Here is a 115,343-nt window from a genome sequence, read left to right as displayed (position 1 = left end):
CGACGCCGTGAGGATTCTTGCCGACGCCGGCGCTAATCTGGTCCGGCTGAGGCTGTGGGTAGATCCCTACACCACGAGTGGAGAGGCCTACGGTGGTGGGACGAACGACCTTCCCCGGACCATTGTGCTCGCCAAGCGGGTAAGGGCGCAGGGTATGTCGATCCTCCTTGACTTCCACCTCAGTGACTGGTGGGCGGATCCTGGTACCCAGACCAAGCCAAAGGCCTGGCGCAGCCTGACCGGGACGGCCCTGCAGGAGCAGGTCCGTTCCTACACCAGGGGCGTGATCCAGCAGATGAAGGATTCTGATGTCCTGCCCGCTATGGTCCAAATGGGGAACGAGATCAGCTCCGGGGTCCTCTGGGACGACGGCAAGGTCGGCCACGGTAAGGATGACTTCTCAGGTCTCGCCTCCCTCCTTAAAGTCGGGTTCGCTGGGGTCGACGACGCCTTGTCCGGTGAGACCATTGAGAAGGTTCTCCATCTTGACATGGGAGGGGATAACTCACTGTACCGCTGGTGGTTCGACGGGGTGATCGGCCAGGGGGTGGATTTCAATGTCATCGGACTGTCCTACTACCCTTTCTGGCACCGTTCCATGGGTGAGCTCAAGGCCAACCTCAACGACCTGGCGATCCGCTACAAGAAGGATGTCCTTATTGTCGAGACCGCCTACGGATGGACCCTGGAGGACGGGGACGGGATAACAGACTCCTTCTACACCAAGGAGGAGGCAGCCGGAGGGTACCCGGCGTCGGTAGCGGGACAGACGGCGTACCTGAGGGATCTGCGTGACCTGATTGCCGGTGTGCCTGGAGGCCACGGCCGTGGATATATCTGGTGGGAGCCGGCGTGGCTGCCGGTCGGTGACGCCTACTGGGGCAGCGAGGCAGGGGCGCGTGACGCCAATGATACTGGCGTCCGCGGCAACCCCTGGGACAACCAGACCCTGTTTGACTTCCAGGGGCGTGCGCTGGAGACGCAGAAGGTGCTTGCTGAGCCTGTGCCCGACAACCTCCTGTGCAACGGTGACTTTGAGGACGACGGCTATACCACCTCACCGAGCGGCTGGGGAACCTGGAGTCCCGGCTCCGCCCACGACAGGGCTTCGTTCGTCTCAGACCCGGCAGTTCGGGGAACATACAAGCTGACCCACTGGAAGGACAGTGCCTATGTGGTCTCCACCTACCAGGTGCTGACCGGTCTGGCACCGGGCAGCTACCGCGTCCAGGCCTGGGTCCTGAGCTCGGGCGGCCAGGACAGGGCGTACATGTACGCCAAGCGGCACGGCGGCGCTGAGCAGCAGGCCGCGTTGCCGACGTCGAGCAGTATCTGGAAGCTCGTGACGCTTGACGTCACCGTGTCCTCCGGGACCCTGGAGATCGGGTTCTACTCGGATGCTCCCGGAGGCTGCTGGGTCAACGTCGACGACGTCCGGGTCAGCGCAAGGTGAGCCCGTACGGGGTGTCACTGCCGCACGGTGGCACTCCGTAGCGGTTTCAATAGAGCACGTGACAGGAGACCAGCCTATGCCCAGGCGAGGAGCCAAGCGTCCCACGATCCGCGACGTCGCGGAGAGGGCGGGGGTGTCCCGAGGCACTGTCTCGCGCTACCTCAACGGGGGTACCTTCGTCTCCCCCCAGGCGGCCCGCAAGGTGGAGAAGGCCATTGCCGCTACCGGGTACGTGGCCAACCACTCGGCCCGCTCCCTGGCCACCGGGCGGGCTGGCTCCATCGGTTTCCTCCTCACCGAGCCCCAGCAGCTCCTCTTCGAGGATCCCAACTTCTCCACCCTCTACCGCTGTGCTGCGGCAGCTCTCGCCGAGCACGACCTCCCCCTGGTCCTCATGGTGGCGGGCAGTCCCTCCGAGCGGCGGCAGGTTCTGCGCTATATCGAGGCCGGGCACGTCGACGGCGTGCTGCTAGTATCCAGCCACGAGGGCAACCCCGTGGTCAAGGCCCTGCTAGACGCCAGGGTCCCTACGGTGGCCTGCGGCCGTCCCCTGGGCTTTGAGGACCGGATGGGCTACGTGGCCGCTGACGACCGAGGAGGTGCCCGCACCATGACCCGCCACCTGCTCGACGCCGGAGCCCGGCACCTGGCCATGATCGCCGGGCCTGCCGACACCTCCGGAGGACAGGAGCGCCGGGCAGGCTTCCTCGACGTCCTGGGGCCAGGCGCGGACGAGTCGCTGGTCGTCCCGGCCGACTACACGCGGGAGGGCGGTGCACGGGCGGCACGCTCCCTCATGGAGACCCACCCCGAGACAGACGGCCTGTTCGTGGCCTCCGACCTCATGGCCGCGGGCGCGGTGGAGGAGCTGCGGCGCGCCGGGCGGAGGGTACCCGAGGACGTCCTAGTGGGTGGCTTCGACGACTCCAGCTTCGCCCTGACCACCGAGCCAGCGCTGACCACCATGCGTCAGCCTTTCAGGAGGATCAGCGCCGAGATGGTGCGTCTGCTTCTGGAGGCCGTCGAGGGCCAGGACCCCGCTGCCGTCATCCTTCCCACCACCCTGGTGGTCCGCGGCTCGACGGCGCGGGCCTGAGGCCGGAGCTGCGAGGCCGTGTGCCGGGGCCAGCCAAGGGTGCTGGTGAGTCCTGAGGCCCCCGGCAGGGGCGGTGGGCCCGCACGGCGCCGTGGCGGTACGCCAGGGCCCACGCCGGAGTCGGAGTGCAGGCAACGGGCCCGCACGACCGAGCCATCGACTATAGTCGACGCTATCGGCGATTGAGCCGACTCCATCGACCGTAGTCGACAGGAGGGTGTCGTGCCCGAGTCCGACCAGATCGTCCCCCGTCCCCGTTACACCAGCCGTATCGCACCATTCGTTGACGTCCCCGTCATTAAGGTCATCACCGGGGCGCGACGCAGCGGGAAGTCCACCGTCCTCGACATCCTCGCCCAGCAGATCCGCCAGGACCACCCCCGGGCCCAGGTCGTCCATCTCAACCTTGAGTCCACCGCCGGCCTGGGAATCCGGGCCCCTGAGCAGCTGCTCGACCACCTCGTCACCCGAGCGCCCGACCGCGCCCAGCGCGCCTACCTCTTCCTCGACGAGATCCAGCAGGTCCCGGGCTGGGAGCGGGTCGTCAACGCGCTGCGCCTGGACTGGGAGTGCGATATCTACCTCACCGGCTCTAGCTCGCGGATGCTCTCCGGCGACCTCGCCACCCACCTTGCCGGCCGGTACGTGACCACCCGTGTCCAGCCTCTCGCCTTTGCCGAGTACAAGGCCCTGCGTCTTCTCGGCCTGAGTGCCTCGGGAGAGGAGCCGCCGTCGGACCAGGAGCTCTTCCAGGACTATCTGGCTCTGGGAGGGTTCCCCGGTCTGCGCTACTTCCGCGGTGAACGCGAGGCGTCACTAGCCTACCTTCGTAGTGTCTACGACTCGGCTCTCGTCCGCGACGTGATTGAGTACCACCAGATCAGGGACGCGGACCTTTTCCGCCGTGTCGTGACCTACTGCCTGGCAAATATCGGTCGCACCTTCTCGGCGAGCTCGCTCAGCCGGTTCCTGCGCAGTGAGCGTCGGGGTGTCAGCGTGGACACCGTGCTCAACTACCTCACCTACTGCGCCGAGGCGTTCCTCCTCAACCGGGTCCCGCGCTATGACCTCACCTCCAAGCGAGTCCTCGCGGTGGAGGAGAAGTACTACGTGGTGGACCACGGCCTGCGCGAGGCCATGGGCATGTCCGGCTCGACGGCGATCGAGCTCGTCCTGGAGAATATCGTCTACAACGAGCTCACGAGCCGGGGGTGGTCAGTCAGTATCGGGCGCGCTGGCGACCTGGAGATCGACTTCGTCGCCCACCGCGACACGCAGGTGCTCTACGTCCAGGTCAGCTACCTCCTGGCCAGTGAGAGGACGCGGCGCCGTGAGTTCGACGCCCTCCTGGCCGTACCGGACAACCACCCGAAGCTCGTCCTCAGCCTCGACCCCCTCAGTCTCAGTCGCGACGGCGTCGAGCACCGTAACCTCGTGGAGTGGCTGCTCGCGGCAGAGGAGTAAGAGAGGCAGGCTGGCGGGCTCCTGGTAGCAGCCGGAGGCGGCTCCTGGTCCTGAGGGCGACTGAACCTGGGGTAGTACGGGTGGTAAGGCCGCTGGGATGGGTGATGAGCTACAGCGTCTCGGCCCATATACTGGCGGACTGCTTAATCGAATTAACGATGTTCAAGGTCCTGGTCATTGTCTCGGCGACAGGACGAAGCGCCCGGGAGAACTCGGCAAAGGCCCTCAGCTGCAGGGCCATGTCGTCAGTACCTGGGAGCTCCAGTGACGTGGCCAGATCCGTTAGTGAGGTCCTCAGCGCGTCAGAGAGCTCGTCGACCCCGGCGGCGCCGGTGAGGCGGACCAGGTCGCTCACGTCCTTGTCAAGGGCGCTCCACGCCTCGGAGAATGACGACGTCGCCGCCTCCAGGGCCTGTCGGCTCGGCTCCAGTCCTCGGGCAATGCGCCTGACCTGGGTGGGGGTGGGTAATGAGCCCTGGGGGACGAGTGCGAACTCCTTGCTCGTGGCCGAGCCGAAAGTGCTCATGGCCTTGTCCAGGGTGTCCATCTCGTGCTGGAGGCGAGGCAGGTGATTCTCCTGGATGGTGTCGAGTAGCTCAACGATACCAGGGTCCGCGTCATCCGCACTCGACGGCTCCGCAGGGTTGGTGTCCATTGAGGTGGTAGGGCCCTCTGCGTTCCTCGCCTTAATGCGCTTGACCAGCTCGCGCCCGATTTCCCGGGCAGCCCTCCGGAACTGGGGGCTGTCAGGCTCCAGGTCCTCGAGGGGGGTCTTGGGTTCAAGCCACTGGTGCTCGTCAATAGCGGCGTGGATAACCTGTGCCGTCGGGTCGTCACGCAGGGCGGGCAGGTTCCAGTCCGGTTCGTCGACGAGCAGGGTGAGAATACCGTTGTATCCCGCTTTCCTGGTCTTGTCCCTGAACTGGAGGAACTCCTTGCGGCACGCCTCGGACGTGAGGTAGCGGGTGGTGACCATGGCGAGCAGGAAGGTGGTGCGCTCCACCTCGTCCCGCAGCCTCTCGCTCCACCTGTCACCCCATCGTAGGATCTCCTCGTCATTACGGAGGTCAATAGGGGTACCTTTGAAGTCGCATGTCCTGGCCACCTCCTCGGCGAACTTGACCAGTGCGCCTTCAAGGTAGTCGTTGTCGGCGTGGACGTAGCTCAGGAACACCGTCGGGACAGGTGCTGCGGAAGGTACGGCCGTCACCTTCTCCTTTTCGTGGTCAATTGGCGTGAGCAGTGCTGTGGGCGGTGTCGGGGACCTTACGGGAACGGGGTCCGGAGACGCCTTGCCCAGCTCCCGACGGGAGGTCAGGCACGCCAGCGGGAGCGCCCACAGGCCGTCGTCAATCTCCTCGAACTCGGTTCCTGTGTAGACGACGAAACCCCGGTGCAGGCCGCCGTCCTTGCGCATCGCCTTCAGCCCCTGCAGGTCCTTGAGGCTAATGCTGGAGGCCAGTTTCACCTCGACGCCTACCCGGCGTCCCCGACCGTCCACCAGGACCAGGTCGACCTCCTTCCCGGTCCTGTTGTCCCGCCAGTAGAAGGCGTCAGTAGCAGCCGTCGCCCAGCCCTGTGCGGCAAGGAGCTGGTTTACTACCCAGGTCTCCAGGACCTGCCCTGTGAGCTCGGGGGAGCTGGCAATATTATGTCCTGCGCGGATCAGGCTCTCGCAGGTACTGGAGGTGTCAACCGCATGCCCCTTGGGTGCTCTCCGGGCTGCCCGGGTCACCCCGCCCTTCAGGTTGGGTAGCAGGGTCCTGAGGAACCTGCGCTGGAGGATACCGAGGTAGCGGCCCACGGTCCGGGCGTCGAGGTCAAGCTCCTGTCCGATCCGGGTACGGTTAATCTGTCCTCCGGGCGTGCGCAGGACGGTGTCGAGGACCGCCCGTGCGGTGCCGACGTCCAGGGGCTCGGTGGGGAGCACCTGGTCCCCGAGTATGGCGAGCGTGTCCGTCTGCACCTGGTTCTGCCAGGCGGCACGTGAGCGTGGCAGACGAGGGAGCGCGAAAGCGGGCAGGCCTCCGGCTTCCAGGAGCCTGTGCAGCCCGGGGCCCTGGACGGAGGGGACCTGGACGGGTACCAGGGGTGAGTCGAAGAGGACGTCTACCAGGCTCGGCGTGGAGGAGTCGGGCGGACCGTCCAGCTCCAGGCGCGTGAACGGGTGTAGGGTGAGTCTGCTCGCCCGCCCGACCAGGGGGTCGCTGCTCTCCATCGTGCCTCGTCCGACCGAGGCGGAACCTGTCAGCAGGAAGTGGTGGCCTTGGGGGAGGGTGTCAACCAGCTCCTTGACCGCCACGCTGACGGCTGGCACCACCTGGGCCTCGTCAATGACGGCCGGGCGTCGCAGCGAGCGCACCCACCTGAGCGCGTCCTGACGGGCTCGTTCTGCCGCCGCCGGGTCGGTGAGCGACTGGTATGAGGCGTAGGTGCCCGCCTCCGTGAGGTGGCGTGCCAGGCTGGACTTCCCGACGGCACGCCGCCCCTCCATAATCGCGACCTGGTGCGAGGTGCGCACCGCGAAGACCTGCTCGATGGCCCGGTGATGGTACGGCAGTGACGGCACAGAGACAGCCTACCGCACGGCCTGGGAAACCGGCATTGGATGTAGGAATTTTCCTACATCCAATGCCGGTTTTTTCCGATTCGGCTCTCGGAGGCGGTGTGGCCGAGGCAGTGTGGCCTGAGGGTGGCTGGCCGCCCTCGGCCCGGTGCGGGCTGGTGTGGTCGGGGGCGGGGACGCAGCCGGTCCGGGGCTGACGCACGGTGCTGCGCCTGTGCGTGGTCGCCGATCGTGAGGACGCAGCCTGGGGCTGGCAGCCAGTCCGCGTCCTCCGCCCCGCTCACCCGGCCCGGCGCAGGTGGCGGCCACCGGCTTCGGCGGGCCCCTGGGGACCGTTCACCCGGCCCGGCGCAGGCGCAGGGAGTTGGTGACCACAATGACGCTGGAGGACGCCATGGCGGCTCCCGCGATCATGGGGTTGAGCAGTCCGGCCATGGCCAGTGGGATGGCGGCCACATTGTAGGCGAAGGCCCAGAACAGGTTCTGCCGGATAATCCGCAGGGTCGCCCGGCTCACCCGCACCGCGGCCACGGCCGCCTCCAGGTCGGTGCGCACCAGGGTGACGTCCGCGGCCTCAATGGCCACGTCCGCCCCCGACCCCATGGCCAGGCCCAGGCCCTGCGTACTGGCCTGGGCCAGGGCCGCGGCGTCGTTCACCCCGTCCCCGACCACGCCCACATTGCGTCCCTCGGCCTGCAGGGCGGCGACGACGTCGCGCTTGTCCTCGGGGCGGACCTCGGAGCGCACGTCGGCGGACGCGATCCCGACCTGGGCGGCCACGTGCGCCGCCGCCCGGGGGTTGTCCCCGGTCAGGAGCACGGGGCGGATACCCAGCTCGCGCAGGTCGGTGACGGCCTTGCGTGAGGACGGGCGCACGGTGTCGCGCACCGCCAGCACGGCGCGGGCGTCCAGGACCTGGTGGCCGGGCTGGGTGCCCGGAGTGCGCTGGCTCGTCTGAGTGGCACGGGTGCCGGGACTTCTCACGGTCCCCGAGCTCTGGCCGGGCCGGGTGGGCTCGGCCCCGGGGGCGGGCCCCACGGCCAGGACGACGGCGGTGGCCCCCGACTCCTCGGCCCGCTCCAGCGCCGCGGCCAGGCCCTCGCCCAGCACCACGCCCTGCTCGGTGAGCCAGGACGCCCGCCCGACGGCGACCGTGCGCCCCTCCACCACACCGGTCACGCCCCGGCCCTCGTGGTTGGCAAAGTCGGTGACGACGGCCAGTCGGGGTGGGACGGGGGCGTTGGTCCGGGCGCCGGGGGCGGAAAGGGTCGTCGTGTCCGTGTCCCCGGTTCGGGCTCCTGCGGCCCGGGCACCGGGGGTCCCGGTGCTGGCCGCTGGCGGGGTGGCTGCGTCGGTACTGGCCGCTGGCGGGGCGGCTTCCTCGGAGCGTGCTGCCGGGGCGGGCTCCGAGGGCTGTGCGTGCTGCGGGCCGCCAGGGGTCCCGGTGCCCGACGCCGGGGCGGTCTCCAGGTGCTCGCGGGCCGCCGTGGCGATGGCGGCGGCCACGGGGTGCTCGCTGGCGGCCTCCAGGGCCCCGGCCAGGTACAGGTCAGCCTCGCTCAGCGGGCCCGTACCTGCCACCCGCATGCTGGTGCTGGCGTCGGTCTTGTCCGTGGGGGCACTGACCTCGCTCATGTTATTGCCGGTGCTCCCGGCGTCGGGGCTGCGGGTGGCGGCGCCGTCGGCCCCGGCCCCACCGGTGGCGGCGCCGTCGGCCCCGGAGGGGACGCTGGCCGACGCCTCCGCGTCCAGGCTCATGCGCCCGGTGGTGACGGTGCCGGTCTTGTCCAGGACCATGGTGTCCAGGGAGCGCGTGGACTCCAGGACCTCAGGCCCCTTGATGACCACGCCGAGCTGGGCGGCCCGGCCGGTGCCCACGAGCAGGGCGGTGGGCGTGGCCAGGCCCAGGGCGCAGGGGCAGGCGATGACCAGGACCGCCACCGCCGCCGTGAAGGACGCCTGGGCGTTGTGCCCGGTGACCAGCCACCCCGCCAGCGTCAGGGCCGACAGCCCCAGCACCACCGGTACGAACACCCCCGAGACCCGGTCCGCCAGGCGCTGGACGGGCGCCTTGCCCGCCTGCGCGGCCGTGACCATGGCCCCGATCCGAGCCAGCGTGGTGCCCTCGCCCACGGCGGTGGCCCGCACCAGCAGCACCCCGGAGGTGTTGACGGTGGCGCCGGTGACGACGTCACCCACCCCCACGTCCACGGGCACGGACTCGCCGGTGAGCAGGGAGGCGTCCACGGCACTGCGTCCCTCGACCACGACCCCGTCGGTGGCCACCTTCTCCCCGGGGCGCACGCAGAACAGGTCCCCGGCACGCAGCTCGTCCACCGGCACGCGCTCCTGGGTGCGGGTGGCCTCAGGCAGGGGAGCGCCCTCCTCGTCCAGGACGTCGACGGCGTCGGTGGAGCCCGACGGCGAGGTCAGGCGCACCCGGGTGACCTCCTTGGCACCGAGCTCCAGCAGGGCGCGCAGGGCGTCGCCGGAGCGGTACCGGGCGCGCGCCTCGGCGTAGCGGCCCGCCAGCAGGAAGGTGGTCACCCAGGCCGCCGACTCGAAGTACATGTGGGCCGCGTGCCCCTGGTGGCGGGGTAGGAGCTCCATGGTCATCTGTGTGCCGATCTCCCCGGCCCCGCCCCAGATAAGGGCCCACAGGCTCCAGGCGGTGGCGGCGACCACCCCCAGGGACACGAGCGTGTCCATGGTGAAGGCGCCGTGGCGCAGGGCACGGGCGGCGGCCCGGTGGAAGGGCCAGGCGCCCCAGGTCGCCACCGGCAGCGCCATGAGGGCGACCGTCCACTGCCAGCCGGGCAGCTGGAGGGCCGGGACCATGGAGACCACCATGACGGGTACGGACAGGACGAGGCTGTAGACCAGGCGCAGGCGCAGGTCAGCGGCCCGGGCGACCTGGGAGGCGCCCAGGCGCGGGGCCTGGTCGGGATGCGGGGTCTGGGGGACTGGTGCGGTGTCCTCGGTGGGCGTGGTGTCCTCGGTGGGTGCGGCGTCTGACCGTGCGGCGACGTCGGCGGACGGGACGGCAGGTCCCTCGCTCCCAGCCCCTCTGCCCGCTGGTGCGGTGTGCTCGGTGGGTGCGGTGGTGGGAATAGCTAGGGCGTCCTGGCCTCGTGGCGCTGGTCCCGCGGAGGTGCCGGACGTGGTGCTGGTACCGCTGGTGAGGACCCCGCTGCGGGTGCTGTCCGCTCCGGTGGAGGCGGTCTCGGGGAGGGTGCCGGGTGTCCTGGGGTCGGAGGGTCCGGCGTCGGCCGTGAGGGGACCCTTGGTGCGGGTGCCCTTGAGCCGGGCCGTGTAGCCGGCGCGGGCGACCGCCGCCAGCAGGTCGTCGTCCGAGATCCCGGCGGGCGCGGTCACCCGGGCGGTCTCGGTGGCCAGGTTGACGCTGGCGCTCACCCCGTCGAGCCTGGACAGCTTCTTCTCCACGCGGGCCACGCACGACGCGCAGGTCATGCCCTCCACGCCGAGGGTGATAACGCGCTGGCCTGAGGCCTCAGGGTGGGAAGCGGGTACGGGACTCATAAGTGCCTTCTTGGTTTCGGAGTATACTGATAAGTCACACCTATCAAGGGTGCGACCGGTGCAGGAGCAGCTGATCTGCCCCGGACGGAGTTGCACATTCTTTTTACAATCGTCGATCAAACAATGGCGGGATCATGCGGATCGACTGGTCGGTGCGGGGCCTGTGAACCAGGATGAATGTGCAACGCAGGCGCCGTTGCACATTCATCCTGTCCCCGGTCCTCTCCCGGAGGGACAAAACGTTGGAAACATGTCACTCGCCCACTGTCGACCCCGTAATGAATGTGCAACTCCGTCCGGGGTGGCAGGAGGGTTCGGATGGGTGGCCCGCCGCGGGGTGCCCTGCTGCAGGGGCGCGGGGTGGTTACAGCGCGTCCTGGTCGCTGGTACCCCTACCTCGCTCGTCGCAGGCGGGTGTGGGGGTGGTGCCGCGGTGTCGGGCCACCCCGGCGAGCGGGTGCTCGCGAGGGTGGGGGCCGGAGGCGGGTCCGCAGGGCCGTACGGTGCGGGTCGGAGTCGCTCTCACGCGGTGGCGTAGAGGCGGTCCTCCCGCAGGGCCGTACGGTGCGGAGACACCTGCCAGGGCCACTGCCCGGCACGGTCCCGCCCGGGCGGGGAGTACCCGGGCCCAGATGGCCTGTGATGAGCCCGGGCGGTGTGTGGCTGGGCGCGGCCACGGGACTGCCTGGCTGGGGTCCGGCGGACCGCGTAGCTCACGTCCAGGATCCGCTGCTGCGTGGGCCGGTGCGGGCACCGAGGTCACCGAAGGCGGTGCTGTTCTGCCGTCCTCCGTTGCCGCGTCCCCGGGCCCTGTCGTGGCTGCGGCCACCTGCTGCCGTGTGGGCCAGGGCGGGGCTCGGTGAGGACGTGGGCCGCACCGGCCCTAATTACCGTGCGGGCTGGGGCGGGAGTCCGTACCACGCCGAGGATCCAGCTCGGTCCCCACCCGTTACCGCGCGGGCTAGGACGGGAGGGACGGAGGTCCCTCCTCGCCATCCCCGCGCTCACTACCACGCGGGCAAGGGGCGCCGTACGTGGTGCGGCCTGGTGACGTCCTGCCCACGCAGGCTGGGGGCGGAGTGAGCCGCTGTCTTGTAAACAGCGGGTCGTCGGCCCTGGCCCACGCAGGCTGGGAGCGGAGACGGTCGAGATCAGCTGGCGTCTGCCGGTGCCCCCTTGGCCCACGCGGGCCGTGGGCCAAGGGGGTGGACGGGAGCCTCAGACGGCGGGCGTGTCGCGCTCGACCGCGTCGAGGGTGTAGTCCCCGGCCTCGTTAATGGCCTCAGCCAGGGCGGCGTCGGACAGCACGGTGTCGGAGACGACTGTGACAGTGGACTGCCCGCCCTTGTTGAGCAGGACGGAGACGTTCTTGACGCCGGCGACCGCCTCAAGCTCCTCGGTGACGTGGGTGACGCAGTGCCCGCAGGTGAGTCCGGAGACCTTGAGGGTGGTGGTGCGGTCGACGCCGGTGGCGGTGAACTCGGTCATGGTGTGCTCCTGTGGTTGCGGTGGGCGGCCCGGGTGGGGCCGACTACGGGTAGGGGGTAGGCCGGGGCGGGCCCGGCCAGTGGCGCCGCCCAGGTGGCTGCGCGGCGTCGGGGGCTCAGGACCGTACAAGACGGGCTATGGCGTCGGAGGCCTCGCGGATCTTGGCCTGGCCCTCCGCCTCGGAGGACTGGGCGGCGTGGATGACGCAGTGGCTCATGTGGTCCTCCAGCAGGCCCAGGCTCACGGCCTGGAGGGCCTTGGTGGCGGCGGCGATCTGGGTCAGGACGTCAATGCAGTACACGTCCTGCTCGACCATCCGCGAGATACCACGGACCTGGCCCTCCACGCGCCGCAGGCGCTTGAGGTGGTCGTCCTTGGTTCCGGTGTAGCCAGCCATGTATCCTCCCTGGTCGTCAGCAGACAGAATACCCCTAGGGGGTAGGGGTGTCAAGAGGGTTGCTTTCAGTGCGGGATGTCGCGCCCACCCACGACGGGCCGGGCCCTGCCTCCGGGAGCTTCCGGTGCGAGGGGTCGTGCTCCGGGTCGGTCGGTGCGGGGGCGATCAGCTCGGTCGTGCCCGGGGACGGGGGAGGGGACTGGTCGCCGCCCTGGCCAGGTACCCGACACCGGGCTGCGCCCGGCCCTGGGAGAGCGGAGGAGGACGTCGCGCCCGGCGTGGGGTGGACTATCCCTGCTCGCGTGGGGTCGGCCTGGCTATACCTGGCACACGGGCGGTACTCCCGGACCAGGTGCGGACGAAGCCGACCGGCGGCTATACCCCTGGCACGCGGCGGTACAGCTCCCGCGTGGACCGACGTCGTGCCATGCTTGGGACCATGAGCGTGCAGGACCTTGATGAGACCGACTGGGCCCCCGCGGGGTGGGAGCCCCAGGACGTGAGCGCACTGGACGACTCCCCCTTCGGCTCCGTCCTGTCAGGGTCGATGATCTATGACGTCTCCGTCCTGGACCCCACTCCCGGCTGGCAGCCCGAGGACGACGTCGCCACCGAGCCCGCCGCGCCCGGCGACCAGAACCCCACCCCGCCTCCGCCCTCCCGGAGGACGGCGGCGCCGGCCACGGCTGCCGCCCACACGGCCGCTGCTCGGACCTCGCAGCGCACCGCAGCAGGACGGACGGCGGCGCCGGCCACGGCCTCCCGCCGGACCACCGTGCCCCAGGCGCGCCGCACCGCATCCCGTCTGGCTGCCCAAAGGAGCACGGCGCCGGGAGGCGCGGTGCCGGGTACATCAGGCAGGGCACCCGCCCGGCCGCCAGGACCACGGCTGGCGGGGGCCGGAGGTCCGCCACGCCTCCCGGGTCCGGCATCCTGGGGCCAGACAGGCGTGTCCGGTAGTCCGTGGGCACCGCCCGGCACCGACCCCCGCCTGGTCACCCGGGCGGCCCAGCGCCCCGCCGCGCCCCAGCCGTATGCCCCCGGAGCCCCGTCAGGCGCCTACGGCTACGGGCGGGGACCGGGCTCCGGGCGAGGACCGTCCCGCGTGCCGGGGTCCCGGTACGGGCAGGCGCCTGCTCCGCAGACCCGGCAGGCAGCCACCTGGCAGCCCGCGAACCGGGCGGCCGGTACGGTGGGCAGCCCCTACGCCTCGCCCAGGATCACGCCGTCGTCCGATCACGGGAGCTGGTACACGGGTCTGTGGATCGTTATCGTCCTGGTCTTCCTGGCCATGATGCGGGCCGTCCTGAGCTGAGACGGGCGGGGGCACGGCGATGGCCGCCTGTCCCCGCCGCGTGGCGAGCCCCTGGTGCCTGTGCCCCTGACAGTGGGTAATGCGGGCGTGCGCACTGCGGGCCGGGTGCCCTGGTCCCCGTGCCCCTGACGGTGACGCCGGGGGAACCTGTTCGGGTCACGTACGCGGTGCACCCGGACCCCTGAAGTGAAGTCGTGCCGGCACGCAGCCGGTGAGGTCGTCTCACCGCAGACCTGGGCCATGACGGCCAGACAGGTGGCACCCAGGTTCGGCTGAGACCATAAGGTCATGGAGCTCATTGTCCGTACCCTTGGTAACGCGGCGGGCCTCTGGCTCGCTGCCCGGTTCATGTCCGGCCTGACCGTCCCCGGCGACCAGTCCGCCGTCCACACCTGGGTCAACCTCATTGTCGTCGGCCTCATCCTGGCGCTGGTGAACTCGCTGGTCAAGCCCGTGGTCAAGACCCTCGCCCTGCCCATCTACGTCCTCACCTTCGGCCTGTTCGCACTGGTGGTCAACGGGGCCATGCTCATGATGACGTCCTGGCTGACGGACAAGGTCTCCTGGCTCGGGGCCGGGTCCGGGGTGCAGCTCGGCCTGCACGTGGCGACCTTCGGTACCGCGGTGGGGGCGGCGATTATCGTCGCCATTGTCTCCGCCATTATCGTAGGCATCTTCGGGCCCGACGAGGACTGAGGAGGACGGTCAGGGCCTGCGTGGCGGGCGGCACTCGGTGCCTGTCCAGGAGACCCGCCCGCCCGATCCGACCACGCCCGCCGACCCCGTCCTACGGCCCGCCCCTGGTTCCCGCAGCGGTATGGTCGCGGAGGGCCACCGCTCCCGTCGTCATACGGTCCGCTCGCTGTCCCTGTGCCCGGGACCTGTCTGCGCGTGCCCGCAGCACTAGGGCCGGTCCGGCCAGGGCCGTGGGTGGGCGCACCAGAGCGGGTGACCGCCTCGTAGAGGCCAGTGGCGCAGGGCCGCGGGTGGGCGCACCGGCACGTACCTGCGACAATGCCGCCATGAGCCCTCGCACCACCGACCTCGCCGACATTACGCCACCTATCGCCCTGGGCCCCCTGGACGGTCGCTACCGCAGCGTGACCGCGCCCCTGGTCAACCACCTCTCCGAGGCCGCTCTCAACCGCGCCCGCCTGGAGGTGGAGGTCGAGTGGCTCATCTACCTCACCGACAACCACGTCCTGCCTGGTGCCCCCGTCCTGTCAGCCTCCGAGAAGGCCTACCTGCGTGGGATCGTCGAGGGCTTCGGCGCCGTCGAGATCGCCGAGCTGGCCAGTATCGAGGCCGTGACCCGTCACGACGTCAAGGCCGTGGAGTACCTCCTCAAGCGTCGCCTCGACGCCGCCAGCGCGCCCGGTGACGGCACCCCGGCCCCCAGCGCGCCGCCCTCAGCCGGCCCGGCCGCCTCCCACCTCCCGGCCTCGACCGCCGCCGGCGCACCGGCCCCGGTCGGTGCGCCCGCCCAGCAGGCTGCCGACGGCGCCACCCAGGTCCCTGCCGTGACCGCCGTCGACGGCGGGCCCACCGTCCTGCCGGGCGTCCACGAGATCGTCCACATCTTCTGCACCAGTGAGGACGTCAACAACCTGGCCTACGCCCTGACCGTGCGCGCCGCCGTGCAGGAGATCTGGCTGCCCGCCGCCCGGGGCCTGGTGGCCGACCTGGGTGCCATGGCCCGCGAGCACGCCGCCGTCCCCATGCTGGCCCGCACCCACGGCCAGGCCGCCACCCCCACCACCCTGGGCAAGGAGCTGGCGGTGCTGGCCCACCGCCTGGGACGCCAGGTGCGTCGCGTGGAGGGCGCGCAGTACCTGGGCAAGGTCAACGGTGCCACCGGGACCTACGGTGCTCACGTCGTGGCCGTGCCCGGGGCCGACTGGGAGGCGGTGTCCCGCGGCTTCGTGGAGCACCTGGGTCTGACCTGGAACCCGCTGACCACCCAGATCGAGTCCCACGACTGGCAGGCCGAGCTGTACTCCGACGTCGCCCGCTTCAACCGGGTCGCCCACAACCTGGCCACCGACGTGTGGACCTACATCTCCCTGGGCTACTTCCGCCAGCGCCTGAGCGCCCAGGGCTCCACCGGCTCCTCCACCATGCCGCACAAGGTCAACCCGATCCGCTTTGAGAACGGCGAGGCCAACCTGGAGATCTCCTGCGCCCTGCTGGACTCCCTGGCCGCCACCCTGGTCACCTCCCGGCTCCAGAGGGACCTGACCGACTCCACCACCCAGCGCAATATCGGGGTGGCCCTGGGCCACTCCCTGCTGGCCATTGACAATATCCGACGCGGCCTGGCCGGGCTGGACGTGGACCATGCCCGCCTGACCGAGGACCTGGAGGCCACCTGGGAGGTCCTGGGCGAGCCGGTCCAGCAGGCCATGCGGGCGGCCGCCGTGGCCGGGGCCACCGGCATGGCCGACCCCTATGAGCGCCTCAAGGAGCTCACCCGCGGCCGGAAGGTCACGCCGGAGGCCATGCGCGCGTTTATCTCCGGCCTGGGTATGCCCGACGACGTCGAGGCGCGTCTGCTGGCGCTGACCCCCGCCACCTACACGGGCCTGGCGGCGCAGCTGGTCGCGCACCTGGAGGAGTAAGGCGCGGGGCCCGGCTGGTTGGAGGGCTGGGGCGCGGGACCTTGCCGTTTGTGGGCGACTGGGGCGCGAGGCTGACCGACTACTCGTCTGGGGCCACCGCGGCCGACGCCGTCGGACCTACGCGGGAGGGGCCGTGGAGTCCCGGACCACCAGCTGTGAGGGGACCTCCACCACGGGACCGACCTCGATCCCCAGCGCCAGGCGGGCGGCGGCCTCACCCACCCCGGCGAAGTCCAGGCGCACGGTGGTCAGGGCCGGGACCATGCCGACGGCGTGGGGGTGGTCGTCCACGCCCACCACCGACACGTCCCGCGGCACCTCGACCCCCTCGCGGGCGAGCCCTGCGACCAGGCCTATTGCCAGGTCGTCGTTGCCGCACAGGACGCCTGTGGCCCGCGACGCCCGCACGGCTGCGGCGGAGCGCAGCCCCGTCTCCACGGACCAGCCAATGGCCACGGGCTCGCTGGCCCTCAGGTGGCGCTGGGCCAGGACCCTGCGCCACCCGGCCAGGCGGGGGTCGGGGTGCCCCGCGCTCGGTACGCCCACGTAGGCCAGGCGCTCGTGCCCCAGGTCGCACAGGTGGTGGGTCGCGGTCATGGCCCCGGCATAGTCGTCTGTCCAGGCCCGAGGCGGCTCCTCGTGCCCGGCGCCCGGGCGGCCCCGGCGATCGCCACCGGCAGGTCCACGGGCAGGTCCTCCAGGGCCGCCACGCTGACGGAGTCGAACTCCAGGAGGACGACGCCGTCCACGCGCCCGTCCAGGGCCCGGGAGAGGATCTCGCGCCGTCGTTGTGAGCCGCCGCTCAGGACGTGGATGGAGAGGTCCGCGCCAAGCTCCTCGGAGGCGGCCACCACCCCCGAGACGGTCGCCCAGTACCCGGTCCGGCTAATGTCCGTGGACAGGGCCAGGAGGTGGGCCCGGTCGGTGGGAGGGCGGTAGCCCAGGTCCTGGGCGGCCTCCTGCACCCGCCTGAGGGTGGGGGAGGGGTTCGGGTGGCCCCGGCCCAGGGCCCGCGAGGCGGTCGCCTTCGATGTCCCGGCGCGGGCGGCGACGTCGGCGAGCCGGGGCGGGAACCATGAGCGCCTGGTCGTGCTCACGTGGCACCTCCCCTGACGTCGTCCCCGTGGCCGGGGGTGCCCGCCTGACTGCGGACGCCCTCCCAGGGTACGTGAGCTGGCCCGGGGCCGTTTCACGTGGAACGGGGCTGGCGTGCCCACCGCCCCGTAGGCGGCCGCTGTTCTGGCTGTTCCACGTGGAACGGTGCCGCTGGGCTCGGTCCTGGCCCGGCGTGCCTGCTGCCTGTGCGCAGGCCCGCCCACACCGAGGCCGTCTCGGTCCCGCGTGCCTGCTGCCTGTGCTCGGGAGCTACCTGTGGGGACCGAGCCCACGGCCCGGCCCCGGCCCGGCACCCTACTGCCTGCGCTCAGTTACAGCTGGGATGGATGGGCAGCCGCTGTTCCGGCTGTTCCACGTGGAACGGTGCCGCTGGCCCCGGCCCCGGCGCCCCTACTGCCTGCGCACCTTGTCGAGGTCGGCGAGGTTGCCCTCGGTGGTGGCCGAGGAGGACAGGTCTGTCTGGAGCAGGACACGCTGCCCGCGCTGGAGGGCCAGGGTGTCGCGGCCGTCCCCGTCCCAGTCGCCGACGTGGACGGCGTCGCTGGGCCTCCCCAGGGACACCGCGGCCACCACGGGGGCGTGAGTGCGGTTCTCGTTGTAGAAGACCACGCGGCTCCCCAGCCGGACCGCGTAGGACACGGTGCCGTCCCCGTCCCAGTCGCCGCGCAGGATGGTGGCCCGCGGGTTGTCCTTCTGGGCGGCCACGAACGACGGGAGCTCCTCCTGCTGGGGGCTGAGGGCCTCGATCCTCCACGTCGTCGCCTGCTCCTCCTCCCCGGTGACGGGCCGGCCGTTCCCGGAGGACAGGGCCAGGCCGCTGAGCTTGGAGCGCATACGCACCCCGCCCTCCACCGACAGGACGTGCCACCGGTACCGGCTGCCCGCAATGTCCGTCCCGGTGCCCGCTGCCGCGGTGGCCACCAGGCCCCCGCCCGCGTAGCCGTTCGCCGAGGCCGCCCCCAGCACGGCCCCCGACGGCGAGCTGAGGACGTAGGTGAGGTCGTCCTGGCGACGTAGGTGCCAGTGGGTGTCCTCGCCGGTGGAGGTGCTCAGCGTGACGCCCCCGCTCCCCAGGGTCAGAGCCCGGCCCTGCGGGTCGAGGACGCGGACGTCGCCGTCGGGCTGCACCTGGGCGGGGGTGCGGTAGTAGGTGTGGACGTAGTCGATGTCGAAGGAGGCCGGCAGGGCGGGGTCGTGGGCGCGGCCCAGGTGCCCCTCCAGGCTGAGGACCACGTGCCGGGACATGCGCCACAGGGAGGGGTCGGGGGCGGGCAGACGCCAGGCCAGGTGGCGGTCCCAGTAGAGGAGCACCTCCCCCTCCCGGCGCTCGACGCCGTAGAGGTGGTAGTCCGCGGAGACGTCCTCGGCGCTGGCGTAGGTGTGCCCGCCGAAGGACCTGTGGTCGGCCTCGGTATTGCCCGGCCAGATGTGCGTGGCGGAGGTCATGGCGTGGAAGTCGAAGGTCTCCTGGACGTCGATCTCCGGGTTCGGGTCGGCTGCCAGCGCGTTCTGGCCGTCGAGGTTGGAGGACTGGAGCCAGACCGCTGAGAGCACGTGGGCGGCCGAGGGCAGTGCCCTGGCGCGGACCTCCACGTAGCTGCGCACGCCGGGGGTGTCGAAGACCGACTCCACGGCACCGAAGGTGTGGTCCCTGCCCTCGTGGCGCTCGGCCCGGGCCCACAGGTGCAGGACGCCGTCGGAGGCCTCGGCGTTCTCGTCACGGAAGGCCCCGACGCCGGAGGCCGGGTACCACAGCCCCTTGTGCCAGCGTGAGGGGTCCAGGGGGGTGTCGAAGCTGTCGCTGAGGGAGTCAATGAGGGTCCACTCCTCCAGGTTGACGTCGGTGGCCCCCGCCCCCACCTCCTGCGCACGGGCCTGGGAGGGCAGGAGAAGAGGCAGGCCGGTCAGGGTCGCCGCGGACAGGATGGCGTTACGTCGGGTCAGCGTCATCGTTCATGCTCCTTCGCACGGGCCGGTGGTAGGTGCAGACTAGGCTCTGCCGGACGCGCAGGGAAGAGGGCCGCGGGAGTGCGTGAAACAGGCGTTTCACAGGTTGTAGACAGGCTGTCCGGCCCCTATCTACGGTAGGTGGCACCGTCAAGAGGGGGCCGGTGTGGGTCACCTCGTCCTGGAGGTCTCCATGACTGCGATGACTGCGCCCGTGTCCGCCACGCCCGGACCGCCTGCCCGCCCAGACGGCGGGGACGCCCCCGCCAGGCCCGGACCGCCTGCCCCGGCGCCCGCCACCCGCCCCCTGGGCCCTGGCCGGCTGCCAGCACGGCTGGATGCGTACCCTCCGCCCCGGCGAGGAGGTCGTCACCCCCACCGCCGCCCTCGTCCTGTCCGACGCCGGCTGGCAGGGCGCCGTCGCCGGGCTCACCGCCTACCGCCGGGCCCTGCGTGAGCGCACGGCACCGACCACCGCGCCCGCGCCCGTCGTCTTCAACGACTACATGAACACCCTCATGGCCGACCCCACGGAGGAGCGCCTGGCCACCCTGGTGCCCGCCGCCGCCCGGGCTGGCGCGGAGGTCTACTGCATCGACGACGGCTGGCACTCCGACGAGGAGGACGGGGCCTGGTGGGACGCCGTCGGCGCCTGGGAGCCCTCCGCCCGGCGCTTCCCCCACGGCCTGAGGGCCACCCTGGACCTCATCCGGGCTGAGGGCATGGTGCCGGGCCTGTGGATCGAGCCCCTCGCCGTCGGGGTGCGCAGCCCCCTAGCCCGAGACCTCCCCGAGGAGGCCCTCATGCGCCGCGACGGCCAGCTCCTCGTGGAGCAGGGCCGCCTGCGCCTGGACATGCGCCACCCCGCCGCGCGGGACCACCTCGACGCCGTCGTGGACCGTATGGTCGGCTACGGCATCGGCTACCTCAAGGTGGACGACAACTACTCCGTGGGCACCGGCCCGGACGCCGGGGCCGACTCCGCCGGGGACGCCCTCATGGAGCACTCCCGGGCCTGGGCGCGGTGGCTGGCCGACCTGGGGCGGCGCCACCCGGACCTGGTGGTGGAGAACTGCGCCTCGGGCGGCATGAGCACGGACTACGCCCTCCTGGCCTCCGCCCGCCTCCAGTCCACCTCCGACCTCCAGGACCCCTTGCGCTACCCGCCCGTGGCCGCCAACGCCCCCCTGGCCGTGCTGCCCGAGCAGGCCGCCAGCTGGGGCTACCCGCAGCCGGGGATGAGTGACGAGGAGATCGTCTACACCCTGGTCACCTCCCTGGCCGGATCCCTCTACCTCTCAGGGCACCTGGACCGCATGAGCGCCCACCAGGCAGCCCTCGTGCGCGCCGCCACCGACCTGGCCAAGGACCTGCGCACCCACCTGTGCCAGGACGTCCCCTGGTGGCCCGCGGACGTGGCCGGCTGGAACGACCCCTGGGTGGTGGCCGCCCGGGCCACCACCCAGGGCGGGCGCGAGGGACTCCTCCTCGTGTGGCACCGCCCCGGCCTGGGACCCCGGACCCCGGAGCTCCACCTGCCCTCCCTGGCGGGGTGCGCCGTCGAGCAGGTCTACCCGCCCCGCGCCCTCGTCCCCGACCCCGGCCTGCACGTCGAGCCCGGTGACGACGGCCTACACCTCGCCGTCCCAGCCGGCGCAGGCACCACCCACCCCACTGCCCGGGTCTACCTGGTCCGGTCCCACCACTGCGTCAATGACGCCGCATGAATGGAGAAACCTCATGAACCGCACCCCTCTCACCGCCCTGACCACCCCCGTCACCCGGCGTACCTCCCTGGCCCTGGCCACCTCCCTCGTGGGCGCCCTGGCCCTCGCCTCCTGCTCCGACCCCGGCAGCGAGACCACGACCCAGTCCGGCCCGGCCTCCTGGCCCTCCGCCACCGACAAGCTCGACGGCGTCGAGCTCACCTTCTGGGCCGCCCAGTCCTCCGCCAAGATCCCCCAGAACGTGGTCAAGGCCTTCCAGGAGGCCACCGGTGCGAAGGTCTCCATCGTCACCATCCCCGACCCCTACGAGCAGGGCGTCCAGACCAAGGTCGCCACCGGGGACCTGCCCGACCTGGCCATGTGGCAGCCCACCACCTCCCAGCTGCTGAGCCTGGGCGCCAAGGAGCGTCTCCAGCCCCTGGACGGCGCCCCCTGGGAGGCCACCACCGACGCCAGCGTCCTGGGCGCCGGAGGCACCCTGGAGGGGAAGCGCTACGCCGCCTTCGTCTCCGCCCCCTCCGTCATGGGCGTCTGGTACAACAAGAAGGTCTTCGAGGCCAACGGCGTCACGGTCCCCAAGAGCTTCGAGGAGCTCCTCACCACGGCGCGCTCCCTCAAGGCCAAGGGCGTCACCCCCTTCTACGAGATGGGCGGGGAGTGGTGGGCCTCCTCCTGGCCGTGGTCCTCCTGGCCTTCCCCGTCATCGGGATGCTCCGTCGTCGAGAGAGGAACATGGCATGAACCGCCTCAAGCGTGGGATCCAGCCCGTGGCCGCGGTGCTCCTGGCGGCCGTCCTGGTGGGGGTGCTGCTGTGGACGGTCCTGGTCACCGCGGGCAAGTCGCAGGCCGAGGCCCTCAGCCCGGACCTCTCCCTGCCCTCTGACTGGCAGCTGTGGGACAACGTCGCCGAGGTCGTCTCCCGTTCCCACATCGGGGCGGCCTTTATCGGCAGCCTGCTGCTCCTGGTGCCTTCCGTGGCGCTCGTGCTCGTCCTGGGGTCCATGGCGTCCTAGGTGCTGGCGCGCCGCTCGGGACGGCTAGCGGCCGTGGTCTACGCCGTCGGCATCTGCGGGATCATCCTGCCGCCGGCCGTGGTGACCCTGGTGCTCCTGCTGCGGCAGCTGGGCCTGGCCGGGACCGCGGTGGGCATGATCTGTGCCTACGTGGGCATGTACCTGTCCACGGTCATCTTCTTTGTCACAGGCTTTGTACGCACCGTTCCGGTCTCGCTGGAGGAGGCGGCCCGGATCGACGGCGCCGGGCCGCTGCGGGTCTTCCTCACCATTATCCTGCCGCTCCTGCGGCCGGTCCTGGCCACGGCCACCATCCTCATCAGCCTGTACGTGTGGAACGACGTCTTCTACGCCTTCTTCGTGGTGGGCGGGCGCGTGGACACCCTGCCTCTCAACCTCTTCGCGGTGGCGAGCGCAGGGGTGCACCTGAACAACTGGCACCTCATCTTCACCTACGTCCTCCTCATGAGCGCTCCGCTGGTGCTGCTCTTCACGGTGTTCCAGAGGCAGATTATCTCGGGGATCACCTCGGGTGCCGTGAAGTAGGGGTGGGTGTGGACGGGCGCCGTCGGCCCCCAAGGGACAGGTTCCTGCCTCGGAGACGTACCTTAGTCATTGGGGACGTACGTCTAGGGTACGTTGCCGAAGACTAAGGTACGTTCCCGGCGGTCAGGGTACGTCCGCGGCGACCGGGGTACGTTCGCGAGGCCGGGGCGCGTTCTGGAGGCAAGGCTGCGTCCCTGGCGGTGGCCGGCCGACGGCGAGCGCTGGCCGACGGCGGGCGCCCCGGTCGGTTTGCAGAACAAACCGACCGGCTGTACCCTGGAGTAGGTTTGCAACACAAATCGATCTGAAGTCAAGACCTAAGGAGTCCGACCATGACCACTGCAAGCGCCTCTGCCGGTACGTCCTCGCCTGCGTCCTCACCTGAGACCGGGGGCCTTGACCCGGCCGCCGCCCTGGCCACCATTAGGACGCAGCGCCAGGCCGTCGTGGTGCGCAGCGACCTCATTCTCATCGCCTGGGGCCTGGCCTGGGTCGTGGGCTACGTCAGCCTGGCCCTGGGGGCGGGCCAGGCCGTCCTGGGCGGCTGCCTGATGGCCGCCGTCATCGTGACCGCCGTCGTCGTCACCCTGGGGGCGCGCGGGATCCGGGGCACCACCTCCCGAACCGGTAGCGTCTACGGGGCGACCTGGCTCGCCGCCATGGGCCTGGTCACCGTCCTGCTGGGTCGGGCTGGGACGGTCCTGTCCGACATTGGCACCGAGCAGGCCCACGAGCTCCTGAGGCTCCTGAGCTCGGGCATCCCCTGCCTGGTGGTGGGAACCATCTACATGGCCAGCGCCATGCTCTGGGAGGAGACCGCCCTGGCCTGGACCGGCGCCTGGATCCTCGCGGTGACCGCCCTGGCCACCATTGTGGGCACGCCCGCCGCCTGGTGGGTCATGGCCGTCCTGGGCGGCGGTGGTCTGCTGGCGGTGGGGCTGGTCCAGCTCGCGATGCGCAAGGCGGTGCGATAATGCTGGACCCCGTTATCCACGCCCAGGCCAGGCTGCGGATTATGGCCACCCTGGCGGCCCTCGCCAGGGGCGACGAGCTCTCCTTCCCCCGCCTGCGCTCCACCCTTGACATGACCGCCGGCAACCTCTCCACCCACCTGAGCAAGCTGGAGGGGGCGGGGTACGTCAGGGTCAACAAGACCTTCAGGGGACGGACCTCCGCCACCTACCTCAGCCTGACCACTCAGGGGCGGCGTGCCTTCGAGGACTACGTCGTCCAGCTCCGGGCCATGCTCGGGTAGGCGTGGTCTGGCCGAGGCGGGCCTGATTGCCCGCTACGAGGCTGGGTTGTGCTGGTAGATGTGGTCTGGGGTGTCCTGGTTGTGTTGGGTGGTCCTAGCTTCCGGGATGTGCGCGGGTGAGGGGACAGGTCGGCGGCGTCGGGCAGGTGGCCCGCCGACGCCGTCGACCCTGAGCTATCCGCGTGATCCCGTAGGGTCCCAGGGCGCCTCCTGCAAGAGGTCGTGCAACCTGGGGTCACACAGTACCCGATCCTGTACGCGACATCCGTTCTCACGGCAAACAAGTACCGTTCTCGCGAGGAACAAGTACCGTTCTCACGGCAAACAAGTACCGTTCTCGCGAGGAACAAGTACCGTTCTCACGGCGAATAAGTACCGTTCTCGCGGGGGTGGCGGGCTCAGGCCATGGGGTCCCAGCTGGGCAGCAGGACCGGCTCGGCCTCCAGCGCGGAGCGTGTGGCCTGGGGCAGGCGGTCGGCGCGCACGACCACCTGGTAGACGTACTGGTCGAACCAGGAGTCGTTCATGGTCCAGAAGCCCTTCTCCGCCGTCTCCTCGCCCCAGGAGTTCTCCACCCGCCAGCGCCGTGGGGTGCCGTCAACCAGGTCCACGCCGGTCAGGCACATGGCGTGCGTGGGCGCGGACTCGCGCGCCACCAGCCGCTCGGCCTTGGTCATGGACAGCCCCACGCCGTACAGGCCCTCGTAGTCGTGCAGGGCGGCGTCCCACACCCCGGCCTTCTTGTCCCGCTGCTTGGCCACGTCGCAGGCGAACCACACCGGCTCCCCGTCCCGGACGGCCGCCACCGCGGCCGCCTTGACGACCTCCAGGGACGCGGCCACGTGCGTCTGGGGCCCCTGGCCCACCATCGTCTCCGAGCGGTCGATGGCGTAGAGGGTGTCCTGCCGGATCTGCGGACGCGGGTCGTGGACCACCACCACGAACTCGTCCACGTCCGGGGCGTACCTGCGGGCGAACTCGCGCGGCGTCATCGTCCCCACCCGGGTGAACGCCTTGTCCTTGTTGCGGTACTGCCACACGAACCGGCTCGGCGGGGTCCCCAGGTGGATCGCCAGGAGCCGGTAGACGTCCGCCATGGCGGCCTCCCGCAGCTCCCTGACGGCGGCGTCCTGGGCGGCGGCGTCCTGGGCGGCGGTGTCCCGGGCGGGGCCGTCCCCGGCGGGCTCGACGACGGCCCGGATCCGCAGGGCCGCACGCCGCAGGAGGGTGTCCAGGTGGTCGTTCATGGCCTGGGAGTCCGTGGCCGACTGGGTGTCCGGCATGACGTAGGCGGGCACCATGCCGTACTTGGCCACCAGGTGGGCGAACTCCGGCCACCAGCCGCCGTCACCGGCCGGGGAGGCCAGGTCCGCGACGACCTCCCGGTCCTCCAGGTCCCGGCCGGCCACCATGTCCGCGGTAAAGCGGTTCAGGAAGGCGTTGGCCTTCTCCAGCTTGTCGTGGAAGTAGATGAAGTTCTGGCTCAGGGAGAAGCCCTCCAGCCCCAGATCCTTGATCATGGCCGCCCGCAGGGTGTTCAGGCCGGCAAAGGCCCAGCAGCGGCCCGAGCGCTTCTGGTCGGTGATCGCCGCGTCCGGGATGAGGTCGGAGACCGAGGAGTCGATAGAGGTCAGGACCGCACGGTCCAGGCTGACGGTCTCCACGTCCGTGGTGGCCACGGCGTTGCCCGCCAGGCGGGCGGCGGGGTCGGCCAGGAAGGAGGCGGCGGCGTCGGCCACCCACTGGCTGCTCAGGGGGGTGCTCAGGTTCTGGGTCATGGGGGACATTGTGCCCCGGTGGTGGTCCGGGCGGTGGCGGCTACCCTGGTGCCATGGTGAGCGCGGACGGTACGGACCCGGACGGCCCGGACCCGGATGGTACGACGCCGGGCGGGGCCGGGCAGGCCGCTGGCTCGCCAGCGCCCCGTGGGACCCCCTCCGAGCGTCCCCGGGTCAGCACCGAGACCGACATGTGGCTCACCCGCGTGGTCACCCTGAGCTGGTACCTGGTCACCGTCCTGTACGCCGAGCGGCGCCGACTCGCTCTGTACTGGCTGCTCAGCCTCGTCGTGGCCCTGGTCGCCTGCTTCACGCCCCGGCCCCGCCTCGCGATTATCGCCCTGGCCGGGGGCATTGCCCTGTTCCAGGGCGTGGGCCTGACCCTGCGGCACACGCGCGCCCAGCTCGCCGCCCCACGGGGGACCTCCGTGCGCACCGGCAGCCTCGGCCCGACCGGGGCGGCCCTGACCACCGGCATCTGCCTGGAGGTCGCCCAGGCCCTCCTCATGCTCTCCGTGCTGCTGGGGGTCGTGGTCGGCAGCTGGCTGGCCGACCGCTACGGCCTCACCGCCGTCCACGACGTCCGGGTACCACGCTGGTTCCACCACCACGTAGCGGTGAGGTTCTACGCGGTCTACGGGTGGAGCGGCGGGCTGTGGGTCAGTAGCGCCACCAGTGAGATCGGCACCTTCTCCGGGTACCTGGCCTTTGCCGTCGGGGCGGTGCTGCGCTCGGTCAGGGCGGCGCGCCTGGCCTCCGCCACGGTCGCCTTCCTCATGTTCTCCCCCCTGGCGTTCGGGGTGACGCCGCTGCAGGTGGAGTCCCCCTGGCCCACGGTCGTCATGGAGGTCCTGTCAGCCTGCGTCGGTGTGGTGGCGATCTGGCTGTGGCGGCACGTCGCCCGTGACCTGCTCACGCCCCAGGCCGAGCTCCTGGGGCTGGGCCGTGACCTGAGCCTGGCCGAGCGCCGGGTGGTGTGGGCCAGCGTGCGCAGGGCCGTACGGCGCGACGGCGCCCTCATCCGCCGCGGGTGGAGGTGTCTGCGGAGCGAGGGGCTGCGTCACGTCCTGTCCAGCACCTTCACCGTGTCCGTCTGCCTGGAGGCCATGGACGAGGCCCGCGGCCTGGCGCCCTCCCCGCGGGCACGCGCCAAGGTCCTGGAGGTCTTCACCTACAGCGGCGTGAGCCTGGACCAGCCGGTGCGGACCCTGGGGCTGAAGGAGGTGATCCTGGTGGGCTTCACCTGGGCGCTGTCCCACGAGGTGGCCGTCTACCTCCTGCCCGACATCCGCGGCCTGGTCAGCCCCGAGGCGCTGCGCGTCCTGGACTCCCTCCTGCTGGAGCGCGTGGAGAAGGGCGCCGACATTATTATCCTGTGAGGTGCCGACGCCGCCGCCTGGCAATCGTGCGTCATACCGGAACCGCGTGGTACCGCGGTCTCACTCAGCACACAGGCAGCGCTCCCGGGCAGGTTGTCCACAGGGTGGCGCGGAGGTGGGTGCGACCGGAGTAGCTAGGTCTTTACCGTTGTTACATGTCTCTTGCTGATCTTGACTCTGCTGACACCGACCTCACTTTCGCCACCGCCTCCTTCCCCACCACTGTTCCTGCCTCCTGGACGGGCTCCGCCGCCACGGCCTGCCAGACGAGCCTGGACCAGGTCAGCCTCCTTGTGAGCGCTCTCACGTCCCAGCTCACTGAGGTCCGATCCGCCTGCACCGCCGTGAGGTGGATGTCATGAGCGACTACCCTGCCTCCTCCCAGGGCTCCGGGTCCCAGGGCTCGGGGTCCTCATCCAGCTTTGGCAGCTCCAGTTCCTCGTCCGGTTCGTGCCCGGCCGGACCCTACCCCGCCTCGGCCCAGGGGTGCGGGACGGTGCCCCCTGAGGACACGTCCTCCACGCCCCCGTCGCCCTACTCCTGGACCATGTCCTGGCCGACGGTTCCGGTGCTCGTCAGCGGCGGGTCCACCAGCGTCAGCACTACCGACCTCGACCTGCTCAACGCGGCGGTCACGAGCACCGCGACCTACCTGGAGAGCGCCAGGACCTCCCTGCTCAAGGAGTACGCGGACCTGGAGGCCCTGCCCACCCCCGAGTCACCAGCAAACTCCTGCTCCGTGGTCTCGAACAAGCAGGCCCTGGGCGGCGCGCTCTCCAACCCCAAGGGCATCCTGTTCTCCTCCAACCACAACTTTGAGCTCTACCGGACCATCGCCCGGTGGACGGTCGACCGGGCCGCGAACGGACCCGGTTCCCTGGGCGCCGTCGCCGCGACGCTGCGTGGCCTGGCCCGTGACATCAAGACCTGCTCCGACACCTACTCAGGCGCGGAGCTGGGGGCCAGCATGTCCGGCGGCCTCCACTCCTGGGGCGGCACGGGCAATCTCGTGGGCTCCCTGCTGCTGTCCCTGCCCCTGGCCCTGGTGAACCTGCCCTCCCCCAGGCTCATCCCCGACATGGACGGCGACGCGGACGACTGGTTCGCCATGGCCACCACCCTGCTCAACGACGACACGCTGGAGGGCTGGGTCAGGACCGACCTGGTGAACCTGATCTGGATCCTCCAGAACGTGCCCGGGGCCGAGGACGGCACCGAGGCCAGCGAGGTCAGGAGGTACCTGAGCCTGACCGCCGCCCGCCTGGCGCCCCAGCTGCGCCCCCACCTGCCCCAGCAGGTACGCCACGGGGCCGGGTACGTGGACCGCGAGGACCTCACGGACATGCAGGTCGTCGCCGCCTACCTGGCGATCCTGTCCGAGAAGGACGGTGCCGAGCGGTTCGGCGAGACCACCGGGGTGCGCCTGACCCTGGACGGCGTCAGCCTCACCGTGCCGGCTGCCGCCAAGGACCCCTACGGCCTGGGCTCCAGGATCATGTCCCTGTTCGACATGACCCCGCAGGAGGAGACGTGGATCCCGGGGATCTCCTCACCGGCCCCCGTGGGCGGGCGGGTCCTGGACCACCCCCCGCGTACCGCCGCCGAGCTCATCCGCTACTCCGACGGCCTCAAGAAGAATGACGACGACCCCAAGACCGGTGTCATCTCCGTCATTAGGACCGTCGTCCCCGGCCAGCCCGACCGGTGGGTCGTCGTCGTCCCGGGCACGACGAACTGGGGGGCGGGCAGCTCCAACCCCCAGGACATGCAGACCAACTTGGAGGCGGTGGGGGGAATGGCCACGGACATGAGCGCCGCCGTAGTCAGCGCCATGCGCCATGCCGGGGTCCAGCCCGGGGACCCCGTGGCCATCTACGGCCACTCCCAGGGCGGGGCGGTGGTCTCCAACCTGGCCGCCGACCCCGTCATCCAGGAGCACTTCTCCATCACCTCGCTGCTCACCGCCGGCAGCCCCACGGCCGGGGCGGAGCTGTCCTCCGACGTGGACGCCCTGCACCTGGAGAACACCGGCGACGCCGTCCCCGCCCTGAGCGCCGCACCCACGCCCACCAGCCCCACGCGGATCGTGGCCAGTATCGACACGCACACCGGGGCGAAGGCCTCCCGGTACCCGCACAGCTCGGACGTCTACGCCGACGCCGTGGAGGGGATGGAGAACGGCAACGACCCGGACCTGGTGGGCTGGAGCAACCGGTTCGCGACCTACACGGGCCAGGACGTGGAGGGGGCGACCTCCGTGGAGTACGTCTTCGAGGTCGAGCGCCTTACCGACAACGGGTTCAACGTCAATGACATTGACGGCTACGTGGACGACGTGGTCGAGGACGTCGAGGAGACCATCCACGACGTCTCCAGCAAGCTGCCGCTCACCCAAATTGGGCCCCGGCGGTGAGCGGGGGCTGTGCGGGCGACTCGTCGACACAGCCGCAGTGGTCATTGGGGCCCGGTCAGTAGGGGCTGGTGTCTCAGGCGTTCACGTGGCGCGTGGGGCAATCGGCCCCGGCGGTGAGCGGGGGCTGGCTGCCGCTGTGGCAGGCCGCTGGGTCGGTCGGCCCGTCCGCGGCCCGCTGGGTCGGCAGACCTGCTGGGTTGTGAGGTTCGTGGAAGGCCCGCCGGGCTGGTCGGCCAGCCAGCTGCGGCCTGCCGGGCCTGCCAGTACGCCGGGCCCGCCGACACGCCGGGGGACGGGCGGCCCGGGCGTGCGCGTGCGCGGCCTGACAGGCGGTAACGGGGCCGGGGCCGGTGGCCCGGGGAGGAACCTCCTCACCGGTGGGCGCCCCGCAGTGACACCATGAGGGCATGAGCGTGTTCCCCGCCCCGCCTGCCGTCCATGTCCGTGCCGCCGTGCGCACCCTGCCCGCCTACGTGCCCGGTGCCCGCCCCGACGGCGACCACGTCGTCAAGCTCTCCAGCAACGAGCTGCCCTACCCGCCCCAGGAGAAGGTCGTCCAGGCCGCGGCAGCAGCGGCCGCGCAGGCCAACCGCTACCCCGAGATGACGGGGCAGACCCTGGTGGACGCCCTTGCCGAGCGCCACGGTGTCGACAGCGCCCGCATCGTGGTGGGAGGAGGCTCGGTGGCCCTCATATCCCACCTGGTGGGCACGGTCTGTGACGAGGGCGACGACGTCGTCATGCCGTGGCGCTCCTTCGAGGCCTACCCCATATGCGTCACCGCCGCCGGGGCCAGGCCCCTGTGCGTCCCCCTGACCGTGGACGGCCGTCACGACGTCCCGGCGCTGCTGGAGGCCGTCACCCCGCGCACGCGCCTGCTCATGGCCTGCACCCCCAACAACCCCACCGGGGCCGCGCTGAGCGCCGCCGAGCTGCAGGCCCTCCTCGACGGCGTCCCGGAGGACGTCGCCGTCCTCGTGGACGAGGCCTACCTCGACTTCGTGACCGACCCCGACGTGGGGGACGCCCTGGAGCTCATTGACGAGTACCCCAACCTCGTGGTGTCCCGTACCTTCTCCAAGGCCCACGCCCTGGCCGGGCTGCGGGTCGGCTACCTGGTGGGGGAGACGGTGCTCATGGACGCGGTGCGCAGGGTGGCCACCCCCTTCGGCGTGAGCCTGCCCGCCCAGGCGGCCGCCCTGGCGTCCCTGGAGGCCCACGTCCTGGAGGAGACCGCCAGCCGGGCCGCCCAGGTGGCGTCCGAGCGCGACCGTGTGGTGGCGGTCCTGCGCGAGCAGGGCTGGACGGTCCCCGACACCCAGGGGAACTTCTACTGGCTGGGAGTGGGCGGGCAGGCGGTGGCCCTGGCCGACCACATGGAGCAGGCCGGTGTGCTGGTGCGCCCCTTCATCGAGGAGGGGGTGCGTGTGAGCGTGGGCCTGCCCGAGGACAACGACCGCGCCCTGGCCGCCCTGGCCGCCTTCCCCGACCGCCCGTGCCTGCCGGCGCCCGTCCCCCCTGCCCCTGCTGGCCCGGCTGACGAGACCGAGACGGAGACGGAGGCCGTCTGAGTTGCGTTAGCTATCGCGGACGTACCTTAGTTATTGGCGACGTATGACTAGGGTACGTCGGCCATGGCTAAGGTACGTCGTCCACGGCTAAGGTACGTCCGCGGCGTCCGGCCTACAGGGCCAGTGAGACCGTGACCAGCACGCAGAAGACGAGCTCGGTCAGGCCGACGACCTTGGGGCGCATAGGCCGGTGGGTGACCCGGGCCAGGTGCCACTGGCGCAGCGGCATCACCACGGTCCTGACCACCAGCGCCACCCACACCACGGCCACCGTCCAGGAGACCTCCCCGTTGGAGGCCAGCCAGAAGGACGCCCCCGCCACCAGCACGTGGGCCGCCGTGGTGGCGACCAGCAGCACCATATTGAAGCGCTCACGGATCATGGTCTTGACGTAGGGCACGGTGCCGCAGAAGTAGGCGGCCATGAGGGCGGTGGCCACCCAGGCGTGCGGCCAGCCCACGGACTGGGCGGTGGGGCCCGTCCCCAGGAACCCGCCCGCCCCGCCGACCCCCAGCTGGAAGGTGATGGCCGTGAACAGGCTCGCGATCGCCGTCGTGGACAGCCCGGAGGCCAGCGAGCGCTCGCGGCCCTGCCGGACCTCCCAGCCGGCGACGGCCGCCAGCGGCACCAGGGGCACCGCCCACTGCACCAGGTAGGGGGCCAGGACCAGGGCGACCAGGCCCCACGCCGCCGTCCAGGCCGTGTAGACGCCCAGCGGCGGCAGGAGGAGGGCCCGACGTCGGGGCGAGCGCGTGCGCAGCCACTGGGACCAGGCCCAGTAGGCGAAGTAGGCGCCCCACCAGGCGGGCAGGAGGACGGAGTCGACCCAGGACCAGCCGCCCAGGAGGATGCCCAGGAGCGGCGGGAACAGGAGCATGCCCCACACGCCGTGCTGGTTGGGTACCCAGGCGCGTCGCCCGGGCTGACGGCGGATCCGCTCCTGCCTGCCTGCCGCGGGGCGGCCGCGTCCGCCTGCGCCGCCCGCCGGGGTGGGCCGGCCTCCGCGACCGCGGGCGGCTCGCAGCGGCTCACCGGTGGCCAGGAGGATGTCGTCCTGGGGCCCGGGGCGGGACTGCTGTGAGGGGGCGCCGACCAGGGGCGCACTCTCGGCCCCCGGGGCCTGGGTGGGGTCGGCTCCGGGGCCCCCGGCTGGGCTGGCCCCGGCCGCGGTTGGGCTGGTTCCGGTGGGCCCGGCTCCGGCCGTGGTGGGCCCGGAGTCGTCCGGGCCCGCGGGGACGCGCTCGATGTGGTGGTCGGAGGGTGATGTGGGACGCGACTGGCTCACGTCCCCAGCTTACGTAAGGAGGGCGCCGGAACAATAGGGTCTGCCTGCTCGACGTCTTGCTGCGACCGGGACAGGCCCGCCGTCGGCCTATGACCTTCCGTCAGCCGTGCAGGCCAGAAAAAGGCGCGGTAACGGCCTGCCGGTCCCGTGCACGTCCTCGACGCCAGCTACCCGTGTTCCCGCCACAGTGACCGGGGAGCCCTGGGATCCGGCCGCGGCCGAGCAGGTGCCGCGGTACCTCGTGCCAGCAGAGTCGGGGCGGCCTGGGGAGGTCTACCGGGCGCACCCCGCACTGGCAGGGGGAAGTAGACCCAGGACCGCGGCTGGCCGGTGCCTCGTACTGGCAGGGGAAGGGAGCGGGGGCGAGGTCGTCCTTAGCGTCCCGACGTCTCCCTCGTCGTACCCCAGGCCCCGTCCTTCCGGAGGACTGCCGTCTCAGCCAAGGCATGGTCCTCAATCGCTAGCACGCAGGATCCGCCAGGCGGCGTGAGCAGCGAGGCTTTCCCCATCAACTCAGGCAACCGGCGGCCAGGCCGCTGCTCAACGACGGAGGAGAGAATGCCAGGAAGGACGCAGCGCCAGTACCGGCTTCGCCGCGACACAATGTTCAGCGAGTCCGCGGGTGGGATCTACTTCTCAAACTCGACGTCAGGCTTTGAGATCCGTGGGGCAAACGCCTACCGGGTCTTCCGCTCTGTCTACCCGCTCCTTGAGGGCGGGCACACCGAGGAGAGCCTGCGTGAGATCCTCGGTCAGGAGGCCTGGAGGCGTCTGCAGGTCTTTATCGAGCCCCTGAGGGCCCACGGTTACCTCCGGCTCGTCGACCCCTGTGACGACATTGTCCTCGATGACGGCGTCGAGACCCGTTTTGCCGACCAGATCAACTTCCTCGCCCACTACACGGACGAACCGCGCCGGGCCTTCGTGGCCTTCCGCGACGCCCGCCTTACCGTCCTGGGTGAGGGAGCCTGCGCCGTGGCCCTCGCCCGCGCCCTCGCGGACAACGGTGCCAGCGTCATCCGGGTCATTGCGCCCGGATCCTCTGACGACGCCGTCCTGGGTGACGTGCCCGACCAGGCCGTCGTCGTCCGCGCCGACCCCCGCACCGACCACGAGGTCCTCACCGGCACGGACGTCCTCGTCCTCACCCCCTGCAGCGCATCCTCCGACCTGCTGCTTCACGGCGTCGACGAGGACGCTGGCCGCAAGGTGCTCCCGATCTGGGCGATCGGTGACGAGATCGTCATCGGTCCCGCTGGCTGGACGGGCTCAGAGCCCCTCCCGAGGCGCTGGGCGGACGCCGTCCAGTCGTTCACCGACCACTGCCCTGACGGTGCCGCGGCCCGGTTCTGGTCACGCTCCTGGGCCGGCCTGCCGACCGGCGCCGAGAGCACCTGGAACCCTGCCCTTGAGCGCATGGCCGGCGTCATCGCCGCGTTCGAGGTGTTCAAGGCGGTCACCGGCGCCATGGATCCCGAGACGGTGGCGCACGTCCTCGTCCTCAACTGCCTGTCGGGGGAGACCCGGCGCCACCGTGTCCTTCCCAGCCGCTGCCTGCGCCTCATGGACGACACCCCGGAACGCCTGGGCGCCATGCGCCGAGCCGCTGAGGCCCTCCTCGACCACCCGATGAGGACCCCGGAGCGCACGAGCACCAGCGACCTGGCCGTCTACGACGCGCTCGTCGGATCCCGGACCCTTCCCGTCAGGCGCTTCACTGACGAGGACCTTGACCAGCTCCCGCTCAAGGTGAGCACTGCCGAGGTCGTTGAGGGGCCCGGTGAGATCCTCAGCATCGGGGGAGCGGACCTGTGGAACGTCGCGGGAGCCCGCCAGCGGGCCGTGCGTCAGGCACTGGCCCTCTACCTTGAGCACTGGGCCCCGGCACGACGCTCCCGCGCCCAGGGGCCGGAGGTGACCTCGCTGAGCGGCCAGCTCAGCAAGGCGCCTGGTCCCCTCCCCGACCTGGTACCGGCGCAGGAGGTAGCCACGGGTGCTCCCCGCGCGGTCCCTGCCGCGGCTACCGCGACCCTCTCCCCGGCCAACGGTGCCGGGCTCTTCGCGCGGGGGTGCGCTGGTACCGGGATCGGGGCAGGTACCGAGGACGCCGTCGAGTCCGCCCTGCGCTCGGCCGCCGTCGGCACGGCCCTACGTGCCGCTGCCACCGACCGCCCCGGTCTCCTCCTGACGGACTGGGGACGTGACGAGCGCACCGCCTTCCTCCTCCGGACCGCCACGGACGTCGGGGTGGAGCCCGAGGTCATTGACCTGGGGACCTGGCTCGGCCGCCGCGTCGTCGCCGTACGCGCCTCGCTGAACGGCAGGACCCTGTGGGAGGTGCAGGCTGGGGCCCTGCTCGAGGAGGCCGTCATCGAAGCCCTCGTCGGCGTCCTCGGTGCCGTCCAGCGCGGTGACATGACGACCTGGACCCAGCTCGCACACCCCTCCTACCCGCCTGAGGTGGTCGCTGTCGTGCACGATGACGTCGACGGCCCGGACCCTAAGGAGCCCTGCTACGGCGCGGTCCTCGTCTGCGACGTCACCAGCCCAGAGGTCGACGGCGCCGGCCTGGTCGCCTGCAAGGTCCTCGTCTGCGACCCCGCCGCTGAAGCCGGTGCCTGATGACGTCCACCGACCACGCCCTCACCTGGAGGACGCTTGACGACCTCAGTGCCTGGTGCCGCGCGGGGGCGCGGGAGGCTCTCGGCCCGCAGGGGGCACCCCTCCTCGTCCTCGCCGGTCGGCACGCATTCCTCCTGGACTCCCTCGGCACCCCGTCAGGCCCGTGCCCGGGCTGCCTCTACGACGGCATCATCCGGTCGCGCAGCCAGCGTCGGCTCGCTGCGGACGCACTGGGCCGGGGCGAGGAGGACGGGTGGGGACCGGTGGTCGCCCTGGCGACGCAGCTGGCCCTCCTGCCACTGGCCCAGGACGGATCCTTCCGCCAGGTAAGGGTCATCGACCGTGACAGCCTCAGTGTCTCGCTCGTGCCGGTACTGCCCTCAGAGACCTGTTCCCTGAGGCACGACCAGGGCGGTGCCCCCATTGAGCCGCTGGTCCGTCCCCCAGCACGGCCTGCTGACGGTCTGTCCCTGCCCTACCGCAGGCTCTCCCTGGACATGGTCGCCCACCAGGTGGGTGACGCAGCCAACCCCTTCTGCTCGAGCCTGGGGCTGGAGGCGGTCACCGACCTCGAGATCGAGACGACGGCGAAGGTCTCCGGGGCCTATGTCGCCGTCACACCCTCTGGCTGCTGGACGGGCCCGTGGGGCGGGCACACCCCGCGCTTCTCCCGCTCGGCCGCGATCGGTCTGCTGGAGGCCCTTGAGCGCCGGGCCGGTATGACCGGGCCCGTCACCGCACCCGGGGTCCTGAGGGGTACCGCGTCCGAGCTGCCGGTTGAGGCCTACCTGCCGTCCGTCTTCGGCATCGACGCCGCCTTTGACACCCACCCTATTGCCTGGTCGACCGCCCGTCGGCTCTCCGACGGCGCCGTGGTCGCCGTCCCCCGTGACGTCGCCTTCTACGGGGAGGAGGGTCGGATCGTGCAGGACTCCTCCAACGGCTGCGCCTGCGGTGGCACCCTTGCCGAGGCCGTCCTCTTCGGGCTCCTGGAGGCCGTGGAACGTGACGCCTTCCTGATCAGCTGGTACGGCGCCCTGGAGCTTGACGAGATCCGGTCAGGGTCCGTCAACGCACTGGCCTCCCGCCAGCTCCTCGACCGCATGCGGCTCCTCGGCCAGCGGGTCCGTTTCTTTGACGCCACCGTCGGTACCCGGGTCCCCACGGTCGTCGCCGTCGCCGAGAGCTCCGTGACCGGATCCCTGTGCTTTGGCGCGGGAGCCCACCCTGACGCGGAGCGTGCGCTCGCGGCAGCGCTGAATGAGGTCGCCTCCGACTATCTCGTCGCCCGGACCCGCCTGGAAATCGGTCGTGAGCACATTGAGCAGATGCTTGAGGACTTTGACCAGGTGAGGGTGATGGAGGACCATGCGGACCTCTTTACGCATCCCGGTGCCCGTCCGCTCGCCTCCTTCCTCCTTGACGCACCGCGTGGGGAGGAGAGGGATATCGCCAGTCTCAGTGTCCCGGGAGCTGGCTGCGACGTCATGACGGATCTGCGTCTGAGTCTTGAGCTGCTCCGTCCTGACTACGAGGTCCTGGTCGTCGAGCAGACCCTGCCCGCGCAGAAGGTCCTGGGGGTGCGCAGCGTCAAGGTGATTGTCCCCGGCCTCGTCCCCATTGACTTCGGCTGGCGTCAGCAGCGGGCCCTCTCAATGCCCCGTACCGCTGAGCGCGCCGGTGCCTACCGCAGGGCCCACGCAGACCGCTGCACCACAAAGCCGGCTGCCCCCGTCCCCCACCCCTTCCCCTGAGAGGAGCACGTCATGACCGATGAAGCCGTCACCTTCTGGAACACCATGCCGCTCGGTAGCGCCGCCGAGAACTACGCGGACCTCATTATCAACCGCGTCGAGCGTGGCATGCCGACCGACAGCTGGAGCGTGGACTGGGCGGACTGTCCGAGCGAGCAGAAGCTCTACCCCCTGGCCCAGCGTGTGCCCCTGCCTACCCCCTCCTGGGGGCGCGGTGTGCTTGCCGCCGCTGGTGAGGGCCTGCACGGCCAGGAGCGCGGACGGGTGCTCGCCGACATCCTCTTCCTCTCCTACGGCCTCCTGTCCCAGCGATGCCGGGTCAACTGCAGCGACCGCCCGGAGATGCTGTGCCAGGCGAGCCGGTACCGGTGGGGTCGTGGTGCCTCCTCAGGCGGCGGGCGCTACACCGTCTCCGTCTACCGTGTCGTCGGAGCCAGTACGGATCTGGCCCCCGGGATCTACCACTACTCACCGCTTCACCACGCCTGGGACCTGCTCGTCTCCGGTGACCACACCGCAGCCGTGGCCCAGGCCCAGGGATACGGCGACGTCGTCGACGACTACCTCCTTCTCACCATTGACTACTGGCAGTCAGGCTTTAAGTACAACGACTTCGCCTACCAGGCCACCTCCATGGACGTCGGCACGATCCTCGGGACCTGGCGCTACCTCCTGGGGGAGCACGAGGACCAGGTCGTACCCGATATGTGGGTCAATGAGGAGCGGCTCTCCCGGATCCTCGGTACTGACCGCGAGCAGGAGGGCGTGTACGCCGTCCTCCCTGTGGGACGGCCCCACCGCGGCACCGTGCGTGGCGGGAGCCCGGTCGTCGCCGACCACCAGCGCTCCCGCCACGTCAGGAGCTTCCCGACGACCCGTGCCATGCAGCGCGACATGGCAGGCACCCCGTCCCGCCCCCGCACCACGGCTGGCGTCCCGCTCGCCCTCCCCGGCGACGACGTCGTGGCCCTGCCTGCTCCCACCCACCCGGCGCTGGCCGACCGTGTCCGTGCCGTACGACGTCGCGAGACCTCCTTCGGACGCTTTGACGGGGCGCCGATCGCCGCCGAGGATCTCCTCACCCTGCTCAGCACGGGCGCCCAGGCCGCGTGCCTCGTCGAGCACGACCTCGGCGCGGCCTGCTCGAGCAGCGTACGACCCTACGTCTTCGTCGAGAACGTCACCGGCCTTCAGGCCGGTCTCTACGAGGCCGACACCTGCTCCGGGACGCTGCGCCGCCTCAGCCCGGGCAGCCACGCCTCCTTCCTTGACTCCACGTACTTCCTGCACAACTACGACGGCCAGCGCTCCTCCACGACCCTCGTCCTCGCCGCGGACGTCCTGGGCCTCTCCCGCGACCTCGGGGTCCGTGGGTACCGGATCGTCAACGCCGCGGTCGGGGCCGTCTGCCAGGTCATGAGCCTTGAGGCTGCGCGCCTGGGCATGGGGCTCGGTACCGCCCTCGGCTTTGACGCGGCCCGTCACACCACTGGTATCGGCCTGGAGGACACCCCGCAGAAGCCCGTGCTCATGATGCTGCTTGGTCACGACATTGAGTGCTCAGGTGCGTGGAACGGCCGTCTCGACCTCCTGAAGGAGCTCTCATGAACGTCACCGTTGACGCCCTGGTCCAGCTACGTGTGGGGGGCCTGCCTGTCGGTACCGAGCAGGCCCTGTCCACCCCGGCCGCCCTCGAGTGGGCGGACCTCGTCCTGAACGGACGCCGTGAGGTCACACGGCGTCGTCGGGAGGCCTCAGACCGTCTTGCTTCCCTTATCGAGGGAGCGTCACGTCAGTGGCGCAAGGAGCTTGTCCAGATCCGTCGTGCTGTCTTCAACGGACGTCCTACCGCCCGAGGTGTCGCTGCCCTACCTGCGGGGCTCGCGGCCGAGGCCCGTGCGGCCGTCCTGCCTGCTGAGCAGGCCGGTGGGCGTCTTACGGCCCTGGTTGACCGCGGTCGGCAGGAGTTTGACGGCTGGCTCGTCAGCCAGCGCCAGGGCCTGGCCAGCCTCCTTGACGACCAGGACTTTAAGGACGGTCTGGCAGTAGCCGCCCCGATGGCAATGCGTGACCTCATGCGCTACCCGCAGCACGGGGTCTGTCCCCGTCCGTCCAAGAGCATGCGTAAGGCGGAGCGCTCACTCGTGTCCTACGCGAGCCGTGCCATTGCCAAGACCTCACCCTTCTCGACCTTCACCCCCACGGCCCTGGCCACCTTCAAGGGCACCGGCCCCTCGTGGAGCCTGCTGCCGGTACGCCCGACGCGGCGGACCCGCTGGAACGTCTACCCCGTCGCCCGGGCACTGGGTGCGCTCGCCGAGGATCGCAGCTGGCTGCATGACCTTCCCCTGCGCCTCGCCCGCACTATCGCGGTGCTCCCGGACGGCTCCCTCTTGGTCGCCCGATCGGTCTACGAGTTCAAGGACTCCCACCGTGCCGAGGACTACGCGACCTGTGAGCAGTCCACCGTCCGTCTGCGTCATGTCGGGCTGGTCAGGGCCGTCGAGGCTCTTCTGGTCGACGGCCCACGTCCCTTCGCCGAGGTCGTCCAAGGGGTCGCCGGGACCACCGCGCTGGCCGAGGAGCGGGCCGAGGACGCCGTCCTCGGGCTGGTGAGGCTCGGTGTGCTCGAGGTTGACGGCCTTGACCTGCACCCGCACACCGCCGCCTGGGCCGGGCGCTCCCGCGACGTCCTTATCAGGACGAACGACACCCGTGCGTCCCAGCTGGTGACCATGCTCGACGACTACGAGGGCGCTGCCCGCCGTATCGCGGGCCTTGAGGGGGACGCGCGCCTCCAGGGGCTCCAGGAGCTGCCCGCGAAGGTCGCTGCGATCTATCGGACCGCCAGCCTGGAGGCCTCCCTGCCGCGGACGGTCGTCTACGAGGACTGCGCCCTCGACGCCGGCCCCTACACCGGGCCCGCGCTGCGGTGGAGTGAGGAGGAGTGCCGGGCGTTGGTGCGTCTGGCCTGCCTCCTTGACACAGCCCAGACAGACCGGGCCCTCATGCGTGGCTACTTTACCGAGACAGTCGGTGAGGGACGGCGCTGCGATGACGTCGCCGGGTTCCTGCGCTCGTTCAACTCCGACCTGTACGACGCCTACAAGTCGAGGCCGGGCGACCCGGACACCCCCGCAGCCGCTGAGGGCGCCAATGACCCCTGGCTCCGCTGGGGCGAGGCGTGGCGCTGGGTCGCCGCCCGTCAGGAGCTCTCTGCACTCGTGGAGGGTGCCCAGAAGGAGACCGACCTCCTGCCGCTGCTCCGCCCGGGCTCCGCGGTCACTGACGGCCTGCGCTTTCCTCGGCAGCGCTACCAGCACCTTTTCCTCTTTGCCCAGCTGCTCCCCGAGGGCGACGTGGGATCCATGGTAGTCAACCGTGTCTTTGGTCAGGCCGGGTTCGGTCTCTCGCGCTTCTCCTACCTGCATGGTGAGCAGGGTGCCAGAGTGGCTCGCGACCAGGAGGCGCGAGCTCGTGAGCACGGCGTCGTACTCGCCGAGATCTCCGGAGGCACGACCTTTACGAACCTCAACCTCCACGGTCCCCTGCTCGACACGGAGATCGTCCTGCCAGGCGACCCCAGCGGCTCCCAGACGGCACGCAGGCTGGCGCTCGAGGAGCTCGCCCTCGAGGACCGTCCTGAGGAAGGACGGCTGGTGCTCCTTGACCAGGACGGCCGGGAGGTTCAGCCAGCCTACCTCGGCTACCTCGTCCTCGCGGCGACGCCGTGGCTCACACAGCTCGTGTCCCTCCTCGCCCCGCCCGGGAACATCGGCACCTCTCTTGTCCCCAGGCTGCCTGAGGGCGAGGGCGTCCGGGTCCTTCCCAGGCTGCGGCTCGGCTCGCTGGTGCTCCGTCGTCACACCACCCAAGTGGGACACGACCTCCTGCCTGACGCCGACCCGGTTACCGCCGAGGGGTATCTCGCCTGGGTCGAGTGGTGGCGGTCCCTGGACCTTCCGGAACAGTGCTATGTCACCGTCGCCGACGACTCCCCGCAGGGAGGCGGCAAGCCCCGTTTCGTCGACGTCACCAGCGTCATCAGCCTCCTGACGGCCTGTCATGAGTGGCGAGGTGCTGAGGGCGCCCTCCACGTCGCCGAGTCCCTGCCGAGCCTTGACCAGACCCTCATTAACCGAGCTGACGGTGACCGCCGTATCCACGAGCTGGTGCTCGGTTTTGACGTCACCCAACCTGACCAGGAGGAGATCCGTTCATGAGCACGAACCCCGATATTCTCTGCTCCGCAGAGCCGCGCCGGTGGATGGCCTACCACGTCTTCTACGGCAGCGCCCCCACGGTCCTGCTGCGAGACTGCCTCCTGCCGCTCTCCCAGGACCTGCATGAACGCGGCCTCATCCGACGCAGCTTCTACATTAACTACTGGCTTGAGGGAGGGCACGTGAGGCTCCGCCTCGACCCTGCCGCAAGGGCTGAGGAGGACGCTATTGACGCTGAGGTGACGGAAACGGTTACCGACTACCTGCGCCGCCGTCCCTCAATGCACCCTATGGCCCGTATTGAGCAGGGCTCCTACTACAGGAAGATGTTCGACCTTGAGTACGGTGAGGAGGAGCGTGGACGCTACTTCCGCGAGGACGGCACCGCGATCCTCCAGTCGAACAACACGGTCGTGCGCAGGGAGTATGAGCCCGAGTGGGACCGCTACGGCGGCCCGGTCGGCATGGTGATCTCCGAGGACTTCTTTGCCGACTCCACCCAGCTGGCGGGTACCGTCATCGATCTCGGGAACACGAGCACGCGCACGATCCTCCTCGGCCTGGGCGCAGAGATCATGGCGGTGACCGCAGCAGCACTGCTCAGTGACCACGCCGCTCTCGCTGCTTTCCTCCAGTTCTACCACTCGCACTGGGCCGGCAGCTACGGGAGCAGCGTGACCTACACGCAGAAGACTGACCAGCCTCGCTTCCGCAAGACCGTCTCGCTGCTCCAGCGCTCGGTGGTCCCTATGATCGACGCCGTCCTGGCAGGGGCCCACGAGGATCTGCCCGGATTTCTCGGTGACTGGGCGAGGACCTGTATCACCTACCGCCGTCGTATTGAGGATGCGGTCTCTGAGAGAGCCCTCGTCTTCCGTCACAGGGACGGGACCGAGAACCGTCCTGACAACGTTTCTGAGGCGGCCTGGAATCTCTGCCACTCCTACGTCCACATGACCAGCAACCGCCTCATGATCTCTATCGAGGACGAGGCGTATCTCGCCTTTGAGATCCTCCAGGCGCTCTCACCCCGACTGATGGAGACGGCAGCATGACCACCGTTGAAACCGCCTGGCGCCCCGTCGCCCCAGAGGGAGTGCAGATCGGTCCTGCCGTCTGGAACGGGACATCCCTCGTCGTTGAGGCCGCAGCGCACCGTGGAGGACGGATCTACACGCTCGGCGCCGCAGAGGCCCTGGTCCTGGAAGCCCTACGTGAGCCCGGTACTGTCGATGAGATCGCAGACCGGGTCAAGGAGAGCTCGGGCCTGGCGATCAGCCTGCGGTCCGTGGAGCGGATCATCAATATCTTCCTCGTGCACGGGCTCGTTGTGCGCCCCACCGGGACCGTGCCTCAGGAGGCTCAGGATATCGATCCGGCCTCTCAGGAGCAGGCCTCCTCTCAGCATCCCTCCCCGGCCTCTCCGCCAAGGGCTCTTCAGGTCATCACCTCCTGCGCCTGGGGCGTCGCGGGCACCCGTATCGCCCCCGTCCTGGCCCTGCTCTGCATTGCGGTAGGGGCCATGGTGGCCGCAGGAGTCGTCAGCGGCTGGTCGCAGATAACGGCCTCCGTCAAGGGGCTGACAGGTCTCGGGCCTCTTGGGGTCATACTGAGTGTCACCGGCGCCGTCATCTGGCACCTGGTATCGCAGTGCGGGCACGAGATCGCCCACGGAATAGCTTTTGTCCGTCTCGCCGGAGGGCGGCTCCCAGTCCTCTCAGTCACCTTCCTTGGTCCGGTGCCGATGCCCTCGACCCGCCTTGACGGACTCGGGCTCATCCGCAGCCGCCAGCGGGCTCTCGCAATCGTCCTGGCAGGTCCTCTCTTCACGCTCGCCATGGCCGCTCTGCCTGCAGGGGCCGCTCTTCTCGGGACCGCCGGGACCGGGGTGGCTGCCTGGGGATCCCTGTCCCTGCTCATTGACCTCACTATTGTCATCCTCAGCCTGACGCCATTCCCTAATACGGACATGACCAGAGGCCTGGAGATGCTTGTCGGTGTTAAGCAGCTCCCTCTCGCTGCCTTGCGGGCCCGGCGCGGGACCCCTGTACCTCAGGGACTGCCCCGACTCACACGCCTGGCCATCACCTGCTACCCCGTCGTCCTGCTCACCGCCTTCCTCGTGGTAGCAGCCTGGTCCGGGCTCCTCATCAGCTCCCTGATCTGACTCCATGACTTGCGTCGGGATCCTCCCGATCAAGAGCGGGCGGTAACCACCGCCCCGTACCTCCGAACGACCGGTCACCGTGACAGGTCATCTCTGAAAGGAAACCACCATGAGTAACTCCGTCTCCTCCTCCGTTGCCAGGATCGCTATCGACCTCGGTGAGCTCGACGTCGAGACCTTCGAGGTCAAGGACTGTGTCGACTACTCGGACATGGTCTTTGGGTCAACCTGCTCGTCCTCCTCCTCCTCCTCGTGCTCCTCGACCTGTACCTCCACCTGCACCTCGACCTGCACCTCGACCTCCTCCTGCGCGACCGCGTGACGCGCACCAGGAGAACCCGGCGCTGAGCAGCGGCGGTCCTGGTCACGTCACCCGACATGACCAGGACCGCCGGGACGCGGCCGGGGCTCAGGAACATTCTGTACCTGGTAGTTAGGAACATCAATGACTCCCTCTGCTGCACCAGCTGCTGCTCTCCCGCAGACGCAGCGCCCGTGGGACCTGGTGGGTTCTGCTGAGCCATCGTCCACGACGTGCGCCTTCCGCTCACGCCGGACGGTCCTCGTGTGGCCGTCCTGGGCCAGCGATATCCCAGGTGCCTACGCCGAGCTCAGGGCACGCTGGTGCTCCACCCGATCCCCGATCCTGCAGAGCCAGTGCAGCGCCGGGAAGCCCGTTCACGGACACGACGAGCTGGTTCCTCACAGGCCCTGGTTCCTGAAGGTGCTCACCGCCTTGGCGGACTCTCTGTCTCCCGCACCGGTCCGCATAGGTGGTGGAGTAAGGATCCCGGTCTGGGAGTACGATACCGTGACTGCGCATCTGCGTCAGGGGGATCTTCTTGTCGGTGAGGGCAGGACTACCGCGTACCACGCACATGACTCGGATCCGCTGCGCCGTGTGGACGCGGACTCCCTTGAGCTGCGCGAGCAGTGTCTTGTCAACCCGGTCTGCGGGGCCGTGGGTCTTGGTGTCGAACAGCGTCTTGACTGGGAGACAACCGCTCCGGTCGCAGGACAGACTCCTCTGTGGGACGGCAGGCGGATCCGTCCACTGACCTGGAGCGGTCAGGAGCCCACCTTCGAACGGAGCCGACGTGCCGCCCTCCTGGAGGCTCTTGAGAGGCTCGCTGGCGCCCGCCAGCGCACTGGTCAGGTCGTGATCAGTGCCGAGGAGGATCTCACTCGCGAGCACCGTGTTCCGGATAACTTCGGCGCCTATGGGTCCGGAGGCTATGTCGAGGGTATTGTCCCCTTCAGTCCCGACATGCCTCACGAGTGGGTCGTTGCGAACTCTCTCAAAGATGGCCGAGAGGTCCTTGTACCCAGGGATCTCGCCTTCTTTGCGCAGCCGCTCTTGACGCCGCGCTGGTCCTTTGTGTGCACCTCGGGCCTGGCTACAGGATCCTCAGTCGAGGAGGCCTGTCTCTTCGGTCTGCTTGAGCTCGTTGAGCGCGACGCATTTATTAACTGCTGGGTGGCGCGCGTGGGAGGACGGCGGATTGACCCCCGAAGCGTTCCCGGAACGCGCACGGTCCTCAGTCGTGCGGCCCTCCTGGGGCATCGTGTCGACGTCCTGGCCATCCCCTCAGACACAGGTGTGCCGGTTATTGCCGCTGTTGCGCGGGGGAGCCGCGCGGCCGCCTTCGGGGCCGCGGCGCACCCGGATCCGGAGCGTGCCGTTATCAGCGCCCTGAGTGAGGCCTGGACATATCTTCCCGAACGCGAGGAGCGCACTGTCCGTGAGCGCCAGCGCTGTCTGGACATGCTCAGGGATCCCACGCTCGTCACAGGCATTGACGACCATCCCCTACAGTGTATTTTCCCTGAGGCGAAGCCCCTGGTCCAGGACTATGTCGGGGACGGTCCGGTCCTTCCTCTCAAGGAGGTCTTCCCTGAGGCCCCGCTTGCCGGACTGGGCGCTCTTGGCCTGCTTAACGAGCTTGTCTCACGGCTGGGAAGGATCGGTGTCGATCCCCTGGTGGTTCGGGCCACGACCCCCCTGGAGGGGGTGCTCGGACTGGAGACCTGCTCCGTCCTCACGCCAGGCCTGTCCCCCCTTGATTTTGGATGGCATCGCCAACGTGTCCTGCAGATGCGTCGCCCCTCTGAGTTCTGCCGAAACCTCGGGATGCCGGAGCCAGCCACCCTGCGCCGTCACCCCCACCCCTTTTCCTAGTAAGGAGCAAGCTATGACCACATCCTCGTCCTCAGTGCCAGCTCGTGTCACGCGCCCCGGCGCCCGACCAGCCGACGTCCTCAGCCTCAGCGCCCTCGTCATGGTGGCACCAGGCGCAGTGTTCCTACCACACGTCGGACTGGCAGTACTCGTTCTCGTTGCCTGCCTTGTCATGAGGCTGAGGACGCTCCCTGAACCGACAGCACCTTCCAGGCACCCTGGCAGGCCTGTAGCCGAGGCCGGGCTCCGCTGGGCCGGGACCACCTCAGCCCTTGAGGGCGTGGCTCCGGCCCTGGGAGCGCCTATGCTGCTCATTGACAGCCTGCGCCCCTGGTGGTTCCTTCTCCTTCTTGGCGTGGTCTCCCTCCACCTCACCGGTTTCCTGGTCTGGTGGTTCCGCTGGGTCGACGTCGCTGCGGTACCACTTGCCTGGGGGGCGGTCGTGGTATGCGCTGCTGGCCTGGTCTCAGCCTCGTGGAGAACGGGGTGGGCAGTCAGCGGCTGGGTTATGGGGACCGCGGTCCTGATCTACCTCGCCGCACTTACTGTAGGGAGTCAGAGCGTGTTGTGTGAATCCATCAAAGGACGCTAGTGGAGTTATTGCAGATAATCTGCACCAGCTCGTGGGCTCACAAAGGAACTATCTTGAACGCAAGATGAAATTTAACGGTTGCGGCAACGGAATATCCAGGTACAGCGCAAAATGTAGAGCGGGTCGATTGTCTCAACGAAACTGTCGTCTAGAGTGCTGACGTCGCCGTGGAGAGGGGTATAGCTGATGCTGTCGTCGTCTACGGGTGATGCCGAGGCAGGAGGCGTGGTGGCGCCCATACAGAAAAGGGAGAGCGCTAGGAGGATGACAGCGAGGGGACGGGGGCGGGCCATTATGAGCTCCATTGGTCGGGGGTGAATCGGATACCCTTATCCTGGCGCGAGTCCGCGCCCTCGTCATCCTGCGTGGAGGCGAATCTGACTCCTACCTTAGTCGGAGCGGCACGGGCCGGTCGTCCCTCAAGTGGCAGAAGGTGACTTCTTCGCGGCGAGTGGCAGCGAGAGCGTGAGCAGCCACTGACGCCCTACAATGGCGCAGTCGAACGTGCCCTCCAGGGCGTGTGCCCGCTCGCCCAGGCCGAGGAGCCCTGCGCGGTCGGTGAGCTCGTGGTCGTGGGGGCTGTGGCGGTCCGCAATGCGGCACATGGCAAGGAGGTCGGCACGTGAGCGTCCCACATCAAGAACGAGCTGGCTCCGGGTGTCCGTCGCGGCACAGGTCCTCAGGCAGGTGACAGCCTCGTCAATAGCGAGCACAAGCGTTGCGGCAACAGTAGCGGGCAGCTCTGTGAGGCGGCCGTTATGGGTCGTGGTGACGCGCAGGCCCGCGCGCCTGAGGGTAGAGCGGGCAGAGCTGAACGCGGCACCGAGATCGGTAGCTGGTGCGGTATCGGGTTGTGCAGGCGCGTCCTCGCGTAGGACGCGCAGCATGGCCCGCAGCTCCGTGACGGAGCTGCGACTGGTCTCGGCAATCTCCTCCAGGAGGGCGGCCACCTCCGGCTGCTCTGCACTTGCGGAGAGCGCACCCTGAGCACGCAGGTACACGCGGGTATTAGCTCGGGCTAGGGTGTCGTGGAGCTCACGGGCGATAAGGGAGCGCTGGGTCCGCAGTGCCTCTGCGTGGGCAGTCTGCACCATAAGGGTGCGCCGATGAGAGGACTGCAAGATCATGCCCAGAACTATTGCTACGATAAGAAGAATTATGGTAGGCAACCAGTCTGGACCTGCGGGATTATCGCTATTGAGAAGATGAAGTGTGATCTCGCTAAGGCAGCCTGCTATAATGACCGCAACACACCTGAGGCGTGATCGTGCCAGGAACAGCGCCACGGAAAGAGTACCGGCGATAACGGGTGCTGTGAACTCGTCGGTCATGGATCCCAGGAGCACGCCCAGGGCGAGTCCTATTGCCCCAGTGCGTGGGAGGCGGTCGAGGATCAGGACCAGGAACGCTGCTGGCAGTGCGGTGAGCGACCACCAGCTTGGCCCGTTCTGGACTATTGAGGGAATGGGACTGAGCAGGACGGTGGCGGTTAGTGCCCACTGGAGCCAGCGCCAAGGTGTCTCAGTAGGCGGGCCGAGTCTCATGACCGAGCAGTGGCAAGTCCCTGGTGGTACGCCTCGACAACGACCTCGAGACGGCTTGAGACGTGCATCTTGCGCATAATCGAGGCGATATGGGTCTTGACGGTTGTCTCCGCTATCATGAGGCGGGTCGCGATCTGCTGGTTGGACATGGCCTCACACAGCAGGAGGAGCACCTCCTGCTCGCGCTCAGACAGATCCAGGTCCGCGGCTGACGCTATCCTGGGGAACTGACCGTGGACGTAGCGGTCCAGGACGCGGCCAGCCGGTCCGGGGGAGAGGACCTTTCCACCTGAGTGGACGGTACGGACCGCGGCGACGACCTCGGAGGGCGGTGTCGTCTTGAGGAGGAAGCCGTAGGCTCCCGCGGCGATACCGGTGTCAAGGTAGGTGTCGTCATCAAAGCTGGTGAGAATAAGGGACCGGGTGCCTGAGGACGTCTGCTCGAGCCTCCGGGTGGCGGCGATGCCGTCGAGTACGGGCATGTGGGCGTCCATGAGCACGACGTCGACCATGTGCTCATGGACGAGGTCAACGGCCTCTGCGCCGTCCGCGGCGACGGCGACGACCTCAATGTCATCCTCCTCGTCAAACATTGACTTAATGGCCGCCCGCGCAATGGGGTCGTCATCGGCGATGATAATGCGAATAGTAGAGGCGTCAGAGGCGGTGGTCATTACTTGGCTCCGTTTTCTAGGGGAAGGGAGAGGGAGAGGGTCCACCGGTGGTTGGTGGGCGTGCAGCGCAGTGACCCGCCCAGGGCCTGGGCGCGCTCCTTAAGGCCAGCGAGCCCGTAGCCGCTCGTCAGTGCGGGCGGTGCGGGACGACGGTGCTCGGCTACAGAGTTGACGGCGAGCATAATAACGCGCTCGGCGGAGACCTCGATCTGGATAATGCACGGGGAGTCATGAGCAGCATACTTTGTCATATTGGCAACGGCCTCGTTCACGGCGTGGACGATTACTGTAGCAGATGCCTGGGGTAGTGCGGCGAGATCACCGTCGTGGGAGATGCTAGCACGCAGCCCTGAGTGGGTCAAGGTCGTTTGAGCGGAGTCCAGGGTCGTGAGAAGGTCGTTGGCAGGGAGGGCGTCCCAGCTGGTCGACGCCTCCTGCTGGCGCAGGACGCGGAGCATGGCGCGCAGGTCGCCCTGGGAGTCGCGGGTAGTGGCGGCAATGTCCTCCAGGGCCTCGACGACGGCAGGACTGCGTGGTCCCAGTGCGAGCGCCTTGACGGTGGCCTCGGAGACGAGCTCGTTAGCACGGGTGAGAATGCTCTGCAGCTCCTGGGCAATAAGGAGCCGCTGGGCGCGCAGGGCCTCGTCGCGGGCCGTCTCTGCTGCGAGCAGTCCGCGGTTTGAGGCACGAATTACCAGACCGGCCCCAACCGACGTGCCCAGGAGAATAGTGTAGAAAGCGAATATCCTTTCGTCAGTAGGTTCGCCGCGGAGGGATGCCGTGGCGTCTCCTCCGATGAAGCACAGAAAAAGTGTCAATGCCTGCCACTTGTGATCATCGGCAATAAGAAGAGGGAGGGTAAGGAGGCAGCTGACAAATGCCGTCGACACAGCGCCGATTGCCAGCAGCGGCAGGAGGGGCAGGCCTACAAGGGCTACAGCCGCCCAGGGGTGGCGTCGTACGAGCAGGACGCTGGCCGCGCTGGGCAGGGAGCTGAGTGTGAGAGGATCTGCCCCGGTGAGGGCCAGGTCCGTGCAGGCGAGCGCGGCCAGGAGCAAGGCGATCACGCGGCGGGCCGTGCAGGCGCGTGCCGCGCGGCGGGCCAGGCGGCCTGGGGCGGGCAGGTGCGCTAACGCCCCTGATGACGCAGGGATTGCTAAGGTCACCTCAGGTAGTCTAGTACGGCTCGGCGATGCGTGTCCGATTTGACGCGGATCACAGAAGTATGGCGCCAAACACAGATACGGTGAAATATATATGCTTAACTATCTTTGATGGTTTTTGACTCCTTCAAAGTGTTTGCAGTATGAGCTCTGTACACCCTCCCCTCCTCCGAAAGTTGGAGTGCGAACTGGCACCTTGCAGGATCCGCTGACGGCGTCGTCCCTGGATCCTTGAGGTTGTTGGTAGACACTGCGAGCGGCCCCGTGCGGCTGCCCAACCAGGAGACTGAACTATGACCACCCTTCTCAAGACCCCGGGCGCCAGCCAGGGGACAACGCAGAGGGCCCCTGACCAGGAGGTCGGGCCCGCTCACCGCCCGGATCCGGACGGGCCCCCCGTCATCGTGCGCGACGTCCGCCGTTCCTACGGGGACCGTGAGGTGCTGCACGGGGTGGACCTGGTGGTGGAGCGTGGATCCTTCCACGGGGTCATCGGCTCCAACGGCGCCGGCAAGACCACGCTCATGGAGATTGTCCACGGGGCCCGCAGACCCAGCTCCGGTACGGTTGAGCTGCTCGGTCGCCCGCCTCTCCCGCGCGACCCGGCCCTGCTCGCCCGCCTGGGTATCCAGCCCCAGGCCACGGCCTTCTTCTCCCGCGCCACCGTGCGCGAGCACCTGGGCACGATGGCCGCGCTCTTCGGCGCCTCCCAGGCCCGGGCCGACGAGCTCATTGAGATCATGGGCCTGGAGCGGGTGCGCAACTCCAGGGTCACCAAGGTCTCCGGCGGTGAGCGCCAGCGCCTGGCCGTCGCCTCGGCGATCGTCCACCACCCCGAGGTGCTCTTCCTGGACGAGCCGACGGCGGCCCTGGATCCCACCTCCCGCCATGATCTCGTGGAGCAGCTGCGCAAGGTGCGCGAGGAGGGCACGACGGTCATCTACACGACGCACTACCTGGAGGAGGCCGAGCGCCTGTGCGACGTCGTCTCCGTGCTCGACGCCGGCCACATTGTCACCACCGCCACCCCGGCTGCCCTCATCGCCGACTGCAAGGCCAGCTCCTCCGTGCTGCTGCCCGGCGGCGCGCAGTGGCTTGACACGATCACTGGGCTGGAGGGTGTTCTGGACGCCCAGGTCACGCCCGACGGCGTCGTCGTGCACGTGCAGGACGTGGGCGATGGGTTCGCCGTCCTCGCGGCCGCGGGCGTACCGACAGCGGGAGCCCAGGTCCGCGGGGTCAGCCTCGAGGATGCTTTTGTGCAGCTCACCGGAAAGGAAATCCAGCGATGATCCCCTCCAAGGCACTGACCGCCTCCCTGGCGCGTACGACGTTGCGCGACCCCTCCACCCTCTTCTTCTCCTACGTCTTCCCCTCTGCCCTGCTCGTCATCCTGGCGCAGACAATGGGCTCCTACCCGGGTGTCCGCGGGCACTCGGTCGTGGACTCCATCGGCCCTAACGTCGTAGGCATCGGCGTCACCTTCGTCGGGCTCTTCGCGGGTGGAATGAACATTGCCGAGTGGCGTGAGAACAAGATGCTCGGCGTCCTGCGCTGCGTGCCCCTGAGCGTGTCCCGGATCCTTATGAGCGCCTTTACTGTGGCACTGGTGTCCGCGTTCGTCCAGGCTGTCCTGATCATTGTCGTCGGGATTATGCCCTGGGTCGGGATGTCCTTGTCACCGTGGGCCTTGCTCGCAGTTGTGCCGGTATTCCTGGGGGCCCTGGTGTTCTACCTTATCGGTATTCTCGTCGGACTCGTGGTCCCCAGTCTCCAGGCCGTGCCGCTCGTCATTATGCTCATTGTCTTCCCCATGTGCTTCGCCTCGGGCGCCATGATGCCCCTGGAGATGCTGCCGAGCTGGGTGGAGACACTCTCGCACTTCCTGCCCATGACCTACGTCCTGAACGGCCTGCGCTGGCCGCTGACCGGTGTCGTCGACCTGAGTGACGCGCTTGTCGGCTGGGGCGTCCTGGCCGTCAGCGGCGTCGTGCTCTTTGCCGCCAGTGTCCGTCTGATGCGCTGGAGGTAGTCCCTGGAGCGACACCCTGGGTGTTCCTTGGCCCAGGGCTCCGGAAGGCGTGGCCCGCCCAGTACCCGCTGGGCGGGCCACAGCGTTATTGCGGTGGTAAGGACGCCGCGCAGCCGCCCGGCCGGGGCTCCTGGGACATTCGCAGGAGCAGGCCGTGACGGCTGCGACGGCTGCGGGGGCGCCGGCCCGGCAAGGCCAGCGCGCGAGTGCTCAGGCCCCCAGCGCGGCGGAGACGACCTCCTTGGCCTCCTCCTGGACCTGGGCCAGGTGCTTAGCCCCCTTGAAGGACTCGGCGTAGATCTTGTAGACGTCCTCGGTGCCCGAGGGGCGGGCCGCGAACCAGGCGTCCTTGGTGGTGACCTTAAGGCCGCCGATGGGCGCGTCGTTGCCCGGCGCCCGCACCAGGCGGTCGACGATCGGCTCCCCGGCCAGCTCGGTGGCGGTCACGTCCTCGGGGGACAGGGCCGCGAGCCGGGCCTTCTGGGCCTTGGTGGCGGGCGCGTCGATGCGGGCGTAGGCGCTGGCGCCGAAGCGGGCCACCTGCTCCTCGTGCAGCTGCGAGGGGGTCTTGCCGGTCACCGCGATGATCTCGCTGGCCAGCAGCGCCAGGATGAGGCCGTCCTTGTCCGTGGTCCACACGGTGCCGTCCTTGCGCAGGAAGGACGCCCCCGCGCTCTCCTCGCCGCCGAAGCCCACCGAGCCGTCGATGAGGCCGGGCACGAAGTGCTTGAAGCCCACGGGCACCTCAATGAGCTTGCGCCCCATGGCCGCCACCACCCGGTCGATGAGGGAGGAGGACACCAGGGTCTTGCCCACCGCGCAGCCCTCGGGCCAGCCGGGACGGTGGGTGAACAGGTACTCGATGGCCACGGCCAGGAAGTGGTTGGGGTTCATCAGCCCGCCGTCGGGGGTGACGATGCCGTGGCGGTCGGAGTCGGCGTCGTTACCGGTGGCGACGTCGTAGGGGGTCTTGCCGGCGGCGTCGGGCTTCATCTTGGCCCGCAGGGAGGCCATGGCGTTGGGGGAGGAGCAGTCCATGCGGATCTTGCCGTCCCAGTCCAGGGTCATGAAGTGCCAGGCCGGGTCCACCTCGGGGTTGACCACGGTGAGGTTGAGCCCGTAGCGCTCACCGATGGCCCCCCAGTAGTCCACGGAGGCGCCGCCCAGCGGGTCCGCGCCGATGCGCACGCCCGCCTCGCGGATGGCGTCCATGTCGACGACGTTCTCCAGGTCGGCGACGTAGGTCTCCAGGAAGTCGTGCTTGGTGACGTAGGGGCCGTCCAGGGCCTCGGCGATGGGCACGCGCGGCACCTCGCGCCAGCCACCGGCCAGCAGCTCGTTGGCGCGGTCCGCGATCCACCCGGTGGCGTCCGAGCCGGCGGGGCCGCCGTGCGGCGGGTTGTACTTGAAGCCGCCGTCGCGCGGCGGGTTGTGGGAGGGGGTGATGACGATGCCGTCGGCCAGGCCCGGGCCGGTGGTGCGCACGCCGGCCTCGGTACCGGCGCCGTTGGCCCGCAGGATGGAGTGCGAGACGGCCGGGGTGGGCGTGTAGGAGCCGCGGGCGTCGATGGCGGTCATGACCTTGGCGGCCGAGAGCACCTCGATGGCGGTGCGCCAGGCGGGCTCGGACAGGCCGTGGGTGTCACGGCCGATGTAGAGGGTGCCGTCGGTGCCCTGGGAGCGTCGGTACTCCACGATCGCGGCGGTGATCGCCACGATGTGGGCCTCGTTGAAGGCGGTGTCCAAGGAGGCGCCGCGGTGGCCGGAGGTGCCGAAGACCACCTTCTGAGCGGGGACCGCGGGGTCGGGGACGAGGTCGTAGTAGGCGGAGATGACCTCATCGATGTTGACGAGGTCTTCGGGCTGTGCTGGCTGTCCTGCTCGTGGATGCATGGGCCCTAGTGTGTCACGAGCCACTCGCGATTGTCCCGGGGTTCCCGCTCAGCGGACGGATATGTTCCGGAGCGCGCATTGACGACGGCGCCCGGGCCTGTTCCGCGGTGCGCTCCGCCGTTGCCCGCCGCCCGTCCGGCCCCGCCCGCCGATCCTCCGCCGTCGGCGCCTCAGAAGAATGGGGCGACGACCTCGCCGATCTCGCCGAGGAAGCCGAGGAACTTGCCGAGGCAATCGAGGGTGTTGAAGATGCTGGACACGAGACTGTCGCGGTTCGAAATCCACAGCTCGGCCCGGGTCGCCCGGCCCGATGTCATCACGAGGGACCCGCGCATGGCGTGGGGGACGCCCTCGTACAGGCGGAAGCGGGCCCCGTCGTCGACGCCGACCCGGCCCTCGCCCAGCAGGTGCAGGCGGACGATGGGCCGGTCCGGGCGCGCCACGAGGGCCTGGGCGGCCCGGGGCGGGAGCCACTCCGGCAGGAGGAGGCGCATGTCGGCGGCGTACTCGGCCCCGTCCCGCCCGATCGGCGCGACGAGGACGTCGACGTGCTGGTTGCCCATGCCAGCGTGGGTGTCCACGCACAGGCGGTCCCAGTCCACGGCGCCGCGCCGGCGGTCGGCCTCGGAGACGGTCACCCGGCGCAGGGAGCCAGTGGCGGGGCCGAATTCCGTCGGCCGGAGCTCCTTATCCTGGTGTTGTCGTATCAGATCCGTACCATGGCGCATGATGCTCGGCAGCCGGCGCCCGTGGATGTGGATGAGCTCGTCGGCATCGAGGACCCCTCCCGGCGCAACGGTGGTATCGAAGCCCTCGCGCTCCAGGATGCGCCTCCTGCGCCAGCCGAAGGATAGGCCCGTGCGCAGCAGGGACGCCCCGAGGACTTTCGTCCCCAGGCTGCGCGAATGCGGCTGTGCTGCCAGGGCCGTGGCCAGCCGGCGCTGGAAGAGCGTGCCCTCGAAGCCCTGCCCGGATCGGATCCCGCCGGGCAGAGCGGAGCGCGCCGCGTCGGCGGCCCGGGCGGCCTGCCCCGCCGCCTGACTGGCGGTCTGGCCCGTCGCCCGGCCCCAGGCGCCCGCCTGCCCCGTCGGCTGGTTCCAGGCGCCCGCCTGCCCCGTCGGCTGGTTCCAGGCGCCCGCCTGCCCCGTCGGCTGGTTCCAGGCGCCCGCCTGCCCCGTCGCCCGACCGGCGACCTGCGCGTGACGAAGGCGCTCGGCGCCCTGACGTGCTCGCTCATCCATGATCATCGTCTCCGTTCGGTCGACGGGCTGGCGGTGCGGGGCCGGCGATAGGCTGGATGGAACCGATCCTATCCGCTCCGGCGCACCGCGCACACCGTGAGGAGTCCCCATTGTCCGCCGTCCGTCCGGCCCGGCCCCGGGTGCGGCGGGGCTTCTGGGGCGGTCCGGGGCGGGGTCGTGGTCCGGGACGGGGAGCCCTTGGGCCCGGCCCCGCCCTCCGATCCTCCGCCGTCGGCGATTCAGAGCGCGCTCAGTTCGATGAGATCGCCGAGGACCTCGCCGAGGAAATCGATGACGTCGGGTCCGATGTTCTTGCGGTCCGAGATCCACAGCTCGGCCCGTGTCGCCCGGCCCGACGTCATCACGAGGGACCCGCGCATGGCGTGGGGGACGCCCTCGTACAGGCGGAAGCGGGCCCCGTCGTCGACGCCGACCCAGCCCTCGCCCAGCAGGTGCAGGCGGACGATGGGCCGGTCCGGGCGCGCCACGAGGGCCTGGGCGGCCCGGGGCGGGAGCCACGCCGGCAGGAGGAGGCGCATGTCGGCGGCGTACTCGGCCCCGTCCCGCCCGATCGGCGCGACGAGGACGTCGATGTGCTGGTCGTCGTCGGCCCTGTCGGAGCTGGTGTCCACGCACAGGCGGTCCCAGTCCACGGCGCCGCGCCGGCGGTCGGCCTCGGGGACGGTCACCCGGCTCAGGGAGCCGGTGGTGGAGCCGCCGTCCATCGGCCGGAGCTCCTTGTCCTGCCGTCGTCGCGTCAGAAAACCCAGATTCGTACTGCGCATGATGCTCGGCAGCCGGCGCCCGTGGACGTGGATGAGCTCGTCGGCATCGAGGACCCCTCCCGGCGCAACGGTGGTGTCGAAGCCCTCACGCTCCAGGGTGCGCTTCCTGCGCCAGCCGAGGGACAGGCCCGTGCGCAGCAGGGACGACGCCCCGAGGATGTTCGTCCCCAGACTGCGCGCATGCGGCCGGGTCGCCAGGGCCGTGGCCAGCCGGCGCTGGAAGAGCGTGCCCTCGAACTCCTGCCCGGATCGGATCCCGCCCGGCAGAGCGGAGCGCGCCGCGTCGGCGGCCCGGGCGGCCTGCCCCACCACCTGCCCCGCCACCTGACTGGCCGCCTGCCCCGCCTGCTCCGCCGCCCGGCCCCAGGCGCCCGCCTGCTCCGCCGCCCGACCGGCGGCCTGGGAGAGCGCTCCGCCGGTGCGGGCCGCCGCGCGACGGAGGCGCTCGGCGCCCTGACGTGCTCGCTCATCCATGATCGTCGTCTCCGTTCGGTTGACGGGCCGGCGGTGCGGGGCCGGCGATAGGCTGGATGGAACCGATCCTATCCGCTCCGGCGCACCGCGCACACCGTGAGGAGTCCCCATTGCCCGCCGCCCGCCCGACCGCATCGTTCACCGCCGTCTCCACGCCCGACGCCCCGGCCGCCGTCGGCCCCTACTCCCAGGCAGTGGCTACTGGTGAGACTGCTGGCAGTCTCGTCTTTGTCTCCGGCCAGGTGCCCCTCGACCCGGCTACCGGCGCCCTGGTACTCGGGGACGTCCAGGCGCAGGCTGAGCAGGTACTGCGCAATATCGGCGCCATCCTCGGGGCTGCGGGCCTGGGGTATGACGACGTCGTCAAGACCACTGTTCTTCTGGCTGATATTAACGACTTCGCTCCTGTCAACGAGGTCTACGCGCGTTTCTTCACCGGTGAGATCCTGCCCGCCCGCGCCGCCTTCGGCGTCGCCGCCCTACCGCTGGGGGCCAGGGTGGAGATCGAGGCAGTGGCCGTGCGCCGCTGAGGGCGGTGGGCCGCCGGGGGCGGTTGGTCCACCGTGCGCAGCACCGTGGGCCTACCGCCCTCCCGCCCGGATCCCGGACCCGTCGTCGGCAGCAGTGTCGGAGCAGCCGCATCCCGCTGCAGACGTAATGCCCCGTCCCATCTCTTATTCAAGAGTCCTCATGGATCAGCCACTTATTGTGAGGCTCGGCGGTATCCGGGCTGTATCTGCCCTCGCCGTGGAGCTCCTCATTATTCTGGGATTTATCCTAATGCTGCCCGTCACCCTCATTGTGGAGGCCATGATCGCAGCCCATCCCACGGTGGAGATCCACGACGAGGCACATGTGCTCCAGGTGGACTCCCTGTCCCAGAGCATTGAACGCCTCACCTTCTCCAAGGACGTGCACGTCGCTGTGCTCACGTTGCCCGGAAAGGACGTGAAGAACCTCAACGACGAGGTCCTCGAGTACGCCCGCGCCAGCAACAGCACTGACGTCCCGTGGATCTCACCAAAGAACCCGCGCTACTGGGCAAACGGCCTGGTCATACTGGCCGTCGCCCCACAGGCGCGGTTTGTGGGATGCTACTTCGGGGAGGACGTCAAGGTCAGTCTGCAGGAGCAGGCGGAGATCCAGAACGTCGCCAAGAACGCGCTGCGTTCCCAGGATTGGGACAAAGGTATTACGCTCATGGCCCAGGAGTCCGCGCAGCGTCTGGGGAGCGGCCGTCAGATCGGCTACGCCATGGGGGCGGCTGTAATGAGCGTCCTGGGACTCGTGTGGCTGGCATTCCTCCTGCACCGCGGCCGTCGGAACCGAAAGCTCGACGCCCGTGCCCGCCGCTCCTACAGCGAGGTCACCCACGACTACGACGCCACTGAGCTCATGGCCCGCACGCTACCCCCCGAGGAGCCTCATAGCGCCCAGGTCCTGGCTCGCTACAACTGGTTCCTCAGGGAGTACGAGAAGGTGACACGTGATTTCACCGAGCTCGGCGAGCCCCGGGGCGCCCAGTGGTACAGCGACAGGGTCGGTCGCCTGACCGCCAAACTGGCCAGGCGCTCGGCCGTCCTGGACACCCTCGACGACGTCATAGCCAACGCCTCCGCGCTCCTGACCATGTCCTCGAGGTGGGAGGAGGCCTGGCGAACCGAGACCGGCCCGGTCCGGGAGGACCTGGCGTCCCTGCTGACCCTGACCGACAGGGTCGCCGAGGCCGGTGCCCTCGATGTCACACCGGTGCGGGCCTGGGTGCGTGAGCAGTCCCGGTGGCTCGCCCAGATAACCATTGACCTGAGGGAGCGGACCATGTCCCCCTCCCAGGCCCTCAGGGAGCTCGACCGGATGTCCGACCGGATCCGGGCCACCGCGGAGCGGCTTGTGAAGGACGCCCTGGACGCGGACACCTCCCGGTACGCCGAGGCCCGTCGCAGGCGGTACCAGGACCGCCGGTCCTTCGTGAGGCAGAGGCCCTACAACGGCAACTGGTCCCTGGCCGGGATCCAGGGATCCTACGACCCGTGTTCCACTATCCGTCTCAACCCGTCCTCGCCGGGACAGCAGGCGGTTGACTCGGCCAGCCTGGGATCGGTCTTTAGCACAGCACCCCTGTCAGATCTTATTGTGGGCTACTCCAACGCCGCGAACTACACCCCCGCCTCCAGCTCCGGTAGCTCCTTTGACGGCTCGGGAAGCTCAAGCTCCTTCAGCTCGGGGTCGAGCTTCTCCGGCTCAGGCTCCTCCTCCAGCTTCTGAGCTGGCGTACTCCCGGTAGACGCCCTCACCCTGGGGCCGGGATCGGGGGTGTGCGCGGCTTCGCACCCGGTTTTGTCGCAATCTGAGGATCAGAGCCGACCCCACCTCGCTCCCGACTTTGTGCACCCAATGTCTGCGCAGGTCATGGGCTTGAGCCTCGGCGCGGTCAGGAGTGCCCACCGTTCTGATCCTCAGATTGCGACACGCGTAAGGATCCGGGCCCGCAGACGAGCGGTAAACCCCTCGGAAAACCGGGTAAATGCCCGGACCTGCGCCAGGAGACACCTCAGGCACACGATTCTCCGCGGCCAGGCCCTGGCTTACGTCACCGGGACCCCAGGACAAGGCCCGAGCCAGTGCCGAGCACGTGTCCTCAGGCCTTGGCCAGGGCCATGTCGCCGGGACGGATCCAGCCCTGGGCCCGCATGAACTCGCTAATGACCAGGGTCAGCAGCGCCGGGGCCAGGAAGTGGAACACCAGGAGGACCCCTAGAAGACTGCCGGGTGATGTCGTCGACGACATGGTCTGCCAGGTCATAATCTGGCCCACCAGGCCCGCTGAACCCATACCGGAGCCGATTGCGTTGCTCTCCAGGTGCAGCACCACCGTGGCCACGGGTCCCAGGATCGCTGAGGCCAGGGTCGGTGGAACCCAGATCAGCGGGTGGCGCACAATATTGGGTACCTGCAGCATGGAGGTGCCCAACCCCTGGGCCAGTAGCCCACCCCACCGGTTCTCCCGGAAGGAGGCCACCGCAAAACCCACCATCTGGGTGGTGCAGCCGATTGTGGACGCCCCTGCGGCCACGCCGGACAGGCCCAGGATCACCCCCAGGGCGGCCGAGGAGATCGGCAGGGTCAGGACCATCCCCATGATAACGGCGACAATGACCCCCATGAGCAGGGGCTGGCGTTCGGTGCCCCAGTTGACCAGGTCGCCCAGCGCCGTCATGCCCTCGCTAATGGGCGGTCCCACCAGCAGGCCCACCGCCCCGCCGACGGCGACGCAGGCCAGGGGCGTGACCAGGATGTCCACCGGGGTGCGTCCGGAGACCGCGCGTCCGACCTCCACCGCCGTGTAGGCGGCCAGGAAGGCCCCCAGCGGCTCACCGGGACCGCGTAGGACCAGGGCGGTGCCGACGCCGTCGGTCACGAGCGTGGTCCCGGCCAGGAGGCCGGAGGCCAGGGCCCCGACCTGCCCGGCCACGGCCGCGGAGACGACGACAAAGGTGTCCGCCCCCAGGCGCCGGGCCGTGCCCAGGCCGATGCCCGCACCGGTCACCGAGGTCGCCACCCGCCCCAGGAGGGTCAGGCTGGTACCTGCTGCCCCGGGCAGGAGACCGCCGACCTGCGTGAGGATAGTGCCGATAATGAGGGTCCCGAACAGGCCGTGGGCCATGCCGGTCAGGCCCTCGATAAAGAGGCGGTGCGCCCAGGAGCGCAGGTAGGTGATAGCAGGGTGGGCACCCTGTGGTGGGGTTGGACGGGTGGACCCCTGGGGCGGGTCGGCGGCGCCAGGGTGGCCGGAACCTGCTGAGGTCTTGGCCGGGACCGGGTCGGCGGTGGGTAGGGGTGCTGAAGGGGTGCTCATACGCGGCTCCTGCTCTTCTACTGTCATGACAGCTGTCAAGACAGTAGGAGTCTACGACCTTCCGGTCCTCACCCCAGTGTGAGTGTGTTCATACTTCTGGCTGGAGAGGTTGGGTGGGCGTGTGCTGCCGGCCCTGCGCGTGTTCGTGCTCCTGTCGGGGGAGTGCTGGTGGGCGGGTCTTAGGTGCGGGGCCCTACCGATCCCCCGGACCCGGGCCTACGGGCCATGCCATGCATGCGCGGCGGGGGGCCTGCTGGCCCCCGGGCCCGGGCCTACTCCGGCTCCCGGGTGAGGCCCAGGGCCTCCAGGCGGGCGACGGCGTCGTCCAGGATCTCCTCGCTGGGGGCCTCCAGGGTGTGCGTGTGCCAGCCGTTGGTGAGCTCGGCCAGGGTGGAGGAGACGGGCAGGCGCCCCAGGAAGGCCCGGACGTCCTCAGGGGTGCGCAGGTGGAGGTCCACGGTGATCTGCCCGTAGAGGCGGTGCTCGATGGAGGTGTCCAGCAGCCAGGCCCCGGCGCCGATAACGGCGGTGACCTCCGCCTCGATCTGGGCGCGGGTGTGCTGGACGAACACGGTGCGACGCGGCAGCGTGGCCGGGCGGGCCAGGAGGTAGCCGCGGCTGGTGGCCAGGACGGGGGTGCCGGAGGAGCGCAGGAGGGCGACGTCGCCCACAATGACCTGGCGGGAGACGCCCAGCTCCTCGCCCAGGGTGGTGGCGGACACCGGCGTCGTGGTCCCGCTCAGGCGTTCCACAATGCGGTGGCGGCGGGTGGGTGCGTCCATACTGTCTCCTGGGCGTCTCCTCGCGGGCGGACCGGGGCCGGTGGTGCCAGCCGTGCGCCGGGGGAGTGCGGATCCCCTCGCACCGCGGGCTGGGTGCCGACCGTAGCACGGGTGGCGACACGCCGGGGAGAGGCGGCCGCGGGGAGCGGTTTTGCGACCTGTGTCCCCAGGGTGTGGATTCATGGGGGCGACGGCGGGGCCGGAGCCTGTGGCTAACGGCGGACGGCTCGTGCCGACCCTTTGGGGGGAGCGTCGTTCCGCGGGAGCCTCATCATCCGCACCAGGCGCCCGCCCGGCCGCCGGCAGGCCGGTGCGGGTGCGTTGTCCACCGGTTCTCCACAGGTTCTCCAAGTGTGTCCACAGGAAGGGGGGCTACTGTACACAGGGCTTGGCCTAACACATCATCTAGGGGTGGTGGCGGCCTCGCACCACTAGGGGTAGTGTTTAGTCCCGTACGGGAGGCCCGCCCTCCCGCCGACCACATCCGTACCGCACCCCCCGGTGGACCCCCTGGCGGGGCACGGGCCGGACGGCACCGACGACTCCCAGGAAGGGTCCAGCATGGCGATCACTGTCTACTCCAAGCCCAACTGCGTTCAGTGCAACGCTACCTACCGGGCTCTGGACAAGGCTGGCCTGTCCTACCAGACCGTGGACATCTCCCTCGACGTCGAGGCCCTGGAGCAGGTCAAGGCCCTGGGCTACGTCCAGGCGCCGGTGGTCATGGCCGGTGGTGAGCACTGGTCCGGTTACCGCCCCGACAAGATCAAGGGTCTCGTCCTGGCCGCCCAGGAGCTGGCCGTCGCCGTCTGAGGGGTGGCGGTGGACGACGCGGGCAGCCAGCCGCTCCTGGTCTACTTCTCCTCCACCTCGGAGAACACGCACCGGTTCGTGGGCAGGCTCGGCTACCCCACGGCGCGCATCCCCCTGCGGCGTACCGAGGCGCCGCTGCGGGTGGACCGCGAGTACGTGCTCGTGGTCCCCACCTACGGTGGCGGCGCCGTCAAGGGGGCCGTGCCCAAGCAGGTCATCACCTTCCTCAACGACCCTCACAACCGGTCGCTGTGCCGGGGCGTCATCGCCTCGGGAAACACCAACTTCGGCAAGGCCTACGGTATTGCCGGTGACATTATCGCCAGTAAGGTGGGGGTGCCCTTCCTGTACCGCTACGAGCTGCTGGGGACGCCCTCCGACGTCGAGCGCGTCAAGCAAGGATTGGACAAGTTTTGGCAGACACTCTGACGGACACCGGCCTGGAGCCGGTGTCCTCCCCCGAGCTGGACTACCACGCCCTCAACGCCAGGCTGAACCTCTACGACGCCAACGGGCTCATCCAGTTCGACGCCGACCACGAGGCCGCCCGCCAGTACTTCCTCCAGCACGTCAACCAGAACACCGTCTTCTTCCACGACCTGGAGGAGAAGCTGGAGTACCTGGTGGAGGAGGGGTACTACGAGGCCCGCGTCCTGGACCGGTACAACCCGGAGTTTGTCAAGAGGCTGTTCAAGGCGGCGTACGCCCACAGGTTCCGGTTCGAGACATTCCTGGGGGCATTCAAGTACTACACCTCCTACACGCTCAAGACATTTGACGGCAAGCGCTACCTGGAACGGTTCGAGGACCGCGTCTCCATGGTGGCCCTCACGCTGGCCGACGGCGACGAGCAGCTGGCGCTCGACCTGGTCGAGGAGATGATGACCGGGCGCTTCCAGCCGGCCACGCCCACCTTCCTCAATGAGGGCAAGGCCCAGCGCGGGGAGCCTGTCTCCTGCTTCCTGGTGCGTATCGAGGACAATATGGAGTCGATCGCCCGCGGCATTAACTCCGCCCTCCAGCTGTCCAAGCGCGGCGGCGGCGTGGCCCTGCTGCTGAGCAACCTGCGTGAGATGGGCGCCCCCATTAAGCGCATCGAGAACCAGTCCAGCGGCGTCGTCCCGGTCATGAAGCTGCTGGAGGACTCCTTCTCCTACGCCAACCAGCTGGGGGCCAGGCAGGGCGCGGGGGCCGTGTACCTCCACGCTCACCACCCCGACATTATGCGGTTCCTGGACACCAAGCGCGAGAACGCCGACGAGAAGATCCGCATTAAGACGCTCTCCCTGGGCGTGGTCATCCCCGACATCACCTTCGAGCTGGCCCGCAACAACGAGGACATGTACCTGTTCAGCCCCTACGACGTCGAGCGCGTCTACGGGCTCCCGTTCGCCGACGTCAACGTCACGGAGAAGTACCGTGAGATGGTCGACGACGGGCGGATCAAGAAGAAGAAGGTCAACGCCCGGCTCTTCTTCCAGACCCTGGCCGAGATCCAGTTCGAGTCGGGATACCCCTACGTCATGTTCGAGGACACGGTCAACCGCGCCAACCCGATCGCGGGCAAGGTGGTCATGTCCAACCTGTGCTCGGAGATCCTGCAGGTATCCGAGCCCAGCGTGCTGAGAGAGGATCTGTCCTTTGAGCACGTGGGCAAGGACATCGCCTGCAACCTGGGGAGCCTCAACATTGCCAAGGCATTTGACTCCCCGGACTTCGCCCGCACGGTGCGCACCGCGGTGCGCGGCCTGACGGCGGTGAGCGACCAGACGCACCTGCCCAGCGTCCCCTCCATCGACCGCGGCAACCGCGAGTCCCACGCGATCGGCCTGGGGCAGATGAACCTGCACGGCTTCCTAGCGCGTGAGCGCATCCACTACGGCAGCGCCGAGGCCCTGGACTTTACCAACGTCTACTTCGCCTCCGTGCTGTACGCGGCACTGAGCGCCTCCAACGAGCTGGCTACGGAGCGCGGGGAGAGCTTTGTGGGATTTGAGGACTCCGCCTACGCCAGCGGCGAGTTCTTTGAGAAGTACGTGACCCAGGACTTCGTGCCGGTCACGCAGAGGGTCAAGGAGCTCTTTGAGCGCTCATCCGTCCACGTGGCCACCCGCGAGGACTGGGCCGCGCTGGCCGAGCGGGTCAGGCGGGGCGGCCTGTACAACCGCAACCTCCAGGCGGTGCCACCCACCGGCTCCATCTCCTACATCAACAACTCGACGTCCTCCATCCACCCGATCGTGGCCAAGATCGAGATCCGCAAGGAGGGGAAGATCGGGCGCGTCTACTACCCGGCGCCTTTCATGACGAACGACAACCTGGAGTACTACCAGGACGCCTACGAGATCGGGCCCGAGAAGATTATCGACACCTACGCCGCGGCCACCCAGCACGTGGACCAGGGGCTGAGCCTGACGCTCTTCTTCCCGGACACCGCCACCACGCGGGACGTCAACCGGGCCCAGATCTACGCCTGGCGCAAGGGGATCAAGACCCTGTACTACATCCGCCTGCGTCAGGCCGCCCTGACCGGCACCGAGGTCCAGGGCTGCGTGAGCTGCATGCTGTGAGCCGGTCCCGGCAGCACCCCGGGGGCGGTGGCCAGCAGGCCCTCCCCGGGCCAGCCGTACGCCCGGGCGCTCACTCGGCCAGCAGGTAGGCGCGGTTGCGGCTGGTGGGCGGTGCCGTGGCGACGACCAGGCCCTCACCGACCAGCTCACGCAGGAGCGGCCGCAGGGCACTGAGGGACCTGCCGGTCCGCTCGGCAATGACCTGGATACTGACGGCCTCACGGGAGTCAAGGACGGACAGGACCTCCCACATGGCCCCGGTGCTCGCAATGCGGTGCTTCAGGTTGGCCAGCACGTAGGGCCCGTCGTTCATGCCCACCAGCAGGCCTTCCTCGACGATCCTCCCCAGGAGGTCGCGGATATCGTCGGAGTCCATGCCGAGGTTGCGGCGTACGTCTACCACCCGCACCCTGCCGTCACGGCGGGCGAGCGCCAGGACGGACTCCGCCCGTGCGTCCCGTGGCGCGCCGGGGAGGGAGTCGAGCCACGCTCGCACCTGGGGGTCAAGCAGGCCGAAGCGGGACAGCCTGACCACCACCCGGTCAATCGTCGTCGCCTCGTAGTCAGGTGCGGGAAGACCCTGCTGGCGCATGGCGCTGATCATGCGCGGGACACCCGTGCCGGCGGCCTCGGCGACCATGCCCGTGCCGTGAGGACGCGGGATGCTGCGCAGGAGGTTCGCCAGGACCTTGTTGCGGGAGACGGGAACCCCCTCATCCAGGTTGCCCACGGTCCTGCCCCCGTAGAGCCCGCCCGGGTTCCCTACCTCGACCCGGTCCTGGTAGACGTCCACCGATACCGTCTGCCCCTCGGCCTGCGCGGAGTAGTCCCGGTGCATGACCGCATTGGTAATAGCCTCCCGCAGGACGTCCTCAGGTACCTCCAGCACGTCCTCGGCCAGTGTCCCCCGGACGACTCGGCGCCGACGCAGGTTGCGGGCCACCGCGGCGACGGCGTCGTCCACCATGAGTGGCACGGGTCCGTCACAGGCCTGGCGGTCGATAAAGCGCACGCTGTCCTCCTGGGACTTGGTGGTGCCGGGGTGCACGCACACGTCCACGACGAGACGGGGGAACTCCTGCTGCGGGTAGGCTGCCAGGGTCACGTATCCGGCGAAGGTGGGGACGCCGTCGCGCGTGAGGATATTGAGCCGTTGAAGGGCTGCGACCTGGTTGCCCTCGTCAATACCGTCGAGGACGTGCGACCTGCTGGTGCGCAGCTCGGCCAGGAGACGGTCCACGCTCCGGGGGTCAAGATCCTCAAGAGCGGCGCCTGTGACGGGGGCGCGGTCCGTGGTGTCCTCGACCCGGCGGCTCATGAGCGCGTACACCTCGTAGGACGACAGGCGGATGTCGTGACAGCCTCACTCTACACAGTGAGGCCCTCACTTTATACAGTGACAGCCTCACTGTGTAGAGTGAGGAGCCTGTTCTATAGAGTGAGGTCGTCGTCTTGTGCACTGAGGAGGCGATCTCACCCACTGACGGGCTGGCTCGGCCAGTGAGGCAGTGCGTGCGGTGAGGCTGACGGCTGCGGCGTGAGGGCGTGCGCAGTGGGCGTCGACCAGCACCGTACGCGGGACCGCCCGGCGTAGGACCGAGTACGGGGCTGCCCCGCGTACGGCGAGTACCTGCGGGTGTCAACCGGAGCGTCCGGGTACCTGACGGTCCCGCGCGGTGAGCGTTTGCGGCAGGCTCCTGCTGGGTATGCCCACGCAGGGTGACGGCCCCGCGCGGTGAGCGTTTGCGCCACGGCGGGTGGTGATGGAGGTGACGCGACCGACGGTCCTGCGCGCGGTGAGCGTTTGCCGACCGGTTCGAGCCAGGCTACCGTGAGCGGGCTAGGACCTACAGCCCAAAGGACTCCCATGCGTATTACTTCCCTGTCCGCCCTGCCCGTCGCCGTCCTGCTGGTGGCCTCCCTGACCGCCTGCTCCGGTGGCTCCCAGGGCACCGACGCCGAAGCCAGCGGCTCCTCGGCGTCCACGACTGCGGACCCGTCCGCCTCAGCCGAGGCGGATGCCACGACGTCGGCCGATGCGTCCGCCTCTACCGGGGCATCGGCTGCCACCAGCTCAGATCCCACCTCCGCCGGAGGGAGCGCGAGCGGGACGCTGGAGGGCAAGCTGACGTTCACGGCCCCGTCCGGGTTCACGCTCGACAACCAGTACTCGGACTCCCTGGAGTTCCTGAGCGCGGACAGGAACCAGCGCATTGTGGTCGGCTTCTCGACGGCCCCCGGCGGCGCCACGGCCGAGGACATTGCCAAGCAGGCCACCGCCAGCAACGTCTCCGACTCGAGCGGAACGCCCGCTGCCGTCACCGCCGACGGCACCGTTGACCTGGGCGGGCACAAGGCCGATGTCTTCACCACGTGCGGGACGAAGGACAAGGAATCGGTGTGCGCACGCATAGCGATCGCCACCGAGGGCAGCACCATGACCGCCCTCATGTGGACCACCAGGGTCCGCGACGGCGGCCAGGCCGCCCCCGTGTCCGCTGACGAGTTCAAGGCTGCCGCGGCTGGCCTGAAGGGGTAAGGGCGCCCACGGGGTAAGGGCGCCCAAGGCGCTGCTCCCGGCGTGGGCCGCCGACGTGCCCGTCACGTTCGCCCGTGGCCACCGCCTTCCGCGCTGCTCCCGGCGTGGGCTGCCGATGTCCCTCACCGCACCGTTGTGAGGGTGTCGCGAGGACCCGACCTGGCGCCCCGGCTACCCCGCCCAGATCCCATACCTCACCGGTGGTCGCGAGGACTCGGCACTTCAAACATACCTTAACGCGCACACTAGACCCTGCCGGTGGTCGTGGGGAGGACCTATGGTCCCGCCCACCGGTTCCGCGGAGCAGGCCAGCCTGGTGGTGGTTGCGAGGGCCTGTCGTTGGGCTATCAATGAACGCTACCTTAAGGAGGTGAACGCCGTTTTGAGGAGATAGACGCTGTCTCGGAACTGTGAACACTCTATCGGAGAGGTGAACGCCATCTAGGGAATATGAACGCCGCCTAGGTGTGCGTTTATCTCCTCAAAATGGCGTTCACCTGTCTAAAGTAGCGTTCACTCGCCCAAGATGGCGTTCACCTCCCTGAGATGGCGTTTTACAGCGGCGGCCAGCAGCCCCAGGCGGCGGGGTGGGTGGTCTGGGTGTGGTTGTCGGGTTTCTGTGCGGGGTGCGCCCGGCGGTGCGGGGTGCGCCTGGCGGTCCGCACAGCGCGGACTGCCGAGCACGTCATCGGACGACCCCGGAAGCCACACCCAAGCGCCCACCCCACACAGCACGCCCCACCGGACACCCCACCCCGACAGACCCCGGTCTCCTAGGCCGCTCCCGGCACACGACCCAGGACAGCTCCACTCCGCCCCGAGACACCCCCAACAGACCAGGCACCTCCCCGCAGCCGCCTTCTAAGTCTTCTGGGAAGGTGACCAACTGCCCACAATGGGCCCTCTAGGACGGGGACTTGGTGGAGGCCACGCAGCCGTTGGGGGCGATGAGGGACTCGCCTGCCGCCAGGACCCGCATGGCGTCGTCGCTCAGGATCGACGAGTTGTACTCACTGCCCAGGACCACCGAGATCGTCGTGTCGGTGGGGTCAGCCGTCGCGTCGATCTGGACGGTGACATTGCCGGTGAAGGCGCGGGCCATGGTGTAGGCGTTGACCAGCCCGGCGTTGGAGGCGGTAATGAGGATGTCGCCGTCGTAGGAGCCCTGCGGCCAGTTCGTGGTGTTGGCCACGGTCACCCCGGCGGACGAGAGCGTCTTGGCGACGTCACCGGCCAGGCCGGCGGTCTCGCTGCCGTTGTAGACGTTGGCGGTAATGCTGGAGAGCTCCACGCTCACCGCGCCGCTGGGCGGGCAGACCGGGGGCGTCGCGGGGTCCTTGGGCGTGGCGCTGGAGAAGCCCGGTTCGTAGAGGACCGGGACGACGCCGGACCACATGCCCATGGCCAGGACCGCCACCAGGGCCATGCCAGCCAGGAGGGATCCGATGACAATGGTCTGGCGGCGCTGCATACGACGGCGGTAGGCAACTCGAGGGTCCACGGGGGTGCTCACACCCCCACAGTAGTGTCTTGGCCTACGGTCTGAAACACTTTCGGGACGGGACGCGGCGGGTGTCGGGCACAGGGTGCGCGTCACAGGTGCGGGGATACCGGTAGCGGGGGGTGCGCCGTCGGCGACGTACCTTCGTTACGGGAGACGTACTGTAGAGGTCGTCTAGGGTACGTCCCCCATGACTAGGGTACGTCTTCCGTCACTAAGGTACGTTCGAGGCGCGGGGAGCAGCCGGCGCGGTGCGTACGCTCCCGTGGCTTACGGTACGTTCCCGGCGGCAGGCGGGAAGGCGGCGGCCTGCGCCAGACGGGGCCGGCTCCCCCGCTGCACCCACCAGCCCCGGCCGGGGCGCAGGCGCTCGGGGCGCACCCCCGGCAGGCTGCCCTCCCCGCGCTCCCCGTCCATGAGGAAGCTGGTGGCGCCGCCGTCGCGCAGGGCCTGGAGGACCTGGTCGTACACGGCCTGCGTCCCCGCCGCCGCGCGGCTCACCACCACGCTGAGCCGCAGCTCGCGCGAGGAGGGCAGGTAGGCCGCCAGCGGTCCCAGGGGCCCGCGCCCCCCGGAGGCGACGGCGTCGTAGTCATCGACCACGAGCACGATCTGCGGCCCGGCGACCGGCCGCCCCTGCCCCAGGGCGCCAGCCCGCCGCTCCAGCTCGGAGGCGATCGAGGAGGACAGCGCGACCGCCGTCGTCTCGGAGGTGGCGTGCCCCCCCAGGTACTCCTCCGGGCAGGCGGACACCACGCTATGGCTTACGTCATAGAGGGCGATGACGAGCTCATCGGGCCGACGGCGCTCCACCAGCCCCCTGACCACGCCCCGCAGCACCGTGGACTTCCCGCACCCGGCGTCCCCGAGCACCAGCAGGTGGGGGTCGCGGTGGCCCAGGTCCAGGAGCACCTCCTCCAGGGTGTCCTGGAACAGGCCCAGGGGGAGGCGGTCGGGCTGGGCAAGAGGGCCGGACAGGCTCGCGGGGTCGATGACGTCGGGCAGGACCCGCACCGGGGCGGGGCGGGGCCCCTTCCAGGAGGCGGCCATCTCCGAGGCGAGGGCCTCCAGGGCGTCACCCACGTCCCCGCCCGCGGCGCCAATGCCGCCCGCGCCGCCCGCAGCGCCAACGACACCGGGCCCGCCGCTGGCGCCTCCGGGCCCGCCTCCCGCAGCGCCAACGGCACCCGCGCCTCCCGCGGCGTCGGCCCGCGTGCCCCCGGTCCCCACGGACTCCACCGGCAGGGACACCTGGGCGAACAGCTGGTCGGGCAGCAGCGCCCGGCCCGGCGTGCCCGCCCTCAGGGTCGCCGACAGCCTCCCGGAGACCGCCGAGTCGGCCGGGTCGGTCAGGCGCAGCTCCAGCCACGTCCCCACCAGGGGGTGCTGGGAGACGCGCAGCTCGTTGCTGCGGGTCATGGTCGCCACCACGTGGACCCCCAGGCCCCCGCCCCGGCGCAGCAGCTCGTCGAGCGGCCCCTCCAGCTCCTCGAAGTCCGCCCTCAGCCGCCCGACGCCGTCGACCAGGAGCACAATGTCGGCGCTGGCCAGCTCGGGTATCCGCCCGGCGGCGTGCTCGGAGCGCAGCATCTCCAGGGAGTCAATGTGGTGACGGGCGAAGGCGCGCTCACGGGCCTCGAGCGTGCCCACCACCTCGTCCATGACCCGCCGCATCCGGCCGCGGTCGCCCCGGGTGGCCACCCCGCCCACGTTGGGCAGGGTGCTCAGGCGCGCCAGGGACCCCCCGGTGGCGTCCAGGCCGTAGAAGGCCAGGCGGGCAGGGCTGGTGGTCAGCGCCGCCGAGGTCGCCAGCGTCCACAGCAGGGTGGTGCGCCCGCTGCGGGGGGCGCCCACCACCGCCACGTGCCCGCCTCCGACGCCCAGGTCCAGCAGCCACGGCTCCTGACGGTGACGGGTGGGGTCGTCGCTCAGGCCAATGGGGACGGTAGGCCGCAACCCCGCCGCCCACGGCGCCCCCGCCGTCTCCGGGGCCTGCACGACGCCGTCGGAGCGCACCAGCGGCGCGCCGTAGACCTGGGGCAGGCACAGGCGGCGCGGCAGCGGGGGCAGCCACACGGGCGCCACCGCCGTCCCCCGCCCCCGCAGCCGGCGCACCACCGTGTCCACCACGCTCACCCGGGCGCTCCGGCCCCGCCGGGCGGGTGCGGTGCCGATGGGCCCGGGCGTGGCGGACAGGCCGTTGTAGGCGCCCAGCAGCGCGGGCCCGCAGCGGCTGGCCTCCGCGGGCTGGGGCAGATCCTCCTCCAGGTTCCCCACGGGGCCCGAGACGTAGCCGGAGCGGAACCGGGTGTACACCGAGGTGTCGACCTTCAGGTAGCCGAACCCGGGGGCGGCGGGCAGGTGGAAGGCGTCGTCCGTGCCCAGGACGGCGCGGGACTCGGCCTCGGTGAAGGTCCGCAGGCAGATCCGGTAGGACAGGTAGGCCTCCAGCCCCCGCAGCCGGTCGGCCTCGACCCTCTGGGAGGACAGCAGCAGGTGGACCCCCACGGAGCGGCCGATCCGCCCGATCGCCAGCAGGAGGTCCACGAAGTCGGGGTTGACGGCCACCAGGTCGCTGAACTCGTCGATGACGATCAGCAGGTGGGGCATGGGGGGCATGGCCGCCTCCTCCGCCCTCAGCCTGCGGTAGCGGGTGATGTCCGGGCAGTTCCCGGCGTCGCGCAGCTGCTCCTGACGGCGGATCACCTCCCCCACGATCGCGGCCCGGGCCCGCTCCACCAGGGCCGCGTCCTTGCCCAGGTTGTCAATGAGCCCCGCCACGTGGGGCAGGGAGGCGAAGGGCGCGAAGGTGGCCCCGCCCTTGTAGTCCATGAGGACCATGGACAGGTCCTCCGGGGGGTGGGTGGCGGCCAGCGCCGTCACCAGGGTACGCAGCATCTCGGACTTGCCCGAGCCGGTGGCCCCCACGCACAGGCCATGGGGACCCACCCCCAGCTGCGCGGACTCCTTGAGGTCCAGGTAGACCGGGGCCCCGGAGTCGTCGCTGCCCACGGGGACCCGCAGGAAGTCCCGCAGGGGGCGGGGCGCCCAGCTGGTAGCGGTGTCAATGCCGCCGGGGTCGCCGACCTCCAGCAGGTCGCCGACGGCGGCCTCCTGCCCGCCCGGGCCCTGCCCGTCCCCCGAGGTACCCAGCCAGAAGGGGGCGAGCGCCCGGGCCACGCCCTCGGCCAGGGCGGGGCCCACCCGGTCGGGACGGCACAGCGCCTTGACGGGGCAGCAGGCCCGCCCCGGCCCGCCGCCGCCCCGGGGCCGCAGGTCCTCAATGAGGACGTCGCCGTCCACGCGCACCGTCAGGCGCACCCCCAGGCCCGGGGGCTCGTGGCGCCGGTCGGTCACCAGGTGGATGACGGTGGCGCCCACGTCGGCCGGGGTCAGCGTGGCCTCGGGCAGAGGCAGGGGCAGGGCGTCACCGTGGTCCTCGATGACCACCACCAGGCGCGGTCCGGGGAAGGCCGGCTGGCCGGGCAGCCGGGTGCGGCAGACCGTGGTGGTCTCGGCCGCCTCCCGCAGCTCGGCGCCCAGCAGCCCGGCCAGCTCCCCCACCGAGGGGGCCACCCGGCGTCGGAAGACCGGGCCGTCCAGCTCGGTGCGCATCCTGAGGTGGGGCAGGCGCGACACGCAGTCCCAGGCCTGCTCCCGCTCCTGGGGGAAGACCAGGGCCAGGTGGAGGTCCTCGGGGGCGTGGAGGACCGCCGCCTGGGTGACAAGGGCCCGTGCCAGCGCCGTGGTCGCCTCCCGCGGCCCCACCACCGCCACCTCCCCGGCGCAGTCGAGGTCCAGGGTGGCGGGCAGGTCCGGCTGGAGGGCGTGGCGGCCGGCCAGGACCTGCGCCTCGAGGACGAGCATGGGGTCCAGCTCGGCGGGCAGGGTCCGGGGCATGGACACCAGGGGGTTGGCGGCCTCCGCGGTACCCACGCGGACCTGCAGGAAGTCGGGGTCGTGGCGGCGTCGCTCCCAGCGGCGGGCCCGGGAGGTGGCCCACACGGCCAGGGCGGTGGGCTCGGGGTGGGTCGCGAAGGCCTGGCGCCGCAGCTCCCGGCCGACCTCGCCGGCTTGGTGGTCGATCTCGTCGAGGGCCTCCAGGTAGCGTTCGCGGCGGTCGTGGCGCTCCTGGCCCTGCCCGGCCCGGCGGGAGAGCTGGGCGGCCAGCACCCCCAGCACCGTCAGGGCCATGACGAAGGCCCCCAGCAGCGCGAACACCGGCTTGGAACGCAGCACGGTCATCATGACCAGGGCGCTGGCGGCCCCCACCAGGAGGACGAGCATCTGGAAGGGGACGCTCTGGCGGGTGCCGGTCTCCCTCAGGGGCGGAGGGGGCGGGATCTCCAGGGGCGGCGGCGCGCTCACCGGGAGGGTCGTCCGGCCCGGGCGGGTCACGGTGCGGATCATGGGGCCTCCCGGTACGGGGTGGTCCTGCTCCCCGGTGCCGGGACGGCCGGGTCCCGGTGGGTGACCCGGCGGGCGCAGGAGGCCACGACGTCGGCGGCCAGGTGGGTCATGTCGCGCGCCGCCCGCGGCCCCACCAGCCCCGGGGGCGTCGTGCGTCCCGTGGCCGCGCCCTCCAGGTGCCGGTCGAAGGCGATCATGTGCTCCCCGGGCGCCAGCGGCGGGACGAGCGGGTTCGCGGTGGTGGCCACCACCACGTGGAGGACGTGGGCGGGGCAGGGGGTGCCCGCCAGCCCGGAGCGCAGGCCGTCGGCACGCTGCCGCCCGCGCTCGACGTCCTCGCGGCGCGCGGGGCAGACCAGCACCACGACGTCGTGGACCAGGGCCATGGCCCCTAGCGTGGCCAGGGGGAGGGGGTCGGTCTCGGTCAGGACGAGGTCGAAGAACCGGGCCAGGGCGCGCCGGGCGCCGGTCCACTGCGCCGTCGCGGTCTCGGTGCCGTTCAGCGGCGGCAGGCGCAGGCAGGACATGAGGCCGTCGGGGCCGGTGCTGGCCAGCTCGCGCGCCTGGGCGGTGGTGCCCACGCGGGGTACGCCCTGGGGCCAGGTGTCCGGGTCCCCGGGCGGGTCGTCGTCCGGGTCCGGCACCCGGGGCGTACCGGCGGCTCCCGGGCCTGGCGGGGGCCAGGTGCGCGAGCCCCTCACCCGGTCGGCGGCGCTGCGGGGCCCTGAGGAGCCTGAGAGCAGGAGCGCCGGCAGCCCCCGGGCACGTGAGATGATCGCCGTCAGCTGGAGCGCCAGGGTGGTGGCCCCGCAGCCCCGCCCCAGGGGGGCCACCAGGACCCGGCACGGCAGGGGCAGGGGGGTGCGCAGCGCGACGGCGTCCTGCTGGGCCTCTCGCCGTCCCCGGGCCGCACCGGTCAGCAGGATGCTGGCCAGGCTGGGGTGCTCGGAGGCCTTGGACGTGGCAATGAGGCCGCTCATGAGAACAGGCCCAGGAGGTAGGTGAAGACCCCTGCCAGGCCGCACAGCAGCGGGACGGTGGCCACCATGGTCAGGGACTCCAGGAGGTCGCACCCCTGGCCCATGCGGATCCGTACCCGCGCCGTCGGCCGGTAGAGGGCCGAGAGGGCCAGGAGCACCACGAGCCCCCCCAGCACGAGCACGCGGGTGGTCAGGGCGGGGACGGCGGAGAGCAGCAGCAGGAGGGGTGCCATGGCGCACACCCACATGGTGGCGACCTCGACGCGCAGGGGGAAGGCGCGGCTGCGCAGCAGCAGCAGGGCCGCCAGCGTCCCCGCCAGGGCGCGGGCCCAGGTGCTCGGCAGGCAGGCCAGGTCGGAGGCGGCCCAGGCGATGGCGACCGTCAGGAGCACGCAGGCGACCATCATGGAGTCGTGGGCGGCCACCAGGCTGCGCTGGACCCGCTCGCGCCGGGGCCGGGTGCCCGCCAGGACGTCGTGGTCCAGGCGGGAGAGCCCCGACAGGAGCAGGGCCATCCAGGGCAGCGCCCCGAGCAGGGCGGCCGCCGTCACCCCGAACACACCGCGGGCCAGCATATTGCCGGGGGCCAGGGCGGCGGCCGCGATCCACAGGACCTCCAGGCCCAGCCCGAGCGCGCCCCCGGCGGCCCACCCGGGACGTCCGCGACCGAGGGCGTAGACGGCCCCGGCGGCCAGGAGCGCCCCGAGCACGGTCCTGGCGTCCCGGGGCTCGGCCCCCGGGCTGGCGCACTTCCAGGCCAGGGGCAGCAGCCACCCCAGGCCGCTCCACGACAGCAGGGTGGCGAACCCCTGGGCGCGTCGTCCCAGCGCCCGGTGGGCCCCGGCCCCCAGGGCCACCGCCGCCAGGCCCGGCAGGACCAGGACCAGGGTGCTCCAGGACTCGCTCAGCCGCTCGACGCACATCCAGGCGGTGGCGGCGGTCAGGACGGCGGTGACCAGGCTGTAGCAGGTGATCCGGTCGGCCTCGGTGCGCCACCCCGGGTGGGACTCCGAGGCGTCGGCCAGGGCGTTGCTGATGTCCGTCACCTCGGTGGGCGGGGGCACGTCGTCGTCGGCGACCACGCGGATCACCTCGCCGTCCAGGACGTCCTGGGTCTCCAGGTCCTGCTCCAGGTCGATGACGTCCCCGTCCCAGCGGACCAGGGACAGGGGGCCGCCGGTCGGCTCGGTGTCCGCCCCCAGGAGGTGCAGGAGCCCAGGGAGGAAGGTGCCGACGGCCTCGTCGGAGGGCAGGACGGCCTCGGCGCGGGAGCTGGGGGTGACCATGGTCACGCGCGTGTAGTGGATCATCGCTTCTCCTTGGGGGCCGCGGCCGGTGCCGGGGAGGTGGAGGCGCGGGGCGTAGGGGCGCCTGAGGCGGTGCCTGGGGCCGTGGGCAGGGCGGAGGCGGCCGCGGTGGGGGGTGCCTCCGCCGCGGGCTGGGCCGGGGCGTCGGGTGCCTCCGCCTCGGGCGCCTCCGCGGCGGCCGTCTCGGCGGTGCCCGGGTGCTGGGGCGGCGGGTCCAGGTCCGCGGCCATGAAGGAGTAGCCCACGCAGGCCGCGCTCAGCCCGGCGGCGGCGACCAGGGAGGCGACCAGGAGCGGCAGGGAGCGCCTGACCGGTACCGGCTGGTGGCCGTACTGGAGCGCCTGCATGAGCCGCCTGGTGTGGAGGCGGGCGGAGTCCAGGACGGCGGAGTCGTTCTCATGCGGCACGGCGGGCTCCCGGTGCGGGGGCGTGGCGGGGGCGCCGGGAGCCCGTGAGGGCGCGCGGGGTGCTGGCGGCAGGGCGGGCGCCGTCGGCCCGCCCGTGGCGCAGGGGGTAGGTGGGCACGCCTCACTCCTCGGTCAGGGAGAGCTGGTAGCCGCCCAGGGAGATGACGCTGGGCAGGGGCGTGGCTACGGGCTGGTGGGCGGTGCAGGGGTAGGTCCTGCCGTCGCGCATGCGGATGGTGGTGCCCTTGGCTGAGCCGAGGTCGGTGACCACGAGCAGGTGGTTGTGGATATTGAGCATCGCGTGCTCCTTGGAGGCCGACTCGCTGGTGTCGGGCACGGTGAGCAGCGCGGTGTCCGCGCCCCCGGAGCGTCGCCGTAGCGCCCGGCCCAGGATCGTGGGGCGCGTGATGACCGCCTGCCAGCCGTTGTCGTCGACCATGCGGATCCTCCACTCGGCAGGCGTGGGGGCTGGCGGCATGACGGGCTCGGCGGGCTCGGGGGTGGCGGCGTGACGGGCTGGCGACTGGGCGCGCGAGCGCGAGCGCGACGCGGGTGGCTGGGCGTGCCGGTTGGCGGCGGGCGACGTCGGGGCGGGTAGCGACGTCAGGGTGGACTGCGGGTCCTGGCGTGGCAGCGAGGCCGTCGAGGGGGACAGGCCCGCCCGGCGGGTGGCCGGTGACGACAGCGAGGGGGCCGGGGCGTTCGGTGACATCGTGGGTGAGGGGGTCCGGGTCGTGGGCGACGCCGGGAGCGGGGAGGGCGACGTGGGTGTGGGCAGGGCCAGCGGCTCCATCCGTACGGAGGTCGCGGCGGGGTCCTCCCGGGGCGGGCGGCGCAGCGTGTCCACGTCCGCGGTAGCACGTGCGCGCGGACCGGCCTCGGACAGGAGGGCGCGGGTGGAGCGCCGGGGGACGGAGGGCGAGGACGTCGCCGGGGAGGAGGGCGACGCCGGGGCCGCGCTGGGCGGCGCCGACGCGGCCGGTGGCGGGGGCGAGCTCGGCGGGGGCGGTGCCACCGGCGAGGGCGTGATGGCCGCCCCGGTGACCACCAGGGGGGGCAGGGAGGTGGCGGAGTCGTCGGCAGGGGCCGGTACGGGCAGGGACGTGATGGTCACCTGGACCGGGGCCGGAGGAGGTGCCGGGGCGGGCCGCGGGGCACCGCGGGCGGGTGCCGTGGGGCCCGCTGGCGGCGCCGACGTCCGGGACGTGCTGGGCATGACCGAGGTCCGGGTGGGTATGGTCGCGGCGCCCGCGGGCGTCCCGGGACGTTTGGTCGCCGAGCCCGAGGGCATGACCGAGACCCGGGTGGGGGCGGAGGCGCGGACGAGGGTCACCGGGGGGTGGGACGAGGAGGTGCCGGCCGGTGCGACCGGGGTGGTCGTGGTCGGCGTGGCCGGGGAGCTGGCAGGTGATGCCGGGGAGTCCCCCGACGCCGGTGCGCCGGTGGGCGAGGCCGGGGAGGCCGGTGCCGTCGGGGAGGGCGCACGGCCTGCCCCGGTGCCCGCCAGCTCGCTCGGAGGCGGTGCGGGGGCGTGGCCGGGCTGGGCCGGGCTTATGACACCGGGGCGCACGGCGGTGTCGGAGTCGGAGGAGGGGCGGATGGCGGTGTCGGAGGATGGACGTGTGGCGGGGCCCGAGAAGGGGCGGATGGCGGTGTCGGAGGAGGGACGTGCGGCAGGGCCCGAGAAGGGACGGATGGCGGTGTCGGAGGAGAGGCGCGCGCCAGGACCCGGGGAGGGTGCGGGGGCCTCAGGGGGCAGCGGCGCGGAGGACGCCGACAGGGGGGTGGAGGCTACCTCGGGGGTGGGTGCGGCCGGGGGCTGGGAGACCGCTTGCGGGCTGGTCGTGTGGCCCAGCGTCGCCAGTGTCCCGCGAACCGGATCCGGCCCCGGGCGGGTGCTCAGGGTGATGGCGTGGGCGCTCTGGCCGCCGCGCAGGGGGGTGATGAGCGCCTCGTAGGTCCCGGTCGGCAGGCCCGCCGACCGGTCCACCGTGCGCAGTCCCAGGATCGCCCCTCCCGCCGCCCGTCCGTGCAGCATGTGGGCGTAGCCGGTCATGACGACCGTGACCACCGTGCAGAGCACCAGCGCCAGGCGCACGACGGCGGGTCCGGGCAGGACGTAGGCCAGGACGCCGGGAGCGGCCAGGAGGACGACGTCGATGACGACACTGGCGACCACCCGGCGGGGGTCTGCCTGCGAGCACACCGTGAGCACGGGGGTCTGGGCGCCGACGGCTGCTGAGCTCACCGTCTCCTCCTCTCCGTAGCCAGTGCAGCATGTTTGTCACTCCACTCTAACGGGAGGATGCCCCTGTGCGGGAGGTGTAGCTCGGGAAGGAGACCGACAAGGCGTTCGGACCACCGGCTTCTTCCTCATTTTTGATTATCACATATTGTGTTTACAGTTTTTTAACATGTGACAAATAAGTGTGTGGAGCGTCATTGTCGGCCCTGTGTGCCCGCTGGGCAGGACGCCTCCGACCCGCGTGCCGGGCAGCGGGCGGCCGTCCAGCGCGCCCGACCCGGGGCAGGCCCAGCCGGGTCCGCCCCGACCAGCGGCCAGCCGCCCGCCCGACCGGGGGCAGGCGGCTGGGACGCGCCCGGTGGACCGCTGCGCGCCCTGCCGCCAGGTAGGTGACGGCAAGAACCTCGGGCACCACCATTCCCCTAGCCCTAAGAACAGCGTCCTGGTACGTCAGGGGACTTGTCGGAATAGCCTGGCAATACCCTGGGAGTAATAGGTGTCTCCTCTCGCTCAGAGACGGCCTAAGACCCGGACGCCGTCGATCCGGCCTCTTCCGCTCCTTCCAGGAAGGGGCACGTAGGAGCAGGATCTCAACCTGTCATCTTAGGCACACCGTGGTGGCCTCGTGCCCGTCCACCTCCGCGCAGCCCCTCTGACGTGCGCGTCTAGTCGCCTGTGTGCCCGTCCTGGCCCGGAACACGCCGCGACTCTCCGCCGTCGTAGATCTCGCAATTGTCACGGTCGCCCTCGTAGCATGGCCGTACTGATCCTCAACCCCACCCAGAGATTCTGGGAGACAGGAAGTGAAGCACAATGAGTGCCCAGTGGTCCTTTGAGGCGAAGATGCAGGCAGTTGACAGCCTTCAGAACGGCCTGGCTCAGTGGATGCGCTCGGTGGACGCCTCCGAGGTCGTCATCGAGGTCGAGGCGTTGGGGGGCCGGGCGAGCGTCCGCTCCCACGCTCAGTGCGAGCGGGGCTCTACCGAGGAGAACACCGTCCCGGGCCCCCTGGTCCAGGAGGCCGCCCACCTGCGCGCCGTCATGGCCCGCCCCGGCGGGGGGGCCTGGACGTGGGCGAGGCTGGGCATGAGCGCCCCCGACTACCGTCTCGTCTCCGACTTCGACTACAACCGTTTCCCCCAGTTCTCCGACCCCGTCACGCACAAGGACTGCGCTACCGAGCTGGAGTTCTTCCCCCGCGACCCCAGCGCCACGCCTGAGTGGATGAGCGCATGAGCACGCCCCCGGCCTCCGGGCGGCCCGTCTCCCAGGACGACGGCGTCAGCGCGCCCGGTTCCTCAGGGACCGCAGGGCCTGGGTGGCCGGGGGCTGCTGCCCCTGGTGGGGTCGGTGGGACCGCCGGCCCCGGCGTGGACCCCGACCTGGTGCCGGGGATCCTCCTGGACGACCCCGGCGGGGGAGATGACCCCTATATGGCTGCGCTACGGGCCTGTCCCAGCGCCCCTGCCGAGACCGCCTCCCGTCCGGGCACCAGGTCGTCGGCCACCCGCCACCCGGCACGTGGCGCCCTAAGGGCCCGACGGGACACCCCCCACTACCCGCGGCAGCCCAGCCTGGGTGAGGCCTGGCGGTGGGGGTGGTCCGCCCTCGTCTCCTCTCCCGTCGTCATGGCCGGCCTGGTGACCTGGGTCCTGGCCGCCCTGGGCGTCCTGACCTGGATAGTGGTCTACATGCCGGTCACGCGCTCGCAGGTGGCCGTCTACGCCTGCGCCGGTGAGCTCGTCCTCATGGTCTCCCTGGGAGTGATAGGACTGACCAACGCGGCACGTGTCCTGGCTGCGGGGCGGGTGCTGCGCTACCGGGACTTCTTCCTCGTACCCGGCCAGGCCCGCGCGGCCCTGGCGGTCATAGTGTGCACCGTGGTAATGGAGATCGCCAACCGGGTCCCCTACATCTTTATCACGTCCTTTGTGATCGCCTACTTCCTGTGCTTCACGGTCCCGGTCGTCCTGTGCGAGGAGGTCGGCCCTCTCGAGGCCATTGCGCGCTCCTGCGTGCTGGCCACGGAGAACGTGGGGACCGTCCTACCCGTGCTGATTGTGGGCTACCTCATGATACTGGTGGGTATTGTGACGCTCCTGGGGTGGATCGTCCTCGTGCCCGTGGAGATCCTCATGGTCATGTTCACCTACCTGCGTCTGACCGGGCAGGACGTCGCCCGCATTGTCTGAGGCGGCCGTCGGGCTTTCCTACGCGACGCCGTCGGACCCCGAGGAGCGGCGCCGCCGGACCCTGTGGAAGACGGCCGCCCGGTCCCGTGCCCTGCTGTCCCGTGACGTCCTGCCGGGTGCCCGGACCGGGCGGGTGGGCTCGGTCGGAGCAGGCGGGGCGGGTGGAGGCGGCGCGCAGGTCTGCTGGCCCGTGGCGTCAAGGTCCAGTACCCGGGCGTGGATGGCGGTGCGCCCCTGGAGGGCGGCGCGCAGGGCGCGGTGCAGGCCTGTCTCCAGGTAGAGGGAGCCGCGCCAGGAGACCACGTGCGCGAACAGGTCCCCGAAGAAGGTGGAGTCGTCGTCCAGGAGGTCACGTAGGTCCAGGGTGGAGCGCGTGGTGACGAGCTGGTCCAGCCTGACCTGCCGCGGTGGTATCGCGGACCAGTCACGCTGTTCCATCTCCTGGTGGCTGGGGTAGGGGGCGCAGTCGCCCACAGCCTTGAAAATCACAGGGTCATGCTATCGGGCGAGCGGCCCGCATCCGGGGACCGCACAGGACGCGCCGAGACGCGGTACAGGAGCCGCCTGCCCCTGAAAAAGGCGGGGCGCGTCCCCGTGAGAAGACGGCGCGTCCCCGCCGTCGCGCGGGACGGCGGGGACGGGTGTGCGGGCGTCAGTTCACCGCGCCCAGGCACAGGACCATGTCGGTGGTAATGGACACGGTGGAGTCGCCGTAGCGCAGCATGGACCACTCGTAGAACCTCTCCGGGCTGGAGGCCCCGGCGGCTGCGCACTTGTCGAGGGTGTTCCTGCTGGTGAGACCCTTGCTGCTGGTCAGGACGGCCTGGACCGGGTAGGAGCCGGGAACGCAGTCGGACTTCCTGATACCGCTCGGGTCGGAGGCGTCGTCAATGAGACAGCTCCCGGCCCTGAGGGTGTTGACGCCCTGGGAGGCGTCCGCGTTCTTGGCCATGAGGCACAGGTACTGCTCACCGTCTGCGTCCGTGGGGACGGTGGCCTCCGTGCCGGCTACCTTGAGGCAGTCGGTCTCCGAGGAGACCTTGTCCAGGACCCTGTAGATGGCCGAGCTGTCCGAGCACTCCGCCCTCCTGGCCTCCGTGAGCGCCTTGCCCTCGCTCACCCCGGCCACGCAGTCCCCTACGGAGGCGCTGCCCAGGGCGGGCCGGTGGCTCTGGAGCGCGAGGAAGGCCAGGGCACCGACGACCGACACCACCAGCACCACCACGGTGACCAGGAGTGGTGTGCTGCGCGTGAGGGTCGACAGGCTCGCCGGCGTCTCCGGCTGCTGGGCGGGCGGTTCGGTGGTCATGACGGTCTCCAACGTCAGTTCTTCGCACCCACGCAGAACACCAGGTCAGCGGTGGCCGCGACCTTGACGCTGCTGTACTTGAGCATGGCCCACTCGTAGTACTGCTCCGGGTCGGAGGCACCGGCAGCGGTGCACTTGTCGTAGGCGTTGGCCTCCGTAATGCCACGGGGGTCGGTGATAACGGCCTGGACCGGGTAGGAGCCGGAGCTGCAGTCGGACTTTCTCACGCCGGTCGTGGCGGAGGAGTCCTCCTTGAGGCAGTCGCCTGCCTTAATGGTGTTGGCGCCCTGGGACGGGTCGGATCCCTTGGTGATGAGGCACAGGTAGTCTGCGGAGGAGCGCTTGGTCGTGGGGACGGCGGCCTCCGTGCCGGCTACCTTGAGGCAGTCGGTCTCCGAGGATACCTTGTCCAGGACCTGGTAGGTGGCCGAGCTGTCCGAGCAGTCCACCCGCTTGGCGTTGTCGAGGTCCTTGCCCTCCCCGACCCCGGCCACGCAGTCCCCCTTCGAGGCGCGGCCCAGGGCGGAGCCGGACTGCTGGAAGATGACAAAGCCTCCCACGCCCAGGGCGATGACGAGTACCACGGCCGTCAGGACGATCCTCATCGTGCTGGGCTTCCTGGTGGTGGGGGTCGGGGTGCCGTAGGCGGCTGCGGCGAGAGGGATCTGGCCCTCCGAGGTGCCGTACTCCCCGGGGCCTGGTGTCCCGTAGGTCGGGGAGCTGGAGCTGAACAGGGGCGGATTGGTGGGGGCTCCCGGTGTACCGACCCCGTAGGGGGGTGTGGGCTGCCCGGGTGCGGCACCGGGCTGCCCGGGTACGGCGCCGGGCTGCTGCCCGGGGGTGCCGTAGGGTGAGGTGGTCATTGTGTTCTCCTGACTGGTGAGGTGTCTTCCACAGGATGTCGGCTGGGTACCCGACGAGGTGGCGCGGTGCGGCCCGCTTCTCAGTTCGGGCTCCCCAGGCAGAACACGATGTCGTTGGGGAGCGTGCTGCCGTCTCCGTACCTGGTCATGGACCACGGGTAGAACGTGTACGGGTTGGAGGCTCCCGCGGCAGTGCACTTGTCGTAGGCGTTGTCCCTGTCGATCGTGTTGGCGCCCTCCTTTATCACGACCTGAATCGGGTAGGAGCCGGTGGTGGTGCACTCCGTCTTCTTGACCTTGTTGATCAGGTTGGGGGAGGAGTCGTCTATGAGGCAGTCGCCCACCTTGGCGATATTGACCCCCTGGGACGGGTCAACGTCCTTGGGGCCCATGCACAGGTACTGGACCGCGACGACCGGGTTGACGGGGACGGCCGCCTCCGCGCTGGCTACCGTGAGGCAGGCGGTCTCCGAGGAGACCTTGTCCAGGATCTTGTGGGTGGCCGAGCTGCTTGAGCAGTCGGTCACCTTGACGTCCGAGAGCTTCGTGCCCTCGACGAGCCCGCTCACGCAGTCCCCCTTGGAGGCGCTGCTCAGTGAGGTCGCGGTCCCGTTGCCTCCCGGGGTGGGGGTGGGGCTCTTGGTGTCCGGGGTCGGGGACACCTCGGGGGTGGACGTGGTCTCCTGGGGGGAGCTGGTGGTCGGGTCCGCCACGGGCTTGGTGTCCTTGCCCTGGATGAGGAAGAAGGCCAGGACGCCGATGACCGCCACCATGACCACCGCGATGACGGCGATGACCGGCCCGTTGCTGCCGCTCTTGCGGGCAGGGGGCGGACTGGCGTAGGCCGGTGCCATACCGGGGGCGGGTACCTGTCCCATGGGCGCCTGTCCGGGCGCGAAGCCGTTCGGCACCTGACCCGGCGAATACTGGCCCGACGAGTACTGACCCGACTGGTACTGACCGGACGAGTACTGACCCGACTGGTACGGATCCGACGGGTACTGACCCGGCGGCACCTGGCCCGGGGCCGCAGGGGGCACCTGCCCGGCTGACATCTGGCCGATGGGGACCTGGATGGTCGGCGCCTGGTCGCTGTACTCGGTTTCACCTGCCGCGTATGCCGGGGTGCCGGCACCGTACGCGGGCTGGTTCGTGGGGACGCCCGGTGTGGCCCCGTAGGGAGGCACGGGCTGGCCGGGTACGGCACCGGGCCGCTGCCCGGAGGAGCCGTAGGGCGGTGAGGTGGTCATAAACGGTCTCCTGACAGGGAAGGACTCTTCCGCAGGCTATCGGATGAGACTGACTAGCGGCGTTATTGTCGCGCCGCGAGGGACGTGGCGCCATCGCAGGCCAGGGGCTGGGTAGGTGCCGTGGTCGGGGGCTGGACTGAGGTGGGCGTGCCGCGCGTCCTCCTCGGCGGGGCGCGGGGGGTGGCGGCGTCGCCCGGACAGAAGGCTAGACGATCCTACGCGGTGGGGGAACCGCTGTCCTTGGCCGACCAGGACGGTCCACGTGGGCCTAAGGACATCGTGCTGGCGGCCGGGCGCCGGGGCGTGACGGTGCGGGCCTCGGTGGGGCGCCGGGCTGCTGCCCAGGAGCGCCGTGAGACGGTGTGGTCATTGTGATCTCCTGGCAACGTGGTCCCTGTGAACGCTATCGGTTGAGACCGGTGGAGCGGGAGAGGGGGGATGCGTGTTCTACCTCATACTGACGTGTGTCCTGGGCGGGGTCGGTGTGGTGCCGGCCGCGGCGGGGACCGGTGGCGCGGCGAAGGAGCGGGTGGTCAGGGGGCCCGTGAGGTAGTGCTGGAGCGTCGGCGCCACGAGCTCCACGACCCTGTCGATGCTCGCGCTCGCCAGCGGCTCGAGGCGCAGGACGTAGCGCGCCATGGCCAGCCCCACCACCTGGCTGCCGACCAGCGTGGCCCGTTCGCGGGCCTCGGAGCGGGCCGCGCCCGCCCGCCCGAGCGCCTGCGCCACCGGGACGGCGATCTGCTCGGTGGCGTAGGCCTGGATCGCCTCCGGGGCGCCGTCGTCGGTGGCGATCCAGCGCAGCAGGGCGCGGAAGGTGACCCCGCCCTCCTCGTCGTCCCAGGCGGTCAGCGCCAGGCGCACCAGGCGGGGGCCGGCGGTGCGCAGGTCACCGGCCAGGACGGCGTCGATCTCCTCGCTGGCGCGGATCCGCAGGTTCATGGCGGCGGCGAAGAGGTCGCCCTTGGAGCCGAAGTAGTAGGAGACGAGTGCCGGGTCGACGCCGGCCGTGCGGGCCAGGGCCCGGATGGTGGTGCCCGCGTAGCCGCGGGTGAGGAAGGACTCGCGGGCCGCGGCCAGGATGGCCTCGCGGGTGGAGGGGCCCTCGGGCCTCGCCCGTCGTCCCCGCCGGGGCCGACGCCGCCCCTGCTCGCCCGTGTCCGCGGTCCCGCGCACACCCCTGCCCTGGTCGGTGGTCATGTCCTTGAGGGTAGGTCATCCGGGGCCCTCATATTACGAAAATATAATGGTTCGATATTCAACGCCGTCGAGTAGATATTGCGCTCGCAGCGTGCCGGGGTCCTGGCGACCAGCGTGATCGCAACGAAAAGGTCACGTCGGGGGCCGGGCGGAGGGGAACAGTATTTCAACGCTGTTGAATCACGGTCGGCGGCCTGGTTACGGTGCCTCACGTCCTGAAGAGGTGACGACATGACCACAGTCCCGGCACCAGTACCAGTACCCGCTCCCGCGCGCCCGCCCGGCCCCGCCCTGCGCCTGGGCCTTGACATTGGCTCGACCACCGTCAAGCTGGTCCTCCTGCCGGAGACGGCGGTCGGGCCGGGTGGCCCCGGGCTGCCAGGTGGTCTCGGGCTGCCGGGCGCCGTCGGGACCGGTGAGGGCGAGGCCCCCGCCCAGCCCGTCCTCGCCGAGTACCACCGCCACAACGCCGACGTGCGCGGGGAGGTCACCCGCCTCCTGGGCGAGGCGGCCGAGCGGTTCCCTGACGCCCAGGTGCGCGGCGCCGTCACCGGCAGCGCCGGGCTGAGCCTGGCCACCCTCATGGGCCTGCCGTTCGTCCAGGAGGTCATTGCCGAGACCGAGACCGTGCGCCGTCGGGACCCGCAGACCGACGTCATTATCGAGCTCGGCGGCGAGGACGCCAAGATCACCTACCTCCACCCCACCCCCGAGCAGCGTATGAACGGTACCTGCGCGGGAGGCACCGGGGCCTTTATCGACCAGATGGCCCAGCTGCTCCACACCGACGCCCCCGGCCTGGACGAGCTCGCCAGCCGCTACACCACCCTGTACCCCATTGCCTCGCGCTGCGGGGTGTTCGCCAAGTCCGACCTCCAGCCCCTGATCAACCAGGGGGCCGCCAGCGAGGACCTGGCCGCCTCCGTGCTGGCGGCCGTGGTCACCCAGACCATCGCCGGCCTGGCCTGCGGCCGCCCCATCCGGGGGGAGGTCATGTTCCTGGGCGGCCCCCTGCACTTCCTGCCCCAGCTGCGCGCCGCCTTTGAGCGCACCCTGTCCGGGCAGGTGGACTCCTTCAGCTGCCCGCCCGACGCCCAGCTCTACGTGGCCCTGGGCGCCGCCTACCTCGCCACCGGCGCCCCCACCACCCTGGGGGAGCTCGTCACGCGCCTGGCCACCCGGCGCGCCCTGAGCCTGGCCACCTCCCGCATGCGGCCCCTGTTCGCCTCCGAGGAGGAGCTGGCCGTGTTCCGGCGTCGCCACGCCCGGGCCACTGTGGAGCGCGCCAGCTGGCCGCGGCCCGGTAGCGGTGAGGGGGCCGGGGGCGCTGGTGGCGAGGCTGGCAGCCAGGCTGAGGGTGCCGCGAGCGCCGCTGCCTCCGCCGAGGGCGAGGCGGAGACGGGTCGGGCCGCCGAGGACGCGGGCGCCGGTGCCGCTGGCAGCCAGGCTGAGGGCACGGCCGCTAGGGCGGAGACCGTCGAGGACGGTGGGGGCACGCCCGGCGGTACCGCGGGCGCCGGTACTGGGAGCGCACCTGGCGCGGCGGATATCGGGTCCGCTGAGGAGGCCGGGCCCGCCGGGGAGCCGCTCACCGGTAGCGGGAAGACCGGGTCCGCTGGGGATGCCGAGGCCGGTAGCGGGCCGCAGGACGCCCCGCGCCCTGCCGACTGCTTCCTGGGTATTGACGCCGGGTCCACCACCATTAAGGCCGTCGTGCTGGACGAGGCCGACCGCATTGTCTGGGAGCACTACGCCGGTAACGAGGGCGACCCCGTGACCGCCGCCGTGGAGATCCTGCGCCGCATTCACGTCGAGATGCCCGAGGGCGTGCGCATTGCCCGCTCCTGCGTCACCGGCTACGGCGAGTCCCTGGTCAAGGCCGCCCTCCACCTGGACGAGGGAGTGGTGGAGACCATGGCCCACTACCGGGCCGCCGCCCACCTCAACCCCGGGGTGACCAGCGTCATTGACATTGGCGGGCAGGACATGAAGTACCTGCGTATCCGCGGTGAGGCCATTGACTCCATTAGCGTCAACGAGGCCTGCTCGGCCGGGTGCGGCTCCTTCCTCCAGACCTTCGCCCAGTCCATGGGCCTGAGCGTCCAGGAGTTCGCCGACACCGCCCTGACGGCCCCCCGCCCGGTGGACCTGGGCTCGCGCTGCACCGTGTTCATGAACTCCTCGGTCAAGCAGGCCCAGAAGGAGTCCGCCACGGTGGGGGAGATCAGCGCCGGGCTGTCCTACTCGGTGGTGCGCAACGCCCTGTACAAGGTCATTAAGCTCAAGGACCCCTCCCAGCTGGGGGAGCGCGTCTCCGTCCAGGGCGGCACCTTCCTCAACGACGCCGTCCTGCGCGCCTTCGAGATCCTCACCGGCCGTGAGGTGGTGCGCCCCGACGTCGCCGGTCTCATGGGCGCCCTCGGTGCGGCCCTGACCGCCCACCAGACCTACGACGGCACCCCGGGGCGGCTCATGACCCTGGCCGAGCTCTCCCGTTTCAGCCTCACCACCGAGACCGCCACCTGCAGGCTGTGCCAGAACCACTGCAAGCTCACTATCACCACCTTCTCCGACGGGTCGCGCCACGTCTCGGGCAACCGCTGCGAGCGGGGCGCCACCCAGGAGCGCCGCGCCAAGAAGTCCGACCTGCCCAACCTCTACGACTACAAGTTCAGGCGCACCTTCGCCTACCGGCGCCTGCGCAAGGGCCAGGAGACGCGCGGGGAGATCGGCGTGCCCCGGGTGCTGGGCATGTACGAGAACTACCCCCTGTGGTTCACGGTGCTCACCTCGCTGGGGTTCCGCGTCATGCTCTCGGGGCGCTCGGACCACGAGCTGTTCGAGAAGGGCATGGACTCCATCCCCAGCGAGAACGTCTGCTACCCCGCCAAGCTCGCCCACGGGCACGTCGAGTGGCTCATCTCCAAGGGGGTGCAGACCATCTGGTTCCCCTGCGTCTTCTACGAGCGCGACCTCGTGGAGGGGGCGGACAACCACTACAACTGCCCGATCGTGGCCACCTACCCCGAGGTCATCCGCACCAATGTGGAGGCCCTCCAGGGCACGGCGCCCGAGGGGGCCGACGGCGCCGCGGGCCGTGCCGCGGGACGGGAGGCGGGACGGGAGGCGGGCCGGGCCCCTTCCGCTGGCGCGGGGCCCGGCGCGGGTGACGGCCTGGGCGAGGAGGCCCACGGGCAGGGCGCCCCGCGGGTGCGCCTGCTCTCCCCCTTCCTCAACCTGGCTGACCCCGCCAAGCTCGCCGAGCGCCTCGTGGAGGTGTTCGCCGACTGGGACGTCACCCTGCCCGAGGCCCGGCGGGCCGTGGCCGCGGGCCTGGCCGAGGACGCCGCCTTCAAGGCCGACGTGCGCGCCGAGGGGCGCCGGGCCCTGGCGTGGATGCGCGAGCACGGGCGCACCGGCATCGTCCTGGCCGGGCGCCCCTACCACGTTGACCCCGAGATCAACCACGGGGTCCCCGACGTCATTAACACCCTGGGCATGGTGGTCCTCTCCGAGGACTCCGTCCTGCCCGAGCCCGAGGCGGGCCAGGACGACGGCGCCGAGAGGGCCGTGGCCACCGGCGCCCTGGCCCGCGCGGTCGGGCACCTCAGGCGCGGCGCCCGGGCCCTGGTCGGTCCCCTGACCAGGCGGGGTGAGGACCCGCAGGCGCCCGCGGACTGGTCGGACGTCACCAGCCAGGGCCTGCCCAGCCCGCTGACCCCGGTCAGGACCGCCGACGTCGCCCCCCGCCTGCGGGTGCGCGACCAGTGGGCCTACCACTCCCGCCTCTACCGGGCCGCCGAGCTGGTCACCCGCTCTAAGGACCTGGAGCTGGTCCAGCTCAACTCCTTCGGCTGCGGCGTGGACGCCGTGACCACCGACCAGGTCCAGGAGATCCTGGAGTCGGCTGGCGACGTCTACACCGCCCTGAAGATCGACGAGGTCTCCAACCTGGGGGCTGCCACCATCCGCCTGCGCTCCCTGGCGGCCGCCGCCGAGGCGCGCCGGGGGCGTCGGGCCGCGCGCACCCCCGAGGCCGACGCCGAGGCCGCTACTGAGGCCACTGCTGGGGCTGCCGCCGAGGCCGGGGTCGAGGCCGGGGCGACCACGACCCCCGGGGCGGCCACCACCGGCGCCGGTGCCCCCGAGGCACTGACCTCCGCCGTCGTGCCCGCCGGGGGACGGGCCTCCCGCAGCCTGCCGGGGGCCGCCACCCCCGTCTTCACGCGCGAGATGCGTGCCACCCACACCATCCTCATGCCGCAGATGAGCCCGGTCCACTTCCGGCCACTGGTACCCCTCATGCGGCGCCTGGGCTACCGGGTCGAGCTCCTGGAGTCCGCGTCCAGGGCGGACCTGGAGGTGGGGCTGCGCTACGTCAACAACGACGCCTGCTTCCCGGCGATTATGGTGATCGGCCAGCTCATTGGTGCCTTCACCGACGGCTCCCACGACCCCGACCGCTGCGTGGTGGCCATCTCCCAGACCGGTGGCATGTGCCGGGCCACCAACTACGCCGCCATGCTGCGCAAGGGCCTGCGCGAGGCCGGGTACCCGCAGGTGCCGGTGGTGGCCGTCTCCCTGCAGGGGATCGAGTCCAACCCCGGGTTCGAGCTCACCCCCACCATGGGGATGAGCATGCTGCGCGGCGTCGTCATCGGTGACACCCTCAACACCTGCCTGCTGCGGGTGCGCCCCTACGAGGCGGTCCCCGGCTCCGCCCAGGAGCTCCTGGAGCGCTGGAACACCATTGTCGGGGAGTTTTTCGAGCACCGGGGACGCTGCCCCACCTGGGGCGGGCGCCTGGGCTACCGGCGCCTCCTGCGGGAGATGGTCAAGGAGTTCGACGCCCTGCCGCTGGCCGACGTGCCCCGCCGGCCCCGCGTGGGTGTGGTCGGTGAGATCCTGGTCAAGTTCCAGCCCGACGCCAACAACCACGTCGTGGACGTCATCGAGGCCGAGGGCTGTGAGGCGGTGGTCCCGGGCCTGCTCGGGTTCCTCCTCAACGGGCTGGTCACCGCCGGGTGGAAGGCGGACACCTACGGCATCGGCCGGGAGACGGTGACCCGGCAGAAGGCCGCCGTGTGGTTCATTGAGCAGGTCCAGGCCCCCGCCCGCGCCGCCCTGCGCGCCTGCGGCGGGAAGTTCGACGTCGAGAGCCCCATCGCGGTCATGGCGGACAAGGCCTCCCGGATCCTGTCCCTGGGCAACCAGGCCGGTGAGGGCTGGCTGCTCACCGCCGAGATGGTCGAGCTCATTGAGCACGGGGTGCCTAATATCGTGTGCTGCCAGCCCTTTGCCTGCCTGCCCAACCACGTGGTCGGCAAGGGCATGTTCCGGGAGGTGCGCCGCCGCTTCCCGCAGGCCAATATCGTGGCCATTGACTACGACCCCGGCGCCAGCGAGGTCAACCAGCTCAACCGTATTAAGCTCATGATCTCCACCGCCTTTATGATGCAGGGAGCTGAGGGCGACGGGGCTGGTGCCAGCGGGACTGGCGCCGGCAGGGCTGGTGAGGGTGCCGACAGGGGCGCTGGCAGGGGTACTGGCGGCGCGGTCAGTGGGGGCGCTGGCGGCGCGGCTGGTAGGGGCGCGGCCGTCCGGGACGCCGGGGTCGGCGGGCAGGGTGGCGCCGGAGCCGACGCCGGCACTGGCGCCGGGGCCGCCAGCCCGGGTGCCGGCCGGAGTGGCGGCGCGAGGACCGCTGGCCCGGGTGGCAGCGACCAGGGCGGCGCCAGTCATGGTGCTGGCGCGAGGACCGCTGGCAGGGGTGGCACCAGCCAGGGTGGCGGCCGGAGTAGCGGCCAGGGTGGCGGCGCGAGGACCGCCAGTCGGGGTGCTGGCCGGACCCAGGACGGTGACGGGCGGCGCCTGAGCGAGCTCGTGGCCGGCCTGGGGCCGGCGCCCGACGGCACCCCGGTCTCCCCGGACGTGGCCGCCGTCGAGCCCGACCGGACCCTGGCAGGGCCCTGACGCGGTTCGCGGAGGGCGGTCCCGGCCCCGGGTGTCTCAGTGAGCGGCCGGGGCCGACCTGGGGTATGTAAGAGGTATGACCGACCTGCTCTCGGCCACCACGCCGCTTACCGTCCTGTCCGCCGCTGACATCGGCTCCTGGATACGTTTAGCCGCCCAGGCCGTCACCGACCACACCGAGGAGCTCACCAAGCTCGACGCCGCCATTGGCGACGCCGACCACGGCACCAATATGAGGCGGGGCCTGGCCGCCGTCGTCACCGCTCTGGACGAGGGCGAGCCTGACACTCCGGCCGCCGTCCTGAAGAAGGTCGCTATGACGTTGGTCTCCCAGGTCGGAGGGGCCTCCGGGCCGCTGTACGGCACCTTCTTCCTGCGCATGTCCACCGCCGTGGGTGGCGTCACCGAGCTGGACGCCGCCACCCTGGCCGACGCCGTCGAGGCCGGTGTCGACGGGATCAGGGCCCGGGGCAGGGGGGAGACCGGGGAGAAGACCATGCTCGACGCCTGGTGCCCTGCGCTGAGCGCGCTGCGGGAGCACCCCAGCTCCCTGGAGGAGGCCACGGCCGTCGCCGCGCAGGCCGCCGCCGTGGGCCGGGAGGACACCAGGGGCATGACGGCCACCAAGGGTCGTGCCTCCTACCTGGGTGAGCGTTCTGTGGGGCACCTGGATCCCGGCGCCGCCTCCACCGCCCTCATCCTGAGGGCCCTGGCCCAGACGGTGCACGACGGGCACCCCGGGTGCGATCCGGGGCAGGCGGTGAGGTGACCGGTATTGTCGTCGTCTCCCACTCCCGTCCCCTGGCCCGGGCGGCGGTAGACCTGGTGGTCGGCCTGGTGCCGGGTCTGAGCGTGCCCCTGGAGGTCGCCGCCGGGGTCCCCGAGGTGCGGGGGTGGGGGCTGGGGACTGACGCCATTGAGATCACCAGGGCGATTGAGCGGGCTGACGACGGCCAGGGGGTCCTGGTGCTGGCCGACCTGGGCAGCGGTGTCATGAGTGCCGAGACGGCCCTGGAGCTGCTGGATCCCGGCCTGGCCGCGAGGGTGCGGTTGTCGCCGGCCGCGCTGGTCGAGGGGCTGGTGGCCGCCTACGCCGTGGCCGGGACCGGGGGCGACCTGGAGGCCGTGGCGCTCCAGGCCGAGCAGGCCGCGACCGCCAAGACCCTGCGTGCCGACGCTACGTAAGCCGTCCCCGCCTCTCCCCCTCCCTCCCCTCTCCCCTCCTCTCCGCGAGAACGGTACTTATTGCTCGCGAGAACGGTACTTGTTCGTCGCGAGAACGGGAGAGGTGCTCGGAGCGCCCGTCTCTGGCCTGTGTGGTGCGGGAGCGTGCGGGCAGGCAGGGTGGGGGTGCGCGTGAGCGGGCTCCGCCCTCTGCGACCGGGGCTTGTGCCCTGGTGGTGCGGTGCTGAGTCGGCATCAGGCCACTACGCCCCCCCGCGACCGGAGGCTTGCATGGCCCTGGTGGGGCCGGGTGCCTGGTTCTGTCGCAGTCTGGGACCCAGGGCCGGGCCCATCCCACCTGCACTTTTGTGCGTTCAATGTCCACGCAGGTCAGAGGGCTGGTGCCTGGGTCCCGACGCGACCAGGGAGTCCGGCCACTCAGCCCTTTCCGTCGACGAGCCCGACCTGGGCCCCAGCGCAGCCGGGGGAGCCGACCGCCCTGGGGCTCAGATCGCGACACGCACACGAACCCAGGCCAGCAGACGACCAGAGGCCCCCGACAGCCCCAGGAACCAGACGACCCAGATCCCACCGGCAACCACGCCAGCAACCCAGACCCACAGACACCCCGAGCACACCCCCCGCAGCAAATAAGTACCGTTCTCGCGAGGAACAAGTACCGTTCTCACGAGGAACAAGTACCGTTCTCACGGCAAACAAGTACCGTTCTCACGAGCAATAAGTACCGTTCTCGCGGAGAGACGGAGAGGGGAGAGGCGGGGAGGTGGGGCGGGTCAGATCCCTTCCTGGTCCAGGAGCGCCAGGACGACGGCGGCGCTGCGGGCGGCGGCCACGTCGGCGCCAATGTGGAAGTCCTCCCCGGCCTGCGGCCCGCACAGGTCCGACACCCCCCGGACGGACACGAAGGGCAGCCCGCGGCTAGCGCACACCTGGGCCAGGGCCGTGGACTCCATGTCCGTGCTCACCGCCTCCGGGAAGGCCTCCCGGACACCCGCCACGTTGTCGGCCGTGACGAAGGAGCTCCCCGCCAGCATCTGCCCGGTGTGCAGGCGCGCGCCCGTGCCCGCCAGGGCCCGGGCGGCCACGGCCTCCACCTGGGCGAGCGTGGCCGGGTCCCCCTGGTAGGTCGCGGGCATGCCCGGTACCTGGCCGCGCAGGTAGCCGAACGCGGTGGCGTCGGCGTCGGCGTAGGCCAGCGTCCTGGAGGCCACCACGTCCCCCACGGCCACGCCCCGGGCCAGCCCGCCGGTGGTGCCGGCGGAGAGGACGACGTCGGGGCAGACCTCGGCCAGGACGGAGGCCAGGGCGCTGGCGGCGTTGACCAGCCCGATCCCGGTGCGGACCAGGACCAGCTCGCGCCGGGAGGGTCCGGGAAGACGCAGGCTCCAGGACTCGGCCGTGCCGGAGGCCGGGGCCGGGCGCGGGGCGCGGGTGCGGGGCAGGGCGTCCAGGAAGGGCTGGGCCTCCACGTCCATGGCGGTCAGGACCACGGCGGCGACGGGGCGGGGGGCGGGTACGGTGGCGGGCCAGGGCGTCATGTCCCGAGCCTAGCCGGGCGGCGGCCGGGCCCGGTCCCGCCCGCCCCGGGGAGCCCTCCTGGTACCCGACGGCGCACCGCGCCCATCAGCCGCGCTGCGTCAGCCCCACCGGCCACCCCGGTCCACCAGCCCGCCATGCGCTCGGCATAAGGCTTTCAAAGATCGCCAGCACGCCGGGGCGCGCCGGCGGTGGATGGCAGGCCCTCGGCGCCGCGCTCCGTCAGCCGCGCCAGCTCACCCCAGCCTACCAGCCGCACCGCGCCCACCGGCCGCACTGCGTCAGCCGCGCCAGCTCACCCCGGCCCGGCGAGGTGCCTCTAGAAGGTGGGGACAAAGATCTCCACACGGCGGTTGAGCTGGCGCCCGGCGGGGTTGTCCGACCCGTCCGGGTTGGTGTTGGGGGCCACAGGCCGGCTCTCCCCGTAGCCCACGGCCTCCATGGAGGCGGTGACGCCGTCGCCCCTCAGGGCCTGGACCACCGCCTGGGCGCGCTTCTCGGACAGGGTCTGGTTGAAGGCGTCATCGGACACGGAGTCGGTGTGCCCGTTGACCACGAGCCTGGGCGCCCCGGAGCTGGTCAGGACCGTGGCCAGCGACCTCAGGGTGCCAGCGGCGTCGGCCCGCACCTCAGAGGAGCCGAAGTCGAACAGGACGCTGTCCTCCAGGGTGATGACCGTGCCGCAGGAGGTGGCGGAGGGGAGGGTCTCCAGGCTGGGGAACCGGCTCAGGGTGCCGACCTTGGGCAGCGGGTCGGCCTTGACGGTGGTGCCGTTGACGTCCGCCGTCCCGTCACCGTAGTTGTTGATGGTGAGCTTGCCGTCCGTGTAGTTCCCCGACCCGTCACCGTAGTTGTTGACCGTGATATTGCCCCTGGTGTAGTTTCCGGCCCCGTCAGCGTAGACGTTAATGTTCTCGTTGGTCAGGGAGTTCGTGTAGCTGCCGGATCCGTCATCGTAGATATTGACCAGCAGGTGGTCGTCCATATAGTTTCCGGACCCGTCACCATAGACATTGATGGTGACGCGGTCGTCACTGTAGCTGCCTGAGCCATCACCGTAGTTATTGACGACGCTGTTCCCATCGCTGTGGGTGCCTGAACCGTCCCCGTACAGAATGGTGTTGCCGCCGTTGAGCGTGCCCCCGTCGTCACAGCGGGCCGGGGAGACGGTCACGCCGGGCACGGAGGTGATGGAGCGGGTCATGTCGGGGGTGAAGACGGAGGTGGCGGTCAGCAGGCTGAGGTCGGGGACGGTGAACAGGGGGATCGGGGGGATCTCCCCGGGCTGGTACCCGGGGACCGTCGGCACCGAGCTGGTCGAGGCTGTCGCCGAGGGGCCGCCCGCCGACGCCGAGGCGCCGCTCCCGGCCTGGGAGGCCGCCGGTGCCGGGGCCGAGGAGGAGGCGGGGGCCGGTGCCGGCGTGGGGGCGGACCCGGCGTCGCCCCCGCCGCAGGCGGAGACGGCCAGGGTGGTCATGAGCGCGCAGGCGGTGGCCAGGTGGCGGGGGAGGTAGCGGTTACGTGCCATGGGGATACCGTGTCACAGGCGCCGCCGCAGGGCCGTCTCAACCGTGTCGCGGTCCTGCGACAGGCACCGAGAGCCAGGCCCGGGTCCCCACGCCCTCGCGGGAGGTGACCTGGACGGCGCCCTCGTGCCGCCGCACGATGGTGGACACCAGGGCCAGGCCCAGGCCGCTGCCGGGCAGGCCGCGGGCGTTGGAGGCGCGTGCCAGCTCGTTGAACACGCCGGGAAGGTCGGCGTCGGGGATGCCGATGCCGGTGTCGGCGACCTCCACCGTGACCACCCCGGCCTCCTCCCGGCCGCGCACCTCGATGCTGCCGGTGGACGGGGTGTACTTGGCGGCGTTGGAGACGAGGTTGTAGACCGCTGAGTACAGCAGGTCGCCGTCGCCGCGCACCGGCGGCAGCGGCCAGGGCACCTGGGGCAGGTCGAGCCGCAGCCGGGCCACCCCCTGGCGCGCGGGGGCCTCCTCCAGGACGGCCTCGACGGCGTCGCGGACCGTCTCGGCGATATTGACCTCCTCCAGGCTCAGGGGCGCGGTCTCCAGGAGGGCGAGCTTGCGCAGGTCCGTCAGGAGGCGCCCCATGCGGCGGGCCTGGGCGTCAATGACGTCCAGGCGGGAGCGCTGCTCCGTGCCCGACGCCGTGGCGGGCTCTATACCCGCCACGGCCGCCCGGATCGCCGTCAGGGGGTTCTTGAGCTCGTGGTCCAGTCGGCGCAGGAACTGCTGGTGGCGCCACAGGGCCTGGTCCTGGGCCTCCTGACGGGCCCGGTCCAGGGCGCGGTGGTGGCGTCGCCGCACCAGGGACCACCCGGCCGCCGCCCCCAGCACGCCCAGGCCACCGGCGCCCACCACCACGGGCACGGTGGTCACCAGGGCGACGGTGGTGGAGCGGGCCAGGGACCAGGCCAGGGCGGTGGCCGCCAGGACCACGGCGACGCCGACCGCGTCCCACCAGCGCGGTCGGCGCCACCAGGGACGCGGGGCCCGAGGGCCGGGGCTCACGCGTGCACCTCGGCACGGAAGCGGTAGCCCATGGAGGGGACCGTCTCGATGTAGAGCGGCCTGGCGGCGTCCTCCCCCAGGACCTGGCGGATCTCACGCACCCGGTGGTCCACAGCCCGGGTGGTGGTGGTGAAGTCGATGCCCCACAGGGAGGCCAGGAGCGACTCGCGGGAGAAGAGCTCCCCGGGGTGGCTCATGAGGTACTCCAGGAGCATGGTGGCCTTGGGGGTCAGGGCCACCTCGCGCCCCCGGTGCTCCACCCGGCGGGCGGCCCGGTCCAGGACCAGGTCGCCGGCCACCAGGCGCGGGGCCGCTGTCAGGGGCTGGGTGCTGCCCTGGGTGCGGCGCAGGACCGCCCGGATCCGGGAGGCGAGCTCGGCGGGGTCGAAGGGCTTGGACAGGTAGTCGTCCGCGCCGTCGTCCAGGGCGGAGACCCGCTCGTAGGGGGCGTCCACCTGGGTCAGCAGGATAATGGGCGTCCAGGTGCCGCCGGACCGCACGCGGCGCACCAGCTCCCGGCCGTCCAGGCGGGGCATGAGGACGTCGGTGACGACAATGTCGATCCGGTGCCTGCCCAGGACCTCCAGGGCCTCGACGCCGTCGGAGGCCAGGTGGACCCGGTAGCCGCTGCGCTCCAGGTAGGGGCCCAGGGAGCGGCGGATAGGGGCCTCGTCGTCCACGAGCAGGACGGTGGCGCGGTTGGAGGAGGGCAGGGAGGGTGCAGCTCGCATGGGCCGGGGCGGTCCTACCTGGTGATCTGGGTGACGTTGTGGTTGGCGCCGTCGCCGGTGACCGTGGGGTTGCCGGAGACCCAGTAGACGTTGACGTCGGCGCCCTGGATCTCGACCTCCTTGACGCTCTCGACGTAGACGTTGACCGTGGAGGCCGTGACCACCAGCTTCTCGACCTTCTGCGCCGCCACGTCGGACATGGCGCCGCTGATGGTGAGGGCCCTGACGTCGCCGGTGACGTTGACCGTGGACACGGCGTCGTCAACCGACAGGTTGCCGCTGGCGTCCGGGCGGGTCTGGGAGCCGCCTGAGATAATTGCCTGCCAGTCGGGGTTGGTCACGCCGGAGGCCTCGGCGGGGTCGGGCTGCCGGGACGCCTGCCCGCCGCCCTGGGCGGGGGCCGGGGCGCCCTGGGCGGGAGCCGTCTGGCTCTGGGAGGTGGTGCTCTGGGAGGTGGCGGCCTGGGTGGGGGCGGCCTGGGGCGCCGTCTGAGCGGGGGCCGGGACCGCCGGGGAGGCCGAGGTCTGGTCCGGGGAGCTGCCGACGCTGATCGAGCAGCCGCTCAGGGCCAGGGCCAGGGCGGCTGCCGAGACGGTCAGGGCGGTGGCGGGTCGCATGGGGATCTTCTATGAGTTGCGTTCCGTGTGATGGGACCAGCCTAACGGGGGACGTGTGGCAGGACGGTGGCACACCTGTCGCAGTCTCGCGACCTGGGCCCGGTCCGGCACCCGGCTCCTTGCCGGGCTCGGCGCCGGGAGCGGTCCTGGCCGGCCTGCTCGGCGCCGGGGAGGAGGCGTTGCCGGGCTCGACGCCGGGGAGGGGGCGTTGCCGCTCGGCGCCGGGGCCCCGAGGGCCGCAGGTCTGCTGAGGGGCCGAGCCGGCTCCGGCGCCGGGGGTCCTCAGGGGCGGGTCCCGGCCTCCTGGCGCATGACCTGCTCCCACTGGCTGCGGGCCGCCAGGAACGCGCCCACCGCCTCCTGGGCGGCGGGCAGGCAGTGGTTGGCGCCCCAGCCGCACTGCACCTCATTGGCCGCCGGGACCTCGGTCGCCTCCAGCACGTCACGGAAGGTGGCCTCCAGCAGCTCCAGGAAGTCCTCCTGCTCCACCCCCAGGGTCAGGGCGTAGAAGCCGGTCTGGCAGCCCATGGGGGAGAAGTCAATGAGGCGGTCGGTGTGGTTGCGCATGAGCTCGGCCGTCAGGTGCTCGATGGAGTGCACCGCCTTCATCTCCAGGTGCTCGCGGTTGGGCTGGCAGAAGCGCACGTCGTACTTAATGAGCGTGTCCCCGCCGGGCAGGGTCTTGCGGTCGGCCACACGCACGAAGGGCGCCACCACCCGCGTGTGGTCCAGGTTGAAGGACTCGACGTTCATCCGGGGCGTGCTCTGCTCACTCATGCCCTCAGCCTAGGGTCAGGACAGGGGCACGGGCCCTCCTGCACGGCCCCTCACCCTCCCGTACCCCCGCACGGTCTGCTCCCGCAGCACAGGCCCTCCTTCAGGGCCCCTCAGCACTCGGCGCGTCCCAGGCGCCAGTAGCCCATGAAGGCCACCGCGCGCCGGTCGATGCCGCGCTCACCCACCAGGTGGCGGCGCATGGCGCGCACCGCGGCCGCCTCCCCGGCCAGCCAGGCGTACAGCGTGGCGCGCCTGAGCGCCGCCCCGCCCCTGGCCGTGCGCGGCACCTCCCACAGCAGCTCGTGGTCGACGTCGATCTCCTCGACCTCCTGGGGCGCCCCCGCCGGGCACAGCCGCGCCGCCGCCTCCCGCACGCCCTCGACCAGGGCCTGGCCGTGCGCGCGCCCGTCGCGGCCGGTCACCCGCACCTCGAGGCCCGGGTGGGCCGGCAGGTAGGCGGCGTCGGCGCTGCACGGCATCTCGACGACGGCGACGCCCCGGGCGTCCGCGGGCAGGTCCTGGAGGATCCGCGCGATCGCGGGTGCGGCCGTCTCGTCCCCGCCCAGCAGGTAGGACCCGGTGACGGCCGGCGGCACGAAGTCCACGCCCCCGGCCTCGTCCGCCCAGTCGCGGTCCGGCCCCAGCAGGACCGCCTCGGTCCCCACGACGGCGTCCGCGATCCACCGCGACGCCGGGCCGATGGGCTCGTGGACCACCGTGTCCACGTCCACCTCGGTCCCCTCCCGCCCACGGCGCACCGCCCGCGTGGTGTAGGTGCGGATCGGCGGGCGGTGCTCGTCGCCCAGCCCGCGCCACCGGCTGTACCAGTCCTCCCCGACGGGCAGGCGCTCGTAGCCCGACGACGGCGCGGGCAGCACCAGCTTAATGCGCTGGTCCCAGCCCGGGTCGCCGAAGCGGTCCAGGTCGCCGCCCGTAAAGGTGAAGCGCCGCATTGACGGGGTGATGTCCCGGATCGATGCCACCGTCACGTGGAAGAACCGGAACGGGGACGACGTCGCAGGGGCTGAGTTCATGGTGTCTTCCTTCTTGGGGGCGTGGGACCGGCGCCCCTCTCACGCCCCGGCGTCGGTGAGCACGTGGTGGCGGCCCCTGGGGACAATGAGCGGCGTGCCCGAGACGGGGTCGGTAATGACGTCGGCCTCCAGGTCGAAGACCTTGGCCACCAGGTCCGCGTCCACCACGTCGCGCGGTGCCCCGGCCGCCACCACCCTGCCCCGACGCATTGCGATAATGTGGTCGGCGTAGCGGGCCGAGAGGTTGACGTCGTGCAGTACCATGACCACGGTGGTGCCGCGCTCGCGGTTGAGGTCGGTCAGCAGGTCCAGCACCTCCACCTGGTGGGTCAGGTCCAGGAAGGTGGTGGGCTCGTCCAGCAGCAGCACGTCCGTGCGCTGCGCCAGGGCCATGGCGATCCACACGCGCTGGCGCTGCCCGCCGGAGAGCTCGTCAATGCTGCGGTCGGCGAGCTCGGCGGTGCGCGTGGCCAGCAGGGACTCCTCCACAATGCGCCGGTCCTGGGCGCCGGTGGAGCGGAACACGGACTGGTGCGGGTGGCGCCCGCGCCCCACCAGGTCCGCCACGGCAATGCCCTCGGGGGCGATGGGCTGCTGGGGCAGCAGGCCCAGCCGGGTGGCCAGGGTCCTGGTGGGGATCGAGCCCACCGGGGTCCCGTCGAGCAGCACCTGCCCGGACTGCGGGGCCAGGATCCGGGCCATGGTTTTCAGCAGCGTGGACTTCCCGCAGGCGTTGGCGCCCACGATCACGGTGATCCTCCCGCTGGGGATGGTCACGTCCACGCCGTCAACGACGACGCGCTTGCCGTATCCGGAGCGCAGGGCCCTGGTGCTGAGCTGGGGGGTGGGGTTCATGCGGAGGCGCCCTGTCTGTTGACGCGGGTGAGCTGGCCAATGAGGTAGGGGGCACCCATGAGCCCGGTGACCACGCCCACCGGCAGGACGGTGGGGAAGACGTGCTGGGCCAGCAGGTCACAGCCGAGCACGATGACCGCGCCGGTCAGGGCGGCCGGTACCAGCAGGGTGCGGTCGGTCTGCCCGATGAGGCGGGCCGCGACCGGCCCGGCCAGGAAGGAGACGAAGGCGATGGGGCCAGTGGCGGCCGTGGCGAAGGCGGACAGGGCCACCATTGTGATCACCAGCGTCAGGCGGGTGCGCTCCACGGGGACGCCGAGCCCGGTGGCCGCCTCCTCACCCAGGGTCAGAGGCCCCAGGTCCCGCCCGACGACGAGCAGCAGGATGCCGCACACGCCCAGCGCCCCGGCCAGGACCGGCACCTGGCGCCAGTCGGCGGAGTTCAGGGAGCCGCTCAGCCAGCGCATGGCGTCCACGGCCTTGTACACGTTGCCCTGCAGCTGCAGGTAGGAGATGACCGAGGTGAACATGGCCGAGACGCCGATGCCAATGAGGATGAGCCGCCCGCCCTGCGTGCGCCCCGAACCCGACAGCAGGTAGATGACCAGGGCCGTGGCCAGGCCGCAGGCCACGGCCAGGATATTGACGCCCGCGCCGGAGCTCGACCAGCCCAGCACCATAATGGCGAAGACCGCGGATGCCGAGGCCCCCGAGGTAATGCCAATGACGTCGGGGCTGGCGAGCTGGTTGCGCAGCATGGTCTGGGAGGTGGTCCCGGCCATCCCGAAGGCCATCCCGGACAGCAGCCCGATGACCGCCTTGGGCAGGCGCACCTCCCCGACGTCGAAGGAGGCGCCCGGGACGGTCTCACCGGCGATCACGCGCAGGACCTCTTCCACTGTGTGGTGGGTCCCGCCGGTCATGACCGTGGTCCACCACAGGGCCGCCGCCAGGGCGGCCAGGACGAGCGTGACGGCCCAGAACCGCAGGGTGCGGCGTCGGCGGCCGGGAACGGTAAAGCCGGGCTCCGGGCCGGAGGCGCCTATGGTGCCGGTAGCACTCGCGGTGCTGGTGGTGCCCACGGCTCCCACAGCGCTCGCGGCGCCCGGGGCGCCCGGGGTGCTGTTTCCGGTGCTCACGGTACTGCTCACAGCTCACGCACCTTTGCGCCGCGGGCGATCATAATGAGGATGGGGGCGCCCACGAAGGCCGTGACCACGCCCACCGGCAGGGCCGCCGACGGCCGGGAGACGACCCGCCCCAGCACGTCGGACAGGGTCAGCAGGCCGGAGCCGCACAGGGCGGACAGCGGCAGCAGCCAGCGGTGGTCGGATCCGCAGAGCATGCGCACGGTGTGGGGGACCATGAGGCCCACGAAGCCGATGGGCCCGGCGATGGCGGTGACCGCCGAGCACAGGAGCACGCCGGCGCCCGCCGCGGCCACGCGCGTGAGGGTGACGTTGACGCCCAGCCCGATCGCCATCTCCTCGCCCAGCGCCAGGGAGTTCAGGGGGCTGGCCACGAGGACGGCCAGGACGGCGGCCACGACGAGGAAGGGGGCGATCGTGGTCAGGGAGTCCCAGGTGCCCCGGCCCAGCGAGCCGACCTGCCAGAAGCGGTAGTCGTCCAGCCCCTGGGCGCGCGGCAGCATGACGGCGCTTATGACGCAGGACAGGGCGGCGCTCGTGGCCACGCCCGCCAGGGCGAGCTTGACCGGCGTCGGCCCGCCCGGCCCCAGCGACCCGACGCCGTAGACGAAGACCGCGGTGACCACCGCCCCGGCCAGGGCGAACCACAGGTACTGCCCGGCCGAGCTAATGCCCACGAAGGCGACGCCGACGAGGATCGCCAGCGAGGCGCCGGTGTTGACGCCCAGGATGCCGGGGTCGGCGATCGGGTTGCGGGTGACGGCCTGCATGAGGGCGCCCGAGACGCCGAGGGCCGCGCCCGCCGCCAGGGCCACGGCGGTGCGGGGCACGCGCTCGGAGACCGCCAGGGCGCCTATGTCGCTGCGCGAGCCGGTCAGGCCGCCGATGATCTCACCGAGGCCCACGGTCCGCGAGCCGAAGGCGATGGAGCAGACGGCGGCGACGGCCACCAGCGCCGTCAGGACCGCCAGGGCCAGCAGGCAGCGCCGCAGCTGGCTGCTGGCGCCCAGCGTCCGCGGGGCCTGCGAGCCAGCCGGGGCGGCCTGCGAGCCAGCCGGGGCAGCGTTCGCCGGGGCAGCCGGTGCCGAGTCCGCCGGGGCCTGCGAGCCCGCCGGGGCGGCCGGTGCCGGGGTCGCCGCTGGTCCAGGTGGTGGCCCGGACGGTGACGGTGCGTCCGGCAGGCCGGGCGCCGGGGCGTCGCCGGGTGCCGTCTGCTCGCTCACGCCCGGCTCACTTGGCCTTGTCGGCGGCCGCGGCAATGAGCTTGACGTAGTTCGCAATGCCCCACGGGATCGACAGCGGGCCGGGGTTGGTGGAGGCGGCCTGGGCGTTGTTGTTGCCGACGAAGGCGATGGCGCCCTTGCTAATGGCGGGGACCTGGCTGAGCAGGGTGCTGGCCTGGAGGCCCGCCAGGTCGCCCTCCTCGCCGTACATGACAATGAGGTCGAAGTCGGAGAGCATGTCCACGTTCTCCGAGGCAATGTCCACGTTGAAGGCGTCGGGCTTCTCCTTCGAGGCCTTCTCCACGGAGGCGGGCACCTTCATCCCCAGGTCGCTCAGGAAGGCGGTGCGCGGGTCGGCGGTGGTGTAGAAGCCGAACTTGGAGGCGTCCCCGTCCGCCGTGTAGCAGAACGCGGCGGCCTTGCCCGCGATCTGCGGGTAGGCGGCCACGGTGTCGGCGACCTGCTTCTCCAGGTCGGCCACGAGCTTGTCGCCCTCGTCCTTCTTGCCGATGGCGGTGGCGTCCATGGTGATCGTCTCACGCCAGGGCGTGCCCCAGGGGATCTGCGGGTAGGCCACCGTGGGGGCGATCTTGCTCAGCTTCTCGTAGTCCTCCTTCTCCAGGCCCGAGTAGGCGGCCAGGATGACCTCGGGCTTGGTGGCGTTGATGGCCTCGAAGGGGGTGCCGGAGGTGTCGTCGAAGAGGGTGGGCGCGGTCTCGCCCTTGGCCACGAGCTCGTCGACCTTCTGCTTGGTCCAGGGCAGCATGCCGGAGCCGTCCTCGACGCCCCAGGTCTGCTTGTAGAAGCCCACGGGCATGGTGCCCAGGGCCAGGACGACGTCCTGGTTGGCCCAGGCGATTGTCGCGATCCTGGTGACGCCCTCGGGCACGTCGGTGGTGCCGAAGACGTGCTTGACCTGGATGGTCTTGCCGTCACCCTGGCCGGAGGAGCTCTTAGAGGAGTTCTTGGAGGAGCCGCAGGCGGCCAGGAGGGCGGTGGTGGACAGCGCCGCGGTGCCGATGAGGAAGGACTTGCGGGAGACGGACACAGGGCCTCTTCTCTGGGTGTTCACTAAACGAGGTTGGTCAATGACCGGGTGAGCACTGAAGACGCTAGTGGAGGAAAGGCTCCCCTAACAATAGGCCGTACGGTGCAGTGCCCCACGTTGACGCCGTGTCATTTCCGTCTGCCGGGCGCGGGCCGGGGCTTGGTGGCGTACACGCCTCCGGCCACGGTCCACAGCTCCCCGCGGTGCACGGCCTACTCCTCCCAGGAGTCCCAGGGGGCCGAGACCGCTTCAATGAGGTCCTGGTCCTCCTGGGCCGAGGGGGATGAGGCCACGGCTGCCGACTGGGCGTGGGCGGCATCGGCGAACGCGTCGGTACGGACGTCGGGTACCCAGGCCTGGATGAGCCGGTAGCCCTGGTCGCGCATGGACTGACGATACCGGGCGGCACGGGCCCGTGACGTCGCTGCGCTCATGACCAAATGCTACATGTAACAGGGGGCTCGGGGCCTAGAGCCTTGGTGCCTGCCTACTGGGCACTCTACCGGGTGCCGTCGGCGCCGGTGACCCGGGCCAGGGCCGCCTGCCCGGCCCGGCGGCTGCGGTAGAGCAGGTAGGCGCCCAGGCGGTTGCGCCACGTCACCCGGGCGGCTCCCGGCCACCGGTGCGTGACGTAGGCAACGGCGTCGTCCACCTCCAGGCGGCGGGTCGAGTTGCCTACCCGCACCCACAGCTCGGTCCCCTGCCCCTTGGCCGAGGCGTAGACGGGGCGCGGGGAGGGCGGTACCGTCACACGGCACACCTGGGCGGTGCCGTCGGGGGTCGGGGCGAAGTCCACGCCGGGCAGGGCGGCGGCGGTCGTGCCCAGGCGGGTGCGCCACAGGTCGCGCAGCCACAGCTCGTAGCGGTCGGCATCAGGCTGCTTGAGGGTGGAGAAGTCCGGGGCCAGACCGATGAGGGTGCCCGCGTCGTCCACCCCGAGCAGGAGGGTGCCGCCGAAGGAGTTGAGGAAGGCGGCCACGGTCTTGACCACGACGTTCTCCATGGCCTCGTCGCGCCTGCCGGTGCGCATGTTCCAGCGGGCCGAGGACTTGAACTCCAGGCTCTCGCTCTCGCCCGCCCTGGCCACCTGGGCGATGGGCTCCAGGGGGACCACGCGCTGGAGGCGGGCCAGGACCAGGGCCGTGACCGTCAGGATGAGGGCCGCGACCAGGGCGGCCGCGGACAGGGAGCGCACGGTCCACAGCCGGTCGTCGTCGAACAGGAAGCCCGCGATGAGCAGGCCGATCCACAGGCCGACGAGCGTGGTCAGCGTGGCGGCGGAGGTGGAGATCGTAATGCGCCCGGCCAGGAGCCACCGGGTGACCCGGCCCACGAGGTAGGCCAGGAGGAGCATCGCCTGCTGGGAGACGACGACGGCGACGAGGTCGGGGTTGTGCGGGTCCATGACCCCATTCTCCCTGCCCCTTGTCTCCATTACGTGCTCGACTGCCCCGCTCGCCCCGGGCTGCTGCGCCGTGGCGGAGGGGCTCCCCGGTTCTCCCCCGGTGGGGGTGGTGTCCAGGGCCAGGACCGCGCTCGCCAGGGGGTCGAGCTCTCCCCCGGCGGGGTGGACGGTGTGGCGGCGGAGGCGGCTGCTGAGGCCTCACGGCTCTTCCTCGGGGGTGGGTGGCCTTGGAGGCTCCCCGGTTCTCCCTGGGCGGGGAGGTGTGGTCCTGATCCCCGACGCCGACCTGCGCAACGAGCCCGGTTCTCCCTGGGCGGGGAGGCGTGGGTGGCCAGGTTGGCGGCGGCCTCCGCCTCGGCCCCCGGTTCTCCCTCGGTGGAGGTGGGTGGCCTGGCCGCCACCCTGGGCCGGTGCGACGCCTGTTCTCCCTTAGCGAGGGCGGGCGGCAGCGGGTGGGAGGCGGTGGGATTTAAGGGTTATACCCCCCTGCGGCACCCCGGCGACAGCTCCTCCTCGTGTCCCCGCACACAATAGGAATAACAGTTTGATAACCCTTTTGGTCTACCTCCTCGTGTTCCGTAGATCCTGTTGGGTAGAATGTCTTGTTACTGCTAAGGTCACCTCCGCCCTGAATACCCGTCCGTTCCCTACCTGGAGACATCCGTGCCTTCCATCATGACATCCACCCCCGCTGCGGGGACCACCCAGACGGCCGCTTCCGCCCCGGTGCCCCTGCCCTCGTCGGGCTCGCGTCGGGCTCTGGCCGCCGGCGCGGCCTGGTCGCTGCCCGTCATCGTCCTGGGCACCGCGGCCCCTGTCCTGGCCTCCACGGCCTAGGAGCTGACGGCTGTACCGCCTGGTGGCGGCACTTCGGTTCCGGGGCGCCGACGCCGCCGGGCGGGCCGCCGCGCCGCGTCCCCGCGGGTGGGGTGCTGCGCGCCTCACGACGTCGGGCCCGCTCCCGCAGGTGCGGGGGCGAGGAGGGGCGGTGCCGCCAGCCCTACCGGCTCATGGCCCCGCTGCCCGTCCTGCGGCTACGGAGCCCGGTCCGCCACATGCTCACCCAGAACAGCAGACCCACCCGTTCCCGTGGGTACGAGGAGCCCGGGCCGTCCTGTACGAGGGATATTCTGTGTACGAGGTAACGCCACGTGTGCACGGCGGCCTGAGACGGTTGCCCCGCACACACAGTGTTGTCTATAACGTTATTCTGCGTGCAGAATGTTACGACCCGCACAAAGTATTTTGCGCACCCGTCCTGCAAGCGGTTCAGGCGCAGGCCGCCATGGTCTGCGCCACCGCCTGGGCTACCGCCGTCCGGCGCCTGCGCCATCACCCGGCGCCTGCCGTCCGACGCCTGCTCCGTGGGTGGGACTCAGGTGGTGGTGTCGTGTCAGTACGGGTGGTTGAGTGCCGTGTCGTCCTCCAGACTCTGGTGGTTGGGTGCCGTGCCGTCCTCCAGGCCCGGGCGGCGTCGCCCGGTACGGCGTCTGTGGGCGAGGATAGGGACGTGACCTCCGCACCCAGCCTCCCCGACCGCCCGGCAGACCGACGGGTGGAGGCGGCCGCTGCCCCCGCCTCAGAGGCTGGCCCGTGCGTGGCCAGGCCCGCCGGGAACGTGGGGAGCTCGGGCGGGACGTCGTCGGTGGCTGGCTCGTGCGTGGCCAGGCCCGCCCTCTGGGAGGTAGGCGACCCTGCCGCCAGGTCCGGCTCCACCGCGGAGGCCGGCACCCCGGCCTGCACGGCAGACCGCGTTGCCCGGGAGGATGGCCTCGCCGACGCCCCGGCCCGTGCAGGCCGGGAGACGGACGACCCGCCCGCCCAGGCCGCGGCCGCCTCCCCCGCAGCTGACCCTGCGACTGGCTCAGTGGTTGGTCCTACGGGCGCCCCGGCGTCCGGTCCGGCTGCGTCCGGTCCGGCTGCGGGAGGGGCGACGTCCCCAGCCGGTTCCCCGCCGTCCGCGACCCCGGCCTCCCGCCCGCCCGCCATGCCCCTGGCCCGCCTCGTCGTCGGTCCGCAGGACGCCCCCGCCCTGGTCCTCCTCCACGGCATTGGCGGCAGCGCCCTGTCCCAGGCCGACGCCGTGCTCCACTGGGCAGCACGCGGCTACCGCGTGGTGGCCCTGGACGCCCGCGGGCACGGGCTGTCCCCGCGCTGGGAGCCCGAGGAGCTGGAGCGGGCCGGTGAGGTGCTGGTCCAGGACCTCATTGACGTCCTGGAGGAGCTGGCCGCCGGGTCCCACTCCGATGGCCCCGGGGCCGGGGGCGTGCCAGCTGGTGCGCGCCTGCTTGCCCCTGCCGGCCCCGGGGCCGGGCCCCGTGCAGCTGGCCGGGCCAGCGCCGACGTCGTCCGCAGTATGGCTGGTGCCGTGCGCGGCACCACCGGTGCCATGTACAACGTCGCTGACATTCTGCGTCGTGTCGCGACCGGACGCTCCCGGCGCGGTGCGGCGGCCGCCGACTTCGTGTGCCACGCTGCTGGCCTCGTGCGCGACGCGGCTGGCGTCGTGCACAAGGCCGCTGGCGCCGTGCGTGGTCCGGACGCCCCCGAGCCCGCAGGCCGCGTCGCCAGGCGGCACAGAGCCCGTTCTCACGACGAACAAGTACCGTTCTCGCGAGCAACAAGTACCGTTCTCGCGACGAATAAGTACCGTTCTCACGGAGGGGGCCGGGGCGGGGCCCGCCCGGTCGTGGTCGGCCACTCCATGGGCGCGGCCACGGCCATGGTCGCCGCCGCACGCCGACCCGACCTCGTGGCTGGCGTCGTCCTGGAGGATCCCGCCCGCTACGGCACCCGCAGCCCCGCAGAGCTCCTGCGCCGGGGCGCCGGGCGCGAGCGCGCCCAGGAGAGGGTGTGCGCCGACCCGGTCGGGGCCGTGTCCCGCGCCCTGGACACCCCGTCCACCCCCGCCGTCGAGGCCCTGCCCGGGGTGTGGGCGGACCAGCGCACCGACCCCGCCCTACTGCGTACAGGCGTCACCGCGCCCCAGGTGCCGTGGCTGGAGGCGCTCGCGGCCCTGCGCGTGCCCACGCTGCTGCTCAGCGGCGACCGCCCGGGCTCGGCCCGTGTCGGGGCCCAGGGGCTTGCTGAGGTCGACGCCCTGGGCAGCCCCTGGCTGCGGACCGTCCTGGTCCCCGGGGCCGGGCACCAGATCCGCCGTGACGCCCCCCAGGCCTTCTACGACGCCGTCGACACCTGGCTGGCCGGGCTCCGTTAGGCCTGGGACCTCCCGGGGAGGTCGTGAACGCAACTGGGCGGTACTCCGGCCTCCGACACCGGTGCGGTGTCGGCGCCAGCCACACCCCCTCCGCGAGAACGGTACTTGTTGCTCGTGAGAACGGTACTTGTTCGTCGTGAGAACGGGTGGGTCCGGGAGGCCCGTCGCGTCTTCCGACAGGGGGCCCAGGGACCATAGGCCGACCCAGGTGGCAGCGTGTCAGATAGAGTGCCCCAGAGCACTCCCAGCGATGACGCTGGCCCGACCGCAGGAGCACTCGATGACCCCAGCCACGACGCCCCACCGCACCCGCCGTCCTGTCGCTCGCACCCGCAGGCCCCCCACCCTGGGCCGCAGGCAGGTCACCGGCCTGGTCCTGGGCGTCCTGGCCTTCCTGGTCCCCTTCGTCGTCGACGTGCCCGACCTGGGTGAGCAGGGCGAGCGCATGCTCTCGGTCTTCCTCCTGGCCATCGTCTTCTGGGTCCTTGAGGCCATCCCCCTCATGGCCACCGCCGTCCTGGTCATCGCCCTGGAGGTCCTCCTGGTCTCCAACCAGGCCGTCCTGCCCGTGCCCGGGGACGCCGTCCCCTACTCCCTGTACCTGGGGGCCCTGGCCAACCCCGTCATTATCCTGTTCCTGGGCGGGTTCCTCATTGCCGACGGCGCCGCCAAGTACCACCTGGACAAGAACCTCGCGGCCGTCCTCATCAGGCCCTTTACCGGGTCGGCGCGCCGGACCGTCCTGGGTCTCATGGTCATTACCGCCCTGCTGAGCATGTTCATGTCCAACACGGCCACCACCGCCACCATGTTCGCGGTCATCGTCCCCGTCCTGGGGGCGCTGCCTGAGGGACGGCCGCGCGCGGGCCTGGCCCTGGCCATCCCGGTGGCGGCCAACGTCGGCGGCATCGGCACGCCCGTGGGCACGCCACCCAACGCCATCGCCCTGGGGGCGCTGGAGGACGCCGGCTACCACGTCTCCTTCGGCACCTGGATGCTCATGGCGGTCCCGCTCATGCTTATCGTCCTCCTGGGGGCCTGGCTGCTCCTGGTGGCCCTGTTCGTGCCCCGGGGCCTGGGCCTGGAGCTCGACATGGAGGCCACCTGGCACACCGACCGCCAGGCCGTCACCTTCTACGTCATCGCCGCCCTGACCGTCCTGGCCTGGATGACCGAGGCGCTCCACGGCCTCAACGCCAACGTCATCGGCTTCCTGGCGGTGGTGGCCCTCATGGTCACCCAGGTCATGGACGGCAAGGACCTGGCCGCCCTGTCCTGGCCGGTGCTGTGGCTCGTGGCCGGGGGCATCGCCCTGGGGCACGGCGTGGGGACCACGGGCCTGGACACCTGGATCCTGGGGCTGGTGGACTGGGGCGCCATGAGCGCCACCGGTGTGGTCGTGTGCATGGGCCTGCTGGGGCTGGCCATGAGCAACGTCATCAGCCACTCGGCCGCCTCCAACCTCCTCATCCCCCTGGCCATGGGCCTGGCCACGGGCATCGACGGCCTGGACCCCGTGGTCATTGCCGTGGTCCTGGCCCTGGCCTGCTCCCTGGGCATGAGCCTGCCCATCTCCACGCCGCCCAACGCCATCGCCTACGCCACGGGGGCGGTGACCACGCCGGACATGGCCAGGGTCGGGGTGGTCGTCGGAGTGGTGGGCACTGTGCTCCTCGTCCTCCTCATGCCCCCGCTGTGGTCCGCCCTGGGGCTGCTGGGATGAGCCGGGTGACCGGACGGCGGCCGGCGGGCGACCCCGGCCAGGCGCTGTCAGTCCCCCGGGACGGCGGCTGGCGGGCGCCTGACGGCGGCCAGGACACCCCGGCGCCTCGCCGGACGCTGGGCCAGGACGGCATCCAGGGCCCGGGCCAGGACGGCGGCCGGTTCAGCGGTCAGGCTGGCATCCAGGGACCGGGCCGAGAGGTGTCTGAGAGCCGTGCCGATGCCCAGACCAGCACCGACGGCCAGACCAGAGGCCAGCCCAGGGGACAGGAGCTCTTCCCCGGTACCCAGGTCAGCGGTCGGGACGGCATCCAGGGCCAGGGCCCGGGGTCCCCCGGGACACGCCCCAGGACACGTCCTGGGACGGGGCCCCCGACCCTCCTCGTCCTCGTCGTCTCCCCGACGGACACAGGCGCCCGGGCGGCCCACGAGGTCGGGCGCCAGCTCCACTACTGCGAGGTGGCCTACCAGCACAGCGTCGAGGAGATGCTGGCCTTCGTGGCCACCCGGCCCGACGCCGTCGTCCCCCTCATGATGGTCAGCGACGAGGTCGGCAGCCTCGACGTGCTGGCGGGCCAGCTCCAGGACCGTCCCGCCCTGCGCACCACCCGGCTGCTGCTGCTCACCAGGCGCGACGAGCTCACCCACCTGGGACGCGCCCTGGACGAGGACTGGGTCCACGAGGTCGTCTCCGTTCCCTGGACCCCCGGCGCCCTGGGGCACCGGGCGGGCGCCCACGTCACCCGCTGGCTGCGCGAGACCCTCCCCGACGACCCCCGCCTGGCCCACCTCGACGCCGACACCCCCCCGGACCTGCCTCAGGCCAGCCTCCTGTCCAAGTTCGCCGGGGACGACGACGAGCTCGTGGCCGAGCTCGTGGCCGCCTGCGAGCGAGTGCTGGGACCCCGCCCCCGCCTCCACCTGCCCAGGGGGGTGCGCGTCACCCGCGAGGGCATGCCGGTGGACGCCGTCTACATCCTGGAGCACGGGACGGTCGCCCTGACCCGGGTCACCCACGCCGGGAAGGTCACCCTCCACCACGCCACGACCGGCCGCATTATCGGCATCCTCTCCCTGGCCTCCCAGGGCAGCGCCTTCGTGACGGCCACGACCACCAGCGAGGTCGAGCTCATCCTGCTGTCCGTGGAGCAGCTCGACCGGGCCCTGCGAGGGGACCCCATGACCGGGGAGGCGCTCGCGGCCCTGCTCATCCGCTCCCTGGTGGGGCGCCTGGAGCGCAGCGAGATCCTCCAGGTGGAGAAGATCGAGCTCCACGCCGCCCTGGACGCCGAGCGCTCACGCCTGGAGAAGGAGCGGGCCCGGCTCGCCGAGGCCCTGGACGCCCTGGAGCAGGCCCGCCTGGAGCTCCTGGCGCAGGAGCGGTTCGCGACGCTGGGCGAGCTGGCGGCGGGCGTGGCCCACGAGCTCAACAACCCGGTGGCCGCCCTGGAGCGGGCGAGCGCGCACGAGGGGGCGGCGGTGGCCACCCTCCTGGCCTCCCACCCCCGTGGGGACCTCGCGCGTGCCGCCCTGGAACGGGCCCGGAACCTGCCTGCCCGCTCCACGGCGGACGAGCGGGCCCTGCGCCGTCGCCTGGAGAAGGCTGTGAGGGACCGGGAGACCGCACGACGCCTGGTGGCGGCCGGGGTGGAGGATCCCGGCGAGGCGGCTCGTCTGGCACGCTCGACGGCGGATCTCGCCCTGGTGGAGGCGGCGGCCGGGGTGGGGCGCGGGGAGCGCAACACGGTCCTGGCCACCGCCCGCATCCGCTCCCTGGTGGCCGCCCTGTCCGCCTACGTGCGCCCCGAGGGCGGAGCCCAGGAGCGTGTTGACGTGCGCGAGAGCGTCGAGGACGCCCTGCGGCTGGTGGCCCACCGGCTCGATCACGTGGAGGTGGTCCGTGACTACTCCCAGGTGCCGCTGGTACCTGCCCGGGCCGGTGAGCTCGTCCAGGTGTGGACGAACCTCATCTCCAACGCGGCCGACGCCCTGGCCCGGGGGGCGACGGCCCTGGCCGGGAGCGCCCCCGCGGTGGCCGGGAGCACTCCCGTGGTGGCTGGGAGCACCCCCGACGCCCCCCTGGGGCCACCCACCCTCACCCTGTCCGTGCGGCCCCAGGACGGGGGCGTGCGCGTTGACGTGGTCGACAACGGGCCGGGTATTGCCCGCGAGCACCTGGACCGGATCTTCGAGCCGCGTTTCACTACCAACCACGGGCAGGTGCGCTACGGCCTGGGACTGGGCATGGGCCTGGCCAAGTCGGTCGTGGACGCGCACGGCGGCACCATTACGGTGGTCTCCCGCCCGGGGCGGACGCGGGTGAGCGTCACCCTGCCCCCTCAGATTCCGGGGGCGCTGGCAGCGGCTCCCGCCAACCCCAAGGAGGAGTCATGAAGCTGGTCGTGCTGGTGGTGGAGGACGAGCCCCCGGTCCGTGAGGCGGTGCTGGGGGACCTGGAGCACCTGGGCGCCACGGTGCGCCTGGAGGCGGCTCAGGACGTCGATGACGCCTGGGCGGTCGTCGAGGAGGTCGAGGAGGACGGGGACGAGCTCGCCCTGGTCCTGTCCGACCACCGCCTGCCCGGGCGCAGCGGCGTGGACATGCTCGTGGAGATGATGGGGGATCCTCGTACCGCCGCCGCGCGCAAGGTGCTGGTCACCGGCCAGGCCAACCAGGCCGACACCATCCGGGCCGTCAACGAGGCGGGCCTGGACCACTACATTGCCAAGCCGTGGAGGGCGGAGGAGCTGTGCGAGGTCGTGCGCGACCAGCTCACCGGCTTCGTCCTGGACCAGGGGCTGGACCCGCTCCCGCACCTGCCCGCGCTGGACGCCGTCCGCGCCCTGGAGGCCCTGCGCTGACCGTGGGCCGCCAGCGCGGCGCCTGGGAGGGCTTCGGGTCCTGGCGGGCCTCTGGGGCCTGGCGGGATTCCGGCGCTTGGCGGGCCCCGGGTCCTGGCAGGACCCCGGCGGGTCGGCGAGGACGCCGGGGACGGTGACTGGTGGCGCTCAGACCAGGTCTCCAGGACTCGATGCGGGGCCGGTGGCACGGGCCGCCGGAGACGCGAGCCCCAGGGACCTGAGCGGGGGCCGGTAGGACTGCCGTGGCCGGGGCCCGGGTGCCGGGGCTGGCCGTCCGCGGCGGGTCGCGGCGAGGACGCCGGGGACGGGGCGGCGTCGCCGGTAGTCTGACCGCATGTCGAAGAAGAAGCGTCAGGTGCGTAAGGCCGCCGTCTCTGCCCCCAGGCCCCAGAGGATCCCGTTCGTTGTCCGTCCCTTCGAGGGCCTGCCCGCGGAGGAGGACCTGGTGGCGATGATGCAGATCATCCCGGCCGCCTCCATGGGCGTGCGCCTCAACGAGGCCCACGGTGGGGGCGAGGTCACGCTCGTCACCGTCCTGCCCGAGCTCGCCCAGGGGCTCAGGCGCACAGACGGCGAGGTCCTGGTTGCCCTCCAGACCTCCATCCACTCCGGTGACGCCTCCCGCGACGTCGCCGCCGCGCTGCTGGCCACCCTGGAGCTGGGCAACGGGGCGGCCCTGAGGATGAAGGGCCTGCCCGAGCCCGGTGAACGCCTTCAGGACGTCCTGGACCTGTCCGTCACGCCCCGGATCCGTGTGAGCGAGACCTTTGACTTCTGGCTGACCGAGAAGGACTCCGCCGACCCCAAGGCCCTGGAGGCCCTGGAGAACGCCAGGAAGGAGATGGCCCCCACCCGCCCGGTGCCCGGCGTCGAGCACGCCTACTGGTGCCGTATGAACGGCAAGGAGTTCGTGCGCTGGGTGCGCGGGGAGGACGAGGACGACTTCTTTAACGCCCTGGCCCGGGTGCACGCCGCGCGCCGGTCCGCCCTGGAGGAGGGGGCCCGCTTCATTGGCGCCTTCCGTGCCTGCGGCCTGGCCGTCCCCGTGTGGGAGCTGGTGGCCGGCACCGAGGCCGAGGAGCTGACCGAGCCCATGAAGGCCATGGGGGAGCGGCTGGAGGAGGCGCTGGCCGTCACCGGCCCGCTGGACGCCGACGCCCGTCGCGCCAAGGCCGGAATTATCTCGAGGCAGGTCAGCCTTTAGAGGAGCCTCCTTACCTCGTTCCCACCTCGTCCCCTCTCCTCTCCGCCCTCTCCGCGAGAACGGTACTTATTCGCCGTGAGAACGGTACTTGTTTGTCGTGAGAACGGTACTTATTGCTCGTGAGAACGGATGGGCTGTTCGCGGGGGACGGTTGGGCGCTTACTGCTTGCGCGACCGGGCGAGGTGCCCGGCCGCGGGTTGGCCGCCCGGCCGCCCAGCTGCGGGCTGGCCAACCGCGGGCCACCTAAGTGCGACCCGGCCCTCAGCGGGGCAGCATGACGCTCATTCCCAGGGCGAAGGGGAACCCGGGGCGCAGGACGCACTGGGCGACGGGACGGGCCATGGAGGCCAGGGCGACGCCGTCGAGCATCTCGTCAGCAGGGCCGGACAGGGAGCCGGGGGCCAGGATGCGCTGGTAGGGGACCTCGAGGTCCAGGAACGTCATCCCGTCGCGGCGTACCGCCTTCCGCCAGGTCCTCGTCCTCATCTCCATGAGCGTGCCCAGGTGGAAGTGCATGACCTGGTTCTCGTCCAGCTCGCTGGGGACGCTCAGGAGGTGGTGGGCCTCAGGATCCTCCGGGGCCCGCAGGGTGAACAGGAGGATCGCCCCGTCGCGGGCGGCCCGCAGCATGAGGCGCCCCAGGTACACCGTGAAGGCGTGCTCGTTGAGGCTGGTGGCCATGACCTCCTGCACGCTCAGGGAGCGCGAGAGGGGCACGAGCGCGCCCGCCCCGGCGTCCTTGACCGCCCGCCTGCCGGTGGGGGTGGCGGCGTGCAGGCGCAGGGAGCCGTCGTTCTCCAGGGTGGCGACCTCCACCTTCTCCTGCCAGCGGCCTGAGCTCGCGGGGCCGTCCTGGGTGCGCAGGAGGCCCATGCCCAGGACGTCGGTGAGATCCGTGCCCGGCCGGTGCCAGGTGATCGTGGTGCCCTCGTGCCACAGGGGGACGACGCCGTTGAACGGTAGGCCAAAGCGCACGGTCTCAGTCATGGGGCCAAGCCTACGGGGCGGTCCCCGGCAGCGGCCGGGGGCGCGCGGTGGGACGACGGGCGTGGGAGCAGCCGGAAGCGGGCGTGGTCGGCCCGGATGTGGTCGGCCTGGGCGCGGACGGAGCTGCTCCTGGTGGCCGGGTGCCTGGAAGGAGATCGCTTGCACCGTCGTGCCGTACGGGTTATACTGACTCTCGACTGATTCCCAGTAAGCCTCACCGTGTTTGTGAGTGCTGAATGCTCCACCGGTTCGCCGGTCTGACTGCCTGGTCCTGAGGGGCCAGGCAGTTATAATTTTGTGACTACCTCGTCCGTCATGGATGTGATCTAATAGTGTCCATGGCTGCAATGCGTATCCGTGTCGGCGTGGACGTCGGGACACACTCTGTCGGCTGCTGCGCGATCGCAGTCGATCCGGCAGGAGCCCCGGTAAGGATCCTGTCCGCACTGTCCCTGATCCATGACGCCGGTATCGGTGAGGACGGCAAGGAGAAGGCCACCAGCCGACGTGAGCTTGCGGGCGTCGCCCGGCGTGCGCGGCGTCTGCTCCGTCGTCGTCGCAAGCGCCTGCAGCAGCTTGACACCCTTCTGGTCAGGCTCGGGTACCCGATCGTGGATTTTGCCGAGCAAAAGGATCCTTACCTGGTGTGGCGGGTGCGCGCCCAGCTGGTGCAGGAGGTGTTTCCTGAGAAGACCCGCAGGTATGCGATCTCAATGGCTCTGCGGCATATTGCGCGGCACCGGGGCTGGCGTAACCCCTACGCCAGAACGGAGTCGCTGCTGGCTCCCGCTCCCGAGTCAGACTTTATGAGGGCGATGCGTAAGCGGGTAATGAATACTACCGGTGAGGTTCTGGACGAGGGGTTCACGCCGGGGCAGGCGATGGCCGTCGTGGCCCTGAATAATAGGGTCGCTATGAGGGGCCCTGATGGCGTCCTGGGGAAGTTGCACCAGACAGATAATGCAAACGAGATCAGGAGGATCTGCAAGACGCAGGGAGTGTCCGAGCAGGAGTGCAGGGAGCTCATTCTGGCTGTCTTCGCCTCCGAGTCCCCGCGAGGATCGAGCAGGAGCAGGGTTGCCAGCGACCCTCTGCCTGGGCAAGGCGATTTCCTGCGGGCACCGAAGTGTGATCCTGAGTTCCAGCGCTTCAGGGTCATCTCGATCGTGGCGAATCTCAGGATCGCGGGACGAGACGGGGCGCAGCGCCCTCTGCTGCCTCGCGAGCGTAAGAAGGTTGTGACTTTCCTGCTTGAGTCCATGTCGGAGGATCTGGCGTGGGGGGACGTTGCTGAGCGACTCGGTGTCCGACGCCAGAACCTGCGCGGGACGGCTTCAATGACAGCCGATGGTGAGCGAGCCAGTGCGCAGCCCCCGGTGGACGTCACCAATCAGGTCATGGGCAGCTGCCGTATTAAGCCGCTCAGACTGTGGTGGGCGGATGCGGACGCGGAGCGCCGTGGTGCCATGGTCCGCTACCTCTACGAGGGTGCTGACGACTCGGAGTGCGCGGAGTTCCTGGGGAGCCTGTCAGAGGAGGAGCAGGGAAAGCTGGACTCCATCCACCTGCCAGCTGGGCGCGCCGCCTACTCGCGTGAGTCCCTGGCACTCCTCAGCGAGCAGATGCTGGCCACCGACGACGACCTGCATGCGGCCCGTAAGCACGTCTTTCACGTGGACGACTCCTGGAAGCCGCCCGCGGAACCTGTGGGCGCCCCAGTGGGCAATCCCTCCGTGGACCGCACGGTCAAGGCGGTG

86 protein-coding genes and 2 pseudogenes (2 of these 88 only partly in view) are annotated in these 115,343 nt (G+C 70.9%); 44 read left to right on the top strand and 44 right to left on the bottom strand.

Going from position 1 to position 115,343, the window contains the following annotated elements; translation table 11 throughout:
- The 3 genes from C3V41_RS09215 to C3V41_RS09205 all read left to right on the top strand — a co-directional run.
- A protein-coding gene (locus C3V41_RS09215) for a glycoside hydrolase family 53 protein (protein ID WP_106110014.1) crosses the window boundary here: on the top strand, positions 1-1,453 show its 3' portion. The gene continues 206 nt to the left of window position 1, outside the view; the window shows 1,453 of its 1,659 coding nt (coding positions 207-1,659); the start codon falls outside the window, past its left edge; it ends in the stop codon at positions 1,451-1,453.
- 76 nt (positions 1,454-1,529) lie between these two features.
- Positions 1,530-2,549 (top strand): LacI family DNA-binding transcriptional regulator, encoded by a 1,020-nt coding sequence (locus C3V41_RS09210; RefSeq protein WP_106110013.1) that lies wholly within the window; start codon positions 1,530-1,532, stop codon positions 2,547-2,549.
- Positions 2,550-2,771: 222 nt separating this feature from the next.
- Complete coding sequence (locus C3V41_RS09205) at positions 2,772-4,013, top strand: ATP-binding protein (RefSeq protein WP_165271625.1); 1,242 nt, start codon at positions 2,772-2,774, stop codon at positions 4,011-4,013.
- A 109-nt stretch (positions 4,014-4,122) separates the two neighbouring features.
- On the opposite strand, the gene C3V41_RS09200 is transcribed toward C3V41_RS09205, so the two are convergent.
- The 4 genes from C3V41_RS09200 to C3V41_RS09185 all read right to left on the bottom strand — a co-directional run bounded on the left by C3V41_RS09200 (position 4,123) and on the right by C3V41_RS09185 (position 12,004).
- Positions 4,123-6,582 (bottom strand): DUF4143 domain-containing protein, encoded by a 2,460-nt coding sequence (locus tag C3V41_RS09200; protein WP_129591543.1) that lies wholly within the window; start codon positions 6,580-6,582, stop codon positions 4,123-4,125.
- 333 nt (positions 6,583-6,915) lie between these two features.
- On the bottom strand, positions 6,916-10,119 hold the full coding sequence (locus tag C3V41_RS09195; RefSeq protein ID WP_174714770.1) for a heavy metal translocating P-type ATPase: 3,204 nt from the start codon (positions 10,117-10,119) through the stop codon (positions 6,916-6,918).
- A gap of 1,218 nt (positions 10,120-11,337) precedes the next feature.
- Positions 11,338-11,607, bottom strand: coding sequence for a heavy-metal-associated domain-containing protein (locus tag C3V41_RS09190; protein WP_106110011.1), 270 nt, complete (start codon positions 11,605-11,607; stop codon positions 11,338-11,340).
- Positions 11,608-11,722: 115 nt separating this feature from the next.
- On the bottom strand, positions 11,723-12,004 hold the full coding sequence (locus C3V41_RS09185) for a metal-sensitive transcriptional regulator (protein ID WP_106110010.1): 282 nt from the start codon (positions 12,002-12,004) through the stop codon (positions 11,723-11,725).
- A 439-nt stretch (positions 12,005-12,443) separates the two neighbouring features.
- Between C3V41_RS09185 and C3V41_RS12885 the strand changes: the two genes are divergently transcribed.
- From C3V41_RS12885 to purB, 3 genes are all read left to right on the top strand, one after another.
- On the top strand, positions 12,444-13,319 hold the full coding sequence (locus tag C3V41_RS12885; protein ID WP_129591542.1) for a hypothetical protein: 876 nt from the start codon (positions 12,444-12,446) through the stop codon (positions 13,317-13,319).
- A 288-nt stretch (positions 13,320-13,607) separates the two neighbouring features.
- Entirely contained in the window at positions 13,608-14,015 is a 408-nt protein-coding gene (locus tag C3V41_RS09175) for a phage holin family protein (RefSeq protein ID WP_106110008.1), read from the top strand.
- A 326-nt stretch (positions 14,016-14,341) separates the two neighbouring features.
- On the top strand, positions 14,342-15,937 hold the full coding sequence (purB, locus tag C3V41_RS09165; RefSeq protein WP_254423553.1) for an adenylosuccinate lyase: 1,596 nt from the start codon (positions 14,342-14,344) through the stop codon (positions 15,935-15,937).
- Positions 15,938-16,054: 117 nt separating this feature from the next.
- Here the strand turns inward: purB and C3V41_RS13430 are convergent, their stop codons facing one another.
- The 3 genes from C3V41_RS13430 to C3V41_RS13165 all read right to left on the bottom strand — a co-directional run bounded on the left by C3V41_RS13430 (position 16,055) and on the right by C3V41_RS13165 (position 19,003).
- Positions 16,055-16,534, bottom strand: coding sequence for a substrate-binding domain-containing protein (locus C3V41_RS13430; RefSeq protein WP_217350930.1), 480 nt, complete (start codon positions 16,532-16,534; stop codon positions 16,055-16,057).
- Complete coding sequence (locus C3V41_RS14250) at positions 16,531-17,034, bottom strand: LacI family DNA-binding transcriptional regulator (protein WP_217350929.1); 504 nt, start codon at positions 17,032-17,034, stop codon at positions 16,531-16,533. Before C3V41_RS14250 ends, C3V41_RS13430 begins: the two co-directional genes overlap by 4 nt.
- Positions 17,035-17,443: 409 nt before the next feature.
- Positions 17,444-19,003, bottom strand: a complete 1,560-nt coding sequence (locus C3V41_RS13165; RefSeq protein WP_165271624.1) for a beta-glucanase — start codon at positions 19,001-19,003, stop codon at positions 17,444-17,446.
- 335 nt (positions 19,004-19,338) lie between these two features.
- On the opposite strand from C3V41_RS13165, the gene C3V41_RS09150 reads away from it, so the two are divergent.
- From C3V41_RS09150 to C3V41_RS09130, 6 genes are all read left to right on the top strand, one after another.
- Positions 19,339-20,727, top strand: a complete 1,389-nt coding sequence (locus C3V41_RS09150) for a glycoside hydrolase family 36 protein (protein ID WP_217350928.1) — start codon at positions 19,339-19,341, stop codon at positions 20,725-20,727.
- Between the two features lie 13 nt (positions 20,728-20,740).
- Positions 20,741-21,610, top strand: coding sequence for an ABC transporter substrate-binding protein (locus tag C3V41_RS09145; RefSeq protein WP_106110780.1), 870 nt, complete (start codon positions 20,741-20,743; stop codon positions 21,608-21,610).
- Positions 21,531-21,740 carry a hypothetical protein gene (locus C3V41_RS13420; protein WP_217350927.1) on the top strand — a complete coding sequence of 70 codons (210 nt, stop codon included), beginning with the start codon at positions 21,531-21,533 and terminating at the stop codon, positions 21,738-21,740. The genes C3V41_RS09145 and C3V41_RS13420 overlap by 80 nt, the downstream gene beginning before the upstream one ends.
- A complete protein-coding gene (locus C3V41_RS09140; protein ID WP_217350926.1) occupies positions 21,741-22,286 on the top strand; it encodes a carbohydrate ABC transporter permease in 546 nt (181 codons plus the stop codon).
- 332 nt (positions 22,287-22,618) lie between these two features.
- Complete coding sequence (locus C3V41_RS09135) at positions 22,619-23,260, top strand: hypothetical protein (RefSeq protein ID WP_106110007.1); 642 nt, start codon at positions 22,619-22,621, stop codon at positions 23,258-23,260.
- On the top strand, positions 23,260-23,541 hold the full coding sequence (locus tag C3V41_RS09130; RefSeq protein WP_106110006.1) for a transcriptional regulator: 282 nt from the start codon (positions 23,260-23,262) through the stop codon (positions 23,539-23,541). The genes C3V41_RS09135 and C3V41_RS09130 overlap by 1 nt, the downstream gene beginning before the upstream one ends.
- A gap of 398 nt (positions 23,542-23,939) precedes the next feature.
- Here the strand turns inward: C3V41_RS09130 and C3V41_RS09125 are convergent, their stop codons facing one another.
- Complete coding sequence (locus C3V41_RS09125) at positions 23,940-25,319, bottom strand: aminopeptidase C (RefSeq protein WP_106110005.1); 1,380 nt, start codon at positions 25,317-25,319, stop codon at positions 23,940-23,942.
- Positions 25,320-25,372: 53 nt separating this feature from the next.
- Here C3V41_RS09125 and C3V41_RS09120 point away from each other — a divergent pair, with 53 nt between their 5' ends.
- The 4 genes from C3V41_RS09120 to hisC all read left to right on the top strand — a co-directional run bounded on the left by C3V41_RS09120 (position 25,373) and on the right by hisC (position 30,682).
- Positions 25,373-26,698 carry a hypothetical protein gene (locus tag C3V41_RS09120; protein ID WP_106110004.1) on the top strand — a complete coding sequence of 442 codons (1,326 nt, stop codon included), beginning with the start codon at positions 25,373-25,375 and terminating at the stop codon, positions 26,696-26,698.
- 155 nt (positions 26,699-26,853) lie between these two features.
- Positions 26,854-27,060, top strand: coding sequence for a hypothetical protein (locus C3V41_RS09115; protein WP_106110003.1), 207 nt, complete (start codon positions 26,854-26,856; stop codon positions 27,058-27,060).
- On the top strand, positions 27,057-29,111 hold the full coding sequence (locus C3V41_RS09110) for a hypothetical protein (RefSeq protein WP_106110002.1): 2,055 nt from the start codon (positions 27,057-27,059) through the stop codon (positions 29,109-29,111). The genes C3V41_RS09115 and C3V41_RS09110 overlap by 4 nt, the downstream gene beginning before the upstream one ends.
- Positions 29,112-29,518: 407 nt before the next feature.
- A complete protein-coding gene (gene hisC / locus C3V41_RS09105; protein WP_106110001.1) occupies positions 29,519-30,682 on the top strand; it encodes a histidinol-phosphate transaminase in 1,164 nt (387 codons plus the stop codon).
- A gap of 112 nt (positions 30,683-30,794) precedes the next feature.
- On the opposite strand, the gene C3V41_RS09100 is transcribed toward hisC, so the two are convergent.
- Positions 30,795-31,967, bottom strand: coding sequence for a YwiC-like family protein (locus C3V41_RS09100; protein WP_106110000.1), 1,173 nt, complete (start codon positions 31,965-31,967; stop codon positions 30,795-30,797).
- A 558-nt stretch (positions 31,968-32,525) separates the two neighbouring features.
- On the opposite strand from C3V41_RS09100, the gene C3V41_RS09095 reads away from it, so the two are divergent.
- From C3V41_RS09095 to C3V41_RS09060, 8 genes are all read left to right on the top strand, one after another.
- On the top strand, positions 32,526-34,589 hold the full coding sequence (locus tag C3V41_RS09095) for a hypothetical protein (RefSeq protein ID WP_129591541.1): 2,064 nt from the start codon (positions 32,526-32,528) through the stop codon (positions 34,587-34,589).
- Positions 34,589-36,343, top strand: coding sequence for a YcaO-like family protein (locus tag C3V41_RS09090; RefSeq protein WP_106109998.1), 1,755 nt, complete (start codon positions 34,589-34,591; stop codon positions 36,341-36,343). The genes C3V41_RS09095 and C3V41_RS09090 overlap by 1 nt, the downstream gene beginning before the upstream one ends.
- Before the next feature lie 12 nt (positions 36,344-36,355).
- A complete protein-coding gene (locus C3V41_RS09085; protein WP_106109997.1) occupies positions 36,356-37,951 on the top strand; it encodes a nitroreductase family protein in 1,596 nt (531 codons plus the stop codon).
- On the top strand, positions 37,948-40,566 hold the full coding sequence (locus tag C3V41_RS09080) for a lantibiotic dehydratase (protein WP_106109996.1): 2,619 nt from the start codon (positions 37,948-37,950) through the stop codon (positions 40,564-40,566). Before C3V41_RS09085 ends, C3V41_RS09080 begins: the two co-directional genes overlap by 4 nt.
- The gene (locus tag C3V41_RS09075; protein WP_106109995.1) at positions 40,563-41,621 is read left to right on the top strand and encodes a lantibiotic dehydratase C-terminal domain-containing protein; all 1,059 of its coding nucleotides are present in this window, start codon (positions 40,563-40,565) and stop codon (positions 41,619-41,621) included. The genes C3V41_RS09080 and C3V41_RS09075 overlap by 4 nt, the downstream gene beginning before the upstream one ends.
- Entirely contained in the window at positions 41,618-42,733 is a 1,116-nt protein-coding gene (locus C3V41_RS09070) for a hypothetical protein (RefSeq protein ID WP_106109994.1), read from the top strand. The genes C3V41_RS09075 and C3V41_RS09070 overlap by 4 nt, the downstream gene beginning before the upstream one ends.
- Positions 42,734-42,842: 109 nt before the next feature.
- Entirely contained in the window at positions 42,843-43,055 is a 213-nt protein-coding gene (locus tag C3V41_RS09065; protein WP_106109993.1) for a thiazolylpeptide-type bacteriocin, read from the top strand.
- Between the two features lie 579 nt (positions 43,056-43,634).
- Positions 43,635-44,912: a YcaO-like family protein gene (locus C3V41_RS09060; protein WP_165271623.1), complete on the top strand. Its 1,278-nt coding sequence runs from the start codon at positions 43,635-43,637 to the stop codon at positions 44,910-44,912.
- Positions 44,913-45,923: 1,011 nt separating this feature from the next.
- Here the strand turns inward: C3V41_RS09060 and C3V41_RS13160 are convergent.
- From C3V41_RS13160 to C3V41_RS09035, 3 genes are all read right to left on the bottom strand, one after another.
- Positions 45,924-46,598 carry a sensor histidine kinase gene (locus C3V41_RS13160; protein WP_165271622.1) on the bottom strand — a complete coding sequence of 225 codons (675 nt, stop codon included), beginning with the start codon at positions 46,596-46,598 and terminating at the stop codon, positions 45,924-45,926.
- 446 nt (positions 46,599-47,044) lie between these two features.
- Positions 47,045-47,722, bottom strand: a complete 678-nt coding sequence (locus tag C3V41_RS09040; protein WP_106109988.1) for a response regulator transcription factor — start codon at positions 47,720-47,722, stop codon at positions 47,045-47,047.
- A complete protein-coding gene (locus tag C3V41_RS09035; RefSeq protein WP_106109987.1) occupies positions 47,722-48,789 on the bottom strand; it encodes a sensor histidine kinase in 1,068 nt (355 codons plus the stop codon). Before C3V41_RS09035 ends, C3V41_RS09040 begins: the two co-directional genes overlap by 1 nt.
- 389 nt (positions 48,790-49,178) lie before the next feature.
- On the opposite strand from C3V41_RS09035, the gene C3V41_RS09030 reads away from it, so the two are divergent.
- Both C3V41_RS09030 and C3V41_RS09025 read left to right on the top strand, forming a co-directional pair.
- Complete coding sequence (locus C3V41_RS09030; RefSeq protein WP_106109986.1) at positions 49,179-50,177, top strand: ABC transporter ATP-binding protein; 999 nt, start codon at positions 49,179-49,181, stop codon at positions 50,175-50,177.
- On the top strand, positions 50,174-50,917 hold the full coding sequence (locus C3V41_RS09025; protein WP_106109985.1) for an ABC transporter permease: 744 nt from the start codon (positions 50,174-50,176) through the stop codon (positions 50,915-50,917). The genes C3V41_RS09030 and C3V41_RS09025 overlap by 4 nt, the downstream gene beginning before the upstream one ends.
- 210 nt (positions 50,918-51,127) lie before the next feature.
- Here C3V41_RS09025 and pgm read toward each other — a convergent pair whose 3' ends face one another.
- The 3 genes from pgm to C3V41_RS09010 all read right to left on the bottom strand — a co-directional run bounded on the left by pgm (position 51,128) and on the right by C3V41_RS09010 (position 55,310).
- Positions 51,128-52,810: a phosphoglucomutase (alpha-D-glucose-1,6-bisphosphate-dependent) gene (pgm, locus tag C3V41_RS09020; protein WP_106109984.1), complete on the bottom strand. Its 1,683-nt coding sequence runs from the start codon at positions 52,808-52,810 to the stop codon at positions 51,128-51,130.
- Positions 52,811-52,980: 170 nt separating this feature from the next.
- The gene (locus tag C3V41_RS13155; protein ID WP_165271621.1) at positions 52,981-54,051 is read right to left on the bottom strand and encodes a hypothetical protein; all 1,071 of its coding nucleotides are present in this window, start codon (positions 54,049-54,051) and stop codon (positions 52,981-52,983) included.
- 239 nt (positions 54,052-54,290) lie between these two features.
- Positions 54,291-55,310 (bottom strand): hypothetical protein, encoded by a 1,020-nt coding sequence (locus C3V41_RS09010; protein ID WP_246741944.1) that lies wholly within the window; start codon positions 55,308-55,310, stop codon positions 54,291-54,293.
- A gap of 110 nt (positions 55,311-55,420) precedes the next feature.
- Between C3V41_RS09010 and C3V41_RS09005 the strand changes: the two genes are divergently transcribed.
- Together C3V41_RS09005 and C3V41_RS09000 are read left to right on the top strand one after the other, a co-directional pair.
- Positions 55,421-55,840, top strand: coding sequence for a RidA family protein (locus C3V41_RS09005; protein WP_246741943.1), 420 nt, complete (start codon positions 55,421-55,423; stop codon positions 55,838-55,840).
- A gap of 160 nt (positions 55,841-56,000) precedes the next feature.
- Positions 56,001-57,575 carry a DUF5129 domain-containing protein gene (locus tag C3V41_RS09000; protein ID WP_106109982.1) on the top strand — a complete coding sequence of 525 codons (1,575 nt, stop codon included), beginning with the start codon at positions 56,001-56,003 and terminating at the stop codon, positions 57,573-57,575.
- Between the two features lie 373 nt (positions 57,576-57,948).
- Here the strand turns inward: C3V41_RS09000 and C3V41_RS08995 are convergent, their stop codons facing one another.
- Both C3V41_RS08995 and C3V41_RS08990 read right to left on the bottom strand, forming a co-directional pair.
- Positions 57,949-59,166 carry a PTS transporter subunit IIC gene (locus C3V41_RS08995; protein WP_106109981.1) on the bottom strand — a complete coding sequence of 406 codons (1,218 nt, stop codon included), beginning with the start codon at positions 59,164-59,166 and terminating at the stop codon, positions 57,949-57,951.
- 272 nt (positions 59,167-59,438) lie between these two features.
- Positions 59,439-59,948: a transcription repressor NadR gene (locus C3V41_RS08990; protein WP_106109980.1), complete on the bottom strand. Its 510-nt coding sequence runs from the start codon at positions 59,946-59,948 to the stop codon at positions 59,439-59,441.
- Between the two features lie 561 nt (positions 59,949-60,509).
- Between C3V41_RS08990 and nrdH the strand changes: the two genes are divergently transcribed.
- The 3 genes from nrdH to nrdE are packed head-to-tail and all read left to right on the top strand — an operon-like array spanning position 60,510 to position 63,331.
- Positions 60,510-60,761, top strand: a complete 252-nt coding sequence (gene nrdH / locus C3V41_RS08985; protein WP_106109979.1) for a glutaredoxin-like protein NrdH — start codon at positions 60,510-60,512, stop codon at positions 60,759-60,761.
- Positions 60,762-60,770: 9 nt separating this feature from the next.
- A complete protein-coding gene (nrdI, locus tag C3V41_RS08980; RefSeq protein ID WP_106110778.1) occupies positions 60,771-61,190 on the top strand; it encodes a class Ib ribonucleoside-diphosphate reductase assembly flavoprotein NrdI in 420 nt (139 codons plus the stop codon).
- Positions 61,175-63,331 carry a class 1b ribonucleoside-diphosphate reductase subunit alpha gene (gene nrdE, locus C3V41_RS08975; protein ID WP_106109978.1) on the top strand — a complete coding sequence of 719 codons (2,157 nt, stop codon included), beginning with the start codon at positions 61,175-61,177 and terminating at the stop codon, positions 63,329-63,331. The genes nrdI and nrdE overlap by 16 nt, the downstream gene beginning before the upstream one ends.
- A 70-nt stretch (positions 63,332-63,401) precedes the next feature.
- Here the strand turns inward: nrdE and C3V41_RS08970 are convergent, their stop codons facing one another.
- Positions 63,402-64,649, bottom strand: coding sequence for an ATP-binding protein (locus C3V41_RS08970; protein ID WP_106109977.1), 1,248 nt, complete (start codon positions 64,647-64,649; stop codon positions 63,402-63,404).
- Between the two features lie 549 nt (positions 64,650-65,198).
- On the opposite strand from C3V41_RS08970, the gene C3V41_RS08965 reads away from it, so the two are divergent.
- On the top strand, positions 65,199-65,870 hold the full coding sequence (locus C3V41_RS08965) for a hypothetical protein (protein WP_106109976.1): 672 nt from the start codon (positions 65,199-65,201) through the stop codon (positions 65,868-65,870).
- Between the two features lie 904 nt (positions 65,871-66,774).
- Here C3V41_RS08965 and C3V41_RS08960 read toward each other — a convergent pair.
- The 7 genes from C3V41_RS08960 to C3V41_RS08935 form a co-directional block, all read right to left on the bottom strand.
- Complete coding sequence (locus tag C3V41_RS08960; protein WP_246741942.1) at positions 66,775-67,383, bottom strand: LytR C-terminal domain-containing protein; 609 nt, start codon at positions 67,381-67,383, stop codon at positions 66,775-66,777.
- 258 nt (positions 67,384-67,641) lie between these two features.
- The gene (eccCa, locus tag C3V41_RS08955; RefSeq protein ID WP_106109975.1) at positions 67,642-71,781 is read right to left on the bottom strand and encodes a type VII secretion protein EccCa; all 4,140 of its coding nucleotides are present in this window, start codon (positions 71,779-71,781) and stop codon (positions 67,642-67,644) included.
- Positions 71,778-72,761 carry a hypothetical protein gene (locus tag C3V41_RS08950; protein ID WP_106109974.1) on the bottom strand — a complete coding sequence of 328 codons (984 nt, stop codon included), beginning with the start codon at positions 72,759-72,761 and terminating at the stop codon, positions 71,778-71,780. Before C3V41_RS08950 ends, eccCa begins: the two co-directional genes overlap by 4 nt.
- Positions 72,758-74,071, bottom strand: a complete 1,314-nt coding sequence (locus tag C3V41_RS08945) for an EsaB/YukD family protein (RefSeq protein WP_106109973.1) — start codon at positions 74,069-74,071, stop codon at positions 72,758-72,760. Before C3V41_RS08945 ends, C3V41_RS08950 begins: the two co-directional genes overlap by 4 nt.
- Entirely contained in the window at positions 74,068-74,475 is a 408-nt protein-coding gene (locus C3V41_RS13150) for a hypothetical protein (protein ID WP_165271620.1), read from the bottom strand. The genes C3V41_RS08945 and C3V41_RS13150 overlap by 4 nt, the downstream gene beginning before the upstream one ends.
- The gene (locus tag C3V41_RS14245; RefSeq protein WP_302475972.1) at positions 74,465-74,593 is read right to left on the bottom strand and encodes a hypothetical protein; all 129 of its coding nucleotides are present in this window, start codon (positions 74,591-74,593) and stop codon (positions 74,465-74,467) included. The genes C3V41_RS13150 and C3V41_RS14245 overlap by 11 nt, the downstream gene beginning before the upstream one ends.
- Positions 74,594-74,596: 3 nt before the next feature.
- Entirely contained in the window at positions 74,597-76,723 is a 2,127-nt protein-coding gene (locus C3V41_RS08935; RefSeq protein ID WP_106109972.1) for a hypothetical protein, read from the bottom strand.
- Positions 76,724-77,533: 810 nt separating this feature from the next.
- Between C3V41_RS08935 and C3V41_RS08930 the strand changes: the two genes are divergently transcribed.
- Both C3V41_RS08930 and C3V41_RS08925 read left to right on the top strand, forming a co-directional pair.
- Positions 77,534-77,956 carry a hypothetical protein gene (locus C3V41_RS08930; protein WP_254423552.1) on the top strand — a complete coding sequence of 141 codons (423 nt, stop codon included), beginning with the start codon at positions 77,534-77,536 and terminating at the stop codon, positions 77,954-77,956.
- Positions 77,953-78,912: a hypothetical protein gene (locus C3V41_RS08925; RefSeq protein WP_106109971.1), complete on the top strand. Its 960-nt coding sequence runs from the start codon at positions 77,953-77,955 to the stop codon at positions 78,910-78,912. The genes C3V41_RS08930 and C3V41_RS08925 overlap by 4 nt, the downstream gene beginning before the upstream one ends.
- Positions 78,913-79,068: 156 nt before the next feature.
- Here the strand turns inward: C3V41_RS08925 and C3V41_RS08920 are convergent.
- The 5 genes and pseudogenes from C3V41_RS08920 to C3V41_RS08900 form a co-directional block, all read right to left on the bottom strand.
- Positions 79,069-79,401, bottom strand: a pseudogene (locus tag C3V41_RS08920) (type II toxin-antitoxin system VapB family antitoxin); the annotation flags it as partial.
- Between the two features lie 163 nt (positions 79,402-79,564).
- A complete protein-coding gene (locus tag C3V41_RS08915; protein ID WP_106109970.1) occupies positions 79,565-80,221 on the bottom strand; it encodes an LppU/SCO3897 family protein in 657 nt (218 codons plus the stop codon).
- 14 nt (positions 80,222-80,235) lie between these two features.
- Positions 80,236-81,084: an LppU/SCO3897 family protein gene (locus tag C3V41_RS08910; RefSeq protein ID WP_106109969.1), complete on the bottom strand. Its 849-nt coding sequence runs from the start codon at positions 81,082-81,084 to the stop codon at positions 80,236-80,238.
- Positions 81,085-81,164: 80 nt separating this feature from the next.
- Positions 81,165-81,962: an LppU/SCO3897 family protein gene (locus C3V41_RS08905; protein WP_129591538.1), complete on the bottom strand. Its 798-nt coding sequence runs from the start codon at positions 81,960-81,962 to the stop codon at positions 81,165-81,167.
- Between the two features lie 819 nt (positions 81,963-82,781).
- Positions 82,782-83,534 (bottom strand): TetR/AcrR family transcriptional regulator, encoded by a 753-nt coding sequence (locus tag C3V41_RS08900; RefSeq protein WP_106109967.1) that lies wholly within the window; start codon positions 83,532-83,534, stop codon positions 82,782-82,784.
- A 231-nt stretch (positions 83,535-83,765) separates the two neighbouring features.
- Between C3V41_RS08900 and C3V41_RS13310 the strand changes: the two are divergent.
- The 3 genes and pseudogenes from C3V41_RS13310 to C3V41_RS08875 all read left to right on the top strand — a co-directional run.
- Positions 83,766-88,982: pseudogene (locus tag C3V41_RS13310) on the top strand (acyl-CoA dehydratase activase-related protein); the annotation flags it as partial.
- A gap of 601 nt (positions 88,983-89,583) precedes the next feature.
- A complete protein-coding gene (dhaL, locus tag C3V41_RS08880; protein WP_174714769.1) occupies positions 89,584-90,276 on the top strand; it encodes a dihydroxyacetone kinase subunit DhaL in 693 nt (230 codons plus the stop codon).
- Positions 90,273-90,692: a PTS-dependent dihydroxyacetone kinase phosphotransferase subunit DhaM gene (locus tag C3V41_RS08875; protein ID WP_106109966.1), complete on the top strand. Its 420-nt coding sequence runs from the start codon at positions 90,273-90,275 to the stop codon at positions 90,690-90,692. The genes dhaL and C3V41_RS08875 overlap by 4 nt, the downstream gene beginning before the upstream one ends.
- A gap of 773 nt (positions 90,693-91,465) precedes the next feature.
- On the opposite strand, the gene mtnN is transcribed toward C3V41_RS08875, so the two are convergent.
- The 13 genes from mtnN to C3V41_RS08810 all read right to left on the bottom strand — a co-directional run bounded on the left by mtnN (position 91,466) and on the right by C3V41_RS08810 (position 103,594).
- Positions 91,466-92,230: a 5'-methylthioadenosine/S-adenosylhomocysteine nucleosidase gene (gene mtnN, locus C3V41_RS08870; protein ID WP_254423550.1), complete on the bottom strand. Its 765-nt coding sequence runs from the start codon at positions 92,228-92,230 to the stop codon at positions 91,466-91,468.
- Positions 92,231-92,547: 317 nt separating this feature from the next.
- A complete protein-coding gene (locus C3V41_RS08865) occupies positions 92,548-93,756 on the bottom strand; it encodes an OmpA family protein (protein WP_106109965.1) in 1,209 nt (402 codons plus the stop codon).
- Positions 93,757-93,793: 37 nt separating this feature from the next.
- Positions 93,794-94,756 (bottom strand): sensor histidine kinase, encoded by a 963-nt coding sequence (locus tag C3V41_RS08860; protein ID WP_254423549.1) that lies wholly within the window; start codon positions 94,754-94,756, stop codon positions 93,794-93,796.
- Positions 94,753-95,487 carry a response regulator transcription factor gene (locus C3V41_RS08855; protein WP_106109964.1) on the bottom strand — a complete coding sequence of 245 codons (735 nt, stop codon included), beginning with the start codon at positions 95,485-95,487 and terminating at the stop codon, positions 94,753-94,755. The genes C3V41_RS08860 and C3V41_RS08855 overlap by 4 nt, the downstream gene beginning before the upstream one ends.
- Positions 95,488-95,501: 14 nt before the next feature.
- Positions 95,502-96,104 carry a hypothetical protein gene (locus C3V41_RS08850; RefSeq protein WP_106109963.1) on the bottom strand — a complete coding sequence of 201 codons (603 nt, stop codon included), beginning with the start codon at positions 96,102-96,104 and terminating at the stop codon, positions 95,502-95,504.
- A gap of 282 nt (positions 96,105-96,386) precedes the next feature.
- Positions 96,387-96,881 (bottom strand): S-ribosylhomocysteine lyase, encoded by a 495-nt coding sequence (locus tag C3V41_RS08845; protein WP_106109962.1) that lies wholly within the window; start codon positions 96,879-96,881, stop codon positions 96,387-96,389.
- A 110-nt stretch (positions 96,882-96,991) separates the two neighbouring features.
- Complete coding sequence (locus C3V41_RS08840) at positions 96,992-97,915, bottom strand: siderophore-interacting protein (protein WP_106109961.1); 924 nt, start codon at positions 97,913-97,915, stop codon at positions 96,992-96,994.
- Between the two features lie 39 nt (positions 97,916-97,954).
- Positions 97,955-98,770, bottom strand: coding sequence for an ABC transporter ATP-binding protein (locus tag C3V41_RS08835; RefSeq protein WP_106109960.1), 816 nt, complete (start codon positions 98,768-98,770; stop codon positions 97,955-97,957).
- Positions 98,767-99,921 carry a FecCD family ABC transporter permease gene (locus C3V41_RS08830; RefSeq protein ID WP_165271619.1) on the bottom strand — a complete coding sequence of 385 codons (1,155 nt, stop codon included), beginning with the start codon at positions 99,919-99,921 and terminating at the stop codon, positions 98,767-98,769. The genes C3V41_RS08835 and C3V41_RS08830 overlap by 4 nt, the downstream gene beginning before the upstream one ends.
- Positions 99,918-101,141, bottom strand: a complete 1,224-nt coding sequence (locus tag C3V41_RS08825; protein ID WP_246742198.1) for a FecCD family ABC transporter permease — start codon at positions 101,139-101,141, stop codon at positions 99,918-99,920. Before C3V41_RS08825 ends, C3V41_RS08830 begins: the two co-directional genes overlap by 4 nt.
- A 7-nt stretch (positions 101,142-101,148) precedes the next feature.
- Positions 101,149-102,189 carry an iron-siderophore ABC transporter substrate-binding protein gene (locus C3V41_RS08820; protein ID WP_106109959.1) on the bottom strand — a complete coding sequence of 347 codons (1,041 nt, stop codon included), beginning with the start codon at positions 102,187-102,189 and terminating at the stop codon, positions 101,149-101,151.
- 212 nt (positions 102,190-102,401) lie between these two features.
- The gene (locus C3V41_RS08815) at positions 102,402-102,623 is read right to left on the bottom strand and encodes an antitoxin MazE-like protein (RefSeq protein ID WP_106109958.1); all 222 of its coding nucleotides are present in this window, start codon (positions 102,621-102,623) and stop codon (positions 102,402-102,404) included.
- A gap of 65 nt (positions 102,624-102,688) precedes the next feature.
- Positions 102,689-103,594 (bottom strand): AlbA family DNA-binding domain-containing protein, encoded by a 906-nt coding sequence (locus tag C3V41_RS08810; protein ID WP_254423548.1) that lies wholly within the window; start codon positions 103,592-103,594, stop codon positions 102,689-102,691.
- A gap of 675 nt (positions 103,595-104,269) precedes the next feature.
- On the opposite strand from C3V41_RS08810, the gene C3V41_RS13145 reads away from it, so the two are divergent.
- From C3V41_RS13145 to C3V41_RS08780, 6 genes are all read left to right on the top strand, one after another.
- Entirely contained in the window at positions 104,270-104,431 is a 162-nt protein-coding gene (locus tag C3V41_RS13145; protein WP_165271618.1) for a hypothetical protein, read from the top strand.
- 1,150 nt (positions 104,432-105,581) lie between these two features.
- Positions 105,582-106,811, top strand: coding sequence for an alpha/beta fold hydrolase (locus C3V41_RS14240; protein WP_302475971.1), 1,230 nt, complete (start codon positions 105,582-105,584; stop codon positions 106,809-106,811).
- Positions 106,812-107,091: 280 nt separating this feature from the next.
- Entirely contained in the window at positions 107,092-108,534 is a 1,443-nt protein-coding gene (locus tag C3V41_RS08795; RefSeq protein ID WP_106109956.1) for an SLC13 family permease, read from the top strand.
- Positions 108,535-108,734: 200 nt separating this feature from the next.
- Positions 108,735-110,927 carry an ATP-binding protein gene (locus tag C3V41_RS08790; protein WP_165271617.1) on the top strand — a complete coding sequence of 731 codons (2,193 nt, stop codon included), beginning with the start codon at positions 108,735-108,737 and terminating at the stop codon, positions 110,925-110,927.
- Positions 110,924-111,394, top strand: coding sequence for a response regulator (locus C3V41_RS08785; RefSeq protein WP_106109954.1), 471 nt, complete (start codon positions 110,924-110,926; stop codon positions 111,392-111,394). Before C3V41_RS08790 ends, C3V41_RS08785 begins: the two co-directional genes overlap by 4 nt.
- Positions 111,395-111,728: 334 nt before the next feature.
- Positions 111,729-112,598, top strand: coding sequence for a DUF5926 family protein (locus C3V41_RS08780; RefSeq protein ID WP_106109953.1), 870 nt, complete (start codon positions 111,729-111,731; stop codon positions 112,596-112,598).
- 262 nt (positions 112,599-112,860) lie between these two features.
- Here C3V41_RS08780 and C3V41_RS08775 read toward each other — a convergent pair whose 3' ends face one another.
- Positions 112,861-113,586, bottom strand: a complete 726-nt coding sequence (locus C3V41_RS08775; RefSeq protein ID WP_254423547.1) for a hypothetical protein — start codon at positions 113,584-113,586, stop codon at positions 112,861-112,863.
- Positions 113,587-113,924: 338 nt separating this feature from the next.
- Between C3V41_RS08775 and cas9 the strand changes: the two genes are divergently transcribed.
- Positions 113,925-115,343, top strand: the beginning of a protein-coding gene (gene cas9, locus C3V41_RS08770; RefSeq protein ID WP_106110768.1) for a type II CRISPR RNA-guided endonuclease Cas9. The gene runs 1,845 nt beyond the window's last position; only the first 1,419 of its 3,264 coding nucleotides appear in the window; its start codon is at positions 113,925-113,927; the stop codon falls past the right edge of the window.

The organism is Actinomyces sp. oral taxon 897 (genome assembly GCF_002999235.1).
Lineage (GTDB): Bacteria > Actinomycetota > Actinomycetes > Actinomycetales > Actinomycetaceae > Actinomyces.
Note: the sequence above shows the minus strand (reverse complement) of the source record. Positions and strands in the feature narration are given on the sequence as shown.

Bases quoted from the DNA above. Each gene is read 5' to 3' on its own strand.
- C3V41_RS13165 (WP_165271624.1), bottom strand. From the start codon at position 19,003: ATGACGCTGACCCGACGTAACGCCATCCTGTCCGCGGCGACCCTGACC.
- C3V41_RS09070 (WP_106109994.1), top strand. From the start codon at position 41,618: ATGACCACCGTTGAAACCGCCTGGCGCCCCGTCGCCCCAGAGGGAGTG.
- C3V41_RS09175 (WP_106110008.1), top strand. From the start codon at position 13,608: ATGGAGCTCATTGTCCGTACCCTTGGTAACGCGGCGGGCCTCTGGCTC.
- C3V41_RS09185 (WP_106110010.1), bottom strand. From the start codon at position 12,004: ATGGCTGGCTACACCGGAACCAAGGACGACCACCTCAAGCGCCTGCGG.
- C3V41_RS08785 (WP_106109954.1), top strand. From the start codon at position 110,924: ATGAAGCTGGTCGTGCTGGTGGTGGAGGACGAGCCCCCGGTCCGTGAG.
- hisC (WP_106110001.1), top strand. From the start codon at position 29,519: ATGAGCGTGTTCCCCGCCCCGCCTGCCGTCCATGTCCGTGCCGCCGTG.
- C3V41_RS08950 (WP_106109974.1), bottom strand. From the start codon at position 72,761: ATGAGCGGCCTCATTGCCACGTCCAAGGCCTCCGAGCACCCCAGCCTG.
- C3V41_RS13155 (WP_165271621.1), bottom strand. From the start codon at position 54,051: ATGGATGAGCGAGCACGTCAGGGCGCCGAGCGCCTTCGTCACGCGCAG.
- C3V41_RS09010 (WP_246741944.1), bottom strand. From the start codon at position 55,310: ATGGATGAGCGAGCACGTCAGGGCGCCGAGCGCCTCCGTCGCGCGGCG.
- dhaL (WP_174714769.1), top strand. From the start codon at position 89,584: ATGACCGACCTGCTCTCGGCCACCACGCCGCTTACCGTCCTGTCCGCC.
- C3V41_RS08925 (WP_106109971.1), top strand. From the start codon at position 77,953: ATGAGCACGCCCCCGGCCTCCGGGCGGCCCGTCTCCCAGGACGACGGC.
- C3V41_RS08915 (WP_106109970.1), bottom strand. From the start codon at position 80,221: ATGACCACCGAACCGCCCGCCCAGCAGCCGGAGACGCCGGCGAGCCTG.
- C3V41_RS08910 (WP_106109969.1), bottom strand. From the start codon at position 81,084: ATGACCACCTCACCCTACGGCACCCCCGGGCAGCAGCCCGGCGCCGTA.
- purB (WP_254423553.1), top strand. From the start codon at position 14,342: ATGAGCCCTCGCACCACCGACCTCGCCGACATTACGCCACCTATCGCC.
- C3V41_RS08780 (WP_106109953.1), top strand. From the start codon at position 111,729: ATGTCGAAGAAGAAGCGTCAGGTGCGTAAGGCCGCCGTCTCTGCCCCC.
- C3V41_RS08945 (WP_106109973.1), bottom strand. From the start codon at position 74,071: ATGATCCACTACACGCGCGTGACCATGGTCACCCCCAGCTCCCGCGCC.
- C3V41_RS08835 (WP_106109960.1), bottom strand. From the start codon at position 98,770: ATGAACCCCACCCCCCAGCTCAGCACCAGGGCCCTGCGCTCCGGATAC.
- C3V41_RS09075 (WP_106109995.1), top strand. From the start codon at position 40,563: ATGAGCACGAACCCCGATATTCTCTGCTCCGCAGAGCCGCGCCGGTGG.
- C3V41_RS09110 (WP_106110002.1), top strand. From the start codon at position 27,057: ATGAGCGACTACCCTGCCTCCTCCCAGGGCTCCGGGTCCCAGGGCTCG.
- C3V41_RS09210 (WP_106110013.1), top strand. From the start codon at position 1,530: ATGCCCAGGCGAGGAGCCAAGCGTCCCACGATCCGCGACGTCGCGGAG.
- C3V41_RS09065 (WP_106109993.1), top strand. From the start codon at position 42,843: ATGAGTAACTCCGTCTCCTCCTCCGTTGCCAGGATCGCTATCGACCTC.
- nrdH (WP_106109979.1), top strand. From the start codon at position 60,510: ATGGCGATCACTGTCTACTCCAAGCCCAACTGCGTTCAGTGCAACGCT.
- C3V41_RS08810 (WP_254423548.1), bottom strand. From the start codon at position 103,594: ATGGACCCGCACAACCCCGACCTCGTCGCCGTCGTCGTCTCCCAGCAG.
- C3V41_RS09190 (WP_106110011.1), bottom strand. From the start codon at position 11,607: ATGACCGAGTTCACCGCCACCGGCGTCGACCGCACCACCACCCTCAAG.
- C3V41_RS09000 (WP_106109982.1), top strand. From the start codon at position 56,001: ATGGATCAGCCACTTATTGTGAGGCTCGGCGGTATCCGGGCTGTATCT.
- C3V41_RS08965 (WP_106109976.1), top strand. From the start codon at position 65,199: ATGCGTATTACTTCCCTGTCCGCCCTGCCCGTCGCCGTCCTGCTGGTG.
- C3V41_RS08930 (WP_254423552.1), top strand. From the start codon at position 77,534: ATGAGTGCCCAGTGGTCCTTTGAGGCGAAGATGCAGGCAGTTGACAGC.
- pgm (WP_106109984.1), bottom strand. From the start codon at position 52,810: ATGCATCCACGAGCAGGACAGCCAGCACAGCCCGAAGACCTCGTCAAC.
- C3V41_RS13430 (WP_217350930.1), bottom strand. From the start codon at position 16,534: ATGACCGCGACCCACCACCTGTGCGACCTGGGGCACGAGCGCCTGGCC.
- C3V41_RS08865 (WP_106109965.1), bottom strand. From the start codon at position 93,756: ATGGCACGTAACCGCTACCTCCCCCGCCACCTGGCCACCGCCTGCGCG.
- C3V41_RS08855 (WP_106109964.1), bottom strand. From the start codon at position 95,487: ATGCGAGCTGCACCCTCCCTGCCCTCCTCCAACCGCGCCACCGTCCTG.
- C3V41_RS13145 (WP_165271618.1), top strand. From the start codon at position 104,270: ATGACATCCACCCCCGCTGCGGGGACCACCCAGACGGCCGCTTCCGCC.
- C3V41_RS08995 (WP_106109981.1), bottom strand. From the start codon at position 59,166: ATGAGCACCCCTTCAGCACCCCTACCCACCGCCGACCCGGTCCCGGCC.
- C3V41_RS09030 (WP_106109986.1), top strand. From the start codon at position 49,179: ATGACCACCCTTCTCAAGACCCCGGGCGCCAGCCAGGGGACAACGCAG.
- C3V41_RS09090 (WP_106109998.1), top strand. From the start codon at position 34,589: ATGACGTCCACCGACCACGCCCTCACCTGGAGGACGCTTGACGACCTC.
- C3V41_RS09150 (WP_217350928.1), top strand. From the start codon at position 19,339: ATGCGTACCCTCCGCCCCGGCGAGGAGGTCGTCACCCCCACCGCCGCC.
- C3V41_RS14240 (WP_302475971.1), top strand. From the start codon at position 105,582: ATGCCCCTGGCCCGCCTCGTCGTCGGTCCGCAGGACGCCCCCGCCCTG.
- C3V41_RS09040 (WP_106109988.1), bottom strand. From the start codon at position 47,722: ATGACCACCGCCTCTGACGCCTCTACTATTCGCATTATCATCGCCGAT.
- C3V41_RS09135 (WP_106110007.1), top strand. From the start codon at position 22,619: ATGACCACTGCAAGCGCCTCTGCCGGTACGTCCTCGCCTGCGTCCTCA.
- C3V41_RS08845 (WP_106109962.1), bottom strand. From the start codon at position 96,881: ATGAGTGAGCAGAGCACGCCCCGGATGAACGTCGAGTCCTTCAACCTG.
- C3V41_RS12885 (WP_129591542.1), top strand. From the start codon at position 12,444: ATGAGCGTGCAGGACCTTGATGAGACCGACTGGGCCCCCGCGGGGTGG.
- C3V41_RS08840 (WP_106109961.1), bottom strand. From the start codon at position 97,915: ATGAACTCAGCCCCTGCGACGTCGTCCCCGTTCCGGTTCTTCCACGTG.
- C3V41_RS08970 (WP_106109977.1), bottom strand. From the start codon at position 64,649: ATGAGCCGCCGGGTCGAGGACACCACGGACCGCGCCCCCGTCACAGGC.
- C3V41_RS08775 (WP_254423547.1), bottom strand. From the start codon at position 113,586: ATGACTGAGACCGTGCGCTTTGGCCTACCGTTCAACGGCGTCGTCCCC.
- C3V41_RS09195 (WP_174714770.1), bottom strand. From the start codon at position 10,119: ATGAGTCCCGTACCCGCTTCCCACCCTGAGGCCTCAGGCCAGCGCGTT.
- C3V41_RS09085 (WP_106109997.1), top strand. From the start codon at position 36,356: ATGACCGATGAAGCCGTCACCTTCTGGAACACCATGCCGCTCGGTAGC.
- C3V41_RS09125 (WP_106110005.1), bottom strand. From the start codon at position 25,319: ATGACCCAGAACCTGAGCACCCCCCTGAGCAGCCAGTGGGTGGCCGAC.
- C3V41_RS08815 (WP_106109958.1), bottom strand. From the start codon at position 102,623: ATGAGCGCAGCGACGTCACGGGCCCGTGCCGCCCGGTATCGTCAGTCC.
- C3V41_RS09025 (WP_106109985.1), top strand. From the start codon at position 50,174: ATGATCCCCTCCAAGGCACTGACCGCCTCCCTGGCGCGTACGACGTTG.
- C3V41_RS08905 (WP_129591538.1), bottom strand. From the start codon at position 81,962: ATGGGACAGGTACCCGCCCCCGGTATGGCACCGGCCTACGCCAGTCCG.
- C3V41_RS09080 (WP_106109996.1), top strand. From the start codon at position 37,948: ATGAACGTCACCGTTGACGCCCTGGTCCAGCTACGTGTGGGGGGCCTG.
- C3V41_RS09095 (WP_129591541.1), top strand. From the start codon at position 32,526: ATGCCAGGAAGGACGCAGCGCCAGTACCGGCTTCGCCGCGACACAATG.
- C3V41_RS08850 (WP_106109963.1), bottom strand. From the start codon at position 96,104: ATGCGACCCGCCACCGCCCTGACCGTCTCGGCAGCCGCCCTGGCCCTG.
- C3V41_RS13160 (WP_165271622.1), bottom strand. From the start codon at position 46,598: ATGGTGCAGACTGCCCACGCAGAGGCACTGCGGACCCAGCGCTCCCTT.
- mtnN (WP_254423550.1), bottom strand. From the start codon at position 92,230: ATGACGCCCTGGCCCGCCACCGTACCCGCCCCCCGCCCCGTCGCCGCC.
- C3V41_RS08900 (WP_106109967.1), bottom strand. From the start codon at position 83,534: ATGACCACCGACCAGGGCAGGGGTGTGCGCGGGACCGCGGACACGGGC.
- C3V41_RS09120 (WP_106110004.1), top strand. From the start codon at position 25,373: ATGGTGAGCGCGGACGGTACGGACCCGGACGGCCCGGACCCGGATGGT.
- C3V41_RS09115 (WP_106110003.1), top strand. From the start codon at position 26,854: ATGTCTCTTGCTGATCTTGACTCTGCTGACACCGACCTCACTTTCGCC.
- C3V41_RS09130 (WP_106110006.1), top strand. From the start codon at position 23,260: ATGCTGGACCCCGTTATCCACGCCCAGGCCAGGCTGCGGATTATGGCC.
- C3V41_RS09145 (WP_106110780.1), top strand. From the start codon at position 20,741: ATGAACCGCACCCCTCTCACCGCCCTGACCACCCCCGTCACCCGGCGT.
- C3V41_RS08990 (WP_106109980.1), bottom strand. From the start codon at position 59,948: ATGGACGCACCCACCCGCCGCCACCGCATTGTGGAACGCCTGAGCGGG.
- eccCa (WP_106109975.1), bottom strand. From the start codon at position 71,781: ATGATCCGCACCGTGACCCGCCCGGGCCGGACGACCCTCCCGGTGAGC.
- C3V41_RS08795 (WP_106109956.1), top strand. From the start codon at position 107,092: ATGACCCCAGCCACGACGCCCCACCGCACCCGCCGTCCTGTCGCTCGC.